The organism is Alcanivorax quisquiliarum (genome assembly GCF_023051175.1).
Taxonomy (GTDB): domain Bacteria; phylum Pseudomonadota; class Gammaproteobacteria; order Pseudomonadales; family Alcanivoracaceae; genus Isoalcanivorax; species Isoalcanivorax quisquiliarum.
In genome coordinates this window covers 1-93,350 of the sequence record NZ_JALKII010000010.1, presented here as the reverse complement: position 1 = coordinate 93,350, position 93,350 = coordinate 1, and the positions used below count along the sequence as shown (strand labels likewise).

71 protein-coding genes, 1 tRNA gene and 3 pseudogenes are annotated in these 93,350 nt (G+C 60.1%); 27 read left to right on the top strand and 48 right to left on the bottom strand.

Going from position 1 to position 93,350, the window contains the following annotated elements; genetic code table 11:
* The first annotated feature begins 776 nt into the window (after positions 1–776).
* Complete coding sequence (locus MU846_RS13085; protein ID WP_246953455.1) at positions 777–1,268, top strand: MarR family winged helix-turn-helix transcriptional regulator; 492 nt, start codon at positions 777–779, stop codon at positions 1,266–1,268.
* Between the two features lie 221 nt (positions 1,269–1,489).
* Here MU846_RS13085 and MU846_RS13080 read toward each other — a convergent pair whose 3' ends face one another.
* Positions 1,490–2,383 (bottom strand): pirin family protein, encoded by an 894-nt coding sequence (locus tag MU846_RS13080; protein ID WP_246953453.1) that lies wholly within the window; start codon positions 2,381–2,383, stop codon positions 1,490–1,492.
* Between the two features lie 515 nt (positions 2,384–2,898).
* Complete coding sequence (gene ychF, locus MU846_RS13075) at positions 2,899–3,990, bottom strand: redox-regulated ATPase YchF (RefSeq protein WP_246953451.1); 1,092 nt, start codon at positions 3,988–3,990, stop codon at positions 2,899–2,901.
* Between the two features lie 187 nt (positions 3,991–4,177).
* Between ychF and MU846_RS13070 the strand changes: the two genes are divergently transcribed.
* Complete coding sequence (locus tag MU846_RS13070; RefSeq protein ID WP_246953449.1) at positions 4,178–4,921, top strand: glutathione S-transferase family protein; 744 nt, start codon at positions 4,178–4,180, stop codon at positions 4,919–4,921.
* A gap of 27 nt (positions 4,922–4,948) precedes the next feature.
* On the opposite strand, the gene pth is transcribed toward MU846_RS13070, so the two are convergent.
* The 7 genes from pth to MU846_RS13035 all read right to left on the bottom strand — a co-directional run bounded on the left by pth (position 4,949) and on the right by MU846_RS13035 (position 10,883).
* Positions 4,949–5,539: an aminoacyl-tRNA hydrolase gene (gene pth / locus MU846_RS13065; RefSeq protein ID WP_246953447.1), complete on the bottom strand. Its 591-nt coding sequence runs from the start codon at positions 5,537–5,539 to the stop codon at positions 4,949–4,951.
* 15 nt (positions 5,540–5,554) lie between these two features.
* Entirely contained in the window at positions 5,555–6,196 is a 642-nt protein-coding gene (locus MU846_RS13060) for a 50S ribosomal protein L25/general stress protein Ctc (RefSeq protein WP_246953445.1), read from the bottom strand.
* A 294-nt stretch (positions 6,197–6,490) separates the two neighbouring features.
* Positions 6,491–7,450 (bottom strand): ribose-phosphate pyrophosphokinase, encoded by a 960-nt coding sequence (locus tag MU846_RS13055; protein WP_246953442.1) that lies wholly within the window; start codon positions 7,448–7,450, stop codon positions 6,491–6,493.
* 101 nt (positions 7,451–7,551) lie between these two features.
* A tRNA-Gln gene (locus MU846_RS13050) sits at positions 7,552–7,627 on the bottom strand.
* Positions 7,628–7,658: 31 nt separating this feature from the next.
* A complete protein-coding gene (ispE, locus tag MU846_RS13045; protein WP_246953440.1) occupies positions 7,659–8,504 on the bottom strand; it encodes a 4-(cytidine 5'-diphospho)-2-C-methyl-D-erythritol kinase in 846 nt (281 codons plus the stop codon).
* Positions 8,501–9,088, bottom strand: a complete 588-nt coding sequence (gene lolB / locus MU846_RS13040) for a lipoprotein insertase outer membrane protein LolB (RefSeq protein WP_246953438.1) — start codon at positions 9,086–9,088, stop codon at positions 8,501–8,503. Before lolB ends, ispE begins: the two co-directional genes overlap by 4 nt.
* 67 nt (positions 9,089–9,155) lie before the next feature.
* A complete protein-coding gene (locus tag MU846_RS13035) occupies positions 9,156–10,883 on the bottom strand; it encodes a tetratricopeptide repeat protein (protein WP_246953436.1) in 1,728 nt (575 codons plus the stop codon).
* A gap of 241 nt (positions 10,884–11,124) precedes the next feature.
* On the opposite strand from MU846_RS13035, the gene hemA reads away from it, so the two are divergent.
* The 4 genes from hemA to MU846_RS13015 are packed head-to-tail and all read left to right on the top strand — an operon-like array spanning position 11,125 to position 15,072.
* Positions 11,125–12,384: a glutamyl-tRNA reductase gene (hemA, locus tag MU846_RS13030; protein ID WP_246953434.1), complete on the top strand. Its 1,260-nt coding sequence runs from the start codon at positions 11,125–11,127 to the stop codon at positions 12,382–12,384.
* Positions 12,385–13,473, top strand: coding sequence for a peptide chain release factor 1 (prfA, locus tag MU846_RS13025; RefSeq protein ID WP_246953432.1), 1,089 nt, complete (start codon positions 12,385–12,387; stop codon positions 13,471–13,473). It begins immediately after the preceding gene.
* Complete coding sequence (gene prmC / locus MU846_RS13020; protein ID WP_246953431.1) at positions 13,473–14,336, top strand: peptide chain release factor N(5)-glutamine methyltransferase; 864 nt, start codon at positions 13,473–13,475, stop codon at positions 14,334–14,336. The genes prfA and prmC overlap by 1 nt, the downstream gene beginning before the upstream one ends.
* On the top strand, positions 14,326–15,072 hold the full coding sequence (locus MU846_RS13015) for a HesA/MoeB/ThiF family protein (protein WP_246953429.1): 747 nt from the start codon (positions 14,326–14,328) through the stop codon (positions 15,070–15,072). Before prmC ends, MU846_RS13015 begins: the two co-directional genes overlap by 11 nt.
* A gap of 292 nt (positions 15,073–15,364) precedes the next feature.
* On the opposite strand, the gene MU846_RS13010 is transcribed toward MU846_RS13015, so the two are convergent.
* Positions 15,365–16,237: a MaoC family dehydratase gene (locus MU846_RS13010; protein ID WP_246953428.1), complete on the bottom strand. Its 873-nt coding sequence runs from the start codon at positions 16,235–16,237 to the stop codon at positions 15,365–15,367.
* A 323-nt stretch (positions 16,238–16,560) separates the two neighbouring features.
* On the opposite strand from MU846_RS13010, the gene MU846_RS13005 reads away from it, so the two are divergent.
* Complete coding sequence (locus MU846_RS13005; protein WP_246953426.1) at positions 16,561–18,396, top strand: hypothetical protein; 1,836 nt, start codon at positions 16,561–16,563, stop codon at positions 18,394–18,396.
* Positions 18,397–18,677: 281 nt separating this feature from the next.
* Here the strand turns inward: MU846_RS13005 and MU846_RS13000 are convergent, their stop codons facing one another.
* Positions 18,678–19,370, bottom strand: coding sequence for a TetR family transcriptional regulator (locus MU846_RS13000; RefSeq protein ID WP_246953424.1), 693 nt, complete (start codon positions 19,368–19,370; stop codon positions 18,678–18,680).
* 142 nt (positions 19,371–19,512) lie between these two features.
* Here MU846_RS13000 and MU846_RS12995 point away from each other — a divergent pair, with 142 nt between their 5' ends.
* The 3 genes from MU846_RS12995 to MU846_RS12985 all read left to right on the top strand — a co-directional run bounded on the left by MU846_RS12995 (position 19,513) and on the right by MU846_RS12985 (position 22,868).
* Entirely contained in the window at positions 19,513–20,628 is a 1,116-nt protein-coding gene (locus MU846_RS12995; protein ID WP_246953422.1) for a ferredoxin reductase, read from the top strand.
* Positions 20,629–20,640: 12 nt separating this feature from the next.
* Positions 20,641–21,762, top strand: coding sequence for a fatty acid desaturase family protein (locus MU846_RS12990; protein WP_306799407.1), 1,122 nt, complete (start codon positions 20,641–20,643; stop codon positions 21,760–21,762).
* Between the two features lie 101 nt (positions 21,763–21,863).
* Complete coding sequence (locus MU846_RS12985; RefSeq protein WP_246953420.1) at positions 21,864–22,868, top strand: AraC family transcriptional regulator; 1,005 nt, start codon at positions 21,864–21,866, stop codon at positions 22,866–22,868.
* A gap of 107 nt (positions 22,869–22,975) precedes the next feature.
* Here the strand turns inward: MU846_RS12985 and MU846_RS12980 are convergent, their stop codons facing one another.
* Together MU846_RS12980 and MU846_RS12975 are read right to left on the bottom strand one after the other, a co-directional pair.
* On the bottom strand, positions 22,976–24,508 hold the full coding sequence (locus MU846_RS12980) for a chitobiase/beta-hexosaminidase C-terminal domain-containing protein (RefSeq protein WP_246953418.1): 1,533 nt from the start codon (positions 24,506–24,508) through the stop codon (positions 22,976–22,978).
* 9 nt (positions 24,509–24,517) lie between these two features.
* Complete coding sequence (locus MU846_RS12975) at positions 24,518–25,942, bottom strand: OprO/OprP family phosphate-selective porin (RefSeq protein WP_246953417.1); 1,425 nt, start codon at positions 25,940–25,942, stop codon at positions 24,518–24,520.
* A 383-nt stretch (positions 25,943–26,325) separates the two neighbouring features.
* Here MU846_RS12975 and MU846_RS12970 point away from each other — a divergent pair, with 383 nt between their 5' ends.
* Entirely contained in the window at positions 26,326–27,300 is a 975-nt protein-coding gene (locus MU846_RS12970) for an extracellular solute-binding protein (RefSeq protein ID WP_246953416.1), read from the top strand.
* Between the two features lie 133 nt (positions 27,301–27,433).
* Here MU846_RS12970 and MU846_RS12965 read toward each other — a convergent pair whose 3' ends face one another.
* From MU846_RS12965 to MU846_RS12950, 4 genes are all read right to left on the bottom strand, one after another.
* A complete protein-coding gene (locus MU846_RS12965; RefSeq protein WP_246953415.1) occupies positions 27,434–29,146 on the bottom strand; it encodes an ABC transporter permease in 1,713 nt (570 codons plus the stop codon).
* A 319-nt stretch (positions 29,147–29,465) separates the two neighbouring features.
* On the bottom strand, positions 29,466–30,515 hold the full coding sequence (locus tag MU846_RS12960; RefSeq protein WP_246953414.1) for an extracellular solute-binding protein: 1,050 nt from the start codon (positions 30,513–30,515) through the stop codon (positions 29,466–29,468).
* A 3-nt stretch (positions 30,516–30,518) separates the two neighbouring features.
* Positions 30,519–31,595: an ABC transporter ATP-binding protein gene (locus tag MU846_RS12955; protein ID WP_246953413.1), complete on the bottom strand. Its 1,077-nt coding sequence runs from the start codon at positions 31,593–31,595 to the stop codon at positions 30,519–30,521.
* A gap of 487 nt (positions 31,596–32,082) precedes the next feature.
* A complete protein-coding gene (locus MU846_RS12950) occupies positions 32,083–33,501 on the bottom strand; it encodes a 3-oxoacyl-ACP reductase (RefSeq protein WP_246953412.1) in 1,419 nt (472 codons plus the stop codon).
* Positions 33,502–33,802: 301 nt separating this feature from the next.
* Here MU846_RS12950 and MU846_RS12945 point away from each other — a divergent pair, with 301 nt between their 5' ends.
* The gene (locus tag MU846_RS12945; RefSeq protein WP_246953411.1) at positions 33,803–35,089 is read left to right on the top strand and encodes an acetyl-CoA C-acetyltransferase; all 1,287 of its coding nucleotides are present in this window, start codon (positions 33,803–33,805) and stop codon (positions 35,087–35,089) included.
* Between the two features lie 86 nt (positions 35,090–35,175).
* Here MU846_RS12945 and MU846_RS12940 read toward each other — a convergent pair whose 3' ends face one another.
* Positions 35,176–35,808 carry a TetR/AcrR family transcriptional regulator gene (locus tag MU846_RS12940; RefSeq protein ID WP_246953410.1) on the bottom strand — a complete coding sequence of 211 codons (633 nt, stop codon included), beginning with the start codon at positions 35,806–35,808 and terminating at the stop codon, positions 35,176–35,178.
* 104 nt (positions 35,809–35,912) lie between these two features.
* On the opposite strand from MU846_RS12940, the gene MU846_RS12935 reads away from it, so the two are divergent.
* Complete coding sequence (locus MU846_RS12935; protein WP_246953409.1) at positions 35,913–37,967, top strand: NADPH-dependent 2,4-dienoyl-CoA reductase; 2,055 nt, start codon at positions 35,913–35,915, stop codon at positions 37,965–37,967.
* A 59-nt stretch (positions 37,968–38,026) separates the two neighbouring features.
* Here the strand turns inward: MU846_RS12935 and MU846_RS12930 are convergent, their stop codons facing one another.
* The 9 genes from MU846_RS12930 to MU846_RS12890 all read right to left on the bottom strand — a co-directional run bounded on the left by MU846_RS12930 (position 38,027) and on the right by MU846_RS12890 (position 49,091).
* Positions 38,027–38,560, bottom strand: a complete 534-nt coding sequence (locus tag MU846_RS12930; protein WP_246953408.1) for a hypothetical protein — start codon at positions 38,558–38,560, stop codon at positions 38,027–38,029.
* Between the two features lie 136 nt (positions 38,561–38,696).
* Positions 38,697–39,164 carry an MliC family protein gene (locus MU846_RS12925; RefSeq protein ID WP_246953407.1) on the bottom strand — a complete coding sequence of 156 codons (468 nt, stop codon included), beginning with the start codon at positions 39,162–39,164 and terminating at the stop codon, positions 38,697–38,699.
* 178 nt (positions 39,165–39,342) lie between these two features.
* Positions 39,343–40,548: an acyl-CoA dehydrogenase family protein gene (locus MU846_RS12920; RefSeq protein WP_246953406.1), complete on the bottom strand. Its 1,206-nt coding sequence runs from the start codon at positions 40,546–40,548 to the stop codon at positions 39,343–39,345.
* 23 nt (positions 40,549–40,571) lie between these two features.
* On the bottom strand, positions 40,572–41,879 hold the full coding sequence (locus MU846_RS12915; protein WP_246953405.1) for an acyl-CoA dehydrogenase family protein: 1,308 nt from the start codon (positions 41,877–41,879) through the stop codon (positions 40,572–40,574).
* Between the two features lie 750 nt (positions 41,880–42,629).
* On the bottom strand, positions 42,630–44,276 hold the full coding sequence (locus MU846_RS12910; RefSeq protein ID WP_246953403.1) for an Ig-like domain-containing domain: 1,647 nt from the start codon (positions 44,274–44,276) through the stop codon (positions 42,630–42,632).
* Between the two features lie 41 nt (positions 44,277–44,317).
* Positions 44,318–45,403, bottom strand: coding sequence for an OmpA family protein (locus tag MU846_RS12905; RefSeq protein ID WP_246953402.1), 1,086 nt, complete (start codon positions 45,401–45,403; stop codon positions 44,318–44,320).
* Between the two features lie 969 nt (positions 45,404–46,372).
* Positions 46,373–47,536, bottom strand: coding sequence for an OmpA family protein (locus MU846_RS12900; protein WP_246953400.1), 1,164 nt, complete (start codon positions 47,534–47,536; stop codon positions 46,373–46,375).
* Positions 47,537–47,676: 140 nt separating this feature from the next.
* Complete coding sequence (locus MU846_RS12895; RefSeq protein WP_246953398.1) at positions 47,677–48,444, bottom strand: GGDEF domain-containing protein; 768 nt, start codon at positions 48,442–48,444, stop codon at positions 47,677–47,679.
* Between the two features lie 191 nt (positions 48,445–48,635).
* Positions 48,636–49,091 (bottom strand): YaiI/YqxD family protein, encoded by a 456-nt coding sequence (locus MU846_RS12890; RefSeq protein WP_246953396.1) that lies wholly within the window; start codon positions 49,089–49,091, stop codon positions 48,636–48,638.
* Positions 49,092–49,486: 395 nt separating this feature from the next.
* Between MU846_RS12890 and MU846_RS12885 the strand changes: the two genes are divergently transcribed.
* Positions 49,487–51,244: a DEAD/DEAH box helicase gene (locus MU846_RS12885; protein WP_246953393.1), complete on the top strand. Its 1,758-nt coding sequence runs from the start codon at positions 49,487–49,489 to the stop codon at positions 51,242–51,244.
* A 598-nt stretch (positions 51,245–51,842) separates the two neighbouring features.
* Here MU846_RS12885 and MU846_RS12880 read toward each other — a convergent pair.
* From MU846_RS12880 to MU846_RS12865, 4 genes are all read right to left on the bottom strand, one after another.
* Positions 51,843–54,188, bottom strand: a complete 2,346-nt coding sequence (locus MU846_RS12880) for a fatty acid cis/trans isomerase (RefSeq protein WP_246953391.1) — start codon at positions 54,186–54,188, stop codon at positions 51,843–51,845.
* 264 nt (positions 54,189–54,452) lie between these two features.
* Positions 54,453–55,481 carry a lipase secretion chaperone gene (locus tag MU846_RS12875; RefSeq protein WP_246953390.1) on the bottom strand — a complete coding sequence of 343 codons (1,029 nt, stop codon included), beginning with the start codon at positions 55,479–55,481 and terminating at the stop codon, positions 54,453–54,455.
* A 1-nt stretch (position 55,482) separates the two neighbouring features.
* Positions 55,483–56,826: a sphingomyelin phosphodiesterase gene (locus tag MU846_RS12870; RefSeq protein ID WP_246953388.1), complete on the bottom strand. Its 1,344-nt coding sequence runs from the start codon at positions 56,824–56,826 to the stop codon at positions 55,483–55,485.
* Between the two features lie 258 nt (positions 56,827–57,084).
* On the bottom strand, positions 57,085–57,567 hold the full coding sequence (locus tag MU846_RS12865; RefSeq protein WP_246953386.1) for a DUF1643 domain-containing protein: 483 nt from the start codon (positions 57,565–57,567) through the stop codon (positions 57,085–57,087).
* A gap of 197 nt (positions 57,568–57,764) precedes the next feature.
* Between MU846_RS12865 and MU846_RS12860 the strand changes: the two genes are divergently transcribed.
* Positions 57,765–58,487, top strand: coding sequence for a nitroreductase (locus tag MU846_RS12860; RefSeq protein ID WP_246953384.1), 723 nt, complete (start codon positions 57,765–57,767; stop codon positions 58,485–58,487).
* Between the two features lies 1 nt (position 58,488).
* On the opposite strand, the gene MU846_RS12855 is transcribed toward MU846_RS12860, so the two are convergent.
* The 6 genes from MU846_RS12855 to MU846_RS12830 all read right to left on the bottom strand — a co-directional run bounded on the left by MU846_RS12855 (position 58,489) and on the right by MU846_RS12830 (position 63,082).
* A complete protein-coding gene (locus MU846_RS12855; protein ID WP_246953382.1) occupies positions 58,489–58,695 on the bottom strand; it encodes a hypothetical protein in 207 nt (68 codons plus the stop codon).
* Between the two features lie 101 nt (positions 58,696–58,796).
* Positions 58,797–60,413, bottom strand: a complete 1,617-nt coding sequence (locus MU846_RS12850) for an ABC1 kinase family protein (RefSeq protein WP_246953380.1) — start codon at positions 60,411–60,413, stop codon at positions 58,797–58,799.
* A gap of 76 nt (positions 60,414–60,489) precedes the next feature.
* Complete coding sequence (locus tag MU846_RS12845) at positions 60,490–60,984, bottom strand: hypothetical protein (protein WP_246953378.1); 495 nt, start codon at positions 60,982–60,984, stop codon at positions 60,490–60,492.
* Positions 60,985–61,060: 76 nt separating this feature from the next.
* Entirely contained in the window at positions 61,061–61,342 is a 282-nt protein-coding gene (locus tag MU846_RS12840) for a DUF427 domain-containing protein (RefSeq protein WP_246953376.1), read from the bottom strand.
* A gap of 325 nt (positions 61,343–61,667) precedes the next feature.
* Positions 61,668–62,378, bottom strand: coding sequence for an MgtC/SapB family protein (locus MU846_RS12835; protein WP_246953374.1), 711 nt, complete (start codon positions 62,376–62,378; stop codon positions 61,668–61,670).
* Between the two features lie 65 nt (positions 62,379–62,443).
* Positions 62,444–63,082, bottom strand: a complete 639-nt coding sequence (locus MU846_RS12830) for a peroxiredoxin (protein ID WP_246953372.1) — start codon at positions 63,080–63,082, stop codon at positions 62,444–62,446.
* Positions 63,083–63,441: 359 nt separating this feature from the next.
* Between MU846_RS12830 and MU846_RS12825 the strand changes: the two genes are divergently transcribed.
* Positions 63,442–63,993 carry a chalcone isomerase family protein gene (locus MU846_RS12825; RefSeq protein ID WP_246953370.1) on the top strand — a complete coding sequence of 184 codons (552 nt, stop codon included), beginning with the start codon at positions 63,442–63,444 and terminating at the stop codon, positions 63,991–63,993.
* Between the two features lie 6 nt (positions 63,994–63,999).
* Here the strand turns inward: MU846_RS12825 and MU846_RS12820 are convergent, their stop codons facing one another.
* From MU846_RS12820 to MU846_RS12810, 3 genes are all read right to left on the bottom strand, one after another.
* Complete coding sequence (locus MU846_RS12820; protein WP_246953369.1) at positions 64,000–64,344, bottom strand: DUF3301 domain-containing protein; 345 nt, start codon at positions 64,342–64,344, stop codon at positions 64,000–64,002.
* A 433-nt stretch (positions 64,345–64,777) separates the two neighbouring features.
* Positions 64,778–65,668 carry a LysR family transcriptional regulator gene (locus MU846_RS12815; RefSeq protein WP_246953367.1) on the bottom strand — a complete coding sequence of 297 codons (891 nt, stop codon included), beginning with the start codon at positions 65,666–65,668 and terminating at the stop codon, positions 64,778–64,780.
* Between the two features lie 820 nt (positions 65,669–66,488).
* Complete coding sequence (locus MU846_RS12810; RefSeq protein ID WP_246953365.1) at positions 66,489–67,400, bottom strand: LysR family transcriptional regulator; 912 nt, start codon at positions 67,398–67,400, stop codon at positions 66,489–66,491.
* 1,255 nt (positions 67,401–68,655) lie between these two features.
* Between MU846_RS12810 and MU846_RS12805 the strand changes: the two genes are divergently transcribed.
* Complete coding sequence (locus MU846_RS12805; protein ID WP_246953363.1) at positions 68,656–70,065, top strand: trimethylamine monooxygenase; 1,410 nt, start codon at positions 68,656–68,658, stop codon at positions 70,063–70,065.
* A gap of 252 nt (positions 70,066–70,317) precedes the next feature.
* Complete coding sequence (locus tag MU846_RS12800) at positions 70,318–72,273, top strand: metallophosphoesterase family protein (RefSeq protein ID WP_246953361.1); 1,956 nt, start codon at positions 70,318–70,320, stop codon at positions 72,271–72,273.
* A gap of 701 nt (positions 72,274–72,974) precedes the next feature.
* Here MU846_RS12800 and MU846_RS12795 read toward each other — a convergent pair.
* The 3 genes from MU846_RS12795 to MU846_RS12785 form a co-directional block, all read right to left on the bottom strand.
* Positions 72,975–73,415 carry a YtoQ family protein gene (locus tag MU846_RS12795; protein ID WP_246953359.1) on the bottom strand — a complete coding sequence of 147 codons (441 nt, stop codon included), beginning with the start codon at positions 73,413–73,415 and terminating at the stop codon, positions 72,975–72,977.
* Between the two features lie 192 nt (positions 73,416–73,607).
* The gene (locus MU846_RS12790; RefSeq protein ID WP_246953357.1) at positions 73,608–74,333 is read right to left on the bottom strand and encodes a DsbC family protein; all 726 of its coding nucleotides are present in this window, start codon (positions 74,331–74,333) and stop codon (positions 73,608–73,610) included.
* A gap of 36 nt (positions 74,334–74,369) precedes the next feature.
* Positions 74,370–75,083: an FKBP-type peptidyl-prolyl cis-trans isomerase gene (locus MU846_RS12785; RefSeq protein ID WP_246953355.1), complete on the bottom strand. Its 714-nt coding sequence runs from the start codon at positions 75,081–75,083 to the stop codon at positions 74,370–74,372.
* Positions 75,084–75,299: 216 nt separating this feature from the next.
* On the opposite strand from MU846_RS12785, the gene MU846_RS12780 reads away from it, so the two are divergent.
* Both MU846_RS12780 and MU846_RS12775 read left to right on the top strand, forming a co-directional pair.
* Positions 75,300–76,172, top strand: a complete 873-nt coding sequence (locus MU846_RS12780) for a type II secretion system protein N (RefSeq protein WP_246953353.1) — start codon at positions 75,300–75,302, stop codon at positions 76,170–76,172.
* A 195-nt stretch (positions 76,173–76,367) separates the two neighbouring features.
* The gene (locus MU846_RS12775; protein WP_246953351.1) at positions 76,368–76,565 is read left to right on the top strand and encodes a hypothetical protein; all 198 of its coding nucleotides are present in this window, start codon (positions 76,368–76,370) and stop codon (positions 76,563–76,565) included.
* 660 nt (positions 76,566–77,225) lie between these two features.
* Here the strand turns inward: MU846_RS12775 and gdhA are convergent.
* Together gdhA and MU846_RS12765 are read right to left on the bottom strand one after the other, a co-directional pair.
* Positions 77,226–78,563 (bottom strand): NADP-specific glutamate dehydrogenase, encoded by a 1,338-nt coding sequence (gene gdhA, locus MU846_RS12770; protein ID WP_246953349.1) that lies wholly within the window; start codon positions 78,561–78,563, stop codon positions 77,226–77,228.
* Positions 78,564–79,126: 563 nt separating this feature from the next.
* On the bottom strand, positions 79,127–79,324 hold the full coding sequence (locus tag MU846_RS12765; protein ID WP_246953347.1) for a hypothetical protein: 198 nt from the start codon (positions 79,322–79,324) through the stop codon (positions 79,127–79,129).
* Positions 79,325–80,312: 988 nt separating this feature from the next.
* Between MU846_RS12765 and MU846_RS12760 the strand changes: the two genes are divergently transcribed.
* The 3 genes from MU846_RS12760 (at position 80,313) to MU846_RS12750 (ending at position 87,010) form a co-directional block, all read left to right on the top strand.
* A complete protein-coding gene (locus MU846_RS12760; RefSeq protein ID WP_246953345.1) occupies positions 80,313–81,620 on the top strand; it encodes an OmpP1/FadL family transporter in 1,308 nt (435 codons plus the stop codon).
* 65 nt (positions 81,621–81,685) lie between these two features.
* The gene (locus MU846_RS12755) at positions 81,686–85,255 is read left to right on the top strand and encodes an Ig-like domain-containing domain (protein WP_246953343.1); all 3,570 of its coding nucleotides are present in this window, start codon (positions 81,686–81,688) and stop codon (positions 85,253–85,255) included.
* Between the two features lie 640 nt (positions 85,256–85,895).
* Positions 85,896–87,010 (top strand): IS3 family transposase gene (locus tag MU846_RS12750; RefSeq protein WP_246953341.1). Its coding sequence is split into 2 segments (ribosomal slippage): positions 85,896–86,151 and positions 86,151–87,010, totalling 1,116 coding nucleotides; the frame shifts between segments, so codons are not numbered across the junction.
* A 163-nt stretch (positions 87,011–87,173) separates the two neighbouring features.
* On the opposite strand, the gene MU846_RS12745 is transcribed toward MU846_RS12750, so the two are convergent.
* From MU846_RS12745 to bamJ, 3 genes are all read right to left on the bottom strand, one after another.
* On the bottom strand, positions 87,174–87,719 hold the full coding sequence (locus MU846_RS12745; RefSeq protein ID WP_246953339.1) for a PraA/PraB family alkane oxidation protein activator: 546 nt from the start codon (positions 87,717–87,719) through the stop codon (positions 87,174–87,176).
* A 290-nt stretch (positions 87,720–88,009) separates the two neighbouring features.
* On the bottom strand, positions 88,010–88,750 hold the full coding sequence (locus MU846_RS12740; RefSeq protein ID WP_246953337.1) for a DsbC family protein: 741 nt from the start codon (positions 88,748–88,750) through the stop codon (positions 88,010–88,012).
* A gap of 13 nt (positions 88,751–88,763) precedes the next feature.
* On the bottom strand, positions 88,764–89,468 hold the full coding sequence (bamJ, locus tag MU846_RS12735; RefSeq protein ID WP_246953335.1) for a BamJ family beta-barrel-assembly machinery protein: 705 nt from the start codon (positions 89,466–89,468) through the stop codon (positions 88,764–88,766).
* A gap of 408 nt (positions 89,469–89,876) precedes the next feature.
* Here bamJ and MU846_RS12730 point away from each other — a divergent pair.
* The 4 genes and pseudogenes from MU846_RS12730 to MU846_RS12715 all read left to right on the top strand — a co-directional run.
* Positions 89,877–89,999 (top strand): annotated as a pseudogene (locus tag MU846_RS12730) (transposase); the annotation flags it as partial.
* Between the two features lie 66 nt (positions 90,000–90,065).
* Positions 90,066–91,013 (top strand): annotated as a pseudogene (locus MU846_RS12725) (transposase); the annotation flags it as partial.
* Between the two features lie 69 nt (positions 91,014–91,082).
* Positions 91,083–92,638, top strand: a protein-coding gene (locus tag MU846_RS12720) for an IS3 family transposase (RefSeq protein ID WP_371738976.1) whose coding sequence is annotated in 2 segments (ribosomal slippage) — positions 91,083–91,536 and positions 91,536–92,638 — 1,557 coding nt in all. Because the reading frame shifts where the segments join, the coding sequence is not laid out codon by codon here.
* Positions 92,639–92,676: 38 nt separating this feature from the next.
* Positions 92,677–93,324, top strand: a pseudogene (locus tag MU846_RS12715) (transposase); the annotation flags it as partial.
* Positions 93,325–93,350: the final 26 nt, after the last annotated feature.

Here is a 93,350-nt window from a genome sequence, read left to right as displayed (position 1 = left end):
CCCATTTCCACGGCCTTGCCGTGGCGCAGGATCTTGATCATCAGATCGGTGCCGATGTTGCCGGAGCCGATGATGGCGGCGCGAATGCGTTCAGACATGAGAATATTCTCCGCAGCTGGCGATACCGGGCAGCGCCCGTATCAGGGGAGGGGCAGAGGGCAGCGGGCGTGCCATCAGCGAGTCAGGAAAGCAAAGCCTGTTCTCGGCCATGTTCGGGCTCCGTCGTTTCCGGTTACCGGGGTGGCCGGGCCGGAATCTTGTTGTTCTTACTATGTGAGATGTGATCTCACTCTTTATTTTGCCGGCATCAGGCCACAGGGATCCGGTCGGATATGTGGCGTTTGCTCAGACTGCCTGCCGCCTGCGGTGTGAAGACCTGAAAAACAGCGCGGTGGCGAAATAGTGATCTAACTTCACTGCCTAAGTTAGATAACTAAGTTATAGTTAGGCGGCTGGATGGTGTCAAGCCCTTTTACGGACACCGGGTTGGCCAATGCGATTGGCTGGCGAACAGCGAAACGGAGCCTGCCGATGCAGGCCAGCTCCCCGGCCAGGTGGTGATAACAGCATTGGGGAAAACGGCCCGGCACGCAATATGCCGGGCAGTGTCGCGGCGCAGCGTTGGCGCGAGGGGATACCGGACGGCTACACTACGCACCGATGCGCGGGCTTGCGGCGGTTGCGATAGGGCGATAGTCGCCATTTTTTTCAGTCGACTTGTTGCAGTTTTTGCGGGCGAGCAGCGCTGGGGAACATCGCATAAAACGGATAATTAGATGAGCAAGAACAAAGACGATCAAGCTGCCAATCGGATTCTTCGCCATTGGCAGGAAGATGTGCCGGACGACCGGCTCGCCCACCTGGTGCGCGATGCGTCGCGGGTACTTACCAAAAGCATGCAGTTGCGCCTGAGCGAGCATTCGGTGAATTTCGGGCACTGGGCATTTTTACGGGTGCTGTGGTCTACCGAAGGCCTGACACAGCGCGAGCTGAGCGAAGAGGTGGGGCTGATGGAACCGACCACCTTCAGCGCGCTCAAGGCCATGGAAGCACAGGGTTTGATCGAGCGCAGGCATCAGGATGGCAACCGCAAGAAAGTCCATATTTACCTCACCGAAAAAGGCCGCGATCTCAGACATGTGCTGGTGCCGATCGCCGAAGAGCTCAACGAAGTCGCAGCACGCGGGCTGACACAGGACGAGCTCAGGATCATGCACAAGGGATTGCTGGCAATAATCGCAAACCTGGTTGCGGCCGGTGCGGTGTGAGCAGGTGTTACTGAGTCAGAGGCCGGGCAGCGCCTCCCTGATCTGTGAGTGCAGCTTTCAAGGCAGCGAGAGATAAGTGCAGGCTGTTTGTCTGATGATAGCTGCGGTTTCATCACGCGGGGTGAGCACGGCGATAATATCTGGCCTGTCTCAATATGAAGTCGCGTGCGGCTTTATATTGAGACTGTAGAGCGCGCCAGCTCACGGTCATTGCCCAGCCCTCAGGACATGGGTTCTGGCGCCGCGCCAAGTTTGGGCGGCAGCGGGATGAAGTTCTCGTTGTCGAGATCGGGCAGTTTCATTCGGCCGGCGGACCAATCGGCCCGTGCCTGCTCGATGCGCTCCTTCGATGAAGACACGAAGTTCCAGTCGATATAGCGCGGCCCCACTGGCTCACCGCCCAGCGCCATGGCCACGGCGTCGCTGAGTGCCGTCACCGTGATCGCTTTACCGGCTGCCAGCACTGCCATGTTGCCGGCGTCCAGGCGCTGCCCGTCCACCTCCACCGTGCCACTGGCCGCGTAGATGGCGCGCTCGCTGTACTCGGCAGGCAGTGACACCCGCGCTCCTGTGCGCAGCTCCCAGTGCACATAAAACTGTGGCGAATCGATCTGCACTGGCGACGTCACACCCGCCAGGCTGCCGGCGATCAGACGCCCGGCAATACCATCACCATCGAATACCGGCAACGCATCGCTGGGGTAATGCCAGAAGCCCGGCGCCATTTCTTCACGCTCGGTGGGCAGCGCCACCCATGCCTGGATGCCATCCAGCGGGCCGCCCTCGGCGCGCAGCTGTTCAAAACGTTCCGAGTGCGTGATGCCGCTGCCGGCTGTCATCCAGTTGACCGCACCGGGGCGAATCGCCTGTTCCGAGCCGACGCTGTCGCGATGCATGATCTCGCCATCGAACAGATAGGTGATGGTCGACAGCCCGATATGCGGATGGGGGCGCACATCCGCTTCCAGCGGCAGGCCCGGTGCAATCTGCTTCGGCCCCATACGATCAAAGAAAATGTAAGGCCCCACCATGCGGCGTTTGGCAAAGGGCAGCACGCGGCCGACTTCAAAAGCACCGAGATCGCGGCGGCGCTGGGGAATAACAAGCTCGATCATTGAAAACCTCCGAGTGGCCGGTGATCGTGCTCCGGCGGGGCCGCCTCTTTGTACTCAGGTTGCTTGGCGGTCAGCTTACCGTGGGGCAGTGAACGCTGCATAGCTGTTCATCCGGTCGCGGTAACCGGGAATGGGTTTGTTCGACAACGCGCCAGGGTTTGCTGCCTCATTGCGCCAATCGCGGTGCAGTTTTGCTGGCCATGGCAAATAATCGTGGCATCAGGGTTGTCAGGCCGCGAACCGCAGCGCGTTACATTTCGTTGGGGTAGCGCTCGCGAGAGGCCGTTGCCCAGGGTACGAGCCTTTTCAGCTTGGTGAGTAGCACGGTTTCAGGCGCTTGATAAAGGGCAAGCGGTATACGTCGATTGTATTCTGCCGAGCGAGGGGGCGTAAGGAGGTTTGCAGGTTGCCGTTCAGGCTTGCCGGGAGAAGGGTAACAGAGAGGGCGGACGCCCGTTACCGCGGCAAGAGTGCGCCACGAAACAAGGCCACGCCCTGCGAGATGCCGGTCGGCGTCAGACGTTGAACCGGAAATGCACCACATCGCCATCCTTGACGACATAATCCTTCCCTTCAAGCCGCCATTTGCCGGCGTCTTTTGCGCCCTGTTCGCCGTTGTGGGCGATGAAATCCTCGTAACTGATGACTTCTGCCCGGATAAAACCCTTTTCAAAATCCGTATGGATCACACCTGCTGCCTTCGGCGCCGTGCTGCCTGCGGGAATGGTCCAGGCGCGCACTTCTTTTACGCCAGCGGTGAAATAGGTTTGCAGGCCCAGCAGGCTGTAACCGGCGCGGATGACGCGGTTCAGCCCCGGCTCGTCCATGCCCATTTCCGCGAGGAAATCTGTTTTTTCTTCGTCATCCAGCTCGGCGATTTCGGATTCGATCTTGGCGCAGATGGCGACTACGCCCGCGCCTTCGCTGTCGGCCAGCTCGCGCACGGCATCCAGCAGGCTGTTGTTCTCGAAGCCGTCTTCGGTCACGTTGGCGATGTACATGGTGGGCTTCAGCGTGAGCAGGTTGTAGGAGCGCACGCGTTTAAGTTCATCGTCGGTGAGCGCTACACTGCGCGCCGGCTTGCCCTCGCTCAGGGCCGGCAGCAGCTTGTCGAGCACGATCAGCAGCGCAGCCGCGTCCTTGTCCTGGCCCTTGGCGGCCCGTGTGGCGCGCTGGTGAGCTTTTTCCACTGAATCCAGATCTGCCAGCGCCAGTTCGGTATTGATGGTGTCGATATCATCCAGGGGGGCCACGCGGCCGGCGACGTGGATGATGTTGTCGTCCTCGAAGCAGCGCACCACATGGGCAATGGCATCGGTTTCGCGAATATTGGCAAGAAATTTGTTGCCCAGTCCTTCCCCTTGGGAGGCGCCGGCGACCAGGCCGGCAATATCCACGAACTCCATGGTCGCCGGGAGCACACGCTCCGGTTTCACGATGGCAGCCAGGGGTTTCAGTCTGGGATCAGGCACCGGCACTATGCCGGTATTGGGCTCGATGGTGCAGAACGGAAAGTTCTGTGCTTCGATGCCTGCCTGGGTCAGAGCATTGAAAAGGGTGGATTTGCCCACGTTCGGCAGGCCCACGATACCGCATTTGAAACCCATCTCTGCTGCTCCGCAATACACCGGGGCCGCAATGCTACTCAAGGCGCTGTGGAAAAACCACTGACAACCCGATTGGCTGGCGCGACGATTGGCCGGGGCGCCCACGCCGTGGAACAGCGCCTGGCTCTCTCTCAGACTTTCCCGCAGATGACGGGCCTTCCTCTGGCCCGGCGAGAAGGAGTGGGGCATGGCCGATCAACGCGTGGTATATCAGTTTCCGATTTCACATTACTGTGAAAAAACGCGCTGGCAGCTGGATCACAAGGAGCTCGGCTATGCCACCCGTAATCTGTTGCCCGGCGGGCATCGCCTGTTCAGCCAGTTGCGGGCGGGTGTGGGTACGTTGCCGGTGCTGCGTGATGGCAAGCGGCTGATCGGTGATTCCACGCGCATTGCCTATTATCTGGAAAAACATTATCCGCAGGTGCCGCTGCTGCCCGAAGAAAGTGCGCAGCGCCGGCAGGTCATCGAGCTTGAGCAGCAATTCGACCGCTACGGTGTGCATGTGCGCCGTTGGCTCTACGGCCAGCTGCTTGGCCGGCCGGAGGTGATGCGGGCCATGCTGGCGCCTTACGCGCTGCCGGGGCTGGTTAAAAAAGGGCTGGCGCCAGTGATCGAGCGGGGCGTGGCGCAATTGTATCGGGTCAGCCCGGAGCCGGTGGCGCAGTCGCAGGTGCGGCTGGAGCAGGGGCTGGCACTGATCGAATCATTGATCAAGGGCGATCCGGCGCGCTATCTGGTCGGTGATGTGCTGACGCTGGCGGATATTACCGCAGCGGCATTGTATGCGCCGCTGCTGTCGCCGGCCGGCTCGCCTTGGGGGTTCGTGGATGAAACATCGCTGCCGCGGCCGGTGCAGGCTGTGCTGCAGGGCTATCGGGAGCGCCCGGCCGGCCAGTGGTTGCTGGCGCGTTATCGCTATGATCGCTGAGGCGGCGCGGCAAGGGCGTGCAGTGGTTCAGGTGCCCTTGTAGCTGTTGATGCCGTTCATGGCGCGCGGGAGTTCACCGCGAACGATTTCGCTGGTGTAGCGTAGCGCTTCGTCGATGGCCCGTTCAATCTGTATGCGATCGTTCTGTGCCGGGCGGCCGAGCACATAGGGGGTGACCAGATCGCTGCTGCCGGGATGGCCGATGCCGATCCGCAGGCGCACGAAATCCCGCTGATTACCGTGCCGGCTGATAATGTCGCGCAAGCCGTTGTGGCCGCCATGGCCGCCGCCGATTTTCAGGCGGATATTGCCGGGTGGCAGATCCAGCTCGTCGTGGGCGACCAGCATTTGTGTGGTGGGGATACGAAAGAAATTGGCCAATGCCGCCGTGGCCTGGCCACTGCGGTTCATGAACGTGGTGGGGATCAGCAGGCGCACCGTTTCGCCGCCTTCGGTGAAGGTGCCGGTCAGCCCGAAATATTTGCGCTCTTCGGCAAGGGTGATGCCCCGGCTGCGCGCCAGGGCATCCACATACCACGCACCGGCATTATGGCGGGTGTCCGCATACTGCGTGCCCGGATTTGCCAGGCCGACGATAAGCTTGACGGGTTCCGCCATGATGCCTGAAAGCGCTTAGCTTTCGCTGCTTTCTTCGTCTGGGGTGTCGTCTTCGTCTTCGTCACCGGCGCCGCCACGCGGAGCCTGAACGGAAACGACCGGCAGGTCGTGGCCTTCACCCTGGATGAGTGCCACCAGCTCGACATTTTCCGGCAGCTTGAGATCGGAAAGGTGGATTACCTGATCCAGCTCCAGCGCCGCTACGTCGACTTCCAGGAACTGCGGCAGGTCTTGCGGCAGACAGCTGACTTCCACTTCGGAGGCGTTTTGATACAGCAGACCACCTTGTTGCTTCACGCCGACACACTTCTCTTCGTTGAGGATGTGCAGCGGGATCGACATGGTGATCTTGTGGGCGCTGTCGACACGCATGAAGTCAGCGTGCAACGGTGTGCCTTTGGAAGGATGGCGCTGCAAATCACGCAGTACCGCCTTTTCCGCCTTGCCATCAATTTCCAGGGTCAGGATCTGGCTGTAGAACGATTCGCTCTCCAGCGCCTTGACCATTTCGCGCAGTTCCAGGGTGATCATTTGCGGCTCGGCGTTGCCACCGTAAACGATGCCTGGGATACGGGCTTCCAGACGACGCAGGCGGCGGCTCGCACCTTTCCCTATGTCGTTGCGGCCCTCAGCATGCAGCACAAAGTCGTTGCTCATGTCGATCTCCGGTTAAGCCTGGGCAGTTCCTGCGACCGGATGCTGCTCAGGGGGTTGAAAAAGAGGGCCGGCATTATGCGGGCAAGCAGGCCAAAAAGCCAGCGGGCTGGCGCTTGAAGGTGCGTGAAGGCCCGTGAGCATACGCTGGCGCTTTGATGTTGCGCGGCAGCCCGTCAGTGGGTGCGCCGATGCTGCCCCAACAAAAACGCCCCGGGCTCTGGCCCGAGGCGTTGATGGTGCGGCATGAATGCGTTGCCGCGGAAAAACGGCAGCGTTGGCCGCTGTCCGCAGGCGTCAGACCAGCTCAAGGCGGTCGAACATTGCCGAAAGCGATTCCTCGTTGTTCACCCGGCGAATCGTCTCGGCCAGCATGGGCGCCAGCGACAGGGCGCGGATACGGCCGCAGCTCAGTGCTTCCGGTGACAGCGGGATGGTATCGGTGACGATCAGCTGATCCAGCGCCGATTCGCGAATATTATTGATGGCGGCACCGGAAAGTACCGGGTGAGTACAATAGGCGGTGACCTGGCTGGCGCCATGATCTTTCAGCGCACGAGCCGCCTTGCACAGTGTGCCAGCGGTATCGACCATGTCATCCACCAGCACGCAGCTGCGGCCTTCCACTTCGCCGATGATGTGCATGACCTGCGATTCGTTCGCCTTGGGGCGGCGTTTGTCGATGATGGCGAGATCAGCGTCGTTGAGCTGCTTGGCCAGCGCACGGGCACGCACCACGCCGCCGACGTCCGGCGACACCACCATCATGTCCTGGTAGTTCTGCCGTTCGATATCGCTCACGATCAGCGGCGTGGCGTAAACGTTATCCACCGGGATATCGAAAAAGCCCTGAATCTGATCCGCGTGCAGATCGACGGTGACAACGCGATCAATGCCCACGGCGGTAATCATGTCGGCCACTACCTTGGCGGTGATCGGCACTCGCGCCGAGCGCACGCGGCGATCCTGGCGGGCATAACCGAAGTAGGGCACCACGGCGGTGATGCGGCCAGCGGAGGAGCGGCGCAGTGCATCCGCCATCACCAGCAGCTCGATCAGGTTGTTGTTGGTGGGGTGGCAGGTGGACTGGACGATGAAAACATCCTTGCCGCGTACATTCTCGTGAATCTCGACTGCCACTTCGCCGTCACTGAAGGTGCCCACATCGGCGGCACCCAGAGGGATGTTGAGTTGCCGGGTCATGGCCTTGGCCAGTTCCGGGGTGGCGTTGCCGGTAAAGACGACGAGTTTGGACACTGGCACTCCCCCGAGGGACTGGTAAATGGCTTTTGCAGGTTGCGCTGTGTCTGGCAGCAACCTGCTTCAGTTTCTCTGGCGTAAGTGTACGAGAAGGAAGATGGATGGGGTACCAGGACTCGAACCTGGGAATGACGGGATCAAAACCCGTTGCCTTACCAACTTGGCGATACCCCAACACTACTGTTGTCGCTGTGTGAAGCTGCGTTCAACCTGCTAGCGCCTCATGCAGAGGGGACAGGTTGCAGCTCCGCGCGACGAAACCTTTCCAATCCGGGGGCAACTGAGCGAGTAGCTTCTCTCCGTGTTGCCTGCTCGGCAGCGCTGCAAATATGCAGGAGCCTGTTCCGGTCATGCGGCTTTCGCCAGCATGAGTTCCGAGCCATTTCAACGCTGCGTCGATGGCCGGGAACAAACGCCGGGCTACCGGTTCGCAGTCGTTTCTCAGAGCCTTCCAGGTGGCCTCCTCAAGAACGGCCGCTACTGTACTGATGGGGGTATTTCTTGTCAATTGCTGGTCGCTGAAAATTTTCCCGGTAGCGACGTGAACGCCTGGATCAAGGACAAAATACCACTGCAACGGCAATTCCACAGAGTGTAGCCGCTCGCCCACGCCTTCGGCAAAGGCGCTTCGGCCGCGCACGAAAACCGGCACATCGGCGCCCAGGCTCAGGCCCAGCCCGGCAAGCTCATCCAGTGACAGCCCCAGCGACCAGAGACGGTTCAGCCCTAGCAGCGTGGTGGCGGCATCACTGGAGCCGCCGCCCACGCCACCGCCAGCCGGCAAGCGCTTTTCCAGACGGATATGTACACCCCGGCGGCAGCCGGTGTGCTGTTGCAGCAGGCGGGCGGCGCGCCAGACGAGATTGTCCTCGGCACGGCCAGGTACGCCGGGGCTGTCCAGGCGCAGCTCGTCGGCGGCCGTGAAGTGCAGGCTGTCGCCGTGGTCGAGCAGCTGAAAAAGGGTCTGCAATTCATGATAACCATCGGCGCGGCGGCCGGTGATATGCAGAAACAGATTGAGTTTGGCGGGGGCAGGAAGAGACAGCGTCATCGCTGCGGCGCCCAGCGCTGGACTATCAATGTGAAGCGCTCCTCACCATGCTGCGCACGCACCCGGTGCGGCAGCTGGAGGCCGGCCACCGGGCCGTAACGATCGAACGCAAGTGACCAGCCAAGCTGCTCCAGCGCTATCAGCTGCCCGGTGTTGTCATAGGTGGGCGTGCCCTGGGCCCAGGGCCAGGGCAGCCCGCGCACCCAGAAATGCAGTGCATCCACCGGGATCATCATGCCGGTCAGGTACCAGGCCAGCTCCGCCGGGGAGCGGGCGCTGCGCTGCTCGCGGCCGTTATCCAGCGTGGCGATATGATCGTCCCAGTGCAGCTCGGCGCTGCCGAAGCCCAGCGGGCCGGAAAAGTGAATCTGGCCGCCCTGCGCCCGTTGCCGCCATTCCAGGCTGGCGCTGCCGCCGTCACTGGCGGTGCGATAGGCAAGCCGGCCGCTCAGATCCCAGTGGCGCAGCGCTTCCGGGTGCTCCAGCGTAAAGTCTGGCGCCGGAGGGCGGATCTGGCAGGCGGCCAAAGCCAGCGGCAGTAGCAGCAGGGAAAGGCGGAGCAGGGGACGGGCGCCTGCGCGCATAGGCGGTCTCATGGGGGATTTCAGGGACGATCTCATGGCTGATCTCATGGGGGGCTCATGGACGCTCTCATGGAGAGACCGGATCAAGCCGTTCGCGTACTTCCCGTAGATGACGGCTGTCGGGCTGGTCAGCGGCGGCTTCATCCCATATTGCGCGGGCTTCGTCGTAGCGGCCCAGCGCCCACAGCACCTCACCCAGGTGGGCTGCGACTTCCGCATCGGGAAACATGTTGTAGGCGCGCTGCAAATGAGTCAGCGCCTCCTGATACTGGCCGAGCTTGAAGAGAACCCAGCCCATGCTGTCGATAATGGCCGGGTTGTCAGGTTGCTGGTGCAGCGCCTGCTGGATCAGTTCGAATGCCTCCTGATGCCGGTCGGTGCGGTCGGTAAGCGTGTAACCCAGCGCATTCAGTGCGTCGGTGTCCTTCGGCTCCAGTTCGAGAATGCGGCGCAAATCGGCTTCGGTCTGCCCGATCCGGCCCAGCCGTTCGGCCACCAGCGCGCGCGCATACAACAGCTCGGTATCGTCGGGCAGCTCGCTGAGCGCCTGATCCAGCAGCGACAGCGCGCTGTCCGGGTCGCGGTGCCCGAGCAACTGCGCCTCGGCGGCATATAGCGCTGGCAGCTGGGCCGGGTGATGCTCGCGCAGCCGCGCCAGCAGCGTGCGCATGGCGGCGGTATCGCCTTGCTGGACATACAGCTGTGCCGCCTGAAGCTGCGCGGCAAGTGCGGCATCGCCTTCCTGTACGGCCAGATAATGCGTCAGCGCGGCGGCGCCATCGCCGCGCATTTCATGCAGCTGCGCAAGGTAAAGGTGCATCTGGTCTGGCCGATAGCCTTCGGCCAACAGCGCCTCCAACGTTTCCCGGGCGCTGGTATAAGCGCCCTGTTGGAGGCCATGTAGTGCTAGCGAGAAGCGCAGGTCCTGATCGTCGGGGAAGCGTTGTGCGAGCTCGCGCAACTGCGCCACCGCTTCCTCCTGACGGCCGCTTTCCAGCAGCAGTCGCACATACAGAATGCGCGGGCGCCGTGCGTCGGGGTGCTGTTGCACCAGCCGCTGTGCCTGCCGTAGCGCGGCGTCGTGCTGCTCGCCTTCATACAGCAGCCGCACCCGCAACAGCTGCGCTTCTTCATGGCGCCGGTTGAGTTTCAGTGCTCGCTCATTGGCATCAGTGGCAGCATCCAGCTCGCCTTGCAGGTGCAAATGCAGGGCGCGGGCATACCACAGCGGCGCCTGATCCGGATAGCGGTCGGTCAGCTGTGCCAGCGCCGCCAATAGCTGGGTATTGCCAGCCTGATCCAGCCCTTCGGCCTGAGCCACCAGCCGGATCAGCCCGGCTTGCGGGTTGTCGGCCAGCAGCTGATCGATGTGATAGGCCGCGGCTTCGGGGTTGCCGGCAACAATATGCGATAATGCGGCAATCTCGCGCGCCGTGAGATTGCCCGGCTCCTGCGTGAGCCAGCGCTCGGCCATTTCCAGCGCCAGCGGGCCTTGTTGCAGATAAGCGGCAAGCCGTGCAGCCTGGCCTGTTACGGCCGGGCTGTTGTGAGTGCGTGCGGTTTCAACATAATAGGCAAGGCTGATATCCAGCGCGTCCCGCTGTGCGGCGACTTCCGCCACCAGCAGATCGGCCAGCACGGCGGCCTCATAAGGCGCCGTGGCAACGGATTCAGGCGCTGCCGCCGGGGCCGGTACAGGCGGTGTTGCCGCGCAGGCAACGAGGAGCAGTGTGGCGGCTGGCAGCGCGATCAGGCGCGTCCGGGCCGGAGCATGGTGGGGGCTGAAAATCCGCATTACGCTGCTGTATCCGCTGGCAGAATTAGGGAGCAATAATGGCACAGCCCTGCGGCGCTGCCCACCGGCCGCAGCGAGTGCTGTCAGGCTATGACATTGTTTCGGCGGCTTAAATCCCGCAAAATGCGCCACCCGAGCGAGCCGCCGGCCGGGCCATGGCAGCGCCCTGGCCGATGGTGTCGCCCCGCCGCAGGCGGCTGTGCAGCCGGCCTGCAAACGAGCGAGGCTCCGACTTCCCGACATGAAGCTATTGGCAACAGGCGTCAACCACACGACAGCGGAACTCAGCTTCCGTGAGCGGCTGACCTTCCCCGAAACCGCCATCGCCGCCGCATTGCAGGATCTGCGGCGGCAGCCGGGGGTGGCCGAGGCGGCGTTGCTGTCGACCTGTAACCGTACCGAAATTTATTGTCTGGCCCATGGTCCGGCCCCGGATCTGACCCAGTGGCTGGCCGATTGGCACGGGCTGGACGGCGTGCGCCTGCGAGAGGCGCTTTATCGCTATGAAGACGAAGAAGCATTGCGGCACATGATGCGCGTCGCTGGCGGGCTGGATTCGCTGGTGCTCGGCGAGCCGCAGATTCTCGGCCAGATGCGTGAAGCCTACGCACGCGCTACCGATGCCGGCGCGCTGACCGGCGAGTTGGCGCGGGCGTTTCAGCAGGTGTTCAGTGTCGCCAAGCGAATTCGCACGGATACCGGTATCGGCGCCAACCCGGTGTCCGTCGCCTACGCGGCGGTATCCTTTGCGCGGCATATTTTTGCCGATCTGAAAAAAAGCCGTGCGTTACTGATTGGCGCCGGCGAAATGATCGAGCTGGTCACCCGCCACCTCAGCGAGCAGGGGGTGGGCCATATCACCGTGGCCAACCGTACCTTGCCGCGTGCGCAAGCGCTGGCCGCGCAAGTAGGCGGCGAGGCGGTGTCGCTGGCGGGGGTGCCCGCTGCGCTGGAGCGCACCGATATCGTCATCGCCTGCACCGGCAGCCCGGTGCCGGTGCTGGGCAAAGGAGTTGTGGAACGGGCGTTGAAAAAGCGCCGTCATAAACCGATTTTCATGGTGGATATTGCCGTGCCCCGCGACATAGAACCCGAAGTCGGCCGCTTGCAGGACGTATACCTTTACACCGTTGACGATCTGCACGAAGCCATCGAGGAAAACGTGCGGCAGCGCCAGGAAGCGGCGCGCCATGCGGAGCAGATTATCAATGCGGCACTTGACCGCCATGAGCGCGAGCGGCGCGAGCTGGCAGCAGTGGACACGTTGCGCAGCTATCGCGAACAGACGCTGGCGTTGGGTGAAGACGAGCTGCGGCGTAGCCTGACGCAACTGGAAAGCGGCGCTGATCCGGCAGAAGTATTGCGGCGTTTCCAGCACGCCCTGTTGAACAAAGTAATGCACGGCCCGAGCGTGCAGCTGCGCCGCTTGGCAGCTGAAAACCGCACGGATGATCTGTTGCTGGCACGCCAGTTGCTGTTGCGTGATGACAGTGAGGAGTGAATGAAAGATAGCCTCAAGCTCAAACTGGAACGTCTGGCCGAGCGGCACGAGGAGCTCTCGGCGCTGCTGGCGACGCCGGAAGTGGCCGGCAACAACCAGCGCTTCCGCGATCTTTCAAGGGAATATGCCGAGCTTGAAGATGTGGTGGCCTGCTTTGCCAGCTACCAGCGCGTGCAGGACGATCTCGCCGCCGCACAATTGATGCAGCAGGACAGCGACCCTGATTTGCGCGAAATGGCCGCCGAAGAAGTGCGCACAGCGAGCGAGCAGGCCGAGCAACTGGCGGCAGAATTGCAGCGCCTGATGCTGCCCCGCGATCCGCGCGACGGCGCCAACGTATTTCTGGAAATCCGTGCCGGAACAGGCGGCGATGAAGCAGCTATTTTTGCCGGCGATCTGTTGCGCATGTACAACCGCTATGCAGATCGGCTCGGCTGGCGGGTGGAAATAATCAGCGCCCATGAAGGCGAGCACGGCGGCTTCAAGGAAGTGATTTGCCGCGTCAGCGGGCAGGGCGCTTATTCGCGGCTGAAATTCGAATCCGGTGCGCACCGCGTGCAGCGGGTGCCGGCAACCGAATCACAAGGCCGCATCCATACATCGGCATGCACGGTGGCTGTGATGGCGGAAGCAGAGGAAATCGGTGACGTGGTAATTCGCACCGAAGATTTGCGTATTGATACCTACCGCTCGTCTGGTGCTGGCGGCCAGCACGTCAACACCACCGACTCCGCCGTGCGCATCACTCACCTGCCCACTGGCGTGGTGGTGGAATGCCAGGAAGAGCGTAGCCAGCACAAGAACAAGGCCAAGGCGATGTCGTGGCTGAAGGCACGGCTGTACGACAACATGCAGCAACAGCAGCAGCAGGAAATGGCCGCTACGCGCAAATCGCTGGTGGGTTCCGGCGATCGCTCCGAGCGCATTCGCACATATAACTTCCCGCAAGGCCGGCTGACCGATCACCGCGTCAATCTCACCCTGTATCGCCTGGGTGAAGTGATGGATGGCGATCTGGACGAGGTGATCGAAACTTTGCTGGCAGAACATCAGGCAGAGCAACTGGCGGCACTGTCGGAGCAGCATTGATGGCGGCGCCTGAGACGGTCGCGCTGCTGTTGGCGCTGGCTCGGGAACAGCTTCAGCACAGCTCGCCGACGGCCGCACTGGATGCACGCATTTTGCTTGCCCATGTGCTGGGCAAGCCAGAGAGTTTTCTTTACACCTGGCCTGAGCACGAGCCCACCGAAGCGCAAGCGCGGCAATTTCACGAGTGGCTAGAGCGCCGCTGTGCCGGCACGCCGGTAGCGTACCTGACCGGCCGCCAGGGGTTTTACGGGCACGAGTTTCTGGTGTCGCCTGATACCTTGATTCCGCGTCCCGATACAGAGTTGCTGGTGGAGGCAGCATTGTCATTGCTGCCTGAGCAAGAGCCGATACGGGTGGCTGATCTGGGCACGGGCACCGGCGCGGTGGCGATCAGCCTGGCGCTGGCGCGGCCACAGTGGGCCGTGCTGGCACTGGATTTCTCCATGGCGGCGCTGGATGTGGCGGAACGGAATGTGCAGCGCCTGGGCGCCACCAATGTGCAGTTGCGACAATCGCACTGGTACCGGGATTTGCCAGGGCAATATCACGCGCTGGTCAGCAATCCGCCCTATATCGAAGAAGGGGACGTTCATCTCCAGCAGGGCGATGTGCGCTTCGAGCCGCGCTCGGCGCTGACCGCCGGCCCGGATGGCCTGGACGATATCCGCGCACTGGCCAGCGGCGCGCCGGAGCACTTGCTGCCGCAGGGCTGGTTGCTGCTGGAGCATGGCCACGATCAGGGCGCGGCAGTGCGTGCGATATTGCAGCAGAACGGTTTTCATGCGGTGGCAACGCGCCAGGATCTCGGCGGGCGCGATCGGGTGACGCTGGGCTGCTGGGGCGGGAGGCAACATGCTCAATGATGATCAGTTGTTGCGCTACAGCCGGCAATTGCTGTTGCCGGAATTTGATATCGCCGGGCAGGAGGCGCTAGCCGCCGCCCGAGTGCTGATGATCGGCGCCGGCGGCCTTGGCTGCCCGGCGGGGCTGTATCTGGCTGGTGCCGGCATTGGCGAGCTGGTCATTGTTGATGCGGATACGGTCGAAAGCAGTAACCTGCATCGCCAGATCGCCTACCGCGAGGCCGATGTGGGCCAACCGAAAGCGACCGCACTGGCGGCGACACTACAGCGCCTCAACAACGAGGTGCGCATCGTGCCGCACCAGCTTCGGGCCGATGAACAATGGCTGGCCACCAGGGTGCGCGATTTTACCCTGGTGCTGGATTGCTGCGACAACTTCGCCACCCGGCAAGCCATCAACGCCGCCTGTCATGCGGCCGGTGTACCGGTAGTATCCGGTGCGGCAATCCGGTTGCAGGCCCAGCTGGTGACGTTCGATTTTCGCCGCGATGATTCCCCCTGCTATCACTGCCTGTATGGCGACGGCGATGGCCCGGACACGCTGTGTAGCGAGTCGGGCATTCTGGGCCCGGTGGTGGGCACCGTGGGTACCATGCAGGCGCTGCTGGCGATTCGTCTGCTGACCGGCCACGCGGTGGACGGCACCTTGCATCTGTTTGACGCAGCCACCTTGCAGTGGCGCCAGATGGCGCTGCGTAAAGACCCAGCCTGCCCGCTCTGTGGCGCGACGGATTAGCGGTAAATTCGGCAACAACAGCCCATCGAGAAAGGGGCAGCGAGAACAGGCCCATCAAAAACGGTTCATCGCCGAGTTCCGTGGAGCCATTTCCGATATCCGCGAAAGCATCAGGAAGATAGTGATCTTTTTTACACCCTCTCCACTGTGAACAAGCGAAGCGAATAGGGGGGTTGGGAGAGGGGCTGAAAAGCAGGCTCATCGAAAACAGGTTTGGCAAAAATAGCCCAAACAGCAATGGGCCAGCGAACCGGCCCATCGTTGTTTGCTTCGGTGCTGTTTGCGCGCCAGGTCAGCCGGCGCTGCGGATCGTGCCAGTAAGATGCGGTTTCACGCCATCTTTTGCCAGCAGGCGGAAATCAATACCGTCTGCGGCGTCTTCCTGAACGAACTTCACCGTCGCCGGAATGAACATCGGCAGCTTGAATTGCACATCGACAGTGAATGCACCGTCCGGCAGCTGGCCGTGGAGAGCGGCCAGACAGCGCGCCTTCGACCACATGCCGTGCACGATCTGACGCTTGAATCCGAACAGCTTTGCAGTCAGTGGATAAAGGTGGATCGGATTGCGATCACCGGAGACAGCGCCGTAGCGGCGACCGGCATCAGCAGGCACCTTCCACTCTTCAAAGTTCTCCGCTGGTGTTGTTTCGGGGGGCGTCTTGCGGCTCTGGCCGCCGCCGCTGCCACCGCCACGGCGAAACATGGTCGATTCGCTTTCCCAGACCAGCTCGCCGCCAGTGCTGACGTGCGTCAGAATCGAGAATTCGTAGCCCTTTTCCACCTGCACCAGCTCGCCGAAGGAGCATTCCACATCAAGTTGCTCGCGCTCGTTGATGCGGCGGTATTGTGTGATGCGGTTGCGCACATGTACCAGCCCCATGGCGGCAAACGGGAAATCCTCGTGCAGCAGCAGGCTCATGAACAGCGGGTGTGCATGCAGGTGCGGGTAGGTCACCGGCAAATGGCCATCGGCGGGGAAGGCACACACCTTGCGGTAAGTGGCCAGATGTTTCGAGTCCAGTACCACGTCGCGCAGCCGGATGCCGATGTCCGGCAGTGCCGGTGCCTTGCCCGGTTTCACACCAGCGCGGATCACGGCTTTGGCAAATAGCGGCAGCATCGCCGGGGCGTTTCGCAGTTCGCGTATTTCGGTGGAAGTCATTGTGCGTATCCTTATGGTCGCTGACAGAACCTGTGGCGGCAGTATAGAGAGCGCCCGAAAAGGGTAAATTGGCCGGATTGACTCCGCTGCATGGCTGGCCACTGCATAACGGCTGGACCTGTAGCACTGGGAACGTGACGCGGGTTGCTGCCACGACTGGCGCAGCGACAGATTACGACGAGCGTAACGATGGGCTTAGTGAAGGGTACAGCGACTGTGGCAACAACTATTGCACAATACGGTGGCACTGCTACGCCGTGACGGCGCGATGAGTGCAGAGTCTGGGCCAGGCGCTGAATCCATGCGCCAGTAGAGGAGACACCATGGCCACAGGTCGATTATTGATGCTTGCGCTGGTGGCGCTGCCGCTGCTGGCCCTGAATATCGTCGGCACGCGGCTGCCCGGCCCGGCGCTGGTGCTGGTGGCACTGGGGCTGGCGCTGGGGATCGCCGCCGGCCTGTGGCCGCGTGCGCGTAGCCGCCGCGCCGCCTTTCTGGCGGCCTATGTGCGAGATGACAGCCCGTTGCAGCGCTGGCTGGCGGGCGGGTTACTGCTGCGCGCCTGGCAGGGGCTGCTGGCGATACCGCTGGCGCTGGTGCTGATGGTGGGTGTCATCCGGCTGTCGCAAAACAGTATCTGGACGTTGCTGCTGGTGAGCCTGCCGGCGCTGGCGGCGCTGCACAGCCTCGCCGGGCGCCTGTTGCGCCGTCATGTTGCGCCGGTGTTTCTGCCGGAACTCAGCTGGCGGCTTGCGCTCGCGGTGGCTTTTCTGCTGCTCTGGCTGTTGCTGGGGCTGGCGGCGCTGCAACAGGCTTACCCGGATTTCTCCGAGCTGCCGCTGGCAACGGCGTTGTGGCACGAGGCGTCACGACAGCAGGCACATAGCGCAGCGTTGCACTGGTTGATGCAGGCGGCCGCCATGAAAGATGCGCTGGTGTGGTGGCTGGGGCAACAAATGTTGCCGGGCGTTGGTGACAAGCTTCTGCGAGCTGGCGGCTGGCTGGTGTTGCTGGCATCGAGCGGTGTGTTCGTGCTCGCTTTTCTATTGCTGGTGGCCGGGGCGCTGGCGCAGGCACCTGTCGTAACCGGGGCAACCGGGGCCAGCCATCGCCGGCTGGGCACGTTGGCCTTGATCGTCGCGGTTGTCACGGTGGTGTTGGTGGCGGATCAGCGCAGCGCCTTGCGTAGTGCCTGGCAACCTTCGCCGTGGGTGATGCTCGGGCTGCAAGGGGCCCATTATCAGGTGCCGCAGTCGCAGGCCCGGTCGCTGGTCGGGCTGGCGGTAAGTCAGGTGCGTGAAGGCGAGCAGGCCGCCCGTGCGCAAGTGGCACAGCAGTTGCACCAGAGCCTGGATCAGATCTTTGCCCGGTTGGCGCAGCAGTTGCCGGTGTTTGCAGATTGGTATTACTCCCTCGGCGGAGAATATACGCGGCTGTCGATGCGGCTGCTGGAGCACACATCGCTGGTAGAAGGCGATCATCTGGCGCGCAAGGCACAAGCGCTGATCTTCGACGCAGCGGGTTTTTCCGATCAGCTGGCCAAGGTGCAAGGACAGCTCGAGGATGAGCTGGCACAGCAGGCGCTGGCGACGCAGGCCACCTGGTTGGCGGAGCTGGCGGCTCGCCTTGCTTCGGCGCAGCGGGCACCCGGCCCGCCCCCGGACAACACGCAGGTGATCTCGCTGGATGGTGTGCTCACGGCCTTGGGTGATAACGGCCATGCGGCCTTCACGCAGCGTATGGTCGTCGCCAGCGGTGCGGCCAGCGCCACGGCGGGCGCGGCACTGGCCAACGCTTTCGCACGGCGCGCTGCTGCGCGATCGTCGGCGGCGCTGGCGGCACGCGGGGTGGCCAAGGGCGCGCGTGGAGCCGCAGGCGCGGGTGCCGGTGCAGCCCTGTGTGCGCCGTCCGGCCCTGGCGCTCTGGCCTGCGCGGCGATTGGCGGCACCGTGGCCTGGCTGGCAACGGATCTTGCCCTGCTGAAAGCGGATGAATATCTCAATCGCGATGAGCTGATTGCCGATTTGCAAATCGAGTTAGCGGCGGAACGCCAGCGCCTGGAAGACGCACTGATGCAGGAAATGGATGCGATTATCGCGCAGCAATATCAGGGAATGCAGCAGGAGATAACACGCACTTTCCGCCCGCTGGGGCATTGACGGTGTTGGCCTGCCGCCGCCAGCGCGCAGGCCATGTCCGGCGATCCCGTTTTGGCGATGCAAGCACCAACAGCGTTCGGTTGTGGGCGGTTAATCGGGCATTTTTATGGTCGTTCATCCGGGGCTGGGAGGCCTGGTCCGAAACCTCCAATGCTTCGGATAAGCCCGAGTGAACAACCTGCCGGGAGATCACCGCCAGCGCGGCCAACGCCTGGCACCTTGTCAGCTGCCTCCGCGTTCTGTGGGTTGCATCAGGCTTGTTGCAGGCTATGGCAGATGCGTTATCGGCTGCGCCAGGCCAGCGCCCCGAGCACAATAACACGCAGCTGTTTCTCGGCAGTGCGTATCAGGAACTCCTTTTCCTCCGGGTCATCAGCAGGCAGGTCCAGCACTTGTTCTGTCAGCGAGGTCATGTTGTTGACCACCAGCCCCGCCATCATCTGCAAATCTTCCGCATTGACCTTGTCGAGAATGGGGAAGCGTGACAGATCGGTCGCCAGTTCACTGGTGAACAGGCGAATCTCCTGCCGGATGGCGGTACGAATGGCCGGGCTACCGCTGAAGCGCTCTTTGGCAACAAACTGAAAGTGTTGCGCATTGGCGCGCACGTAGTCGATATAGGTTTCCATCGACTGCCGCATCACCTGCTTCACCGGAATGCTGGTGGAACGCACCTCTCGCATCAGCTGGCGCAGGGTGCGAAACGATTCATCCACCAGCGCCAGCCCCAGCGCGTCCATGTCCGGGAAATGGCGATAGAACGCAGTGGGCACGACGCCGGCCTTGCGCGCCACCAGCCGTAGCGACAACGCGGTGAAGTTGTCTTTCTTTTCCACCAGTTCCAGCGCCGCATCCATCAGGGCGCGGCGCGTGCGCCCGCGTCGCGGGTCACGCCGTGTCTCGGTAGTGGGTTCCATGCCGTGGGGGTACGCCTGGCTGCCAAAGTGAACGGAATTGTGACGTTTTGCCGACATGATTGAAAGGTGATCGGTGTGTTCACTTTGTAACTCATTGATATTAAATGAATATGCTGTAGTTTGTGAACAGGTGTTGACATGGAGGTGCGGATGAAAATAAAGTGTACGCATGTTCACGACCATGACGGAGATCGCCGTGATGAACACACAGGTTCGCACTGTTCGCCCGCAAGGCACCTTGGCCAGGTTTGGCTATCGCCTGCTGGAAAATCCGGTCACACGCGCGTTGGCCTCGCCGCTGACCGTGGATGACTATCTGGCGCAGTTCAATCCGCTGTGGTCGGTGCGCGAGGTGCGTGGCTGCGTGACCCGCGTGGTGCGCGAAACCGCCGATGCCACGACCTTGCATATCAAGCCCAACGGCCACTGGCAGGGCCATCAGGCCGGCCAGCATCTGGTGCTCGGCGTGGAGATCGATGGCATTCGGCACAGCCGCTGCTTCTCGATTTCTTCGGCACCGGCCGCCGAGGGCATCAGCGTAACCGTCAAGCGCAATGGCGACGGGCTGGTCAGCAACTATCTGGTTGATAAGGTGCGCGCGGGTGATGTGTTGTTTCTCAGCCAGGCGCAGGGCGAGTTTCTGCTGCCTGCGGATGAGCAGCCGCTGCTGATGATCAGCGGCGGCAGCGGCATCACGCCGGTGATGGCCATGCTGCGGCAACTGGCCGCGCAGGGCAGCAGCCGCAGCGTGGTCTTCGTCCATTACAGCAACAGCTATGCGGATACCATTTTCCACACCGAGATGCGGGCGCTGGCAGAGCGTCACGACTGGCTCACGCTCTACTTTGTCATCGGGCAGGGCGAGCCGACAGGCGCCGATCGGAGCGGTCTTTTTAGCATCGAGCAGCTTCAGTCCATGGTGCCTGATATCGAGCAGCGGACAGCGCTGTTGTGCGGCCCGCCGCCGCTGATGGCGCGTGTCAACGACGCTTTTGCAGAGTGCGGTTGGCCCCGTCCGGCGCAGGAGCAGTTTCAGGTCAAGCTGGCCCGTGTCGCCGGCGAAGGTCAGGTGCAGTTTCTGAACAGCGGCCTGGAAGCAAGCGGCGGTGAAGCCGCCAACCTGCTGGAGCTCGCCGAGGCCCAGGGTCTGAACCCGCCTGCAGGGTGCCGCATGGGTATTTGCTACAGCTGCAAATGCCACGTGCAGGAAGGTGAAGTGCGTGATCTGCGCAACGGTGAGGTGCGCACAGTCCGTGATGAAGAAATCCAACTTTGTGTGCACGCCGCTGCGGGCGCCGTGCAATTGTCACTCTAAGGGAGAGACACGATGAACGCTGTGGTATCCATGAATCGCTTGCAACAGACCCCGACCACCCGTGGCTGGCGCCATCTTTCCGCCGAGCAAGTGGAAGCGTTCGGCGCCGAGATTGATGCTATCCGTGAAGAGGTGATGAGCTCGCTGGGTGAGCATGATGTCCGTTATATCCGCCGCATTCTGAAAACCCAGCGTTATTCCGAAATCGCCGGGCGTGGCTTGCTGTTCCTGGGCTTCTTGCCGCCCGCCTGGCTGGCTGGCACCGCGTTGTTGTCGTTGTCGAAAATCCTGGAGAACATGGAAATCGGCCACAACGTCATGCACGGCCAGTGGGACTGGCTGAAAGATCCTGCCCTGAATTCGGCCACCTACGAATGGGATAACACCTGCCCCTCGGCGCAGTGGAAGCATTCGCACAACTATATGCACCACACCTTTACCAACGTGGTGGGCAAAGATCGCGATGTGGGCTACGGGATTTTGCGCATGTCCGAGGAGCAGCCCTGGCACCCGGTATACCTGTTGCAACCGGCCTATAACTGGATTCTGGCCGGCCTGTTCCAGTGGGGCGTGGCGCTGCATGATCTGGAATTCGAACGCCTGGGCAAAGACAAGAGCTGGGCCGAAGTGCGCCAGCAGTTGCGCGAAATCTGGAAAAAATCACGCCGCCAGGTATTGAAAGACTATCTGCTGTTCCCGGCGCTGGCCGGCCCCGGCTTCCTGTTCACGCTGGCCGGTAACGCCACTGCTAACCTGGTGCGCAATCTTTGGGCCTATGCGGTGATCTTCTGCGGCCATTTTACCGATGGCGTGGAAATGTTCACGGAAGATCAACTGGACGGCGAAAGCCGCGCCGAGTGGTATCTGCGGCAATTGCTGGGCTCAAGCAACCTTGAAGGCGGGCGTGCGTTCCATATCCTGACGGGTCACCTGAGCCACCAGATCGAGCACCATCTGTTCCCGGATATGCCTGCGCACCGTTATGCCGAGATTGGCCCTCGTGTGCAGGCGCTGTGCGAAAAATACGATCTGCCCTACAACACCGGCAGCCTGCCGCGGCAGTTCGGCACAGTGATGAAGCGGATCTTGCGCATGGCGCTGCCGGGGGGCCGGAAAACAGCGGCTACGGCATGACAGAAAAGGGCCGGCTGGACACCCGCCGGTTCCGGCTTCTGCCCAGCCTGTGCTAATCTGCCAGTTCTTATTGAATGAAACTGTCAGGATAACGCAACAGAATGGCAGAACTGACCGACTCAGGAGTATTGCTGCGCATGGCGTATACCGCCATGCGTTCAGCGGGGATTGATGCTGACGCTGTGTTGCAGAAGGTGGGGCTGCAGGCGTCTGTGCTCAATCAGCCCGATCTGCGCACCCCGCACGATGCCCAGGAATGGTTCTGGCAGGCAGCGGAGGAAGTTTCCGGTGATCCGCATATCGGCCTGCACCTGGGTGCGCATATTCCGATTTTCAAAGGGCAAGTGCTGGAATACCTGTTTCTGAGCAGCTCCACCTTCGGTGAAGGGCTGCACAGAGCACTGAACTATCAGCGCCTGCTCTCCGATGCCGCCCGAGGCGAGCTGGAAGAGCACGGCGACAACATGCTCCTCAAGCAAATGTTCTGGAGCCGGCGCCTGCACCATTTCAACGAATGCGGCATGGTGGGGCTGATCAAATTCTTCCGCTTCGTCACCGATGGCGCATTCGAGCCGCTGCAAATCTTCTTCCGCCATTCCGCTCACGCGGATATGGAAGAATACGATCGCATCTTCGGTTGCCCGATCCTGTTCGATCAGGAATATACCGGGCTGCTGTTCGATCGGTCGCTGATGGATCTGCCGTCGGCGCATCACGAGCCAGAGCTGCTGCGCCTGCATGAGCAACTGGCGATCGAACAGGTAGCACGGCTGGAAAAACAGGATCTGGTGGCGCAGGTGAATCGCCTGATCGCGGAGCTGCTGGAATCCGGCCACGCCAACCTGGAAGACGTCGCCGCACGGCTGAATATCAAGCCACGTCAATTACGCACACGGCTGGCCGATGCCGGCACCAACTTCAATCAGCTGGTGGCGGATTACCGCTGCCGGCTGGCCAAGCGGCTGCTCGGCGGCACCGATGAATCCATTGACGAGATCGTGTATCTCACCGGGTTCTCCGAACCGAGCACCTTCTATCGGGCCTTCAAACGCTGGGTCGGCATGACACCGATCGAGTATCGCAAGGCCAAGAGCGACGAAAGCTGACGCATATCGGCGGCCCATGGATGCCGCCGCCATAACATGACGCTGGCGCCGCTAGCCGCTAGCGCTAATAGCACCGGGCCGGGCGCTGCCCCGGCCCGGTGCGGGCCTCACCGCCGCCGCAACAACAGCAGTGTGCCGAACAGGCCGAACATCAGGCCGATGCTGCCGGCAGAGCGATTCAGCGGGCCGCTGGGCGGCACGAACGGCGCGTCCACTTGCGTATAGGTGGCGCTGCGCACCTCGGAGGTCTGGCCGTTGAGCACTGCCATCGCCTGCACCACTGTGGTGGCCGTCAGCGTCAGTGTTTCACCCGGTTGCAAGGCGCTGCTGGCCTGGCTGGGAGTGCTGCCGTCGAGGGTGTAATACAGCGTGCTGCCGGCCGGGCCGTTGACAGTGATCACCAGCTCGCTGGTGGAAAATTCCTGGCCGGGCGGTGTGAAGGTGGGCGCCGGGGTGGCATCTTCCAGTGTCGCTTCGTCGAGGTAGACGGCGCGAGCAAAGGTATCGCCAGTGCGATCACGGGCGCGCAGGCTCAGGCGTGCTGATGCAACGCCAGCCAGTGCGCCGGCATCGCGCTGTTCGTCGGTCTGGAAGGTCTGCCACGCCACGGTGGTGTCGTCGATGGCGAAATCCTGACGGATATCCAGCGCGCTGTCGGCATCGGTGGTGCAGTCTGCATCGGTGAAAAAGGCCAGATCAATGCGTAGGCTCAGCTCGGCGTGCGGCATCAGGCTGCCGGCGCGTACCGTGGGGCGCAGCGTGGCGGTGCCATCCACCGGCACGCACACATCCAGGCGGCTGTCGCCGAAACCATTGGCCAGGGTTTCAAAATAGAACACGTGGCCGCCACTGAGCGATGCGCTGGATGCACCGGCCGCGACCCGGTCACCGCTGTTCAGCTGCCAGCCGGCACCGGCGTGAAGGAAATCGCCCGGCGCGGCTTCCAGATGCTCGAAGCTCGGATTGCGCACCAGATTGACCGGGCTGCTGCCCTGCGTGACGCGCACGTTATCAAACAGCACCTCGGCATCCTGGCCAGAGCGATCGCGTGCGCGCAGGGAAATGCGAAGCACTTGTGCTTCTGCCGGCAGTGCGCCTGCCGCGAACACGGTGGCCGGCAGGTCTGCCCACTGGTTCTGATCCAGGCCGCCAAGCTGCTGGTCATAATCCTCGTTGGCGTCGGCAAAATTATCCAGCCGGTTGCTGTTGTCGTCCGCTTGCAGGTTCACCTCGCACTCTTCCATGCTGGCATAGAAGTTGGGGTTCAGGCGGGTGCGCACGTCATCGCTGACCACGCTGGTGCTGACGGCATACTGGATGCTGAGCGATTGCGATGGATCAATCGGCAGGCATTGTTCGAGCTTGTTGTCACCAAAGCCGTTGGCAAGCAGATTGAAAGTGAAGGCGCTGTCACCGTCGGCACCCAGATTATTGCCTGTCCGGATGGCGCCGCCATTCGGCGCCAACAGTGTCCAGGAGGGCAAAAAGCCGATCCCGGTGGTGGCGTCCGTGGCGTATTGCACGGTGCCCAGGGCACGTTGATCGAGCTGGCTGAAATCGCTGTTGTCCAGCGCCAGGGAGGCGCCTGAAAATGGCCCGGCCAGCAGTGTGGCCAGTGCGAGTTGGCGAATGTTTTTCATGATCCCTCCTCAGAATTCGTATTGCAGGCGTGCAGCAACAACCCGGCCTTCGCTTTCGACGTCGTCACGTTTGGCGTCGAACTGCATCAGATTCAGCTTCACGACCAGATCCGGGTTCGGATACCAGTTCAGGCCCAGCGTGTAGTGATCCATTTCCTGGCCACGGCCAATACGCGAGTGCTCGCTGGCATCCACGGTGGCGTAGCGCGCCGCAATCTCGAAGGCGCCCCAGTTGCCACTGGCGGGATCAAAATTGCGTTGCGGCGTAACACGGCCGAAGGTGCCGTTGGAGGGGCGGTAGTTGCGGTGTTCGCCGGTGAGGAAATGGCTGGCCTGAATCGAAAAGCCATCCATCGTCAGCGAATTGGAGGGGTTGGAATCGGTGCCATGGGCGATCAGTTTGGCGGTTTCATCCAGATTGAAATCAACCCGGTTGTACTCTGCCTGAAGCGAGAAGCTGCCGATGCCCCAGGCGGCTTCCAGCACGAAACGGTTGAAATCTTCCACCGCTTCGATGTCGTCGCGGCCGATCAGGCGCAGGTCGATGGCGCGTGCGCCTTCGCGGGTGCGCATGCGTACCGGCGCCCAGATATCCTGTTCCTTGTCGAAGGCATTCTGGCGGTGGCTGGCGCTGCCGCCGAAGTGCAGGAAGTTGCCACCGTCGGCCCAGGGTGAGACGGTCAGGCGGCCGGAGAACGCATAACCTTCTTCCACGGCGCGGTTGATGGAAACCCCTTCGCCACCAAAGAAGCCGAATGCGCCGTGCCAGTTTTGCCGCAGCGTGGAATACATGATGCCGAGCTGGCGGCTCGGGCGCATTGCATCAACAGACGCGCCGCGCTCCAGGAAGGTGATGCGCCGCGAGCTGGTGTTGCTCTCCAGCGAATACGGCTCCTTGAAATGCCCGATGGCAAGCCGGCCGGTGGGCATCAGGTAGGCGACATAGGCGTTGGCGAAATCGACTTCCTGATCGCTGAAGTCCACTTCCAGTTGCCATTCCCAGTTGCCGTACATGTAACCCAGCGCGCCCAGGCGGGCGCGGCGGATAATAGTGCCGTACTCCGGTGGCTCGTGAGCCTGGCGCGCCACGAAGGCGATGTCATCGTCGAAATCACCCCGTGCGGCATCAAACTGCACACGGCCGCGAATGCGGAAGCGATGCTGGCCGTCGCTGCTGTCCACGGTGAAGCGTCGAACAGCGATAGCGGGATCGTCGTCGTCGATCGGTTCGGCCGGCTCGTATTTCACGTCACTGCGTTGAAAACGGCTGGCGGGTTGCTGGGTGCTGCGCAGGCTGGCGGCTTCCTCGTCGGTGAGGATGCCTTTCTGCAATAGCGTATCGATAAGATCAGAGGAGTCCGAGACTGCCGCAAGCGGCAAGGCCATACCGATGGCAACTGCCAGCCCGGCGGCCGTTTTGCGAAGTGCTTTCACGTTGTCATTTCCATATCGCCATGGCGGTACGAAATCCGTCGTGCCCGGGGCGCTTGAGACAAGCTGTTTCGCTCTGACAAACGGCCGGCCTTCATCCATGAAGCGCGCGTTGAAAGAAAGTGGCATCAGCTGCCGAGGGTGAGTGTCAGCGTGTGGCATGACATCGGGACTGTTTTTGCATGACAGTTTTATTAAGTTTTCTGGTGAGTGCCAAAATCGGTTGATCGTTTCAAGGCCGGGTGTTAAATCTGCCGGCCTGATATGGCAGAGGGGTTTCTGGTCATGTTTCTGCCGTGCTCTGATTGTGTTTTCTGTCGTGCATTCTTGTTGTGCTTTTATCCTTGTTTTTTCCTGTTGGGCCTTTACAAAAAACGGTTCTGAAAATGAAAACTTTTTTGCGTCGGCACCGGCTTGTGCCGGTTATCAACGACGCCTTGACAGTTTATGCCGCCGGGCCGGGGGCGCTGGCACGCCAGCTGGTGGCTGATTACATGACGGCCACCGGGGTGCCGGTCAATCTGGTGCAGGGCACCACCGGGCGGCTGCTGGCGCGGCTGGAAGCAGAAGCCAGTGCGCCGGTGGCGGATGTGCTGATCCTGGCCTCCTGGGATGCAGCGCTGGAGCTGGAGCGTGCGCAGCGGCTGTTGCCGTTGTCCGTGGCCGGCGCGCAACAGCTGCCCGCTGGCCTGCGCACCGAATGCCTGCTTGCCCAGGCGGTGTCGGTGCTTGGCCTGGCATGGCGAGAAGGCGCGCCGGGCACGCCACCGGACGATTGGCAGGGGCTGCTGGCGCCGTCCTTGCAGCAGCGCGTCATCATGCCTGACCCGGCGCAATCCGGCGCCACGCTGGATTTGCTGCTGGGCCTTGATCGTGCCTGGGGTGAGTCCCTGTGGGCATTGCTGGCCCATCTTCGCGCGACCGGCATGGTGGTGGCCGGCAGCAACAGCCAGGCGCTGACGCAGTTGCTGCGCGGCGAGCATGATGTCGTCTTCGGCTGTGTCGATTATCTGGCCCGTGCACGGCAGGCGGATGGTGCGGCATTGCGTTTCATCCTGCCGCGCACCGGCACGGTGAGCGCCGCACGGCCGATGATGGTGCTCAAGGGCGCACGCCATGCCGCGCAGGCACAGGATTTTCTGGCGCATGTGATCGGCGCCCCGGCCCAGCAGCGAGTCAGCGCAGCCGGCTTGTTGCCGGTCTGGCGCGAGGGGGACGATTCTCCGCCCTGGCCGGCCAGCCTGCCGGCATTGCAATCGGTGTCACCGGTACTGCACAACACTGCACGGCGGGCGCTGCTGGCGCGTTTTGCAGCGCTGTTTGATGCGCCTTATGGCGATATTCCGCTTGGTTGGGCGTAGCGTTCCGGGCTGCTCATGGCCTGCATTATTGGCAGGGCGGCCTTGGGCCCAGAACTGTCTGCTGCGGTTTACCGAGGATGTGACCAGCCGGCAATCGGGGCGGGGCTAAAAAGCCGGCAGCACGTTGCGCGCTTTAACGGCTGCGCCGCTGCACCACCAGCATCACCACCACACTCAGGCCGATAGTCACCGTGGCCATGGCCATGGCCAGCGCAATATCGCCCTGCTCGAACTGATTGAAAATAAACGTCGCGGAGGTATCCACGCCCGGTGGCAGCAGCAGGATAGAGGCCACCAGCTCGCGCATGCAGACGATAAAAGTGGTGAGCCAGGCGGCCAGCAGCGCCGGCTTGAGTTGTGGCAGCACGATGCGGCGAAACACCGTCAGCCGTGAGGCGCCCATCAATGCCGCAGCGCGCTCCAGATTCACGCCCACACCGGCCAGCTGTGCGTGGGTGTAATTCAGCGCATCAGTGATATAGATCGCCACATACGCCAGCAACAGCATCCAGACCGTGTTGTAAATATCGAGCGGAATCCAGGGCGCATTCCAGGCCAGGATCAGAGCCACCGCCATGACGATTTTCGGAATCACACGCGGCAGCATGGCCAGCGCATCCATCACTTTTTTGGCACGGCCTTCGCTGCGTGCAGCGGTGTAGGCGATGTAGCCTCCGGCCAGCACGCAGATACTGGCGGCGGCGATACTCAGCCACAGGCTGTTGAGCAGCGCCGACAGGCCACGGCCGCCCGGCGACAGCAAGGCGTGATAATGCCGCAGCGTCAGCGTGGGCAGCCCGTCTTGCCAGCGATCCGCGAGGCTGGTGAGGATCATCGCGCCATAAGGCAGCGCGGTACTGAGCAAAAACAGCCCGCCGATCCAGGCCCAGGCAAGTATCACGGCACGGGTGCGCAACGGGCGCAGCGCCTGCTGGCCGGGGCGGCTGCCACCCGCCGAAAACAATGACGCCAGCCAGCGGCCACCATAAAGCGCCACCAATGCAAACAGGCACAGCAAACTCGACAGCGAGGTGGCCAGCGCCAGGTCTACCGGCCAGCTGGTGACCAGATAGAAAATCTCCGCCGGCAACAGCGGCAGGTTGGCGCGGGTGCCGAGCACGGCCGGCACACCAAAGTTGGACAATGATTCGAGAAACACCAGCAGGCCGGAGTTGATGATCGCCGGCAACAACAGCGGCAACATGATGCGAGCGGCCACGCGCAGCCGGCTGGCGCCAAGTTGCAGCGCTGCATCTTCAAGGCGTCGTGGCAGGCCGGCCAGTGTGGCTTCGACCGCGAGTGCCACATAACCGAAGGATGACAGCGCCATCACCAGCGTGACACCGGAAAAGGAGAAAAATAGATTGCGCAGGCTTTCCGGCATCGTGCCGAGCAGGGTGTCAGCGAAACCGCCGTGCTGCATTACCAGAATATAACTCAGCGCGGCGATATACGGCGGTGTCATGATCGGCACCAGCAACGACAACCGTGCCAGCCCCTTGCCGGGCAGTTGTGTGCGCGCCAGCAGATAACCGCAGGGAATGCCGAACACCCAGCTCACCACGGTGACGGCGGCGGCCCAGCTCAGTGAATTGAACAGCAGTGTGCCGATTTCGGGTGTATCGCCAATGGCGCGATAGGCGCTGAAGAATCCTGCCAGGCTGCCGCCCATCAGCTCCGGGAACAGGCTTTGCAGAAACAGCAGAAGCAGCGGATAACCGGCGGTGATGCCGAGAAATAGCAGGCACAGCAGCAGCGGCCAGGGTAGGGCGCGGGCACGAGGAAAGCGTGTGGCGTTCATTGTGCTGTGGCCATCGCGGTTGCTGCCTTTTTCCCCGACACGCATGTTTTTTTATCCGACAGACATCGCTGCTGTGCTACGGCGCTATGCGATATTTGGCGCAATGTTCGGTGCACCCTCCGCTGGAATGTCTGGCGGAATATCAGGTGAAAAGTCAGGTGCACTATTCGGTGGAATATCTGGTGGAAAGTCGGGCGGAAAGTCGGGTGGCAAGTCAGGTGGCAAGTCAGGTGGCAAGTCAGGTGAAAATCCCGGCGCGAGATTCGGTTCGAGGCTTTTTTCATCATAGCTCCGGCGACGTGCGTGCTCACTTCGGTGGCGTGCATGCCGACTCTGGCAGTGCTGATGATGGCTCCGGCCGTGTTCAAGGCTGCTCCGGCGGCGGTATCTGCGCCCGTTCGACCTGATATTGAAAACGCCGCAAAATGCTCCCTTGGCTGGCCAGTGCCGCTTGCACATCGCCGCGCCATACCCGCGCTGGCGCGGTGGCAGCGGCGCGCACGTCACTGACCGCCACGCGCACGCTGGCGGGCAACAGGTGTGCCTCGGCGATCCGCAGTTGTGATGCATCGCTGAACAGATGGGCAATGAAGCGCCGCGCATCCGCTGCACGCGGCGTGCCGGCGAGCATCGCCACGGGGCGCGTCATCAGCGGCACGCCCTCGGCGGGGTAGTGCATCGCCAGTGCCGCGCCCTGTTCGATCTGGCGGAATACCAGGTAATCGGCGGCGCCAATGACGGCGTGATAGTTGCCGATCAGCAGCGATGTCAGCGCCTGGCTGTTGGCAGCGGGAAACTCCAGCCCGGCGGCGCGGGCGCGGGCAAAATCCTGCCAGGCGGCATCGCCCTGGGTGAGCACTTGAGCGACGACGAAATCCCCGGCAGTGCCGGAGCGTGACGGTGATGGCATGGCCAGCCGGCCGGGCGGCTGGGTGCTGAAAAGTTGTGGCCAATCGGGGCGCGTGTCCACGGCGCTGGCGCCCAGCGCCACGCCGACCAGCGCTGCGCTGGTAGCCAGATAAAAGCCGGCCGGGTCGTGCCAGCCTGCGTGAGTGGCATCACCGGCCAACTCACCCAATGGTGCCAGCCGGCCGGCCTGCTTCAGTGCTTCGGCGGCGACATCGCTGGCGAAGATCACCACATCCGCCTGCGGCCGAAAGCGCTCGGCCTCCAGCTTGGCCATCAGCTGGCCGGTGGTGGCGACGAACAGGCGCACCGGCACGCCAGTGGCGGCGGTGAAGTCGGCGCTGATCTGTTCGATCAGCGGGCGCGGGCCGGCCGAGTAGATCACCAGCGCGGTATCGTCCTGGCGGCTACAGCCGCCAATAACGCCAACACAAAGTAGCACCGCGCCGGTGAGCAGCAACAGCTGCAAAAGCCGCAAAAGTGCCGTCAGCCGCAAAAGTGCCGTCATGTGTCAGTGCCCGATGGCGTGCAGCGCCTCGGCGCTGATGCGCACCGACACGGCCGCGCCGGGATGAAACGGCTGATCGGCGAAACCGCACAATTGCAAGCCGGGGCGTATCTCTGCCAGCACCTCCTGGCGATCACCAAGATAATGCCGCCGCACGCAGGTGCCTTGCAGCACCAGCTGGCTGCCGCAGGGCGCGCTATCGGGCGCGACCATGCGCACAGCTTCACGGCGGATCACCAGATGGCCAGTGGCGGGCAGCGTTGCCAACTGGCTGGTGCTGGCGCCGGTGAGCGCCGTCTGGCCATCCAGTTGCAGGCCGTTGCGGGTGCGCTGGTAGGGCACCAGATTGGCGCTGCCGATAAATTCGGCCGCGAAGCGGGTGCGTGGGCGCTGATAGATATTTTCCGGGGCGTCGATCTGTTCGATGCGGCCCTGATTCATCAAGGCGATACGATTTGCCAGCGACAACGCTTCGCTCTGATCGTGGGTGACGTACACCGCCGTCAGGCCGGTATCGCGCAGCAATTGTGCCAGCTCGCTTTTGAGGTCTTCACGCAGGCGTGCATCCAGTGCCGACAGCGGTTCATCCAGCAGCAGCACTCGGGGCGAGACAGCAATGGCGCGGGCGATGGCGACACGCTGCTGCTGGCCACCAGACAGCGCGGCCGGTTTGCGATCCGCAAGGTGCGTCATCTGCACGCGTGCCAGCGCCGCGTGAGTCTGCTGCGTCACGTCGGCGCGTGACAGCCCGCGCAGGCCCAGGCCGAAGGCAACGTTCTGCGCCACCGTCATGTGCGGCCACAGGGAAAAATCCTGAAACACCATCGAGAAGCCGCGTTCGCGCATCGCCGTGAAGTGGCCGCTTGCCGGCACGTCCAGCGGCGCGCCGTCGCAATGCAGCTCGCCGCCGTCGGCCTGCAGCAGCCCGGCAATGATATTGAGCAAGGTGGTCTTGCCGCAGCCGGACGGGCCGAGCAGCACCAGGCATTCACCTCGGCTGAGGGTGAAATCGATGCCGTCGAGCACCGCCGTGCCGCCAAAATGTTTGCTCAGCCCGCAGGCGTGAAGGTAGCCGGCCATCTGTCATGCTCCGGTCATGCGGTTGCCACCAGTTCGTCGCAAAGGGTACGGACGGCAGATGACAGCGATATGACGCGCACAACAAAAAACGTACTGGCCGGCGGCGAGAACACGCCAGCAGTTTCAGGCAGCGCGGGGTGTGCTCGGGGGCGGCTGGCGCAAGCGGTGTGGGCCGTGCTGCCAGACGCGGCTCAGGTGCTCAGGCTGCGTAGATGACTGCTCGGGCTTCGGACTACTCGGACTTCGGACTACTCGGACTACTCGGACTACTCGGACTACTCGGACTACTCGGACTACTCGGACTACTCGGATTGCTCAGGTTACTCGGGCTACTCAGGTTACTCGGGCTCTGCGGCCTGCTCGGCCTACGCAGGTTGCGCAGGTGGTGCGAATTGCTCGGGCTGCGCAGCAGGCGCACGAGGGGAGGTATGCGGCCAGAAACAAAAACGCCCCGGAATGACCGGGGCGTCCGTATCGCAGCAGCGAATCAGGCGCCGAGCAGGCTCTGGCCGCACACGCGCACTACGTTGCCAGTCACGCCCTGGGCAGCAGGGCTGGCAAAGAAGGCGATGGTTTCCGCCACGTCCACCGGCTGGCCGCCCTGGTTCATGGAGTTCATGCGCCGGCCAGCTTCGCGAATGGCAAACGGAATCGCTGCCGTCATCTGGGTTTCGATGAAACCGGGAGCCACCGCGTTGATGGTGATATTGCGGCCGGCCAGCTCGGGCGCCATGCCCTGCACCATGCCGATCACCGCCGCCTTGGAGGTGGCATAGTTGGTCTGGCCCATATTGCCGGCGATACCGGAAATCGAGCTGACGCAAACAATGCGGCCGCCTTCGTTCAACGTGCTGTCTGCCAGCAGGCGAGCGTTGATGCGCTCTTCGGAGGCGATGTTGATGTCGATCACCATGTCCCAGAACTTGTCCGGCATACCGGCCATGGTCTTGTCACGGGTCACACCCGCGTTGTGGACGATGATATCCAGGCCGCCCAGCTCGCGGGCCTTGTCGCTGATGAGCTGCGGGGCTTCGGCGGCGGTGATGTCGGCTTCAAGTGCCACACCGCCGATCTGCCCTGCCACCTGCTTGAGGTCTTCGGCCATGGGCGGAATGTCGAGCACGATCACGCGGGCGCCATCCCGCGCCAGCACCTGGGCAATGGCGGCGCCGATGCCGCGTGCGGCGCCGGTCACCAGCGCGGTCTTGCCGGCCAGCGGCTGTGTCCAGTTGAAGCCCTCGCCGGTGAAGCCGGCTCCGCTGACGCGCATCACCTGGCCGGATACATACGCCGACTTCGGTGACAGCAGGAAGTGCATCGGGCCTTGCAGTTGTGCCTCGGCGCCAGCCTCCACATAAACCAGGTTGGCGGTGGCGCCGCCCTTGATCTCTTTGCCAAGGCTGCGTACCAGCCCTTCCAGGCCGCGCTGGGCGATGCGCTGCTCCACACTGCACAGTTCGGGCGTGCGGCCGATCACCACGATGCGCCCGCTTTTTTCAAGCTTGCGCACCACCGGATTGAAGAAATCCCACACGGCTCGCAACTCGCCGGTATTGCTGATGCCGGTAGCATCGAAGATCAACGCCTTGAAGCGGCGGCCATCTTCGCGGCTCGGGCTGTAGGCGGTGATCTGTTCGCCCACGGCATCGCCGGCCTTGCGGATATCTGCTTCGGCTGCGCCGCCAGCGAGGGTGTGGGCCACCGCTTCCGGTGCGAATTTAAGCGTCGCCAGCACACTTTGCGCAGCGCTGCCGCCTGCGGCACCGCCCAGCACTACAGCGCCCTTGATAAAGGACACCGCGCCCGGCTCGTAGCGTTCGAGGATCACGGGGATCGGCAGGTTGATGGCGCTGAAAACTTTTTTGCCGACAGCGGAGTTGGCAATGGCCTGATAGACGTCGCTCATTATGCTCACCCTGAGTCTAGGTAATCCGGTTGATTGGCTGATGGCCGTTGATGGGCCGCCAGGTGATCGCGAAGACCAGCCTGGATTGCCAGATGAGGGGACATTAACACAGCATATTCCGGCCTGCCCCCAGGCTGGGCGCTATTGAAGCACTGCAGCTGCTCAGCGATATTGACCCATGGCAGAAACGCCGTCGGCGGCGCAGCCAATGAGCGAGCGCGGCATCGGGCTAGACTGCGCCCATCTTAATGGTGGCGTCGCGCTGTGCGCGCTTCGCAACGCCCAGACCGGAGGAAGAAAGATGCTGGCAGGCAAGAGTGTTCGCAGAGTGGCCATTATCGGTGGCAACCGGATTCCGTTTGCGCGCAGCAACAGCGCTTATTTCGGCGTCTCCAACCAGGACATGCTGACCGCGGCGTTGCAGGGCCTGGTGCAGCGTTTCAACCTGAAAGGCGAGCGCATCGGTGAGGTGGCCGCTGGCGCCGTGATGAAACATTCCCGGGATTTCAATCTGGTGCGTGAGTGTGTGCTCAGCTCCGGGCTGGCACCGGAGACACCGGCTTATGATCTTCAGCAAGCTTGTGGTACGGGCCTTGAAGCGGCGTTGCTGGTGGCTAACAAGATTGCGCTGGGGCAGATCGACAGCGCTATTGCTGGCGGTGTGGATACCACCTCTGACGCGCCGCTGGGCGTCAACGACGAAAAGCGCAAAGTATTCATGGAGATCAACAAGGCCAAGACCAACGGTGAAAAGGCCAAGCTGGCGCTGAAACTGCTGAACCCGAAATGGTTCATGCCGGATGTACCGAAAAACGCCGAGCCGCGCACCGGGCTTTCCATGGGCGACCATGCGGCCGTGACGGCAGTGGAGTGGGGCATCAGCCGGGAAGAGCAGGACAAGCTTGCCTGGCAGTCCCACCAGAATCTGGCGAAATCCTACGCTGATGGCTGGCAGGCGGATCTGATCACGCCGTTCAAGGGCCTGGAGCGCGACAACAACATGCGCGGCGATTCCACGCTGGAAAAGCTGGCCACACTGAAACCGGTATTTGGCGGCCCGGACGGCACCATGACAGCAGCCAACTCCACACCGCTGACCGATGGTGCATCAGCGGTGCTGCTGGCCAGCGAAGAGTGGGCCAAAGAGCGTGGCTTGCCGGTGCTGGCTTACCTGACACTCGGCGAAGCCGCGGCGGTCGATTTCGTCAACAAGAAGGAAGGCTTGCTGATGGCGCCGGCCTATGCCGTGCCGAGCATGCTCGACAAGCTTGGCCTGGGCTTGCAGGATTTCGATTTCTACGAAATTCACGAAGCGTTTGCCTCGCAGGTACTGGCCACCTTGAAAGCCTGGGAAGATGAAAGCTTCTGCAAAAATCGCCTCGGTCGCGACAAGGCGCTCGGCAGTATCGATCGCAGCAAGCTCAACGTGAAAGGCAGCTCGCTGGCAGCGGGGCACCCGTTTGCGGCTACCGGCGGCCGCATCCTCGCCAACGCAGCCAAGCTGCTGAACGAAAAAGGCTCCGGCCGTTGCCTGATTTCCATCTGTGCCGCAGGTGGCCAGGGCGTGGTGGCAGTGCTGGAGAAGTAATCAGCCGGGATTGCAAGCAATACGCGGTGCGCAACAAGCGCCGCCAACAAAGGGGCCGTCTGGCCCCTTTGTTGTTTTCAGACAGGTCAGGTCTGTGTGGTGGATGTCCCCAGCACGGCCACCATCAGTTGCACCGCTTCTGCGCTCACCTCTTCCATGTCGGCCTGATCCACATAAATGCCATCGAGCATCAGCTTGCACAGGCCGTGCAAGGTGGCCCAGCTGGCCTGGGCGACGCGTAGCGGCCGGCTGCCGCGGGGCAGGCTGGCGCTGACAAGTAATGCGCTGATGCGCTCGGCGTAATGACGAAAGGCGTGATAGGCCACCTCGCGCAACTCGTCGGTGGGCTGGCCGTTTTTCCAGATGGCGCGCCCGAACATCAGCTCGTATTGCTCGGGATTGTCCAGTGCGAAACGCAGATAAGCCCGCACAAAGCGGCGCAAGCCGGCGGCCAGATCGGTGCCGGGGGCAAGGCGTGCCTCGGTGATCATCTCGTCGAGCTGGCGGAATCCCTCGGTGGCCAGGGCGCACAGCAGCGCGTGTTTATCTTTGAAATGGTGGTAGGGCGCGGTGCGCGATACGCCGGTGCGCTCGGCCAGCCGCCGCAGGCTCAAGGCCTCGATGCCCTCCTGGCGCAGCAGCTCGGCGGCCTGTGCCAGCAGCGCGCTGCGCAGATCGCCATGGTGGTAGCGGGCGGGGGGCTGAACCTCATTCTTCATGGGGGCTTTCCTGTCTTGACAGCGTCAAGATACGCTTCTATCTTGACGCTGTCCAGATGCCCTGCCGACGACCGTGCGGGCGCGCCACATCCAGGGAAAACACCATGACTGCTACCGCTGCCAAATCGCCGTATCCACATATGCTCGCGCCGCTTGATCTGGGGTTTACCACCCTCAAGAATCGCGTGGTGATGGGTTCCATGCACACCGGCCTGGAAGATCGGCTGTGGCATCGCAAAAAACTGGCGGCGTACTTTGCCGAGCGGGCGCGGGGTGGCACCGGGCTGATTATCACCGGCGGTTTCAACCCGAACCGCAAGGGCTGGTTCTATCCGTTTTCTGGCGGCATGTTGAATATCGGTGATGCCCTGAGCCACCGCGTGGTGACGCGGGAAGTGCACAAGGCGGGTGGCAAGATTTGCCTGCAATTGCTGCACGCCGGGCGCTACAGCTATCACCCGATGTCGCGCTCGGCTTCGGCGGTGAAATCGCCCATCAACCCGTTCAAGCCGAAGGCGATGTCGACAGGCGAAGTGCGGCAGACGGTGAAGGATTTTGCCAATGCAGCACGGCTGGCGAAGAAAGCCGGCTATGACGGCGTCGAGATCATGGGCAGCGAAGGTTATCTGATTAACCAGTTCACCGCGCCGCGCACCAACCGGCGCACCGACGAGTATGGGGGCAGCAGTGAGAATCGGCGGCGTTTCCCGGTGGAAATTGTCGAGGCGGTGCGCCGGGCCTGTGGTGACGATTTCATTATTATTTTCCGCCTGTCGGTGATTGACCTGGTGCCGGAAGGCTCCACCCGGGAGGAAGTGCTGGCGCTGGCGCAGGCACTGGAAAAGGCCGGCGCGAATATTCTCAACAGTGGCATCGGCTGGCATGAAGCGCGAGTGCCAACTATCGTCACCTCCGTGCCCAGGGCGGCTTTTTCCGAAGCGACCCGGCAGGTCAAAGAAGCGGTCACGATCCCGGTGATCGCCTCCAACCGCATCAATACCCCGGAAGTAGCAGAACAGATCATCGCCGACGGTGTTGCCGACATGATCTCGATGGCACGGCCCATGCTGGCTGATCCTCATTTCGTCAACAAGGCGGCGGCGAACAGGGCGCATGCGATCAATACCTGCATCGCCTGCAACCAGGCGTGCCTGGATCACACCTTCAAGCTCAAGCGGGCGACCTGCCTGGTCAACCCGCAAGCCTGCTATGAAACCGAGCTGGTGTACCTGAAAACATCGCAGCCGAAAAAAGTGGCGGTGGTGGGTGCCGGCCCGGCCGGTCTGTCTGCGGCAACAGTGGCGGCGGAACGTGGCCATCATGTCACGTTGTTCGAGGCCGCAGATCGCATTGGTGGTCAGTTCAACATGGCGGCCCGCATTCCCGGCAAGGAAGAATTCTGGGAAACACTGCGCTATTTCTCCCATCGGCTGGAAGAAACCGGGGTGGTGGTGAAGCTCAATCACACGGTGGCGCCGGGTGAGTTGGAGCAGGAGTTTGATGAAATCATCATTGCCTCTGGTGTGACGCCGCGCCGGCCGGCCATCGACGGGATTGATCACCCGATGGTGTGTTCTTATGTGCAGGTACTCACGGGCGAGGTCACCGTGGGGCCGCGTGTGGCGCTGATCGGTGCGGGCGGGATTGGCTTCGACGTGGCGGAATTCCTTGCTCATGATCATGGCGCCGAGCAGCCGCAACCCCTGGCGGATTGGCAGCGCGAATGGGGTGTGAGCTTCCACACTGATGCACCAGGCGGTCTGGAGCAGCCACAACCGGCGCCATCGGCGCGCAAGATTTATCTGCTGCAACGCAAGCCGACTGCGCTGGGCAAGGATCTGGGCAAGACCTCCGGCTGGGTGCACCGGGCGGTATTGAAAATGAAGGGCGTGGAAATGATCGCTGGTGCCAGTTATGACCGCATTGATGATCGTGGCCTGTATGTGACGGTAGGTGGCAGTGAGCAGTTGCTGGAGGTGGATAATGTCGTCATCTGTGCCGGCCAGGAATCACTGCGCACACTGTACCGTGAAACCAGCGGGGAAACCGGCCAGAGCGCGGGCGCTCGCTATCATCTCATTGGTGGTGCGGATCTGGCCGCCGAACTGGATGCCAAGCGTGCCATCCGGCAAGGGGCGGAGGTTGCTGCAAAACTGTGAGCAACCTGCGGCGGGCGCCAGCGCCCGCCTTGGTGTCAAGCTCCTGCGTGGTGTGGGTTTCAGCGCCGCTGGGGTATCAGCCAGTACAGCGCCGCTAGCGTGAACACCGCCACCAACCCCCATTTGCCCACCGAGCACAGCCAGCTGAGGCGCGCCAGCCCGTCGGTCAACGTGACCGGGTGGTTGAGAAACATTGCCTGCATGCTGTTCTCCAGTACATCAAGCAAGCCCGATAACAATGGTAGTGGCAGCAATTTGTCCCAGGCACCGCCAGCGTTACGGTGGCTGAACAGCATGGCCAGCAGGCACGTCGCAAAAGTGGCGTACCACACCGGATGCAACGCATCTACGATCAGGTGCGCCTGATAAGCGCCCAGCACGCCGGCATCCTGCCAACTGCTGAATTGCGATTGATATTCTGCCGCAGAGGTAAACAGCAGCTGCACACGCAGCATTGCCTCGGGGCCGCCAAGCGGCGCCAGCGTCAGTGCCAGGGCGATTTGCGATAGCAGAAAAACAATGCCGGAGACGGCTAGCAGCCATGGCAGGTTGAACAATATTCGCAGGCGCCCCAGTGTCAATGGCACGGTCATGTCAGGCTCTCCCCGATTGCAGATCATCCGTTTGAAAAATGCAGCGTAATACGGCGTTACCGTAGCAGTTGCGCGGCCGATATGGGAATAAACAGGCTATACGAGCCGGGGGGAAGGGGAGCAGGGGCCAATCAGCTTATTGCGTCATCTCGGAGGCGGCGGGGTCTTCATCATTGATGCGCAGGCAGACATGCATTTCGTCTTTGCCCGTGAGCACGGCTTCGTCGCCTTTGCTGTGCCACTGAAGTTGCCCATCGCTGTAGCGGGCGCCGGACGCGGCCGGCTCCTGAGCAAGCTGGTATTCGTCATTGCCGATGGTCAGCGTGGCCATCTCGCCTTCGTAAAGGGCTTCGACAACCAGGCCTGGGGCGCAATGGTAGCGCACCAGAGCGGGTGCTACCGGCGGTGCCACATCCGGCACAAACTCCTCAATGGTGTGCTCATCTGCTGCACGCTCTTCGACGTCGGGTGTTTCGACTTCGGGCGTGGGGACATTGGGCGGTGCATCGTTATCGCTGCATCCGGTGATGGCAAACAGCAGGGTAAAGCTGATCAACAGCAGGCGGGTGCGTGGCATGGAGTACCGCATGATGGAGTACCGCATGTAAGTACCTCCCGGCATCGGATAAGGGTGGCATGTGGCTGCTATGGCGGTTTGCCGCGACAGCTTGCCGTATGGCTCGCTATTGTGGCTGGCCATTATGGCTTACCTGCGTGCACCCCGCATGGGCCGGGATGTAAAAGATCCGCCACGAGCGCCGGCGCCCGTGGCGGCTTGTTGCTTACTTCAATTCGGAAGACGACAGCCCCAGCAGACGCCGAGCGATAATCAGTTGCTGAATTTGCTGTGTACCTTCGAAGATATCCAGAATCTTGGAATCGCGAGCCCACTTTTCCAGCAACTCATCCTCGGTATAACCCAGCGTGCCGGCCAGCTCTGCACAGCGCAGGGTGATGGCGTTGCCCACCCGGCCTGCCTTGGCTTTGGAGATGGAGGCTTCCAGCGAGTTCGATTGCTTATTGTCCGCCATCCAGGCTGCGCGGATTGCGAGCCAGTAGGCGGCTTCCCATTCCGCTTCCATCCGGTACAGCTCGGCTTCGACAGCAGAGCAGTTATCCACCGGCTTGTCGTAGTTGTATTCGATTTGCTCTGCGAGCAATTCGCGCAACCGCTCAAGCGATGCCCTGGCAACACCGATAGCCATGGAGGCAACCAGCGGGCGCGTGTTGTCGAAGGTTTCCATCACTCCGCCGAAACCTTTCTTCACATCAATCTCGGGGTTGCCCAGCAGGTTTTCCGCCGGCACGCGGCAGTCGACGAAGTTGATCGCGGCGGTATCGGATGCCTTGATACCGAGTTTTTTCTCCAGCCGCCCCAGCTCCATGCCGGGTGTGCCCCATTCCACGACAAACGATTTGATCGCGGCGCGGCCGATGGCGGGATCAAGGGTGGCCCAGACCACCACACAATCGGCACGCTCGCCGGAGGTGACAAAAATCTTCTCGCCATTGAGCACATAGTGATCGCCGTCCTTGCGGGCGGTGGTGCGAATGGCTGCCGAATCCGAGCCGCAGCCGGGTTCGGTAATTGCCATCGCGGCCCATTTGCCATCAAAGCGCTTGAGCTGCTCGTCGTTGGCCACAGCAGCGATGGCCGCATTGCCCAGGCCCTGGCGCGGCATCGCCAGCAGAAAACCGGTGTCGCCGTAGCACAGCTCCATGGCGCCCAGGCAGGTGCTCATGTTGGCGCCGTTCTTCACGGTGCCATCGTTGCTGATGCGGCCCTTGCCGGTGCGTGTGGCGCCGGCGCTGGATTCCGGGTCGCCTTCGTTGAAGCCGTCGAGCACCGAAGCCAGCATTTCCAGCTCTTTCGGCGCTTCATGTTCGGCGCGGTCATACTTGCGTGAAATCGGCCGGAACACGCTCAATGCCACCTGGTGGGCATTGTTGATGATCGGTCGGATCTTTTTCGGGATTTCGATATTCATGGTGTGTTCTCCCTGTTACCGCATCACAGATGCAGGCCGCCAAAAGCGACGCCAATGGCGCGCAGGTCGCGGTACCAGCGCTCGACCGGGTATTCCTTGGTGAAGCCGTGCCCACCGAGCAGTTGCACTCCGTCGGTGCCGATCTGCATGGCTTTTTCCTTGCAGAGCGTGCGTGCCAGATGGGCCTCGCGGCGGAACGGCTTGCCCTGCTCGGCACGGCATACTGCGCGCCAGGTGAGCATGCGCATGGCATCCAGTTCAATGGCCATGTCGGCAATCATGAAGGCGACTGCTTGCCGGTGGCTGATGGGCTCGCCAAATGCCTTGCGCTCGTTGCAGTAGGGAATCACGTAGTCGAGCACAGCCTGGCTGGTGCCGATGGCCAGAGCGCACCAGGCGAGGGTGCCGAGATCGACAAAGGCACGGTAATCAAAATCATCGGTGCCGAGACGTTGGCTGGCGGGGACACGCACATTTTCGAGTTGCAACGGACGTTGTGCGCAGGCGCGAATGCCCATCGACGGATCATCGCCGGCGCGCAGGCCTTCGGCGCCGCCTTCGACAATGAAGACCGCCGGGCCGTCGTCGGCCTGGGCGGCGATCAGGAACAGCTCGGCTTCGCCAGCGAGCGGCACCAGCGACTTCACGCCATTGAGCACATAGCTATCGCCGTCACGTTCGGCCAGCGTCTGAAGCTGCAATGGATCGAACAGCGGGCGTGGTTCGGCCAGCGCGATGGTTGCCTTGGGCGGGTTTTCCGAGGCGAATGCCGGCAGGTAACGGGACTGCTGTTCCGCCGTGCCCCATTGTGTCAGCGCATTGGCGACGCCCATGGGGGCGAGGATGGCGATGGCTTGCCCCATATCGCCCCAGGCGAGATCTTCTGCCAGCAGCATGGTGGTGACTGGGGAACGCTCACTGGCGGCGCCACCAAGTGATTCCGGCACGGCAAAGAAATTGAGGCCCAGCTCCAGTGCGGCGGCAATGGTTTCATCGCTGGTGGTGGCGTTTTCATCGGCGTGTTCGGCACCGGGGCGCAACACGTCTGTGGCGAAGGCACGCACGGAATCACGAATCATCTGCTGTTCGTCGGTGATATTCAGATCGAACAGATCAGTGGTGTGGCCGGGCTTGTTAAGCCGTTCGGGTTTGTCCAGCCTCGGGCCGCCCTTGAAAGTGCGTGCCGAGGTGGTGATGACCTGAAAGCCGGTGCGCGTCAGGGTGTAAGCCATTCGCTCCACCAGCTTGCGCAGGCCGAGTTTGTCGAGCAGCTCGGAACTGGCCATCCTGTTCAGCGTACTGAGCGCATAGCCGACGGCATCTTTTGCCATGGGGCTCCCCTTTTTATGGTGGACGGTGTTTGATCGCCAATGATTATGGACAGCGGTGGCGGCCTCTCAATGACTCTTTGGCCTATTGGCGCAGGCGGTGCGGCAATTGGTTGCAGCGCGATGGATGCCGACGCTGGAGCAACCGATCTGTTGTTGCGCAGTGCTACCAGCCGATATGGGACAACTGCGATGAGCTGGCCGAGGCAGGAAGAGCTGACAGCACGGGTGACGAAGAAAGCGCCGCAGCGATTGCTGTCAAACACATGATGGCTTCGGGGCGATAAAAGAGTGGTGCTGCGTTTTACCAGACGAGAGAGCATCAGACGGGAGCACCAGACGCGAGCGCCGAACGAAAGCGTGCCAGGCGAGGGACTGCGGAACATGGAGGGCCAGGCAAGGGGGCAAGCAAAGGAGTGCCAGACAAGCGAGCGATCGACTCAAGCGAAAACGTGAACAGGAAGACGAGGGCGTGCACGCTGACTCCCCGCGCACTGGTCGTGCCCCTGCGCTATTGCTGATGCAAGTGCGCCGTATCGTTCAGTGCCCTCGCATATGCGATAAAGCGGGGAGCGAAACACGATTGCACCATCGCCTCAGCACCGTTTTACAGTGACATCAAAAAGCCGGTGCCAGGGTACGCGGTGTGGCGGGCGCTTGTTTCGCCCCGTCGTCTGAAACCTCCTTCCGCATAAAAGAAGGGGCGCCCCGAGGGGGGAGGCGCCCCAAGCCGCTTATAAGGCGGGAGTCAGACTATCGCCGCAGGCACAGCAGCGGAATGGTGTTGCACAGCAGCTCGTTGACCGGATCAAGCACCGGATCAAGTGCCCCCAGTACTGGGTCAAGCACATCGCTGATCAACCCGCCGCTGAGATCCAGCACAGTGCCCGTGGTGGGATCGAGCACACTCAGTTCGAGCAGCCGATATTCGTCGTCACCGACATCCAGTTGCAGTAACGAGCCGCCGAGCAGGCCGAGATCGACAACGCTGCCGGGGCCGAACAGGTTGAGCTGATCGACAAGCTCATTGAGCACTGGCACTTGTGTCAGCCCGTCTTCCAGCGCGCCGACGATCATGTCCAGCGCATCGCTGAGCAGCGGCACATCATCAAGGATTTGCGTGGCGCCGGGCAGGCCGTCTTCCAGCAATGCCAGATCAATACTCAGGACGCCGTTCTCTGCCACCAGCGCATTGGCGAGCGCTTCCATAAGGGCTTCGGGGTCGCCGCCGGTAAAGGCATCGGCCAGCTGTGCCACTGCATCCGGGTTCAGGCCGGCGCTCAGGCTCAGGGCGCAGGGTTCGCCAGGAGTGTCCGGATCACATACCGCGATCAACAAATTGTCGAACTCGGTCGGATTGTTGATGTCCGTCGGCAATGGCAGGGTGATGATGGCCAGGTTATCCAGATTGCCGGCACCGCCGCCCTGATCCGGCACCAGGCCGATCTGGGTGAGCAGGTCCGCGAGCGGGCCATTGCTCAGATCGCTCAGGCCGGGAATCTCGCGGATCAGATCATCATTGAGGCCGACCACCACGCCGCCGGTGCGGAACTCGCTCTGGCCAGCGTTTTGCAGCGAATTGCCGGCCAGATCACGCACATTGGTGGAAACATCCAGGCGATAGTTGCGTTGCATCAACAGCGGTGTGGCGGGCGTGAAGACGACGATCTCTCTTTTCACGTCCAGCGTGCCATCCACGGTGGTCGAATTATCCAGCCGTGTCAGCGTTACCGTGCTACTGGTGATGGAATCCGCCAGCACCGGCTCGCTGAAGATAATGGTAACGCTGGCATCCTGCGGCACTAGCGAGGCGCCGTCGGCAGGCGTGATCGAGACGATGGTTGGCTGTATGGCATCAGGTTGGGTGCCGGTGGTGAAGGTGCGGTCACCGACATCATTATCGGACAGGAATTTGCTGGTGCCGGTATCGACACAAGCGGCTGCTTCAATCTGGCCGCCGATGGTCAGGGTGTATTCCGTGGCGCCCGTCAGTGCGGCATTGGGCGTCAGGGTCACGTTGCGACCGTTGACCTGGTGAGTGACATCTACCGGCGCACCTTCAGCGGTGAGGAAAATTGTGGTGTCGCTCACCGATGCAGGCGAGACGGCGTGGCTGAAGCGCACGTTGATAACGCTGTTCAGCGGGACGTCGGTAGCGCCATCGGCTGGCACGATGCCGTTGTTGTCGATCCGCAGCAGTTGCAGTGGATCTTCACAGAAAGTCGGGTCGCCGGGGCCAGGGCCGGGGCCAGGGCCGGGGCCAGGGCCAGGGTCGCCGTCACCGGGGACGTCGATACGACTGGAGTTGGGGCCGCTGCCGCCACCACCGCAAGCAGCGATCAGTATCGCTGCCATCAGCAGCGATGCTCCTTTTATTAATGGCAGATTAATGCGTTTCATGTGCGTTCTCCTGCATGGCTTGCATGCTTGTCTGTGTGGTTTCAGCGGCGCTGGATCTGTTCACGGCTGGCCTCGACAACTGCCTCGACACGCCGGTTCTGAGCGCGGCCGGCAGCGGTGTTGTTATCCGCGATCGGCTGGGATTCACCCATGCCGGAGGTGCGGATACGTTCCGGGCCAATACCGAATTCGGAAATCAGCACGCGCATGACAGCGTCGGCGCGGCTCACAGAGAGATTCTGGTTGTAGCTGGCCGGGCCGGTGGAGTCGGTGTGGCCTTCCAGCAGCACCTCGGCATCCGGATACTGCACCAGCACCTCGGCCACTTCACCGATCTGCGGCAGGAAGCTACGTTTGACGGTGGTGCTGTCGTGATCGAATTCCACGTGCAGCGTGATGCTGACGGTTTCTTCCAGCGTCAGATGGCAGCCAACGTCATCAACCAGCGCGCCGGCCGGGGTGTTGGGGCACTGATCCAGATGATCCGGCACGCCATCGTTATCGCTATCGATCCACATCGGTTCTTCGCGACGCGGTGCCGGCTCAGGCGCCGGTGCGGGTGCTGCTTCGGCATAGCGCTTGCCGAACAACCAGTTGAGAGCAATGTAGGGCTGGGAATCGAAGAAGCGGTCGTCATCCTCCAGCAGGCCACGGACGCCAAGATCCAGCATGAAATGGCTGCCGAGCAGCCGCTGCAAGCCCAGCTCGCCCACGTACATATCCTCGCGCTTGGTGCGCAGGCCATCCGGCTCAAGCTCGTTACGTCCGTAACCGGCGCCGGCATAGGGCTGAAAGCCGCCGAACGCCCATTCCGGAAAATGCAGGCGACCGGTAATGGTGGCCAGCTTGGCATCCACATCAATATCCAGGTTGCGGGCTTCGGTTTCAGCTTCGCCGTATTGCAACTGAATGGAGAAACGCGGATTGAAGCGGTAGCCAAGATTGACGGCAGGCTGCCAGTAGTTGTGCACATCGCCGATAGAATCACGACCTGTTTCGATGTCGTAATACGAACCCTGGATACCCAGATAGCCGAATGATTCAGGCCATTCCTGATTGGCCGCAGCCGACACGCCGAACATCAGGCCGGCGACGCCGATAGCAAATCCCGATCTGGTGAATTTCATAGAGCAATCCCTCTTTGCTGACTCCCACGGAAAACAGGTGAACCCGGGCGGGCCGGGTTACGCCGTGAATGATCGGGGAATGGCGAGGTAGGCGGGGGCCGGATTTCCATGAAGGCAATTTGATATCGCCTTGGCAGGGAGGCTCTTTAAAACTAAAACTTTCTTTTAAATCAAAAAGATATGTTTTTAGGTGGAGCCTTGGCTGACCGGCGCCGAGCGCCGCAGCGTGTTGTATTTATGTGTTGGATTGTATACGGCCACCGCCGGGCAACAGGGCAAAACAACGAAATATTTACAAGCTGATCGGCGCTCCGCGTCACGAAAGCCTTCTGGTTGCCTTGCTTTGCGCCTGCACTGTATCGGCGTGTAACTGATTGAAAAAGGAAGAAACAAAAGCCATGTAAGAGAAAGCTTACAAAGAAATAGGGCAATCTCTTACAAAATTTGTGGCAAAAACGGAAGGTAAATTGACGGCTGTGATGGCCGCGCGCGGCCATTTTGTGCAAATGAGTGCGCAAAAGCGGAGCAAAAGTGCCAGCCATCGCAGGGGAGGCAGGGAAAAAAGCCATGGCGTATGCGCGAAATAGAGCGAACCACGGGGGTCGATAGCGAGTGGCTGGCGCTGTTTCGCGCACCTGCCTGATAGCTGGTAAAGGTGTCGGCCGTTCAGGCGAAAGTGCTATGCGGTGATCCGGGGGCAGCCGCGCGGCGCTTTTTTGAAGCGGTAGCCGGGGGGGCTTTCAACAGGAGCGTCATCGTCACGCGGGGGCTTCTGCGGGCGGGTTCTTCTAGCGGGTTTTGTGATTGGGTGCTGTGACAGGGTTCTGTGACAGGGTTCTGTGACAGGGTTCTATGAAGAGCGCCGGTTGGAAAAAAGCCGGTAAGAAAAAGCCGGCACTGTGCCGGCCTTTGCGAAGCGGTTACGGCCCGGCCAGCGCCTGTATCGGTGCTGGCCGGGCCGGGGTGGCGTCAGTCCTCGTAAAGCCCTTCGCGTTGGGTTGCCTGCAAAATGGCTTCCACACGACGGTTTTGTGCACGGCCATCGGCAGTGCTGTTGTCCGCAATGGGCTGCTCCTCCCCAAAGCCCACGGTGTCGATACGGGCGGGGTCGATGCCGAAGCTGTTGACCAGAGAGTTCTTGACTGAATCGGCACGCTGGCCAGACAGGCGCATGTTGTAGGAGGCCGCACCAGTGCTGTCGGTATGCCCTTCAAGGCGCAGCTGTGCGGAGGGATATTTGCGCATCATGTCCGCCAGTTGTGCCAGCTCACCGATGAACTCCTGCTGGATCTCGGCTTTGTTCAGCTCGAACTCGACGTACAGGGTTTCCCGCACATCGCGCTCCAGATAGACCTGGCAGCCACGCTCGTCCACCAGGGCGCCATCCGGGGTATTCGGGCAGGCATCCAGATAGTCGGGCACGCCGTCACCGTCGCCGTCCAGCGGGCAGCCCTGCGCATCAACGGCAACACCGGCCGGGGTATCGGGGCACTGATCTTGCTGATCCGGCACGCCGTCGCCGTCACTGTCGCGCACCACCGGCTCGGCGGGCAGCGGCTCGGGCTCGGCCTTGCGCGTGGCGCCGAAAATCAGATTCAGGCCGGCGTAGACTTCGCCTTCAAAACGATCGCGCCACTCTGTCCACAACGGGCGCGCACCGATATCGAACACCCAATGCTCGGCGACCCGCGCCTGCAAGCCGAATTCCGCACCGGCAACCGTTTCCTTGTCGGTATCGCGGCCGCGATGATCAAACCGCAGCTGGCCGACAGCAAGGCCGGCATAGGGCTCGAATGGGCCGACGGAAGTATCGTGAAAATGGTAGCGCAATGACGCCAGCGCCAGAGAAACATGGGTGCGCTCGCGTGTGATCTCGCTCTTCACGCCGTTGCGCTCCCACCAGGCTTGCGCAGACCAGTTCGGCGCAAAACGGGCGCCGAATTGCAGGCCGGGCAACGTCACGGTGTCATAGCTGTTGGGGCCAAGCTCATCCTCGTCGAACCAGTATTGGCTGGCGTGGCCGCCAATGTAGAGGTACTGGTCAGGGATATCGTGGGCCTGCGCTGCCACGGCGCACAAGGCGAGGCCGGCCAGCCCGAATGTGGAAAGTGTCCTGGGGAAATGGTTTTTCATTGTGGTCCGTCCTGGAAATGTCATCGGAAAAGGCGGTGTGACAACCGCGCTATTCTCGGCGACATCCTCCAGGCAATACACTGCCCAGCACACTACTCAACAAAAATTAACAAAGTGCCGACAATGCGCTCTGGCAAATTTTAATGATCACCATACTGTTTACGGGCGTTATACAGCGCGTAATCGGCATCATTGAGCAGGCTTTGCAGCGTGCGTGCGCTCTGATCCGTCGACGACACGCCGAAGCAGGGCAGCAGCGGCAGCGTTTGATTGTCGGCGCTGATTTGCTGGCGTCGTAACAACTGGCCGAGGTTTTCGCTGATGCGCAGCGCGTCGCGCAGGCCGGTATGCGGCAACACCAGAATGAACTGGGCACCTTCAAAGCGCCCGAGCAGATCGCTCTCCCGAATCTGCGTGCGCACTTCGCGCGCCAACCGTTGCTGTGCCTTGTCCGACGCATGGCGGCCAAGCTGATCGACAATTTCCCGGTTGTTCTGGATTTCGATCAACACCAGCGACACCGGATAATCGTGCCGGCTGGAAAGTGCCAGCTCACGCTCAAGCATGTTCAATACATAAGGGCGATTGAAAACACCGGTGAGATGATCGTGCCGTGCCAGCTGTTGCAGGTGCTGGTTGCGGCGTTTGAGCGCGGCGTTACGGCAACTGATCGGGTAGGCCACCAACGGCGTTATCAGCATCGGGATCAGTGTTGCCAGGCCCATCGCAAACACCCAGTTGCGTTCGCCGGTGGCCAGGATGGTGATCGCGGTCGCGGTGGCGGATAGCGCCAGCATCAATAGCGTTAGCCAGGCGGCCGTGCTGACCGCACGCAAGCGGTCATGGCTATTGATGTCGAGTTCGGTTTCTACCAGTGATGGTGCGTTATTGTTGTTCCACAAGCCCATGACTTCCCCTGTGCCTGCATCACGGCAGACCGTGCCGGCGTCAGGCCGGCGTCAAAAACAGGCAAGGCCGATATCTGCCGGCCCCGGCTCATGCTCGCCCGTTATCAGGCAGCGCCAATGTACCCCATGTCAACGGCCTAGCGTAGCCGCTGCCGCGGCAATGTCGCAAACGGCCCATGGTCGCCTGGTATTCAATGGCTGCGCTGCTGTGCCGTGAGCCAGCGATCAAGCGCGTTGGCGAAGGTTTGCCGGTCGCGCTCGTTCATCGGCGGCGGGCCGCCTTGCACCAGCCCCGCGCCGCGCATTTCTTCCATGAAATTGCGCATTGTCAGGCGCTGGCTGATGTTGTCGAGCGTGTACAATTCGCCGCGTGGATTCAGGGCGGTGGCGCCTGCTTCGATGGCGCGTGCCGCCAGTGGAATATCTGCGGTGATCACCAGATCGCCGGCGGCCACTTCGGTGGCGATGTAATCATCGGCCTCATCGAAACCGCCTGGCACCTGGATGGAACGGATCAGCCGGCCCGGCGGTGTGCGCACAGGCTGGTTGGCCACCAGCACCATTGGCGTGCCGGTACGTTGGGCCGCACGAAACAAAACGTCGCGAATCATGTTCGGGCAGGCATCGGCATCAACCCATATCGTCACAGTGATGTCCTCGATCGAAAAGCAGGGCGGTCATCGCCAGGCAGGCGATTGTCGCACATTGCCGGGTCGATGCGGGGCGCCCGGCCATGTTCGCTGGTGGTCGGGCGGCCGCTGCACGGGTGCGGGGTACTAGCACAGCGCCATACGCTTTGCTATACTTTGCGCCGCTTTGATGCAGCCCCCCGAGGCAGCCGCGTCGGACACAATGCGTAAGGCGCCCGCGCAGCGCGGCGTCGAATCCCGTTTTCGGCCCCTCCCCCTATCAATTCGTGATACGGCCGGGCTTCTCGCGGGAAGCCTCGTAACCGGTGAGTGAACGTCTGGCCTTCGGCCTGGCGATCCGGTGTTATTCCATCCACGCCCACGACGGCTGTCGTGGCGACGCAAGGTGATAAATGTCTGAAGAAATGACCGCCCAGCCCGGTTTCGATGCGCTGGCCCTGGCTCCTGCCGTTCAGCAGGCCATTAATGAGATGGGTTACCAGACCCCTTCGGCAATCCAGCAAGCCATTATTCCATTGATACTCGATGGCCGCGATGTAATTGGTCAGGCACAGACCGGCACCGGCAAGACGGCAGCATTTGCGCTGCCGCTGATTTCCCGTTTCGGCGATCAGCCTGCCGGTGCTGTTCAGGTGCTGGTGCTGGCACCCACCCGGGAGCTGGCATTGCAGGTAACCGAATCGTTTGAAAATTATGGCCGCCATTCGCGCTCGCTGCGCGTTATCGCCCTTTGTGGCGGCATGGATTACCGGCCGCAGACACGAGCGCTGCGCGACGGCGTGCAAGTGGTTGTAGGCACCCCCGGCCGGGTAGTGGACCATCTCAAGCGCGGCACGTTGAAGCTCGACACGCTGCGCTGCATCGTGCTGGATGAAGCCGACGAAATGCTGCGCATGGGCTTTATCGATGACGTGGAATGGGTGATGGAGCAGGCGCCGAAAGAGTGCCAGGTGGCGCTGCTGTCGGCCACTATGCCGCCGCCGATTCGCAAACTTGCACAACGCTATCTGGATAACCCGGAAGAGATCACCGTGGCGGCAAAAACCGCAACGGTTGCAGCCATTCGCCAGCGCTATCTGTTCATCAACCACCGTGACAAGCTGGATGCACTGGTGCGGGTGCTGGAAACCGAATCCTTTGACGGCGTTATTCTGTTTGCACGCACCAAGGAAAGCACCGTCGAGCTGGCAGATTTTCTGCAACGCGCCGGCTTCCGGGCCACCGCGCTGAACGGCGACATGGCGCAACCGCACCGCGAGCAGGTCGTCGAGCAGCTCAAGAGCGGGCGTATCGACATTCTGGTGGCCACCGATGTGGTGGCGCGCGGCCTGGATGTGCCGCGTATCAGCATGGTGCTCAACTACGATATCCCCTTTGACGGTGAAACCTATGTGCACCGTATCGGGCGCACCGGCCGTGCCGGACGGGCAGGGGATGCGATCCTGTTCGTGACGCCCCGTGAAAAGCGCATGTTGTTCAACATCGAGCGCCTGACGCGGCAGAAAGTGGAAGAGATGCCGCTGCCCGCCACCGAGCAGATCAATGCCGTGCGCAAGCAGCGTTTCAAGGATCGCATCAGCAATACGCTAGATGTGGGCAAGCTTGATCTGTTCCGCGAGCTGTTGACGGAATACCTGGCGGAAAGCGGGGCCGAACCGCTTGAGGTGGCTGCAGCACTGGCAAAGCTGGCCCAGGGTGATACCCCGTTGCTGATGGAAAACCGGCCTGCGCCGGTGGTGCGTATGGCGCGCTCGGAGCGGGGCGAGCGAGAGCCACGCCGTGGCCACGACGAGCGGCCGCGTGCGGCAGCTCGCAAGGCGCCATCTTTACCTGAGGCCGGAATGACACGCTATCGCATCGAGGTGGGCCGAACCCATGGGGTGAAACCGTCGAATATCGTGGGCGCCATTGCCAACGAGGTGAAGATGAACAGCAGCCACATTGGCCGCATTGATATCTTCCCTCAATTCAGCACGGTGGATCTGCCCGATAGCCTGGCGGATTCGGCCATCAAGCATTTGCGCACGGTCTGGGTTGCCGGTCAGCAGCTTAATATCGTGGTGGATGGCGGCAGTGCGCCCCGTCGCACAGCCCGGCCAGCGGGCGCACCGCGCCGTGCTGCCAATAGCGAGCGTCGCCGCGCCAACTGATAACGAGTTGTAGCGGTTGGAAAAAGCCTTCTTCGGAAGGCTTTTTTTTTGTTCATGACCCGTCCTGAATGGAGTTGACACCTCTTTCCGCTTGTCCCACGAGGGGGATGAGAACAAAAAAGATCGGTATTTTGGATAACCTCTTAGTGCTTTCACGGATACCTAAACTGACTCCACGGAAATCAACGATGAACTTTTTAGCCCCTCTCCCCTTGTGGGAGAGGGGTTGGGGAGAGGGGGAGATTATGGCAGGAAATATATACTCGGCACGTGATCTAGAACGAAACTGGCTGGCTCTCGGGATTTTTTTGCTTTGGAATTTTATGGAAGTTTCTACTGAAGATAATTGAAAGAATTGCATCATGTAGCTGCTATGGTATCAGCTGCATGTTCGTCGCCCCCTCTCCCCCAACCCCTCTCCCACAAGGGGAGAGGGGAGTAAAAAGCTGATTCGCTTGCTCTTCGGGCCAGCCTGCGGCTGTTCTGCGCTTTGCTTGTCCCACAAGGGAGAGGGGAGAAAAAATCTGATTTGCTCACTCTTCGGGCGAGCCTGCGGCTTTGAAACGGGCCACCTGGCCCGTCTGCGATATTTGCTCCGTTACAGATTTTCAAAGCGGTTGATATCGAATACCCCTGCCTGAAGTGGCTCATGCTCGCGGTGCCAGGCGGTGATGTCGTGGAGTATCTCCCAGAATTGCGGGTGGGTGCGGCGCACACCCCATTGCTCGACGACTTGCTCGAACTGCTCTTGCTGTTCGGCGTTACGCAATGCGCTGGCAAACCGCTCTGCGTCGCTGGCGGGCACATCGAACATGAAATTCGGATAGCCGCCGATGATTCCCGGATACACTGTCAGCGTATCTTGCTCGGCTTCGTAGCGCAGGGATTCGCCCATCAGAAAGGCGACGTTGCTATGCGCCCGGTTGCGCAGCACGCTGTATACGGTGCGCTCGCCCTGTGGGTGATGCACGCGCACGAATATGGCTTCGGGCAGGTGGAGCAGGCCAGGCAGCTTTGCGGCGGGTGTGGCAGCCAGTGATGCAAGCGCCTGGTCGGCACGTTGCACCCAGGCGGGCACATCACGGCGCCCGCATTGCGGCGGCTGGCAACGGTTGAGCAGGTCTTCCGGCTGGGCGTTGGTGCCTTGGGTATGTGTCAGCAGGCGTAATGCGAATTCTTGCGTCGGCATATCGGTCAGATAGCGTTCGGCAGATGGCGTATGGGTGTCCTGATCCTGATAAGTGATGTCCAGTTTCAGCTTGCCCATACCGCGATACCAGTCGGCAAGCACGGCTGAGCGCTGGTCAGCAGGTAGCAGGCGCAGGAAATTCTGTTCGGCGCCATTGCGGATCAGATCAAAATAAAGGCGTGTCTGCAATTGGTGGGCGACATTACCGAACACATCGAAATTCACTACCAGCTCATAGTACGTGCGCTCGAACAGCGGATAATCCATCAGCCACATGGTTTGCGGAATCTCGCCAATCAGCCCGCGCCTTACTGATGCGCTGTCATGGTGGCGCAAGATGGTGAGCAGGGCGTTGTCATTGCCCTGCCAGATATCTTCCAGGCTTGCGCCTGCGGGCTGGTGGCGCCGATACTGTGCCTGCCGTGCTTTCAGGTACTGATTGCGATTGGCGCGATAGCGCTGCCATTCGTCCCCCGCGTCGAGCAATGCATCATGTTGCCCCGGCAGGCCCAGCAGCGGCGTTGCCTTGGCGCGATATTCCGCATCGACGATGTACTGGTCATTCTCGGGTTTTTGAAAAAACGTCCAGAAATGATCCCGGATCACATCGGTAGCGATCTGGCCCCGGCAGACCGGGCCGCGTATGAAAGTGCGGGTGAAGTATTCGGCTTCATCCAGCATGAACTGGTAGCGTGCTGCCGCCGGAATGGCTGAAAAAGTGGCAAAGGGATTAGCGCGATCTTCATAGTTATAGCCGGGCAAGGAATCGATCTGCCAGTCTTCGCTGAAGAAAAGCGTGCGAATGCGTGCCAGCCGCGCCTCGCTAAGCGGGTAGGTGATGTGGCGTTTGTAGACGATGGTGTCTTCCAACGGCCGCAGGCGGTAAAAAAACGGGCCGTCCGGGGCATCGTTGGGGCGCACGGTGGCCACTGGCAAGATCGGTTCGCCCGGCGGTGTATAGGAACGCAGCAGCTGAAAAAAGCGCGGCTCGCCCTTGATGTCTTCAAAATACAAGTGGGCCAGGAAAAGATGCTCGAACAGCCAGCGTGAAAGCAGCTGTGTCTGGTTGCCGCGCTGGTTGAGAAAACTCTCCCAGCGATCAATGGCCTGCTGTTCGGCGGCTGACACCGCAGTGTCTGGCGTGTCGATCTCTGCGCCCTGTTTCAACCAGCCACTGATCAGGGAGAACTCTTCATCGTCAAGGCCGGTAACCGCCAACGGCATGCCTTCCAGCGGATGTTTTTTTGCATACCGGTCAAATTCTTCACTGGTGGCGCACTCGTTCGGCCGCGAAATACTGATGTCGATATTATCCGGCAGCTTGCTATTGGGCGCCCAGGGGTGCTGTTTGCCCAACGCCAGCATGCGATACAGCACGGGCTGATGCTCTTCGGTAGCGGCCAGCACAGAATGAAATCCACGGGTGCGCCAGTCGGCTTCGCTCAGTGCGTCCAGGCCCAGACGGGTAGGTGCCATGGCCTCTTTACGGGTGCCGTCGTAGGCAGGTTGCGGGTGGCCTCCACGCACCAGGCCTGCCGGCGTTTCAAATTTCAGTTGGCAGGGCGCATCGTAGCAGCCATGGCAGGCGAGGCATTTGGCATCCAGAATCGGCCTGACATCCTCTTCGAACGAGACAGCGCGAGTGGCGGGCAAGGGCAGGGGTATTTCGGTGCGTGCCAGCTCGGAGTTGTCAGTACAACCGAAGAGCAGCACAAGACAGCACAGTGCCGGTAAACTCGGCGCGAGATTACGCATCGGCCAGACTCCTTGTCATAGGCGTGTTATCACCGGGCGTGGCATGGTGCATTGTTACTAACTGATCGCCCCGGCGTGGAGCAGGTGGCTGAAGGCGCGCCAGCACCGGGCCGGCACTGGCTTGTGCCTGCTTTGAATAAGGTGCCCCGCGGAGGTTTCAGGCCCGATCATCCGCCAGATGCTACTGGCGAAGCGGCGGGGAGGCCACTGGCTACAGCAAGGCTTTTGATTGTTTTACGTATGCCTTGCTGCAGCGGGGGTTTGTCACGGCGTGCTGAAATGCTCCCGGCGCAGAGCTTCCAGTCGAGCACGATACTGGCTCTCCCATTCGGCTGCAGGTAGCTGTGTTTGCAGCGGGCCAAATTCTGCTTCCAGGGCGGCCAGAGCCTGTTGATAGCGTGCTACTGTTTCCTGCTGACGGGCGATCTGCTGATCGCGGGCGGTCATGGCGGCCACGTCATTGGGCGGGAAAAATCGTGCCCGCAGTGCCTGCGTGATCCGCTGTTGTTCGTTTGCATCGTCGACGCCAGCCAGCTGAAGCGCCAGCGCATGCTGGTAAGCGCCGTGGCGGCCTTCCAGATCATGTAGCGCGGCACCGTAAGCAGTGAAGTGCTGCTGCCGCAATGTATCCAGCGCTTGCTGGCGTTGTGTGGGCGGCACATGTGCCGCCTGTTGCAGCAAATCGCCGTAATCGAAACGATATCTGGCCCAAGCCGCTTCCTGACCAAACATGAGCTCGGTTTCCTCGACGCCAAGCCATTGCTCGCGCTGCGCATGCAGCGCCTCGAAGCGTGCGCGAGCCGGATCGCTGGTGGACATCACGGTGGCCTGCATGGCGGCCTCGTAATGCGGTAAGCGCTCCTGAATACGCGCTACCATTTCGGCAAAGGCTGTGTCGGGGTAACTTGCGAGAATTTCCGTCAGCAGGGCATGGCAGGCTTGTGCATCGTCGCAATGCCTTGCCAGCTCGGAAAAAAAAGCGCGCAGGTTGCCGGGTGCATCCTGATGCGCTTGCAGGGCCTCGCGCAGCGTCGTCACCTGGTGGGCGTAGCGGGCGGCAGCGCTCTGGGCCGCCTCGTCGGTAGGCGCCGTGGTGGCCAGCGCCGGTGATTCGCCGCCGCCGGCAGGGTTCGCTATGGCCGCAGGGGGCGGTGAAGCGAGCGAGGTAGACGAGGCCTGGGTGGTATGAGCGCCATGCGAAACGGACAGCGGCGCGTCGGCGCCTTGCCAGATCAGTGCAATGGTGAGGGCAGCGGCGGCAATCGCCGCCGCCCCGGCCAGACGCCAGCGCATGTTACGGCGCGCTGAAGTCGAATTCGCCCATCACCGGGAAGTGATCGGACAAATCCCAGCTGCCCCACACCGATGATGCTGTGGAGCGCAACACGCGCACATCATTGCGAGAGGTGTGCGGTTGCAGGTGGTCGTTGGCGTAAACCACATAATCCAGATATTCCACCGTGTCGCCGCCAGAACCGGCCGCCGTGGCGTTCTGGTTCACGCGCGGATCGAAGGTGGCTTCGGTGTAGCCCGTGCTGAGCGGATCGGTGGCGTTCAGATTGACGAGCATTTGCGCATAATCGGTGGGCCACAGCAGCTTGTTGACGTTGAAATCACCGCCCATCAGTACGGCCTCGCTGGTGGGAATATTCTGCGCATCGACCAGATCACGAATTTGCAAGAACTGCTCTTGGCGCAGCAGGCGTGCCTCTGTGGTATCGAAGGACGCGGTGTGTGTCGAGGTGATGTGGTATGACTTGCCGTCCTTGATGATTTCCGCATAGATGATGCCTTTGTCGGCAAAGCAATCCGTGCCCGAGCAATTCGGATAGATGAAGTCATCTGTCGCCACGATCGGGAAACGGCTCAGGATGGCCACGCCGCTATCAAAAATATTGAACGTGCCCAGCTCGAACGGGATGCGCGGTACATGTGTCTGATACGGATACTGCGACGACAGCGCCAGCATCATGGCATCGCGATCACCGGAGAAGGCTTCCTGCAACAGGATCACATCGTAACCATCAAGATGCGATGGTATCTCTGCAAGCCGGCCACTGATGTTGCTCGCTACTACAGGCAAGGCCCAGATATTGTAACTCAGCACTTTCAATTGATCCGTGCCGCTGAGTGGTTCGCTCTGTGTGGTGTTGTGAATGGTGTAATAAAAATCATCATAGCCGCCGGTAAACTCCGCCTTGAAGCTGTTGACGGAAGGCCGGGCCGCGTAGGTGGTGGCATAGGTGTGAATATTGCGATCACTGAACCACGGTGAGCTGAAGCCGGGGCCGCTGGCGCCGTGCACAATGTTGCTGCCCGTCCAGGTACCAACCATGCGTTGCTTCAGTGTCACACTGGATGTGCCACTGCTGATCACCGTATCAAAATGAAATGTTTCACCACGATGCACACCCCAGAACCGGTTATAGCGCAGCACGCGGCGGGTAGCATATGGCGGGATGCTGGTTGCTTCCTGAGCCCATTCGTCGCCCTGCGCCATGGTGTCGGTGCCGTAATGGTTGACCGCAACAGTGACGGTGTCGGGCGTGGTGTTGGTGACATAAATATAGGTATCTGCATTGGCGGCGGTGGCACAAAATGCCAGCGCTGCCAGACAAAGCAATGATATAGAGCGCATTGGTTCTCCCTCCCGGCTCGTGTTTTTATTCTGATCAATGTGGCCTGTGCCCGCGCCGGAAGAAGATTGTGATGCCGGCAATGGCAGGTTCCAGGTGCGGCGTGCCGCCCGCCAACAATAAAAGGACAGGCCGTAACAGAACAGGATCAAATCTGCCATCCGGGGGGAAAATCGTGACACCCGATAGGCGGCCCCGGATTCGGTGCAGGGGGTCGGCGTCGGCTGGTCGCGATGGCTGTTGCGCGGGGCAGGGCAGCGTTAGTCGCCCCAGGGTTGCGGGCGCAGATGAGCCGGAAGATAAAGCGGGTGGGCGGGCTCGCCGGAACGGTTCAGCCGCAGCACCTGCATATCGGGCAGCAAACGCCGCACCGCTTGCCCGCGCCCCAGGTGCTGGCCGTGATTACCCCAGGCGGCGACGATAACGGCGGCTCCGGGGCCCAGGCGGCGCAGCCAGTGATCATTGCGCGGGCCGATCGGTGCCTGCGCAGCGAGCAGTGCGGCGGGTTCCACGGTGCGCCAGGCAAACAGATTGGCCACGCAAACGCCACTGTAACCCCACTGCTGGGCGAAGCGCACACAGCGGCGCACGGTGGGATTATCCTGGCCGGCCGGATCGGTGGACGGGTTAAGGCCAATGATCAGCGCGTAATCCTGGCCCTGGCCCCACCAGCGCCACAGTGCATAACGGTAAAGGCCACAGCGGGAGAAATGCGCCTGGCGGCGGTGAACGAAGTGCTGCATAGCGGGGCAGTATAGCGTCAGCGCCGATTAAAGGCAGCGCCCGCGCTGGTTAAAGACAGAGCAGGCCCGGTTGGCAGCGGCCTTCGCGGCTGTCAATTTCCGTCACTGCAATATGGCGCTGGTGCAGGTAGCGTGTCGGTTGCCCTGAACACAGGCAGTGAACACACACAGAAAACATAGACAGAGAGTCAAGCGGCATGGAGTTTTCCGATGTCCTGCGGCAGCGCCGCAGTATTCGTGCATTCAGTGATCAGGTAGTGCCGGACGAGCTTGTCCGTGCCCTGCTGGAGGAGTCATTGGCATCGCCAAGCTGGTCGAATACCCAGCCCTACAAGATCGGCGTCTTGTCGGGGGCAGATGTGGCGCCGCTGGGCCGCGAACTGACCGAGCGCTTTCATCGCCTGATGAAGATTCAGCGCCAGAAAGGCGTGAAGCGGTTGCTGGCAGCTTGGCGTGATCGTGGTGCGCTGCCCGATGGTGATTTTCGACCGGTTGTGCAGTACCCCGCCGATTTGCAGCCTCGCCGTGTGGCAACTGGCCATGGCCTGTACGAGTTGCTGGGCATTGCCCGTGGCGACAAGGCGGCTCGCGATGAGCAGATGGCCAGAAACTTTTCGTTTTTCGATGCCCCGGTGGTGCTGTTCCTGTTCGCGCACAAAGGGCTGGGCGTGTATTCCGCGCTTGATGCCGGCATCTTCCTGCAAAGCCTGATGCTGGCCGCCGCCAATCGCGGGCTGGGCACCTGCGCGCAAGGAGCGCTGGGGCTGTGGCGCTCTCCGGTGGCGGCGCGGTTTGATATTCCCGAGCCGTATCAGTTGCTATGTGGTGTGGCGCTGGGTTACCCCGCGCCGGATGCGCCGATCAACCGTTTCCAGCCGCCCCGGGTGGGGTTGGAGGAGCTGCTGTTGCCGCGTGCGTGAATCAGGGCTGCGAATCGTCCGGGGGCTGTCGGGCATCCTGGGGAGAGTTGGATCGGGCGTTGCGATCACCGTCGCCAACACCACTTTCACTGCGGCCGCTGTCGCTGGCCGGCACTGCGCCGGGCGGGCTCGCAGGCGGCTGGTTGAAGGGCTGGGTGAGCAGCAGGGCAGCGATGGCCAGAATCATCAGCACAATCACAACGCGCATGGTCATGGCCCCTTGGCATGCAGGGAAGAAAGCAGTAGCCGCTCATTTGAGCGTGAACGCTGGCATGGCGCAACCGGGAAAATGTAAGAGAAGACTGCGCCTTAATGAAGGCGCAGCCAGTCTTTCCACGGGCTGCCCGCACGCCGTGGCGGTGCCGGCAGGATCTCCGGGTCGGTGAGATAGCGCAGCAGGCATGAGGCCACATCCAGCGCTGGCTGGTAATGCATGAACACGCCGCCCAGTGAGCCGAACACCCGCGCCAGCAGCACGAACTCGGCTGGAATCCGCGCTACCGGATCGTCTTCGGCCTGGGCCAGCAGGGTGCGGCCCCGCTCAAGCAGCTGCTCTTGTGTCGGCCAGCTGATCTGGCCGCCGCTGCCCTCGATGGCGGCGTCGCGGATTTGCGCAAGTAACGCATCGGCAAACACAAGCAATGTGTCGGGCGTGCCGCTGCGCGTGGCAAAGCCCAGCTCGGCGAGCGTATCGGCGATGGTGTCGCGGTCGGCGACCAGGCTGGCTTGCAGCACTCGGAAGTAACCCTGGCGGTGTGTTTCCGGTAGCTTGGCGCTGCAACCAAAATCCAGCAGCACCAGATCGCCGTCGTCAGCCAGCAGGATATTGCCGGGGTGCGGATCGGCGTGGAACTCGCCGAGCACCAGCACCTGATGCAACCAGCCATCCAGCAGGCGCCCGAGAATATCCGCGATCCCCTGTGCATCACCGGCCTGATGCAAGCGATTCAGCGCAAGCGTGAATTTCTCGCCTTTCACGAACGCCGTGGTCAGCACGCTGGCGTGGCTGAGCGAGGTGATGACGTCCGGCGCGCGCACACCGGGCACGCTTTCGAGGCCGCGGCCGATACGCTGCATGGCGCGTGCTTCGCGGCGGTAATCCAGCTCGCCGCGCACCGAACGCTCGATTTCATCGAGAATGGTGGGCAGGTCGGTGGGTGGCAACAGGCTGCTCAGGCTGTCGGCGAACAGGCGCATCAGCTTCATGTCCAGCTCGATGATTTCTGCCAGGCCGGGCCGCTGCACTTTGACCGCCACCTCGCGGCCGTCGTGCAACACTGCGCGATGCACTTGCCCGATGCTGGCCGCCGCCAGAGGCTCCATGTCGAACGACGCAAACAACGTTTCCGGTGGCGCACCGAAAGCTTCTGCCAGCGCCGCCCGGATACGCTCCGCCGGCTCCGGCAGCGCCCCGTCCTGAAGTGTCTCCAGCTCCTCGACCCAGGCCGCCGGCAGCAGATCCGGCCGTGTGCTGAGTAACTGGCCGATCTTCAGAAACGCGCCACCGTGGCGCAGCGAGGTGTCACGGAAACGGCGGGCGTTACGCCGGTGCAGATCATCCAGGGCCGCCGCATGACGTGCGCGCGGCAGCAGCGCAGAGCGAGCGCCCCACAAGCGGTAGCTCGCGGCGATGCGAGTCAGCGTCCAGCCCGTGGCCGAGAGCCTTTTCAGGCGCGCTGGCCAGCGGCGGGCTTCGGCGGCGAGATGGTGATATTCCTCAGCAACATCCGCAGCGCCCAGCTCGACCAGACGCCATGCAGATAATGCCTGGCCAGCCAGCTTGCGGCCCTGCCAGGCGGATTGCTCAAGCGCACGGATGCCTGCGTCCAGCACCTGCAACCAGGCTTTCAAGCCGTTGTCGCGGGTGGCGGCGGCCGCCGGGGCGGGCGCTTGCGATGGGGCGTTTCTTGCTTGCAGGGTTGCCATGCAGCACTCCTTGTCATTTTTTGTAGTACATTTTCGGGTAAAAAAACACCGCGCAATGAATTCTGGGCGGTGGTGACTACAGTTCTTGCAGGCACTGCTCACATAGCCAGGCGGGCGCAGCACCCGGTTGCGCAGAGAGGCCGCGATAGGCGTGCTGGCCTCGAGCGAGCGCTGTGCCGCACTGCAAGCAGTGGCCGGGCCGGTTGATGATGACCGCCTGCCAGGCGTCCACGGTTTCCAGCTGCGCGCTTGCAGCGTCGCCGCTTTGTTCCTGGCGCGGTACAGGTGTTGCGGCTGCCTGGCCGCGGGCTGTGGCCGCCAGACGGCGCGCATCACGGCTGACGTTGCCCATCAGGCTGGCAGAATCCGCGACAATGTTATCCACCAGCTGAAAGGTGTCTTCCAGCACATGGCGAATCAGGTGCGACACGCTGACCCGCTGCCGTTCGGCTGCGTTGCGCAGGGTATCCTCCAGGTCTCTGGGAACACGAGTCTGGATAACCCGGTCTTTGCGCTCGTTGTCCGGGGCCGGCCGGCGGCCCCGGCGTGGGGGCCGAGTGTTGTCGGTCATGTCAGTTTGCTGCCCGCCTTGATTGATGTAGTACAAAATAATACACCGAGCGGGGTGGGTGGCGTCAAGGGCGCGATCAGTGTCCGATAGTGACGTCTTCGCCGAATGCGATATAGCCGGAGAGCGCCGCAGCATCCTCGACCGGCGCCGGGAACGACCAGGCCGCGTCCATGACTTCAAGATCGTCGGTGCGTAGATGGAAGTAATGCCGCTCACCGCGCCAGTCGTTTCTGCTGCGGCGGTTGCTGGGCACCAGAAAGCCTGTGCGCACACTTTCCATCGGAAAGTAGTGCTGGCCGCCCATGACGATGACGTGGTTACTGGTGGCGAGAACGTGCCCTTGCCAGATCGCTTTCATGGAAACCCCCGGTCAAACATTCCAAATGGAAAAAAGACGCTATTGGCGAGGGCTTTCAGAGTGGCGAATGTGCCCCGTTTCTGGCGCCTCGCACCGAGCGTAAGCGGGCGGGAGTTTAGGCACTCCGGGCCAACAAAAAAACTATATTTGCCGACGAAGCGACGTGCGGTAGTGACTGATGTTTTTGGCTGATATTCAATTTCATACCAACGGGCCAGAAATCCGCGAATTCAGAACAGTCGTGCTCTGAGATCAGCTGCAGACATGCAGTGCGCCAAAGGAGTGGCGCCACAAATGGCGTAGGCGCCTGATGGTGGGAGGGGAGTCAGTCGCCGGCCGGGTCGATACGGAACGATTTCACGGTTTCCATCTCGGCGAGCGTGTTGGCCAGCCGGCGCAGATTTTCCTGAGTATTGGTTTGCAGCACCATGCGATACTCCAGGCCCGGTGTTTCCTCTCCATAACGGTAACTGATGGAAAAAAGCTTGAAACCGTGCCCGGCTAGGAGTTCGCGCAGCTCGGTTTCCGTCAAGCCGCGGCCGGGCAGGAAAGTGAGCCGGTGATGCGCGTAGAAAAGCGCGGGCATGCGCGCTTCAAGCCAGCGGAATACCGACAGTGTACCCAGCGTCATGATGGTGGCGGTGATGGCGGGGAAAAAGAAGCCGACACCGATCAGAATACCGATCCCGGCCGTAATCCAGATCGATGCGGCGGTGGTCAGCCCGCGCACGGTCAGGCCTTCACGAAAAATAACGCCAGCGCCCAGAAAGCCGATGCCGGTCATGATGCCCTGCGCCATGCGTGTCGGATCAGTGCGCACGGTGTCCAGCGGCACGCTGGGGTCCAGCCACTCCCACTGCCAGGTGGTCAGCAGCATCAGCAGTGCCGAGGCCAGGCACACCAGCGCATGAGTGCGGAAGCCGGCTGGGCGGCCATGATAGGTGCGCTCAAGGCCGATGAGGCTGCCTGCTATCAGGGCCGTGGTCAGGTAGCCCAGCATGGCCCAGGTGTCTGGATCGGTCAGGAAATCCGGCATGTCCATTGGCCGTGGAGTGAGCTGAAAAGAGAAAGCCCGCCCTTGGCAGGCGGGCGTCGGCGATGTTACTTGTCAGGCTGCGGGGTAATACGCAGGTAGGGCTTGATTGCCTTGTAGCCTTTCGGGAAGCGCTGCTTGAGCTCGGCTTCATCGGTCAGGCTCGGCAGGATCACCACGTCATCGCCATCCTGCCAATCCACAGGCGTTGCCACTTTGTGTGAGTCTGTCAATTGCAGTGAATCCAGCACGCGCAGGATTTCGGCAAAATTACGGCCGGTGCTCGGCGGATAGGTAATGGTGGCGCGTACTTTCTTGTTCGGATCAATGAAGAAAACTGCGCGCACGGTTACCGTTTCCGAGGCGTTCGGATGCAACATGTCATAAAGCTTCGCAACGCTTTTATCGGCGTCGGCAATGATCGGGAAATCCACTACGCACTGCTGTGTTTCGTTGATGTCCTCGATCCAGCCATGGTGTGAATCCACCGGATCGACACTCAGTGCAAGCACTTTGGTGCCGCGCTTTTCAAACTCCTGTTGCAGCAGCGCCGTACGGCCAAGTTCGGTGGTGCACACGGGGGTGTAATCCGCCGGGTGGGAATAGAAAATGACCCAGCTGTCGCCTGCCCACTCGTGAAAGTTGATCGGGCCGACCGACGAATCCTGCGTGAAGTCCGGCGCGATATCACCAATGCGTAGTGACATGAAGAAGCCTCCTGAATCAGCGTGAAGGGGGGTATCCCGATCTGATGACGCTACCGTCTTGTCGGGCCATTGTGAAGTGATGTTTGCGTCTGAGCTCATTCCTGTGGGTTATAAGCTGAAAGAAAAATGTATATTGATTTCAACAAGAAAGCGAGGCGGTCGGGCCCAGACCGAGCCGTCGCGGGCCTGATCCTATTACGGCTTTTTACCTGACACGGAGCAGCGGCCGGAGGCTTCCTGTTATGGTCATGATCAATGCGCACGACAGGAGCGGCGGGAGGCGCGGTATGGTGCAAGCGATAGGTAAACGGAGAGGCAGTAAGGCGGGCCGGGCGATAGCCAGGCAGGTAACCAGGAAAATGCTATGGCTAGTGGCGCTGTGCCTGCTCGCCGGGACGAGCCAGGCCACTGAAATCGCCGGCGTGACGCTGGCCAGGCAATTGGAGGCAGCAGAGACGACCTTGCTGCTCAATGGCGCTGGCGTGCGCAACAAGTATTTTCTGCGGGTTTATGTGGCGGGGCTGTATCTTCCTGCCGCCAGCCATGATGCGCAGGCCATCATGAACGCCGATGAGCCGCAAGCAATGGCAGTGCACATTACGTCGTCCGCGATCACGCGTGCCCGCTTTCGCGACACCATTCAGGAGGGCTTGCAACAGTCCGCCGGGGATGATTACCCGCGCTATGCGCATCTGCTCGATGAGCTATGGGAAAACGACAGCCTGGAAGTGAACAAAGGCGATGTTTTCCATTATTACTATATACCGGGCGAGGGGACGCGCTTTCTGCATAACGGCGCATTGCTGGAGGTCATCCCGGGGGTGGATTTCAAGCGGGTGTTATTTGGTATTTATCTTGGCGAGAACCCGGTGCAGGCGTCATTGAAAAAAGCCCTGCTCGGTGAAGATTAGCCATACCTAATGCAGCCTCCGGTCATCCGGCGTGGACACAAAGCGGTGCGGCGGCAGCGTGATCTTCGAGACGTTCATGCCGAGCATGTCGGTATGGCCCCGGTAACGCTCGCCGCCGGTGACCGTGAATTCAAACTGGTAACGGCGCCATAGCCGCAGCCGCAATGCGTTGTCGCGCCGTAGCCCGATCCGGCGCAGGGCTACCGTCTGATCAAGCAGGCTGACCTCTTCGCCCACGCAGTGCTGAAGCGTAGCGCGCAGCGCAATCTCCCGGATGCCCTGAGCGCGCCAGAACCAGAGCGCGGCAACGCCGAGCAGGGCAAACAACCAGAGCTCTTTCAGATCCAGCATTGAGCTGCCTCGTATCGCGCTCGGGTGCCGAGCGCTTGCCAATCAAGTGTGCCGCCCGGCGCCATGGCATATTCAGGCAACCCGGCGCGGCGATCAAACCGCAACGAACTGCGCGCCGGGTTGCCGAACGAGCATGGTGCTCACTCGGCCAGCGTCGCGGCTTCATTGCGTAGCGCAGAGCTAGTGTGGGCGGTGCGGTCGTGGTGGGGCAAGTCGTGGCGTGGTGGCATCAGTTGCGTGACAGGTAGGAAACGTCCCTCAAATGCATGGCAGACGCCGGGGCACACGGCCGCCAGGGTACAGCGCCGCCACCAGGCCCGCCATCAAGTGCCATCGCTGGAGCCACCATCAAGTGTCACCGATGGCGCGGCCATCAGATGCCACGCCGGGACAGCCAACAGGAGGGCCGACCCCCCATCAAACGTGCCTGCGCTCAGGAGCTGATAATGTTTTCTTCGATAAACTCGACAAAGATGCGAGTACGGGACGGGAGGTTTTTGCGGCCGGCATAGATAATATAAAAATCCATATTCGGCAGGCGGTAGCCTTTCATGACTTTCACCAGCCGCCCGGCGTCCAGATCAGGGCGGATTTCGAGATCGCTGCTGATGCCCACGCCCAGGCCATCCAGCAGCCATTGGTGCAGCACTTCGCTATCGTCGGTGATCAGGCTCGGTGTCACCTTCACGATCTCCTGGCGCCCCTCGCCGCGTAGCGGCCAGCCGTCCCGAAAGGCGCCCTGTGCATCCAGCACCAGGCAGGCGTGATCCTTGAGGTCGGCAGGGCTGTCCAGCGGTGGCCGCTCGCGCAGGTAATCCGGGGCGGCCACCACGTGAGCCGGGTTGATCACCAGCCGCCTGGCGACCATGGTCGAATCGGTGGGTGGGCCGACGGTGATCGCAACATCATAACCATCGCGGATAAAATCTACCGGCTTGTCCTCCATATGGAACTGCAACACCATACGGGGGTGGAGCCGCGAGAAGGCTAGCACCAGGCCCTCGATACGCCGCTTGCCGATGGAAAGGCTGGATACCACCTTCAGCGAGCCGGAGATATCGGTTTCGGTGCCGGATACCGAAGCAATGGCTTTGCCGAGATCATCGAAAATCACCAGCAACCGGTGATACAACTCTTTGCCTGGTTCGGTCAGGGCCAATTCGCGGTTGACGCGTTTGACGAGCTGCACCCCCATGGTGCGCTCCAGCCGGTGGAGCCGCTTTTTCACAGAGACTGGCGCTAACGACAGTTCACGAGCAGCGCCGGCTATCGTGCCCGCCTTCACCACTGCCATGAAAATGTCCAGATCCGCCATTGGGTTCATTCGTTTTCCTGATTCGAAAATCAGCTTTTCCTTGTTTTCGCTTCGTTAAAGTCACCCCGGCCCGTAGAATCAGCCAAGATGTGGGATGTCCAGACGCATCTGAAAGACGGGTTTAATAATGCGCACAGCTTGCTGTGCCGGATGCTCGCTGCACGGCAGCTAACTATTATTTTCCCCCTCGGCTGCGCTCGATCTTCAGGTCGCCAGAGGCAGCCCTTATGGGTCCCCCCAGCCGGTTCGACGTGCTAGAGGCGCGCTCAGGGCCAAATCTGGTACGCCTGTCATTTCTTATATTGAGATACGTCGTTACTTATATTTCAACAGTCCCTTTTCGAAAGATTACTTTTCCTGATATTGCATTTCGGCCACTTGAAAAAATCATTAATCTTGCCGGCGGGTTGCGAATTTGCAGACAGGTGGCACGTTGGTGCGTCTGTAACCATATGAATAATAAGAAAGTAAAGGGCTGATTTTGAAAACTCAGGCGGCATGACCATGGTGGCATCTGGCGCTGGGTTGCCTTGGTTAAAGAGAACAAAAGTGCGCATTCCGCTAATTCTCGTAGTGAAAATGCCTGTGCTGGATGGCGGCCATGGAGCAAAGTAGCCTCTCAATGCAAATCGTGGCACGCGCCGTAGTGCGAGCGTGCAGTTTATGACGGGTAAGTATGCTGATGAGCGTGCTGATAGAATGAGCTGCTGCGCAGCCCCGAGCCGTAGCAATCAAAGCATCGGCGCCGAGCCGGTACGCCAGCGGCAAAGCAACGGTGGTTCAGGTTCAGCGCCGCTGGTCCGGGCTCAGCGCGAAAGAAAGTGGGGCGCTAACGCACCGCAAGGCTGCCGTCGCTGGCCACGCTGCGAGTGACGAAATCCTTGAACTGTAGCGTGCGCGCCGGCAACTGCCTGATGCGGTCGTATAAAATATAAAACCGGATCTCCGGCATCTGATAATGGGGCAGGATTCTGACCAGGCGCCCCGCAGCAAGGTCTGCGCGAATTTCCATTTCACAATAGGCGGCAATACCCATGCCGGCGAGCAGCCACTCGCGCAGCACGCGGGGGTTGTCAGTTGCCATGCTGTGCGCAATGTGAATGCTCTCGGTGTGCGCATCGCTGAAGAAAGTCCAGGCACTGCCCAGCGCGCCGGGTGCCTCCAGCAACAGACAGTCGTGCTCGTGCAGATCAAGCGGCACGCGGATGGCGGGGTGCCTGGCCACATATTCGGGCGTGGCGCACAAGCACCAGGCAGTAGCCAGCGGGCGTACGGTCAGGCCGGCAGTGTTCTCCGGTGGTGCGCTGGTAATGGCCATGTCATAGCCACCGTAAACAAGATCAATGTCCGTGTCAGTGAGATCAAGATTCACCTCGACCTGCGGGTGCTGCCGGGCGAAAGCGCACACCACACCTTTCAAATGGCTTCGGAACGGGGCAGGCAGGTTCGAGGCGACTCTCAAGCGGCCAGCGCTGCCGTCTTCGCCGCGTGCCACTACGCCCAGGGCATGATCCAGCCCTTCAAATACGCCGATCAGGTAGTTATAGAGCAGTTTGCCTTCTTCGGTGAGCCCGATGCTGCGCTGGTGGCGATGGAGCAAAGGCACTTCCAGCACTGTTTCAAGGCGCTCCAGCCGCCGGCGTACCGACACCGGGGCCAGATCGAGTTGCCGTGCGGCGGCACTTATAGTGCCGTGGCGCACGATCGTATAAAACGCTTCTACATCGCAAATCTGGGTCATAGCATCGTCCTTTACGCTGGTGCAGTTACCCCGTCGAAACAGCGGGGTTTTAGCGTCGAGGCCCGCATGGCGCGTAGCGCTAATGATAGCTGCGCAACAAGACGTACGCGCTTTCGTGGCACGAACTCGAACAAGTCGTGATTCTTATACTGCGTAAAACGGCATTTTTTACTGATGCCGGCTATTGCTGTGGCTGGCGCAGGGCAGTTTTTCGTTCTTCGGTGCGCCCTTGATTCCTCGCCTTCTGGCACTGCCACGGAGGGACCGCCGAGGCCAGTATGGCCGAAGATGCCAAGTTGGCCAGCCCCATATTAGGGGGGTGGGAGCCTGATCAGCAAGCTGATCTCTTTGTCTGGAGGGGCAATATTGCAGGGTCATGTCATTGGTTTGATTGCGAGATAATATCAGACTGATGGTTTGATAACGGTGGGACGAGCGCTCCTGCGCGGCCAGGCGCATGTCTCTGGTGCCCGTGATCGCGGCCCCGGATGGGCCTGGAAAGCCTGGAATGGCTGGAATGGCGGGTGCCACGGAGCTGAAAACAGCGGTATGCGTTCGCCCTGTCTGCGCGGCGGCGGGCGAATTACTTCCACGGCACCTTGTTGTATTGCCGCCTTCCCGGTAATAACGACGAACCTGTTTTTAGCCTCTCTCCCTTTGGTCAGCGGGACGAGCGAAGCGCAGCACAATAGGCGCTTTCGCAGATATCGGAAATGCCTCCCCGGAAACCAACGCTGAACCTTTTTAATCAGACCACAACAGGCTTGCTGCGGGATTGACTGCCGCCGCATCAAGCGTCAGGGGCGTGGTCAAATCGCGCCTCGGTGCTTTCGTAAACATCTGCTCCAGCCACGCTACAAGGGAGATCCGGACGCTCGCACTTCATGCCATAGCCGTGCTTTTCTTCCCGCTGGGCCTGCCTTGACGTGGCCCCGCCCGGCAAACGCCGGCCAGTTATGTTAACATTGCCCGCGTTTCGCGTAGGGCCGCCGCAGGCATCTTTGTATGCTTGCCGCTGCGGCCGGCGGGGTGTTCCGCTGCGCGTACGTTCACATTCGGTATCGCAGGAACGGTATAGCGCCGGCCGGATGGCCGGTGATGTCTTCCAGCGATCCATGGGCGCAGCCTGGCTGTCAGCCCCGACCTCGTGCGCCTGCTGCAAGGTGCAATGTATTTCAGCAGACGCCTTTTTTGCGCACTCAGTGCGCCCTCGCCAGGCTCCGGAAGAGCCAGGCCGTAGCAAGGAGATTGACACATGACAGTTCGTATCGCGGTATTGGGCGCTGGCCCGAGTGGTTTGGCACAGCTTCGTGCCTTTGACGCCGCTCGCCGGGCAGGCATCGAAGTGCCCGAAATTGTTTGCTTCGAGAAACAGTCTGATCTTGGTGGTATGTGGAACTACACCTGGCGAACAGGGCTTGATGAACACGGGGAGCCTGTTCACGCCAGTATGTATCGTTATCTGTGGTCCAACGGCCCGAAAGAATGCCTGGAGTTTGCAGATTACAGTTTCGAGGAGCATTTTGGCCGGCCAATTGCGTCGTATCCGCCACGCCCGGTGTTGCGCGACTACATCATGGGCCGCATAGAGCGTAGCGGCCTGCGCGACCAGATTCGCTTCAATACCGCCGTACACGCGGTCGAATACGATGAACAGACAGAAAAGTTCAGTGTTACCGTCCGTGAGCTGGAGCAGGATCGCCTGGTCACAGAAGAGTTCGACTACGTTGTCGTTGCCACCGGCCACTTTTCCACGCCGAATGCGCCATCATTCAAAGGCCTGAACCAATTCCCCGGTCGAGTACTGCATGCCCATGACTTCCGAGATGCCTGCGAGTTCGCTGGCAAGGATCTGCTGCTGATAGGCAGCAGCTACTCCGCAGAAGATATCGGCACGCAGTGCTACAAATACGGGGCCAAATCGATCACGTTCAGCTACCGCTCTGCACCAATGGGCTATGAATGGCCGGAGGCATTCAGCGAGCGGCCGTTGCTGGAGCGTGTGGAAGGCAATACGGCCTATTTTGTCGATGGCAGCAGCTGTGATGTGGACGCCATTATTTTGTGCACCGGCTACCAGCACCATTTTCCGTTCCTGCCGGACGAGCTGACCCTGCGCACCAGCAACCGCTTGTACCCCAAGGGCTTGTACAAAGGTGTGTTCTGGATTGACAACCCCAAGCTGATCTACCTCGGCATGCAGGATCAGTATTACACTTTCAATATGTTCGATGCGCAGGCCTGGTTGGCACGGGACGTGATTCTGGGTCGGATAACCCTGCCTGATAGGGCAGCGATGGTGGCGGACAGCGAAGCCTGGTTCGCCCGTGAAGAGGCCACAGAAGGGGTAAACGATGATATCGACTTCCAGGCGGCCTATGTGCGCGATCTGGTTGATCGAACCGACTATCCGGACTTTGCCATCGAAGAAGTGGCCGAAATGTTCAAGCAATGGATGCGGGACAAGAGCGAGGGCATCCTGGATTACCGCAACAAGAGCTATCGTTCCACTATTACCGGTACCCTGGCGCCGTTGCACCATACGCCGTGGATGGAGGCAATGGATGACTCCCTTGAGGCATTTCTGCGTGACTCGACGCCTATCGAGGAGCAGCTTGGCGAGCCGGTAGAGCTGGCCGAAGAGCCGCTGCGCAAGCGCGCCTGAGCTGTGCAGGGCGGGCAGGGTGGCAGCGCTGGCAAGCTTGCTTGCCAGCTTCCTGTTAACCGCCCGGGCTGGCTCTGGCAAGGCTGCCCCGTGCTGGGGCAGCCTTGCTGATTTGCGGTTTGTGATAGCTTTTATCCGAACGATATCATTTTGCCTTCACTTCTCCATCATCCCCGAGTCATCCCCTCAAGGCAGTCTCGTGCCGGGTGTTCAATGAACCCTCCTGAGACTGAACATTAACCGGGGATCATCATGAAGAATTTGACGCTACCGGGCGTGGCAGCACTTGTGCTGGCGCTCGGCCTTGCCGGTTGCGGCGGCAGCTCCTCTTCCAGCCGCTCACCGGGCCTCACCGAGCCCGACAACAACGCGCCCGCCGCCGCACCGCTACGTGTCGGCCTGTTGCCCGATACCCAGGGTGATGGCTCGAACGTCGCGGTGTTTGCCATGGATGCCGTGCTGGCGCAGCTTGAAGAGCTGGGCGCCGATGTGGTTATCGCGGTCGGCGACCTGACCAACGACGGCACGCCGGAAGAATTTGCACAGTGGCTATCGGTGGCCGACCAGTACAAGGCCAAGGGCATCGAGATCCTGCCTTTGATGGGTAACCACGAAGACAGCTGGGCACACACGGTACGCTGGATCGACGCCATGCGCCCGTACATTCCGAAAGATGCCATGCACATGCCCTACGCCGAGTTTCTGAACTACTCGGTGGTGCGCAGTAATGTGCTGATCATCAATATTCGCTACTGGGGGCTCGCTGGTGCCTTCCCCTGGATTCGGGAAACCATCGAGCGCCACCGTGACGAAGTGGATCACATCATCATCGGCAGCCACGATGGCCTGATTGGCGCCAAGTATGGGCAGGTGCGCGAGCAGATTGTCTCCGGCACGCGGGGCGAGAACAGCCTGATGGATCAGTATGACGAGATCCGCCGTTTCTTTATTGATAACGATGTGATCTGGGTGCAGGGTCACGAGCACCAGTATCAACGCAGTGTCGTCAAGGGGCCGTTCACCGCAATCAACAAATCGTGGACAGAAACAGGTGGCAACTACCGGCTGCCTTACTTCACTCAGATCATGTCGGGCAACGCTTCGTACAAGGGCTACGAGCTGCGCTGGGGTGAAAGCGAGCTGGTGCAGAGCATTATTCAGCACAAATCAAATTCCATGAGTAACGGTTCGCCGGCATTTGACGTCAACGCAGCGGTGCTCAGCTTCAATGGCCCACGGGTGGATTATCAGGCGTGGTACGCCGAACACACCGTGCGCAACGACCTGGGGAGCCGGGGCGAACTGGAGAACCCGAACTGGATTCTGTTCGATCGCTTCAGCCGTACCACCGACCGCTGTGAGAAGATCATCTACCCGAACAGTATCCCTGCGGGCACCCGGCCGGTGCTGGATCATGACGTAACGTACCGTACCCCGGAATGCCGTGGCCCGGATGGCGCCATCGCAAGGCTGGAGGCTGGCATCAATAACACCTTCAATCGGGTGGACTCGCGGGCGCGCAACATGGGCTACACACCCGGCATGAGCCGTGCAGAAAGTGCCATTGATCTGCTGCGTCTGACGTTCCAGTATCTGTACCAGTATCACCAGAACTGGACACCGAACCTCAACGGCAACAACCGTGCTTATGTGAATGTGGCGCAAGACCGTGTGGAAGTACCGGCGACCACCATCGATATGAAAAAGCATGTCACCCTGAGCTGGATGCCGGCCGAGCCGGATACCGCTTCCAGCGTGTTGATCCTCAGTGGTACAGGTGGCCAGAACGGTATCTACAACAGCACCTGGGGTGCCCCGAAAAATATCGAAGTGGATGCCGGTTTGCCGGGCAGCCAGCCGGATGGCAGCGCCAAGGCGCCGCACACTTTGCCTGCGCATGCCACACGCAGCTGGAATATCGTGGATGCCCCGACGGATGCGTTCGCGCTGAGCTTCACTGTGCCGGCCACTCTGGCAGGGCAACCGCTGGTGCCGGGCATTCGCGACAGCAACGGCGAGTGGGTTGCTGCTGGTAGCGCCGAGTGCATCATCGAAGATGTATTTCACGAAAGCTGGCTGAGCACGCCTGCCCCGCGCGACGCGGCGTGTAACGGTGAACCAGTCGTCGGTTTCGATGCCACACAGGGCGATGGTCTGTGGTGGATGATCTCCGACCGCGATCTTGAAGTGGCTTTGCTGCGCCGCTAATACAACTTGCCATCAAGGCGCGCCGCAAAATATGGGCGCGTTTAACCGGGCATGGCTCTTGCCATGCCCGGTTTTTTTGTCACGGCAGCCGGAGTAAATGGCACTGCGAGCGTGGCAGAAAGCGGCTTGCCTGGCTCGTCGCAGGTTGAAAGAAAAGGTTCATCGTCGATTTCCGGGGAGCCATTCCGATATCTGAGAAAGCACCGATGGGTTATCCAAAATACCGATCTTTTTGCTCCCCCTCGCTTGAGGGGCAGGCGAAGCGCAGAACAGCCGCAGGCTGGCCCGGAGGGTGAGCGAATCAGATTTTTGCTCCCCTCTCCCCTTGTGGGAGAGGGGTTGGGGGAGAGGGGGCGACGAACATGCAGCTGTTACGATAACCGCTACAGGTTGCACTACTTTCAATTATCTTCAGTGGAAATTTTCATAAAAATTCAACAACCCAAAAATACCTAGCGCTAGTCAGTTTCGTTCCAGATCAAGTGCCAAGTATATATTTCTTGCCATAATCTCCCCCTCTCCCCAACCCCTCTCCCACAAGGGGAGAGGGGCTAAAGAAAGTTTATCGTCGATTTCCGGGGAGGCATTTCCAATGCCCGCGAAAGCACCAACGGGTTGTCCAAAATGCCGATCTTTTGGCTCCCCTCGCTTGCCCCACAAGGGGGCTAAAGATCGCGGGATGGTGCAGGTGGGCATCGGGATCAGTCGCGCAAAACGTAAGCGAGAATATCGACCACTTGTTCGGTGGTGGTTGCCCAGGCCAGGGCGGCCGCATCCACTTCTTTCAAGGGATGAATGATATCCTCGGCATGCAAGGTCACATAAGGCTTGCCCAACGCCGCGCAGTAGCCGGCATCAAAGGCAGCATTCCACTGTTTGTACTTGTCACCGAAACGCACCACCACCAGATCGCTCTGCTCGATCAGCGTCTTGGTGCGGATGGCATTCACCTTGGCCGATTTGTGATCACGCCAGAAAGAGCTGCTCTCCGGCCCGAGATGGTCACCCGCCGCATCACTGGCGTCGTGATCGGTGACAGCTGACGTAAAGGTGATATTCAGACCTTTCGCAGCGGCGCCGCGCTTGATCTCTTCACGCCAGTTCGTGTGAATTTCACCCGACAGATAAACGGTAAAAGCCATGGGAACTCCTCTTGACAGACGGCACGACATTACCAGAGCGCAACGAAAAGGCAAAATCCAACCATGAAATATAGTGAAGGTGAGCAGCAGGACAAACATGTTGCAGGGCGTGCCCAGTACAGAGCTGGTGGCAGGTGCTGATGCAGAAGGTGTTCAAGGGCGAGCAGCCCAGAGCTGCTCGCCAAGCGGGGTTTAGCGGTTCAGCGCGCTGACCAGCTGTTCGGTATCCAGATAACCACCGAGGCTGTTGCCATGCTGGTCAAAGATGGCCGGCGTGCCCCGGACGCCAAGTTTCTGTGCGAGCGCATGGTGCTCGGATATCGGCGCTCGGCAGGGCACGGGCGTCTGCGACAGCCGGTTGGACACTTTGATTTCCGTCAGGGCGCTTTGCTGATCCTCGGCACACCAGGCTCGGCCCATCAGTTCACCGACAGGCGAGGCGACACCGGCGCGGGGAAAGGCAAGGTAATGCACGGTGATCCCTCGCTGTACGATCTCATCAATATGGTTGTGAAAGTTTTTGCAGTAACCACAACTGACATCGGTGAAAACAAAAACCTCGTGCTGCTCAGCGTCTTTAGCCTTGTAGGTAATGCTCTTGTCGAGATCAAGATTGGCGAGAATATCAGCCCGGTCCTGTCGCTGCCTCTCCTCTGTGAGATCGTTGAACTCAGTGCCGGATAGTTCGATCAGTTTTCCGGCAAACAGGTAGCGGCCCTCGGCGGTCGCGTAAAGATACTCGCCATTGCTGAGCTTCACCTCGCGAATGCCCTGAGCCGGGCTATCGGCAATATGCTCGACGGTCAGGTCCGGTTGTGTGCTCTGGAATGCTGCTGACAGCTTGTCGGCCAGAGGATCAGCCCAGGATGCCGAGCTTGCAAATAGTATAGAGAATAAAAATAACGTAACCAGTTTCATGATATGCCCCTCTATTAAAAATGTATGTGCAATCGCTCAGGCTTGTGGCCGGATTTCTATCAGTTCTATTTCAAATATCAGTGTCGAGTGAGGCAGGATATGCTGCCCTGCGCTTTCATCCCCGTAAGCAAGCTCAGGCGGCAGCACGATGCGCCACTTCTCCCCTTCGCTCATCAATTGCAGAGCCTCTTGCCATCCTGGCATGACACGCTTCAAAGGGATGGAGGCGGGCTGTTCCCTGTCGAGCGAGCTGTCTATGACCGTTCCATCCGGAAGCGTGCCGTGAAAGTGGGCCAACACGGTATCTTCGAGGGTTGGCTGACGGCCATTTGGCTCACCAGCAAGGCGTTCGTATTGAAGACCGCTCGGTAAAGTGGTGACCTCGGCTCTGGCGCGGTTGCTTGCCAGCAGTGCTTCGCCCGCTGCCTGGTTAAGTGCGATATTTTCGGCCCGCTCCGCTTCAAATCGACGTGTAAGCGCTTCTTGGTAGGCGGCTGTGGCCTCAGCGGCCATCGCATCATCGAGTAACAATTGCGATTCATCGCCTTCCAGGATTGTTTGCATCGCCAGCATGAGCAGGGCCGGGTCAAGCTCAGCCTGTTCGATCTGCGGAGCAAGCTGTTTGCCGACTTGCATGCCCACGGCATAAGACGCCCTTTGTTGATCGGTAGCCAGATCATCAAGGGTGGCGGTGTGCTGTGAGCAGCCGATCACCAGCAGGGAAGCAGTAGCCAGATACAGGATTCTCATAACAGTTCCTTTTTCGTTCTGAGTGTGTTGGATCTTTTTGTAAGCAAGGGGTGTCAAAAACAGACCTTGCGGTTATGCAATGTAATTCTGATTATGCGTATAGAGAGAACATCATTTAAAGGTATAGTTCAGTGCGATGTTTTTGCTGTTTCGCGGAAAGCTATTAATGCAGATAAAAGTTCATGATCGGGGCAAAATGATATTGCGGTCAGAGTTGTGTTTTTTGCCGGTAAACAATCAGGGAAAGTAAAGGCAGGACGACAGGATTTGGATATGAGAATTTCTAACAGTCTGAGGATAATAGGAATTTTTTCTGCCTTCGTTTTGGCGTCCTGTGCATTTATTGCTCTGGATGGGCGCTTTACCATGCCCGAGCCGACTGCGGGGCAAGATGGTGACCTGAAAATAAAGAAACATAAGTTTTATGATATTTCAGTCTCGCCGCCGGCTGCCGAGTTGCACCCGGAAGTGGTCGTAGCCACTTCTCACGCGCCGCAACCGGAAGAGATGCGTTTACTGGCGTTGTTTCAGGCTTACCATACCGGCCTTGCTTCCGCGGTAGTGCATGTGGCCGGGCTGGGTGCATACCGTTACCGAGCCGGTGACGAGATTCAACCGGGCGTCAGGCTTGGCGCGATCCTGCCGGATCGTGTATTGCTGCAAACGCCCGCCGGGCCGCAAGCGCTTCATCTTCAGCCTTTGCGGAGGCGCGTGGATGACAGCGAGCCGCAGCAGGATCAGGAGCCTCCTGCGCTTGCGGATGATGCTGAGCCGGAAGAGCAAATGGACAGCGAGGCAATGAAATTTCTCGCCCGTCTGGACCTGTATGCTGTCAGCGAGACACTGCCTGAGGGTTATCTGGTCGGCAGCGACTTCCCTCCAGAAGCTACCGAGCAAACCGGTATCAAGCCGGGCGATATCATTGTGTCGGTAAATGGTTACCCCGTAGGCGAGGCAAGCAGTGATTATCTTGTCTGGCTATCGTTTCGTTCGACGCACAAGGCTGCGGTGCTGGTGCGCAACGAGGAAGGCGAATTTTTCGTCTATTACCCGGAGGGTCTGGTGCAAGCCGTGCGCTCTGCCCAATAATCTGCTGACAAGCGCTGCGCCGCCAGCGCTTGCGCATCAGGCGGTTTCTCATCGGTGCTGCTTCCGCTGCGCCAGTGTTTACATGGCTCTTCCAATCTCCCCGCAACAGTGTTAATTAATGGCCTGCCATTTTAGCCAGGAAAGGCATGTTTGGCTGTTTATGATATCAAAATGCAATAATGTGGGGGATAAGGAATGTCAGAACGCAAGAAAGAGTTAATTATAATAATCGCCGCATTGACGGTTTCAACAATCCTGATCATTGCCATGATCATCACCGACTACCGCATCAAGCAGGCCGCCAAGGAGGCAGATGCATTGCCAGCGGAGGTCACAAGCCAGCACGAAGATGCTGGCCCCTCGCTGCTTTCAGCCACAGGGCAGCCGGAGTAGTCCGGCGCAGCTACGGCTTTAACGCTGGCAATGGGCTTCCAGCACGGCAAGCCGGTTTTCATTGTCCAGAGTTAGGGTAGAAACCTCGTACGATAAGCACCGCACCGAGCCGTAGCTGCGTTTTTTGCCGGCACAGAAAATGTCTTGCTGTGGCCGTGCTCTGGATGTTTCGAAAGCATGTTCGCGTGCCAGCTCAGCCCATCGGGCCGATAACTGCGAGGATGGCATGGCTCTCGAACGGGCTCACGTAGTAGCGCACTTGAAGCCCCGGGGCCGGGAGTAAACGGTACCGAGATTGCCATGCTTGCCACGCACAGGCCCATCGCAAGCTCGATGGCACCGGCGCTTTGTCAGCGGTTGCCATGCCAGCAGGAGCCCGGTCACGGGCAATAACCCGATCACCATCAATACGCCGGTAAGGTGGATGTCCCATATCTGGAAACCACCGGCTGATAGATCGCGGCGCCGGCCAGCAGGAATGGCGGCCATGCCCAGTAAAAACGGCGGGTTGTCATGATAATGATCCGAGCTGAGAGCGAGCCCATGGTAGGCCGAAGCCGGATCGGTGGCTTGTGGCTGTGTCCGCTGGCGGGCGTGACCCAGGCTCCATGCCGGAGCCCGGGCGTGTGGCTATTGCGCGGTCAAGCCTGACGCGGCGGGTTAAACCAGCCCTTGCGCCTGCATGGCATCCGCCACCTTCACGAAGCCGGCGATATTGGCGCCATCAACGTAATCGACCTTGCCGCTGCGCGTGCCGAATTCCACACAAGCATGGTGGATACGCTGCATCAGATGGTGCAGCCGCTCGTCCACTTCGCCTTCCGTCCAGTTCAGGCGCAGGCTGTTCTGGCTCATTTCCAGGCCACTGACCGACACGCCACCAGCATTGGCTGCCTTGGCAGGCGCAAACAGGATGCCGGCATCACGGAAGATATCCACTGCCTCCAGGGTCGAGGGCATATTGGCGCCTTCGGCGACAAGCTGGCAGCCGTTCTTGATCAATGTGCGGGCATCGTCAGCGTGTAGCTCATTCTGCGTGGCGCAGGGCAGGGCGATATCACATGGCAGGTGCCAGGGGCTTTTGTCGGCGTGCCAGGGCAGCTTGAATTCGTCGGCCATTTCCTTGAGCCGACCACGGCGCACGTTCTTGAGATCACGCAGATAGTCAAATTGCTCGTCAGTGAGGCCGTCGGGCATATACATGGTGCCGCCGGAATCAGACAGGCTGGTGATCTGCGCGCCCATCAGCATCGCCCGCAGCGCCGCGTATTGCGCCACGTTGCCGGAGCCGGAGATAAGAATCTTCTTGCCGTCCACCCCGGTATGGCGCCGTTTGAGCATTTCCTCGATGAAGTAAACCAGGCCGAACCCTGTCGCCTCCGGGCGTACCAGGCTGCCGCCATAGCTGAAGCCCTTGCCGGTGAAAGTGCCGGTGAACTCGTTGGCCAGCTTCTTGTACATGCCGAACATATAGCCGATCTCACGAGCACCCACGCCAATGTCGCCTGCCGGCACATCCAGATTGGGGCCAATGTGCCGATAAAGCTCGGCAATGAACGCCTGGCAGAAGCGCATGACCTCAGCATCGCTTTTCCCTTTAGGGTCAAAATCCGCACCGCCTTTGCCGCCGCCCATGGGCAGCGAGGTCAGCGAGTTCTTGAAAACCTGTTCAAAGGCCAGGAACTTGAGCACGCCAAGGTTGACGGACGGGTGGAAGCGGATGCCGCCTTTGTAGGGGCCGATCGCGCTGTTCATCTGCACCCGGTAGCCGCGGTTGACATGCACGTTGCCTTTGTCATCCTGCCATGGTACACGGAAGATGATTACCCGTTCGGGCTCAGCCAGCCGCTCAAGCAGGCCATGTTTCATGTACTTCGGGTTCTCTGCCAGAAACGGCCACAGCGAGCGCAGTACTTCTTCGACCGCCTGATGGAACGGGGGTTGGTCGGGGTCACGCTGGCGCAGGCGCTGCAGAAACTCGTCGAGTTGAGCGGGCATGTTAAAGATCCTGTGGCAAACAAAACGCCAAGGATAGCGTTGCCGTGGTCTGCCTAGCAAACAGAGATGGGCGGTCGGCCTGTGCCCGTGGGCCTATTCAGGCCCGCACTTACACTGCTGGAAAGGCCGCGTCAACCTCCTTTGCATGGGGAATTCCCATATTTCGTGTCTTGTGCGTGCCAGATGCCGGGCTCGGTGGCGAGCGGGCCAGGCAAGAATGATCTGTGGTTGGAGGCAAAGGGCGGCCGAAGGCAGTAAAGAGCAGCCTTGGGGACCCCGCAGGCAAAGCCCCTGCGTTGGTCACAGCAGCCTCGCCTGCCTGGCCTGGGCGGCAGCGAATCCCGGTAAAGCAAGGCGCGTCAGTGAATCGGGATGCGCCAGCGAGCAAGGCTCGCCAGTGAATAAGGCATACCGGCAAATTAAGGTGCAGCAGCAAATGCAAACAAATATAGGCGCCAGCGAGTCGGCAGAACCGCAGTAGCCCGTGAGCCGGGCTTCTTCCGTCCACGTTGTCGCATCCGGGCAAGTGCTGCCCGAATACGTCTGGCCTGGTGCGGCATGGATCAATGCGGGCGTTTGGCCAGGCTGGTCAGTCGTGCTTCCAGCGAGGCGAGCTCTTCATCAGTAAGATCAAAGTCGACAATGGTCTTCTCAATGCGATCGAGCACAGCGCGGCCCTCAGGGCCAAGCTCATCCCGAATGGCTTGCATGCGGGCTTTGATGGCGGCGCGAGAGGGGTTGGTTGGTCCGGGTTTCGTCATGAGATTTTTTTCCTGCCTGTTGGATGATTCGGCAATTGCTGTGCAGCGTGTCGCCTCCGGTATTCTTATGCAGATTCATGAATAAGTCATGGCGAATGCGCAATGGCCGTTATTTTTCTGCTTGCGGCACTGTGGCCAAACCCACGCATGACGCTGCCGGCGTCTCTTCTGGCGTGCCCGCCTGAATCAAGCGGAAGGCCAGCTTTTTCGGTGGGGGGGGATCGCTTTTTCTGCCTACCGATCACTGCCGGTGCCCGGTTACTGGAAAGCGGAAAGTGTTGTTGGCCGTCCCCTGGCGCCCGGCGCCGGGCATCAATCATATCGTGGCAGGCTTGCTGCGCCGTGGCGTGGCCGGGCAGGTAACGGTGTCCTGAAATAGTGGCCATGAGAGAGCACGACAACAGCATGGCAGAAGCTGCGCCGCCCCTGGCGCGCCCGGCATATTTTAAGAAACAGGCTTCTTCAAATAATGCAGCGAGTCGATTCTGATGATCTGGAAATCGAGGGTGCCGTCAGGAGCGATGCCAAAATGATGTTGCCCAAAATATGAAAACCAGCTTTTCATTTTCATTGGTTTTCGTTTGTACACTGAGTGGCTACCCTTCTGGTACTTCCATCACATTATGTGGTGGGATCGAGTGCGTTATCTTTCATAAAAACAAAGGCTTGGAAGATAGATAGCAAGATAGATAGCAAAGAGGCCCGGCAGCAGAAGCATCATGCAAAATCGCCCGCACGAGGCCCTGTCTTTCGGGGAACGTAGAAGAAAAAGAGCGATATTGCCGGAAATTAATGCAGGGACGGTGATCATTCTTGTATTTGCATTTGGCTTTGGCCCGCACACATGAAATGCCGGATCAAGACTCCTCTCACGAGGCGCATAGTGCACCTTGTGGGATTTGTCGCGGCTGGCAGTGCACCGTTTCAGGTAATTGAAAAAGCGCTGTGCCAGAGGCGCTCAATATGAATAAAAAACCAAGGAGATAGCATGAAGCTCAAATCATTTGGCCCGCTCGCTGCGGCCGGCTGTGCGCTACTGACCCTCGGCTCCCCCGCGGTGGCCAACATGGGCAACTCGCCCTCCACCTACGGCTTGCTCCCCGGTGACATCGCCTCCGCACAGGCCCTGTCGATCTTCAACTCGCAGATTTCGGCGGTGTACTACAACCCGGCCAACCTGGCCAAAGACCCGCGTGGCGAGCTCACCGGCGGTATCTTCCACGCCGAGCACGATCTGGAGGCCAACGGCCGCCGCATCGTCGACGAGCCCTCCCAGCAACTGCAACTGGGCCTGAAAACCGACCTCAGCTCGATCTCCACACTGGATCACCCGCTGTACTTCGGCCTGATGGTCGGCGTCGAGAAATTCGCCCAGGAAATGATGGCGTTCTCCTCGGAAACCTCCGACTACGGCCAGTACTTCACCTACGGCCGGCAGCCGCTGTTCCTGACCGCCGGCGTGGGCACCAGCGTCTGGCGCGGCATTGATGTGGGCTTCGCCCTGCGCGTCACCCTGCACGCCGATGCCACCCTGAACACCCGCTCCACCCTGGGCGGCGTCACCAGCCAGGAATCCCTGAACGTCTCTGCCGCACCGAAATTCCGCCCGATCCTGGGCGTGAACGTGAACTGGGGCGAAACCTTCTGCAGCCGTGCCAGCTGCTGGATGGACAACCTGGAAACCGCGATCTCCTATCGCGCCTACTCCAACACCCGCACCAAGGTGCGCTCCAACGTGATCGTGCCCGGCACCATCCCGGCACCGGGGCTGGCGCTGGCCATCCAGACGCTGGATTCCTTCCAGCCCGAGATCACCACCCTGGGCGTGAAATACGACTTCGGCAGCTTCCGCCTCGGCTTCACCGGTGAATATCAAGCGTGGTCACGCCTGGAGCGCGAACTGCGCAACGACACCATCAAGGATCAGGCCAACGCCAACTTCAAGGACATCTTCATCCCGCGTATCGGCGTGGAAATCCCGGCCGGTGATCACTTCACCTTCACCGGTGGTATCGCCTGGGAAGAAACCCCCATCGAAGGCCGCCGCAGCATGGACGTGAACTACCTGGATGCCGACCGCTGGGTGCTGGGCCTGGGCATGAGCGCCACCATTCCGAAGATGCCGCTGCTGGCCTACCCGGTGCGCCTGGATCTGGGCTACCAGTACCAGCAACTGGATGAAAAAACCTACGAGCTGACATCGTCCAACCCGCTGACCCCGCCGGGTGTGTACGGCACGGTTGAAACCGGTGGTGAAGTGCACGTCTTCGCCGGCTCGGTAACACTGAAATTCTAAACCGGACGGGCGGCGGCACCAGATGAGTGCCCGCACGTTTAAGTAGAGGTTTCTCAGGAGGCAACATGAAAAGAACAATGATGGCTGCATGCATCCTGTCGCTGGTCGCCTGTGGCGGCAGCAAGGATGATGTGGCAACGGATCAGCAGCGGGATTGGGAGAGCCAGCGCCAAAGCCTGGTGTACTCCTTCCCGGATCAAGGGCAGCTGGAAGTGCCGGTGCCCTCGCCGGTGGTACTGCGTTTCTCCAGCCCGGTCGCCGAAACGGCACCGGCCATTGAACTGCGCGAAGTGGACGGCGCCATCGTCTCTGATGTGGAGCTGGAATGGGTCGACGGCAAGCGCGGCCTGATCATCACGCCGCAAAACAAACTGAAGCCGCTGACAGATTACGTGGTGGATGTGCCGGCAATCGAGCTTGAGAAAGGCGAAGCGTCAGCCCGCAGTATCCAGTTTACTACTCGCGGCCTGCACGAAGGCCCAAGGAGCCTGGTTGCGCGTGATACCTTCGAGGTCGTGCGCACCATCCCGGATGGCGTCAACTTCGCCGTCACCGACTTCGCCAGCTTCCGTCTCCAGTTCAGCCAGCCGCTGGACCCGAGCACGGTCAAGTATGGCGATGCAGGCGACTCGACAGTGCAACTGATGGGGCCAGAAGGGCTGGTCGATGCCCATCTGCTGGTCAGCGGGCCTTATATCACTATTGATCCGAAAGAGGATCTCACGCCGGGGGGCGATTACAGTCTGAACATTACTGGTGGCCTCACCAGCGTTTACGGCGACAACCTGACAGGCGGCAGCTTGTCCAACCCCATGCCCTATACGCTGACGGCCACACCGGTGGATACCACATCGCCGACCACGGGCGAGCGTGTCTCCATGGTGCAGGACATCGCGGACACCGGTGAGATTTCACCGCTGACCGGCAAGCCGATCAACCTGGTGCCAATGGCTTCCGTGCTGCTGGGCGAAGAAACCGCCACCCAAGCAAGCGGCACTTTGGCTGCTGAGTTGGCATTCGTACCCAACTTCCCGGATCAGACACCGCTTCGCATCAAGCGCGGCTCGCTGATCGAAGGAGCGTCTATCGACGTGTTGATCGGTGGTGAAGTGCCGGCCGGGTTCGAATCCGGCAAAGTGCGGATGGATTTCCTCTCCGATGCCACGGGCTACCTGCTGCCGAACGAGTACAGCAATAGCGATGATGCACCGCGTCAGGTGCGGTTGTGGATGGATGTGGCGGTTTCTACCGAAACTCCGGCCGCAAACGGTGCTATCACGCAGGATCTGCTGCATATCGAGCTGGTGGGAACGTCCATCGTTGAAGGTGGGCAGATGGTGATTAATGCGGTGGGTGTGGTGGAGCCCGATGTGCTCGGCTCCGAGCGCGCAGTGGGCCTGCTGTCCTTCTACATGAAGGGGTATGAGGATCAGGATAATCCGCCGCAGATCGTGGATGGGCTGTCTTTGGAGGTTCAAAGCTGGAGCCCAGGTGAAAATCTCGAAGGGTTCCTCCCTTCCGACCCAGTTATCATCCGTTTCAACAAGCCAGTGGCGATGGGTGATATCCATGACCATATTGCTGTGAGTGAGAACGGCGAGCAGATCCAATTTACCGTCTATTCACGAGGTTCATCTCTAATTATCACTCCTGATGAGGGTTTCAAGCGTTCAGTACAGATATCCTTCGGTGGTTTCAACAATATCGAGCGCTACGAATACAGCGTTCAGCTGGCGTCTGGCTTGAAAGACATAAGTGGCGGTACCTTGGGAGCACCACAGTTACTTGAATTTGAAATGCCAGTAGAGATTACCCGGGCTGAGCAGTATGAGTGGGGCGTACAGGGTTTTGACTTTGGTCATCTAGTTCAGCATGGCGAAGCGGAAGTAGTGGTTCGCTCTCCGATGATCACCGCAGTATATCCAGGTTACCCGTGTGCCTTGGCGGATACGCCGGTAAATCTGGCCTCAGGTATGACCGCGCGTTGTCGAGGAGGGCTGGATGTTCCATACAGTAGGACCCACGCGGTGAATAGTACTGGTGAAACAAGTCATCATCCGCACAAACTGCCAGATGACATTTTGCCTCTGGGAGAGCTTCCAGCGAACCGGCCAATTATTGCAGTGTTTACGAAGGAGATTGATCCAGAAAGTGTATCTCTTGGGAATTCCTTCAAGGTCGAAACGGTTGATGAATTTGGAGGGAGGCTAAGTGATGTCTCTGGCAAAGTGAGTGTGGAAGGCCGCAGGCTAACTTTCTGGCCAGCGGAGCCGTGGGAAGCTGGCGCCTTTTACCGCTATGTATTGGGTTCTAACAATGATCGGCACAGCAGCACAGCGCTCTGCGATGGATCCCAGGCGATCTGCTCCGTGGACAGCTTGCCGATCCAGACGCAGCTGCACGAAGTTACATTCACAGAGCGTCCAGGGTTGGAAATGTTCGCTGATCCTAACGCTCGGATGCACGATGTCCTTTTTCAGAACGCCAATGCACCCGACGGTGGGGGCATAGACTTGGTACAGTACTTCAAAGGAGGAGCGCCCACGGCGCAGGTGCTCCAAGTTCTGGGGGCGCCATCCGTTGATGTAAATGCGAATCTAATGCATGAGCGTAATACGGAGGATCGTCTGGACTTTTCTCATCGGCCGTTTAATTACGTGAATGCCAGACCTTACAGTGTATATAGCGTCGAAGAGCAGGGCGCTCAAGGCCAGCCACGCCTGGCGGAGACTTGTAACGCCGATGATCTTGACTGTTATGATCCTGATGGTCTGCTACCACCTTGGAATAGTGCCAAAATTTTGCCTGGCGGATTGCGGCCAGCAGAAGCGGGTGGGCCGACCTGTAATCTTAGTGATCCGGATTGTACAGAACTGCCATACTGCGATGTTACAGATCCATTCTGTAAGGATATCATTCCCCTGGTTGCCGTGGGTTGTGGCTTCGAGACAATGCGGGAAGATCCAACGAGGGTTCTCGCCATGAATTATTGTCCCGAGGATAAATTTACCTATATAACCAGTGATTTGATTGCGGAAGTTGGTGAATACAGTGATGCACTGGGTGGTGTTCCAGTTACGATCTGGCCTGGCCAGATCATGGGGACAAGTTTACCGATGGCCTCTCCTGTACACCTGAGCGAAATCATGTTTGGTTTCGATTCGGGACCGCAGGTGATGAGGATGAGATATGCGAAAGAAAACCCCGATTGTGTCGAAAGTGCACAGAGTGGAGAGACCTGTCTGCGTAATCAGCCCATTCAGGCAGTAATTTATCAAGGTAGTGATGGTGAGCCTTATATCAGCACTACGTTGGATATTTATGTGGATGCGATAGAATTAGAGAGGAATATTACTGATCTGATAACTTTTATTAATCAAACAGACGATCCGGGCTACGTGACAAGCGACATGATGAGTGTGCCGGCTACGCTCAAGCTTGAAGGGAAAGTCCGCTTCAATGAAGATGGTACCATGCAGGTTGAAATGGAGAACGCTGAAGAGGTAGAAATAGCCTTGGGTGTCAAGATAGTAATGAATGTAGGGTTTGATGTGTCTGTGCCTGCCGCTTGGACAACGCTGCGAATTCCTGAGGCTGGCACTCGTGTCCAATACATCTCGGAAGTCATAAAGTGAACTTATGATGTGTCTTTTTGAATAGATATTTGCTAAGCCCCCGCATTTCTGCGGGGGTTTTTTTGTGCGCCCGGCACGGGCGCACTCCTGGAGGTGCAAGTCCTTCCGTAAGCTGGCCACAGCGAACGAAGTGAAGCGCAACTGCGGAAGGGTGACCGACCGTGGGAAGGAAGCGTGGAGCGTAAACCGCGAGCCGATGAACAAAAATCGGATACGAGGCGCTGCCGAGCAGGGCGAGCGGGCAAGAAGCCGTGAAGCTCTCGTGGCCAAAGCGAAGTGGCGTATATCCGGCGGTTGTGAGGTGAAGGAGTGCGTTCTTACCCGGGGAGATCTCGTCTCACGCCTGAAAGGGCGACGTGGAAATGCGAATCCAGAAGTCAGCAGAGGCCATAGTAGTCGCCGACATGGGGCGAAGGGCTGAACGAGAAGGAGCGTTAAACGGCTTGTCGATGAGGACGGTAAGGCATCAGATGCCCGCATCAGCGGGGCGGATCGTGGAAGGGCGAGGTGAAGCCTTGCTCCAGACGATCAGCGATGAAACCGATCTCCCGCGACAGCAAGCGGAGGGCGCGTAAGCTCCCCCACTAGGTAGACAGGCGGTAACTGGAGCCTTCTGGCAAACTTGGCCCAGGAGGAGCCCATGAAGAAATCCCGATTCAGCGAGACCCAGATCGTTGCCATTTTGAAAGAGGCGGATGCTGGCCTGCCGGTACAGGAGGTCTGCCGCAAGCACGGCATTAGCTCAGCGACCTACTACAACTGGAAGTCGAAATACGGAGGGCTCGAGGCCTCGGAGCTCAAACGTATCAAAGAGCTCGAGATTGAGAACGCTCGCCTGAAGCAGATGTACGCTGATCTTTCGCTCGAGAACAGGGCAATGAAGGACCTGATTGACCGAAAGCTCTAAGGCCGTCCGAGAAACGAGAGGCAGTCCGTTACCTGGTGGGCGCGCACTGCCTGTCGGTTACCCGCAGCTGCCGCTGCGTTGGGCTGGCCCGGGCGGCCTACTATCGTGAACCGATCGCTCCAGCGGTACGGGACGCTGAGATCATCGGCCTGCTTAATGAGCTGGTCGAGGAGCGTCCACGTCGGGGCTTCTGGAAATGCTGTGCCCTGATCCGACGCCGGGGCCATCAATGGAATCATAAGCGGGTATATCGCGTGTATTGTTCGCTCAAGCTCAACCAGAAACGGCGTGCCAAGCGCCGAGTGCCAACGAGAGAACGTCAGCCTTTGAATGTGCCCGCCGCGCCCAACCTGATGTGGTCCGCTGACTTTGTGAGCGATGCCCTCTACTGTGGCCGCCGCTTTCGTACCTTCAACATTATCGACGACTTCAATCGAGAAGCTGTAGCGATCGAAATCGACACATCGATCACGAGTCGCCGGCTAATCCGGGTTTTCGAGCAGATTCAGGAACAGCGTGGATTACCGGCCACCCTGCGGGTCGACAACGGCCCCGAGTTCCTGGGGGAAGCATTTATCGACTGGGCGAAGGAGCAGGGAATGCATGTGCAACATATCCAGCCTGGCAAGCCCAATCAAAATGCCTACATCGAGCGTTTCAACCGGACCTACCGCGAGGAGCTGCTCGACACCTACCAGTTCAGCACGCTCGACGATGTACGTGAGCTCACGTACCGGTGGCTCACCGAGTACAACGAGGAGCGCCCCCACGACGCTCTCGACAACCGGACGCCCCTCGAATGCTTCATTGATCACGCCAGAGGTTCTAGTTACGAGTTGTCTACTTGACTGGGGAGCTTACGGTACGGTACATCGCCGAGCTCAACCCGGTGCTGTGTGGCGTTATCAACTACTTCAGAGTAGCTGAAGGAAAAATTAAATAAAGAACTGAGCGAACCTTGCGGTTCGCTCAGTTCCAGTCATCAAATCAGTTCACGATCTGTTCTGATGATCAGTGCGAAGCGTAGTAGTTATTGTTGCTGGTGAGCGTGCCGTTCACGTGGCAGTTTCCGTTCGGTGTGATCGGGCCATTGAATACGAAGCTACCGCCATTGGCCGGGTCGAAGGTCACGTCGATCTTGTCACTGCAGGAGCCACAGATTGGCGCGGAAACGGAAACGCCTTCCAGCGTGAAGGTGACCGGGCCCAGGGGCGACGGGATCGAATTATGCTCGACGGAGCCTACCCATGGGAAGCCGCTCAGGCTCACAGCGCTACACAGCAAGCCGCCGCTCACAGAGGCGTGGCCGACCGACAGCGTGGTATCGCCACCGATAACATCGCTTAAAGTGCCTGTGGCGCTAAGGGTGCAAGGAATCGAGCATAGACCTGAGGAAACAGTGCTCGGGCCAAAAAAGGTGTCGGTAATCGGGTTGAGGTCAAGCTGATAAACTGTCGGGTCATCATTGACAGTGTAGTAAATTGGAGCTGTAGCTTGGGCCAAACCAGCCGCTGCCACCAGAGCGGCGCCGAAAATACCTTTAGCGATCATATTCATTGAGTTTATCTCCAAATTTTTGAGTTTTCTTTTAAGGGGTCGCACTAATCGCTAGTGCAGGGACAGGATCATATGATCGCTGGGTCGGAACAACCACCTCAAAGTAAATCTTGCTTTTATTTTTTCCGGTTAATGTTATTGTTTTATTTCTGCCATTGTTTTGATATTGGTTCTCTGCTTTTGATTTTTTCTGAGAAGTGGTTTTAGAGGGTGCTTTTTTGATATGGTTCTGATGCTATATTTATTGCATTTTTTGGAATGAAAAGGGCTGCATTACGCAGCCCTTTTCATTAATCGAGTAACGATACGATTTGGCTGGTCGAGAGATGCCCACCCAAGTTTTGACCCGCTCTGGTCAGGATGTAGGGGGTTCCTGTTATGCCCATGGACGTCGCGAGGCGGTATTGCTCCGCAATTGGGGGATTGCAGGCTAACATTGTCGCCGAGGAGCGCCCTTCGGCTTTCAGTTCGGTCAACGTCGCTCTAGGGTCTTCGGCGCACCAAGCTTGCTCAAGCAAGCGCGCGCCCCGACTATCAAGGCCGGAGCGAGGGAAAGCAAGATAGTGGACGGTGACGCCAGCTTTATTAATCTCATCTATCTGTGTGTGGAAGCTCCGGCAGTAACCGCAAGTCACATCGGTAAAGATAAAGAGCTCCATCTGTTCTTGGTCGGCTGCTTTAAAGGTTATTGCAGAGGACAATGCTATAGTAGACAGAATGTCTTCACGGACTTGTTCTTGCCGGTGTTGGGTCAGGTTCAAAGTGGAACTATCTTGGATCTCGATAAGCTCCCCTGTGAAAATGTATTTGCCATCGTTACTCCCGTATACAACCCGGTTCCCTTCCAAGACGACTTCTAAAATACCTGGCACTGGACTGCTAACCATACTTTTTATAATTAAGCTGGGGTTTGTGCTGATTAACGCTTCCGCAACTTTATCCATTGATCTCTCTGCTGACACCATAGCTGGCAAAAAACATGCTGAGAGTATCGCCAGGAAGAAAGCTTGGTTCTTAATTATCCGCTTCATATCTGCCTCCTTTCTACTTGATATCGATCAATTCGATCTCAAATATGAGAAGTTGGTTGGGGCCGATTGCGGGCGCTCTTCCGCTTTCGCCATAGGCTAACGATGAGGGGATGACGATCTCCCATCTGTCACCTTTCCTCATTTCGAGAATGGCGTGTTGCCATCCGGCAATAACGCGATCAAGAGAAATCTCGACTGGTGCTCCGCGTTTGAAAGAGCTGTCGAAAATGGTGCCGTCCGGTAATCTCCCCTCGTAATGAACTTCGAGAGTGTCCGTGAAGGACGGTGCCTTTTCGCCAGTGCCAGATTGGAGGATGGTGTACAGAACACCGCTGTCCAGTTTTTTCACATCTAAATTATGGCTATAGCTGTCTAGGAAAGCGGCCTCGGCAAGAGCGTTTTGCTCACCTGCTAAGATCGCTGCTTTTCTTTTTGCCTCGCTTACAGAGTCTGAGTATTGTTGATGCAGAGCCTGAACTTCTTGGTCAGTAAGTGAATGTCTGGGCGGCAAGGCATCAAGCGAGTCTTTCAGGCCAAGAAGGAACAAATCTTTATCGAGCCGCTGCTCTGCTAGGCCGTTCGCGACCATTTCGCCGGCCTGGTGTCCAAATGTATAGGATGCAATTTCGCGGCCGGACGAATGATCCAGTTCCACCGGGGGGGTACTGCTGCAACCAGCCAACGAAGTAGCCAAGGTTAGATAGATATATTTCTTCATGATTTATGAGAGCCTCTTTTAGGTGACATTATTTTGATGTTAATTTGATTTCATTTTGTGGTATTTTTTATTTTTCGTTTATATGTATGGCGTGGGTCATGTTATTTAATTGTCTTTGCTTTTGCTAGTGAGTTTCCAATTTGATATCAGTTTGCTTGTCATATAGGTTTGCGCGTTTTGTAACGCTAGGCGTGGGCGCTTTTCTTTGCCGGTTGCTTCGATGTGACCGATCATATTGATTTTTTGTCAGGCCGAAATATATTTCGAAAGAGGGAGACTCTTACCGCATGCTTTGAAGAAGTGACAGTTAGAGCGACTTCTGCTGCCTAGTTTGCTCAGCGTTTGTAGTGGTTTAATGATCCCGGACACCAACTTAGGTGGTAAATTACCGCCTTGAAAGAGGTGTCAATGAAAAGACAACGTCGGTCATTCACGACTGAATTCAAACACGATGCAGCGGCATTGGTTCTGGACCAAGGCTACACGGTAGCGGAGGCGTGCCGCTCTCTCGATATTGGGGAGACGGCGCTGCCGGTGTTTTTCAAGATAGTTGTCGCCTCACTTGAATCCAGAGAGGGGGCGGCATCGAGGACAGATATGCGCAGATATTCCGAGGAACGCAAGTCAGCCGTTTTGAAACGGCTGCTACCGCCTGACAATCTCTCAGTACCGGTGGTTGCCGGCCAAGAAAGCATCAGTGAAGCGACCCTGTACAATTGGCGTAATCAAGCCAGAGAAAGGGGGATGCCTGTGCCGGGAAGCGGCAAACAATCCGATGGCTGGTCACCGCAAGCGAAGCTGGCAACGGTGATGGAAACGGCCACGCTGAGTGAAGTGGAGCTGAATGAATACTGCTGCCAGAAGGGCTTGTATCCGGAGCAGATCAAAGCCTGGAAGGCCGCATGTCTGGACGGCGTGGCCTCGGGCGATGCGCGACGTCTTCGGGACCAGAAGGCGGACAAGCAGGCCCGCAAGCGAATCCGGCAGCTGGAAAAAGAGCTGCATCGCAAGGAGAAAGCGCTGGCCGAAACGGCAGCGCTGCTGGCCCTGCGAAAAAAGCTCAATGCCCTCTGGGACGACAGCGAGGAAGACTGATCCCCCACCCGGAGCGGCAGCAGCTTGTCATGTGGATCGACGATGCCGTTGATGCCGGCACCCGCAAATGGCGTGCCTGCGAGGAAGCCGGTATCAGTGTGCGCACCTACCAGCGCTGGCTGGCGCATGGTGCTGTACCGGCGGACAGGCGCCCCACGGCGGTGCGCCCGGTACCCAGCCAAGCGCTCACGCCGGCGGAGCGCGAGCGCATCCTGGCGGTGTGTTGTAGCCGAGGGCTGGGCAGCTTGCCGCCGAGCACAGATTGTGCCCCGGCTGGCTGATCAGGGCATTTACCTGGCCTCGGAAGCGAGATTCTACCGAATACTGAAGCAAGCTGCGCAGCATCACCACCGTGGCCGCGCTCGCCAGCGGCGCTCTCAGGGAGGTCCGGCGACGCACACGGCGCACGCCGTGAATCAGGTCTGGTCGTGGGACATCACCTACCTGCCGGGGAAGGCCCCCTCTGGCAGGATAGTTGTCACCCTCTGATTTCAACCAGATAGGCGGCAAGGAAACATCATGGCCCGTTATTCCGAAGAACGTAAGGAAGCCGTACTGAGCAAGCTTCTACCTCCCTACAACATGACCGTGGCGGAGCTGGCCCGTCAGGAAGGCATCTCTGAGCCGACCCTTTATACTTGGCGTAACAAAGCCAAGTCAGAAGGACGTCCCGTGCCAGGTCGCAAAGCCACATCAGAGCAATGGTCAGCTGAAGCCAAGCTCGCAACCGTCATCGAAACCGCCGCTCTCTCCGAAGCGGAGCTCAGCCAGTATTGCCGGGAAAAGGGCTTGTATCCCGAGCAGGTCAAGCAGTGGAAGGCGGAGTCCTTGCAGGGCTTCCAGCACAGTGCAGAGCAGGAAAAGGCCATCCGCCAGCAGGCGCGCAGCGACAAGCAGGAAATCAAGCAGTTGCGCCGGGAGCTACGGCACAAGGAGAAAGCGCTGGCTGAAGCCGCTGCTTTGTTGGTACTGCGAAAAAAGCTCAATGCGCTCTGGGACAACGACAGCAACGAGGACGCATGACCTCCATCCCGGAGCGCCAATCCATTATCAATCTGATCCAGCAAGCGAACCGAGATGGCGCCCGCCTGACCAAGGCCTGTGCTGAAGCGGGCATCTGTCTGCGCACCTACCGGCGCTGGTATCGTGACGGCGTCGTGCAAGATGACAAGCGCCCCGCAGCCGTCAGACCCGCTCCTATCAATAAGCTATCCGCAACGGAGCAGGAGCAGATTGTCGAGCTGTGCAACAGTCCGGCCTACAGCCAGCTGCCACCGAGCCAGATCGTGCCTGACCTGCTGGACAAGGGGGTTTATCTCGCATCGGAGTCCACCTTCTACCGTGTGCTCAAAGAGGCAGGTCAGCTGCATCATCGGGGACGGTCACTGGCGCCCAGGCTCAGTCCGGCGCCGACGACCCACACAGCCAGCGGCCCCTGCGAAGTCTGGTGCTGGGACATTACCTACTGCCCTTCGACGGTGGGTGGGCAGTTCTACTACCTGTACCTGTTCGAGGATCTCTACAGCCGCAAGATCGTTGGTTACGAAGTCCATGAGACGGAGAGTGGCGAGTATGCCGCCCAGCTCCTGCAACGTAGCCAGTTGCGTGAGCAGTGCCTGCACCAGCCGCTGATGCTGCACTCGGATAACGGTGCGCCGATGAAGGCGCAGACCATGAAGGCCAAGCTGGAGGAGTTGGGCGTACTGCCCTCGTACAGCCGCCCCCGTGTCAGCAACGACAACGCCTTCGTTGAATCGCTGTTCCGGGTACTGAAGTACCGTCCCCAGTGGCCTTCCCGTGGCTTCACCTCGCTGGATGATACTCGGCTATGGGTAGATCGGTTCGTTCGCTGGTACAACACCGAGCATCGGCACAGCAAGTTGCGCTTCGTGACACCGGAGCAGCGGCATAACGGTGAAGATGCTGTGCTGATGGAGCAGCGCAAGCGGGTGCTGGAGCTAGCCAAGAGGCGTCTGCCGTCACGCTGGGGTACACGCCCCGTGAGAAACTGCGAGCCTGTCGGGCCGACGACGTTGAACCCGGAAAAGGAACCGGCTAGGCAGCAAGCGGCTTAGCATGAAAACAGTGACAACTATCTTGAAAAACACCGAAGGTGCGAGGGCAGAATTACTACCTGTATCTGATCGAAGACATCTTCAGCCGCAAGGCCGTTGCCTGGGAAGTGCATGACTGTGAAAGCGGTGAATATGCCGCCGAACTGATAGAGCGCGGCGTGCTACGCGAAGGGTGCCTGCGCCAGCCGCTGGTGCTGCACTCGGATAACGGCGCCCCGATGAAATGCCAGACCATGCGGGCCAAACTGGCAGAGCTGAAAATTACGCCGTCACACAATCGGCCGATAGTGAGTAACGATAACGCCTATGCGGAGTCGTTGCTCCGGACGCTGAAATACTGGCCGCAGTGGCCGGCTGATGGCTTCGGCTCTCTGGCAAGCGCTCGGGCTTGGGTAGAGCGCTTTATGCACTGGTATAACCATGAGCACCGCCATAGTGGCATTGGCTTCGTAACGCCCGCCCAGAGGCATAGCGGTGAGGACATCGCGCTCCTCAAGAAGCGCGATGCTCTCTACCGGCAAGCTCAGCGTCGCCACCCCAATCGATGGACAGGTAACACTCGCAACTGGCAGCGCACCGAAGCGGTGACCTTGAACCCCGTCTCGGAGAACAAACAGGGGAAGCAGCTTGATGATTGTAAGCGTCCGGCCATCCCACCTTGTCAAACGGTATGGGGCTTCCACTGATGCGGCAGCAGTTCATCAATGGCATT

What these genes read in the sequence shown, in the direction of transcription:
- MU846_RS12840 (WP_246953376.1), bottom strand. Translation starts at nt 61,342, where the DNA reads ATGAAAGCGATCTGGCAAGGGCACGTTCTCGCCACCAGTAACCACGTC.
- MU846_RS12960 (WP_246953414.1), bottom strand. Translation starts at nt 30,515, where the DNA reads ATGACGGCACTTTTGCGGCTGACGGCACTTTTGCGGCTTTTGCAGCTG.
- MU846_RS12790 (WP_246953357.1), bottom strand. Translation starts at nt 74,333, where the DNA reads ATGAAACTGGTTACGTTATTTTTATTCTCTATACTATTTGCAAGCTCG.
- MU846_RS12875 (WP_246953390.1), bottom strand. Translation starts at nt 55,481, where the DNA reads ATGCGCTGGCGTCTGGCCGGGGCGGCGGCGATTGCCGCCGCTGCCCTC.
- MU846_RS12905 (WP_246953402.1), bottom strand. Translation starts at nt 45,403, where the DNA reads ATGAAATTCACCAGATCGGGATTTGCTATCGGCGTCGCCGGCCTGATG.
- MU846_RS12980 (WP_246953418.1), bottom strand. Translation starts at nt 24,508, where the DNA reads ATGAAAAACATTCGCCAACTCGCACTGGCCACACTGCTGGCCGGGCCA.
- MU846_RS12825 (WP_246953370.1), top strand. Translation starts at nt 63,442, where the DNA reads ATGCTATGGCTAGTGGCGCTGTGCCTGCTCGCCGGGACGAGCCAGGCC.
- MU846_RS13080 (WP_246953453.1), bottom strand. Translation starts at nt 2,383, where the DNA reads ATGATCGAGCTTGTTATTCCCCAGCGCCGCCGCGATCTCGGTGCTTTT.
- MU846_RS12910 (WP_246953403.1), bottom strand. Translation starts at nt 44,276, where the DNA reads ATGAAACGCATTAATCTGCCATTAATAAAAGGAGCATCGCTGCTGATG.
- gdhA (WP_246953349.1), bottom strand. Translation starts at nt 78,563, where the DNA reads ATGCCCGCTCAACTCGACGAGTTTCTGCAGCGCCTGCGCCAGCGTGAC.
- MU846_RS12870 (WP_246953388.1), bottom strand. Translation starts at nt 56,826, where the DNA reads ATGCGCTCTATATCATTGCTTTGTCTGGCAGCGCTGGCATTTTGTGCC.
- MU846_RS12990 (WP_306799407.1), top strand. Translation starts at nt 20,641, where the DNA reads ATGAACGCTGTGGTATCCATGAATCGCTTGCAACAGACCCCGACCACC.
- MU846_RS12765 (WP_246953347.1), bottom strand. Translation starts at nt 79,324, where the DNA reads ATGACGAAACCCGGACCAACCAACCCCTCTCGCGCCGCCATCAAAGCC.
- MU846_RS13070 (WP_246953449.1), top strand. Translation starts at nt 4,178, where the DNA reads ATGGCCGATCAACGCGTGGTATATCAGTTTCCGATTTCACATTACTGT.
- MU846_RS12815 (WP_246953367.1), bottom strand. Translation starts at nt 65,668, where the DNA reads ATGAACCCAATGGCGGATCTGGACATTTTCATGGCAGTGGTGAAGGCG.
- MU846_RS12895 (WP_246953398.1), bottom strand. Translation starts at nt 48,444, where the DNA reads ATGGGCTTGTGGAACAACAATAACGCACCATCACTGGTAGAAACCGAA.
- MU846_RS13085 (WP_246953455.1), top strand. Translation starts at nt 777, where the DNA reads ATGAGCAAGAACAAAGACGATCAAGCTGCCAATCGGATTCTTCGCCAT.
- MU846_RS12755 (WP_246953343.1), top strand. Translation starts at nt 81,686, where the DNA reads ATGAAAAGAACAATGATGGCTGCATGCATCCTGTCGCTGGTCGCCTGT.
- MU846_RS13010 (WP_246953428.1), bottom strand. Translation starts at nt 16,237, where the DNA reads ATGACTTCCACCGAAATACGCGAACTGCGAAACGCCCCGGCGATGCTG.
- MU846_RS12930 (WP_246953408.1), bottom strand. Translation starts at nt 38,560, where the DNA reads ATGACCGTGCCATTGACACTGGGGCGCCTGCGAATATTGTTCAACCTG.
- prmC (WP_246953431.1), top strand. Translation starts at nt 13,473, where the DNA reads ATGGCGGCGCCTGAGACGGTCGCGCTGCTGTTGGCGCTGGCTCGGGAA.
- MU846_RS12995 (WP_246953422.1), top strand. Translation starts at nt 19,513, where the DNA reads ATGAACACACAGGTTCGCACTGTTCGCCCGCAAGGCACCTTGGCCAGG.
- bamJ (WP_246953335.1), bottom strand. Translation starts at nt 89,468, where the DNA reads ATGAAGAAATATATCTATCTAACCTTGGCTACTTCGTTGGCTGGTTGC.
- MU846_RS12950 (WP_246953412.1), bottom strand. Translation starts at nt 33,501, where the DNA reads ATGAGCGACGTCTATCAGGCCATTGCCAACTCCGCTGTCGGCAAAAAA.
- MU846_RS12885 (WP_246953393.1), top strand. Translation starts at nt 49,487, where the DNA reads ATGTCTGAAGAAATGACCGCCCAGCCCGGTTTCGATGCGCTGGCCCTG.
- MU846_RS12785 (WP_246953355.1), bottom strand. Translation starts at nt 75,083, where the DNA reads ATGAGAATCCTGTATCTGGCTACTGCTTCCCTGCTGGTGATCGGCTGC.
- ychF (WP_246953451.1), bottom strand. Translation starts at nt 3,990, where the DNA reads ATGGGTTTCAAATGCGGTATCGTGGGCCTGCCGAACGTGGGCAAATCC.
- MU846_RS12795 (WP_246953359.1), bottom strand. Translation starts at nt 73,415, where the DNA reads ATGGCTTTTACCGTTTATCTGTCGGGTGAAATTCACACGAACTGGCGT.
- MU846_RS12945 (WP_246953411.1), top strand. Translation starts at nt 33,803, where the DNA reads ATGCTGGCAGGCAAGAGTGTTCGCAGAGTGGCCATTATCGGTGGCAAC.
- MU846_RS13060 (WP_246953445.1), bottom strand. Translation starts at nt 6,196, where the DNA reads ATGAGCAACGACTTTGTGCTGCATGCTGAGGGCCGCAACGACATAGGG.
- hemA (WP_246953434.1), top strand. Translation starts at nt 11,125, where the DNA reads ATGAAGCTATTGGCAACAGGCGTCAACCACACGACAGCGGAACTCAGC.
- MU846_RS13035 (WP_246953436.1), bottom strand. Translation starts at nt 10,883, where the DNA reads ATGCGGATTTTCAGCCCCCACCATGCTCCGGCCCGGACGCGCCTGATC.
- MU846_RS12775 (WP_246953351.1), top strand. Translation starts at nt 76,368, where the DNA reads ATGTCAGAACGCAAGAAAGAGTTAATTATAATAATCGCCGCATTGACG.
- MU846_RS12745 (WP_246953339.1), bottom strand. Translation starts at nt 87,719, where the DNA reads ATGAATATGATCGCTAAAGGTATTTTCGGCGCCGCTCTGGTGGCAGCG.
- MU846_RS12810 (WP_246953365.1), bottom strand. Translation starts at nt 67,400, where the DNA reads ATGACCCAGATTTGCGATGTAGAAGCGTTTTATACGATCGTGCGCCAC.
- MU846_RS12865 (WP_246953386.1), bottom strand. Translation starts at nt 57,567, where the DNA reads ATGCAGCACTTCGTTCACCGCCGCCAGGCGCATTTCTCCCGCTGTGGC.
- MU846_RS12830 (WP_246953372.1), bottom strand. Translation starts at nt 63,082, where the DNA reads ATGTCACTACGCATTGGTGATATCGCGCCGGACTTCACGCAGGATTCG.
- MU846_RS12760 (WP_246953345.1), top strand. Translation starts at nt 80,313, where the DNA reads ATGAAGCTCAAATCATTTGGCCCGCTCGCTGCGGCCGGCTGTGCGCTA.
- MU846_RS12915 (WP_246953405.1), bottom strand. Translation starts at nt 41,879, where the DNA reads ATGGCAAAAGATGCCGTCGGCTATGCGCTCAGTACGCTGAACAGGATG.
- MU846_RS12740 (WP_246953337.1), bottom strand. Translation starts at nt 88,750, where the DNA reads ATGAAGCGGATAATTAAGAACCAAGCTTTCTTCCTGGCGATACTCTCA.
- ispE (WP_246953440.1), bottom strand. Translation starts at nt 8,504, where the DNA reads ATGACGCTGTCTCTTCCTGCCCCCGCCAAACTCAATCTGTTTCTGCAT.
- MU846_RS12925 (WP_246953407.1), bottom strand. Translation starts at nt 39,164, where the DNA reads ATGCGGTACTCCATCATGCGGTACTCCATGCCACGCACCCGCCTGCTG.
- MU846_RS13015 (WP_246953429.1), top strand. Translation starts at nt 14,326, where the DNA reads ATGCTCAATGATGATCAGTTGTTGCGCTACAGCCGGCAATTGCTGTTG.
- MU846_RS12985 (WP_246953420.1), top strand. Translation starts at nt 21,864, where the DNA reads ATGGCAGAACTGACCGACTCAGGAGTATTGCTGCGCATGGCGTATACC.
- MU846_RS12955 (WP_246953413.1), bottom strand. Translation starts at nt 31,595, where the DNA reads ATGGCCGGCTACCTTCACGCCTGCGGGCTGAGCAAACATTTTGGCGGC.
- MU846_RS12900 (WP_246953400.1), bottom strand. Translation starts at nt 47,536, where the DNA reads ATGAAAAACCATTTCCCCAGGACACTTTCCACATTCGGGCTGGCCGGC.
- lolB (WP_246953438.1), bottom strand. Translation starts at nt 9,088, where the DNA reads ATGCGCGCAGGCGCCCGTCCCCTGCTCCGCCTTTCCCTGCTGCTACTG.
- MU846_RS13005 (WP_246953426.1), top strand. Translation starts at nt 16,561, where the DNA reads ATGGCCACAGGTCGATTATTGATGCTTGCGCTGGTGGCGCTGCCGCTG.
- pth (WP_246953447.1), bottom strand. Translation starts at nt 5,539, where the DNA reads ATGGCGGAACCCGTCAAGCTTATCGTCGGCCTGGCAAATCCGGGCACG.
- MU846_RS12920 (WP_246953406.1), bottom strand. Translation starts at nt 40,548, where the DNA reads ATGAATATCGAAATCCCGAAAAAGATCCGACCGATCATCAACAATGCC.
- MU846_RS13000 (WP_246953424.1), bottom strand. Translation starts at nt 19,370, where the DNA reads ATGTCGGCAAAACGTCACAATTCCGTTCACTTTGGCAGCCAGGCGTAC.
- MU846_RS12800 (WP_246953361.1), top strand. Translation starts at nt 70,318, where the DNA reads ATGAAGAATTTGACGCTACCGGGCGTGGCAGCACTTGTGCTGGCGCTC.
- MU846_RS12850 (WP_246953380.1), bottom strand. Translation starts at nt 60,413, where the DNA reads ATGGCAACCCTGCAAGCAAGAAACGCCCCATCGCAAGCGCCCGCCCCG.
- MU846_RS12935 (WP_246953409.1), top strand. Translation starts at nt 35,913, where the DNA reads ATGACTGCTACCGCTGCCAAATCGCCGTATCCACATATGCTCGCGCCG.
- MU846_RS12940 (WP_246953410.1), bottom strand. Translation starts at nt 35,808, where the DNA reads ATGAAGAATGAGGTTCAGCCCCCCGCCCGCTACCACCATGGCGATCTG.
- MU846_RS12970 (WP_246953416.1), top strand. Translation starts at nt 26,326, where the DNA reads ATGAAAACTTTTTTGCGTCGGCACCGGCTTGTGCCGGTTATCAACGAC.
- MU846_RS12855 (WP_246953382.1), bottom strand. Translation starts at nt 58,695, where the DNA reads ATGCGCGTTGTGATTGTGCTGATGATTCTGGCCATCGCTGCCCTGCTG.
- MU846_RS12845 (WP_246953378.1), bottom strand. Translation starts at nt 60,984, where the DNA reads ATGACCGACAACACTCGGCCCCCACGCCGGGGCCGCCGGCCGGCCCCG.
- MU846_RS12805 (WP_246953363.1), top strand. Translation starts at nt 68,656, where the DNA reads ATGACAGTTCGTATCGCGGTATTGGGCGCTGGCCCGAGTGGTTTGGCA.
- prfA (WP_246953432.1), top strand. Translation starts at nt 12,385, where the DNA reads ATGAAAGATAGCCTCAAGCTCAAACTGGAACGTCTGGCCGAGCGGCAC.
- MU846_RS12965 (WP_246953415.1), bottom strand. Translation starts at nt 29,146, where the DNA reads ATGCGTGTCGGGGAAAAAGGCAGCAACCGCGATGGCCACAGCACAATG.
- MU846_RS12860 (WP_246953384.1), top strand. Translation starts at nt 57,765, where the DNA reads ATGGAGTTTTCCGATGTCCTGCGGCAGCGCCGCAGTATTCGTGCATTC.
- MU846_RS12880 (WP_246953391.1), bottom strand. Translation starts at nt 54,188, where the DNA reads ATGCGTAATCTCGCGCCGAGTTTACCGGCACTGTGCTGTCTTGTGCTG.
- MU846_RS12820 (WP_246953369.1), bottom strand. Translation starts at nt 64,344, where the DNA reads ATGCTGGATCTGAAAGAGCTCTGGTTGTTTGCCCTGCTCGGCGTTGCC.
- MU846_RS12835 (WP_246953374.1), bottom strand. Translation starts at nt 62,378, where the DNA reads ATGCCGGATTTCCTGACCGATCCAGACACCTGGGCCATGCTGGGCTAC.